Annotated in this window: 98 protein-coding genes and 1 pseudogene (2 of these 99 only partly in view); 37 read left to right on the forward strand and 62 right to left on the reverse strand. The window is 46.2% G+C overall.

Going from position 1 to position 115,343, the window contains the following annotated elements; translation table 11 throughout:
- The 3 genes in view from MKY42_RS31625 to MKY42_RS31635 are tightly spaced (at most 12 nt apart) and all read left to right on the forward strand, a layout consistent with a single transcriptional unit that may run on beyond the window.
- Positions 1-660, forward strand: the 3' end of a protein-coding gene (locus MKY42_RS31625; protein WP_339847490.1) for a PLP-dependent aminotransferase family protein. Its footprint begins 792 nt before the window's first position; the window shows 660 of its 1,452 coding nt (coding positions 793-1,452); its start codon lies beyond the left edge, outside the window; it ends in the stop codon at positions 658-660.
- Positions 661-672: 12 nt separating this feature from the next.
- Complete coding sequence (locus MKY42_RS31630) at positions 673-1,593, forward strand: D-alanine--D-alanine ligase (RefSeq protein ID WP_339847493.1); 921 nt, start codon at positions 673-675, stop codon at positions 1,591-1,593.
- On the forward strand, positions 1,590-2,048 hold the full coding sequence (locus tag MKY42_RS31635; RefSeq protein WP_254790096.1) for a GNAT family N-acetyltransferase: 459 nt from the start codon (positions 1,590-1,592) through the stop codon (positions 2,046-2,048). The genes MKY42_RS31630 and MKY42_RS31635 overlap by 4 nt, the downstream gene beginning before the upstream one ends.
- 85 nt (positions 2,049-2,133) lie before the next feature.
- Here MKY42_RS31635 and MKY42_RS31640 read toward each other — a convergent pair whose 3' ends face one another.
- From MKY42_RS31640 to MKY42_RS31655, 4 genes are all read right to left on the reverse strand, one after another.
- Complete coding sequence (locus MKY42_RS31640) at positions 2,134-3,603, reverse strand: GNAT family N-acetyltransferase (RefSeq protein ID WP_090902963.1); 1,470 nt, start codon at positions 3,601-3,603, stop codon at positions 2,134-2,136.
- Between the two features lie 245 nt (positions 3,604-3,848).
- Positions 3,849-5,354: a copper amine oxidase N-terminal domain-containing protein gene (locus tag MKY42_RS31645; protein ID WP_256222230.1), complete on the reverse strand. Its 1,506-nt coding sequence runs from the start codon at positions 5,352-5,354 to the stop codon at positions 3,849-3,851.
- Positions 5,355-5,564: 210 nt separating this feature from the next.
- On the reverse strand, positions 5,565-5,696 hold the full coding sequence (locus MKY42_RS31650) for a hypothetical protein (RefSeq protein WP_339847508.1): 132 nt from the start codon (positions 5,694-5,696) through the stop codon (positions 5,565-5,567).
- 97 nt (positions 5,697-5,793) lie between these two features.
- Positions 5,794-6,261 (reverse strand): YfbM family protein, encoded by a 468-nt coding sequence (locus tag MKY42_RS31655; RefSeq protein ID WP_090902961.1) that lies wholly within the window; start codon positions 6,259-6,261, stop codon positions 5,794-5,796.
- A gap of 118 nt (positions 6,262-6,379) precedes the next feature.
- Between MKY42_RS31655 and MKY42_RS31660 the strand changes: the two genes are divergently transcribed.
- Together MKY42_RS31660 and MKY42_RS31665 are read left to right on the forward strand one after the other, a co-directional pair.
- Entirely contained in the window at positions 6,380-6,856 is a 477-nt protein-coding gene (locus MKY42_RS31660) for a DUF4385 domain-containing protein (protein ID WP_179262430.1), read from the forward strand.
- 96 nt (positions 6,857-6,952) lie between these two features.
- Positions 6,953-8,716, forward strand: a complete 1,764-nt coding sequence (locus MKY42_RS31665) for a cellulase family glycosylhydrolase (RefSeq protein WP_339847513.1) — start codon at positions 6,953-6,955, stop codon at positions 8,714-8,716.
- Between the two features lie 199 nt (positions 8,717-8,915).
- Here the strand turns inward: MKY42_RS31665 and MKY42_RS31670 are convergent, their stop codons facing one another.
- The gene (locus tag MKY42_RS31670) at positions 8,916-9,731 is read right to left on the reverse strand and encodes an SDR family oxidoreductase (RefSeq protein WP_090902956.1); all 816 of its coding nucleotides are present in this window, start codon (positions 9,729-9,731) and stop codon (positions 8,916-8,918) included.
- Between the two features lie 192 nt (positions 9,732-9,923).
- Here MKY42_RS31670 and MKY42_RS31675 point away from each other — a divergent pair, with 192 nt between their 5' ends.
- Positions 9,924-10,583: a TetR/AcrR family transcriptional regulator gene (locus tag MKY42_RS31675; RefSeq protein ID WP_090902954.1), complete on the forward strand. Its 660-nt coding sequence runs from the start codon at positions 9,924-9,926 to the stop codon at positions 10,581-10,583.
- Positions 10,584-10,687: 104 nt separating this feature from the next.
- Here MKY42_RS31675 and MKY42_RS31680 read toward each other — a convergent pair whose 3' ends face one another.
- The 5 genes from MKY42_RS31680 to MKY42_RS31700 all read right to left on the reverse strand — a co-directional run bounded on the left by MKY42_RS31680 (position 10,688) and on the right by MKY42_RS31700 (position 15,876).
- A complete protein-coding gene (locus MKY42_RS31680) occupies positions 10,688-11,749 on the reverse strand; it encodes an LLM class flavin-dependent oxidoreductase (protein ID WP_090902952.1) in 1,062 nt (353 codons plus the stop codon).
- A 173-nt stretch (positions 11,750-11,922) separates the two neighbouring features.
- Positions 11,923-12,735 carry a class I SAM-dependent methyltransferase gene (locus tag MKY42_RS31685; RefSeq protein WP_090902950.1) on the reverse strand — a complete coding sequence of 271 codons (813 nt, stop codon included), beginning with the start codon at positions 12,733-12,735 and terminating at the stop codon, positions 11,923-11,925.
- A gap of 433 nt (positions 12,736-13,168) precedes the next feature.
- On the reverse strand, positions 13,169-14,827 hold the full coding sequence (locus MKY42_RS31690) for a DUF4179 domain-containing protein (RefSeq protein WP_179262426.1): 1,659 nt from the start codon (positions 14,825-14,827) through the stop codon (positions 13,169-13,171).
- Positions 14,784-15,341, reverse strand: a complete 558-nt coding sequence (locus MKY42_RS31695) for an RNA polymerase sigma factor (RefSeq protein WP_090902946.1) — start codon at positions 15,339-15,341, stop codon at positions 14,784-14,786. The genes MKY42_RS31690 and MKY42_RS31695 overlap by 44 nt, the downstream gene beginning before the upstream one ends.
- A 193-nt stretch (positions 15,342-15,534) precedes the next feature.
- Positions 15,535-15,876 (reverse strand): zinc ribbon domain-containing protein YjdM, encoded by a 342-nt coding sequence (locus tag MKY42_RS31700; protein WP_090903613.1) that lies wholly within the window; start codon positions 15,874-15,876, stop codon positions 15,535-15,537.
- Between the two features lie 244 nt (positions 15,877-16,120).
- Between MKY42_RS31700 and MKY42_RS31705 the strand changes: the two genes are divergently transcribed.
- The gene (locus MKY42_RS31705; protein ID WP_090902944.1) at positions 16,121-17,275 is read left to right on the forward strand and encodes a VanZ family protein; all 1,155 of its coding nucleotides are present in this window, start codon (positions 16,121-16,123) and stop codon (positions 17,273-17,275) included.
- A 171-nt stretch (positions 17,276-17,446) separates the two neighbouring features.
- Here MKY42_RS31705 and MKY42_RS31710 read toward each other — a convergent pair whose 3' ends face one another.
- The 7 genes from MKY42_RS31710 to MKY42_RS31740 all read right to left on the reverse strand — a co-directional run bounded on the left by MKY42_RS31710 (position 17,447) and on the right by MKY42_RS31740 (position 24,670).
- On the reverse strand, positions 17,447-18,907 hold the full coding sequence (locus MKY42_RS31710; protein ID WP_090902942.1) for a carboxylesterase/lipase family protein: 1,461 nt from the start codon (positions 18,905-18,907) through the stop codon (positions 17,447-17,449).
- Between the two features lie 350 nt (positions 18,908-19,257).
- Complete coding sequence (locus MKY42_RS31715; RefSeq protein ID WP_090902940.1) at positions 19,258-20,268, reverse strand: metallophosphoesterase; 1,011 nt, start codon at positions 20,266-20,268, stop codon at positions 19,258-19,260.
- Positions 20,268-20,603, reverse strand: a complete 336-nt coding sequence (locus MKY42_RS31720) for a multidrug efflux SMR transporter (RefSeq protein ID WP_090902938.1) — start codon at positions 20,601-20,603, stop codon at positions 20,268-20,270. The genes MKY42_RS31715 and MKY42_RS31720 overlap by 1 nt, the downstream gene beginning before the upstream one ends.
- Positions 20,600-21,367, reverse strand: coding sequence for an HAD family hydrolase (locus MKY42_RS31725; protein WP_090902936.1), 768 nt, complete (start codon positions 21,365-21,367; stop codon positions 20,600-20,602). Before MKY42_RS31725 ends, MKY42_RS31720 begins: the two co-directional genes overlap by 4 nt.
- A gap of 87 nt (positions 21,368-21,454) precedes the next feature.
- Complete coding sequence (locus MKY42_RS31730) at positions 21,455-22,834, reverse strand: ABC transporter substrate-binding protein (RefSeq protein ID WP_090902934.1); 1,380 nt, start codon at positions 22,832-22,834, stop codon at positions 21,455-21,457.
- 34 nt (positions 22,835-22,868) lie between these two features.
- Positions 22,869-23,795 (reverse strand): carbohydrate ABC transporter permease, encoded by a 927-nt coding sequence (locus MKY42_RS31735; RefSeq protein WP_339847519.1) that lies wholly within the window; start codon positions 23,793-23,795, stop codon positions 22,869-22,871.
- Complete coding sequence (locus tag MKY42_RS31740) at positions 23,795-24,670, reverse strand: sugar ABC transporter permease (protein WP_063565861.1); 876 nt, start codon at positions 24,668-24,670, stop codon at positions 23,795-23,797. The genes MKY42_RS31735 and MKY42_RS31740 overlap by 1 nt, the downstream gene beginning before the upstream one ends.
- Positions 24,671-24,870: 200 nt before the next feature.
- Here MKY42_RS31740 and MKY42_RS31745 point away from each other — a divergent pair, with 200 nt between their 5' ends.
- The 4 genes from MKY42_RS31745 (at position 24,871) to MKY42_RS31760 (ending at position 34,618) form a co-directional block, all read left to right on the forward strand.
- Entirely contained in the window at positions 24,871-25,437 is a 567-nt protein-coding gene (locus MKY42_RS31745) for a transcriptional regulator (RefSeq protein ID WP_090902932.1), read from the forward strand.
- A gap of 397 nt (positions 25,438-25,834) precedes the next feature.
- Complete coding sequence (locus MKY42_RS31750) at positions 25,835-30,229, forward strand: S-layer homology domain-containing protein (protein WP_339847530.1); 4,395 nt, start codon at positions 25,835-25,837, stop codon at positions 30,227-30,229.
- A gap of 241 nt (positions 30,230-30,470) precedes the next feature.
- Entirely contained in the window at positions 30,471-33,512 is a 3,042-nt protein-coding gene (locus MKY42_RS31755; RefSeq protein ID WP_339847532.1) for an ATP-binding protein, read from the forward strand.
- The gene (locus MKY42_RS31760) at positions 33,509-34,618 is read left to right on the forward strand and encodes a response regulator (protein WP_090902927.1); all 1,110 of its coding nucleotides are present in this window, start codon (positions 33,509-33,511) and stop codon (positions 34,616-34,618) included. Before MKY42_RS31755 ends, MKY42_RS31760 begins: the two co-directional genes overlap by 4 nt.
- Before the next feature lie 328 nt (positions 34,619-34,946).
- Here the strand turns inward: MKY42_RS31760 and MKY42_RS31765 are convergent, their stop codons facing one another.
- Both MKY42_RS31765 and MKY42_RS31770 read right to left on the reverse strand, forming a co-directional pair.
- Complete coding sequence (locus tag MKY42_RS31765) at positions 34,947-38,552, reverse strand: DUF4073 domain-containing protein (RefSeq protein ID WP_339847537.1); 3,606 nt, start codon at positions 38,550-38,552, stop codon at positions 34,947-34,949.
- Between the two features lie 269 nt (positions 38,553-38,821).
- Positions 38,822-39,565 carry an SDR family oxidoreductase gene (locus MKY42_RS31770; protein ID WP_090902923.1) on the reverse strand — a complete coding sequence of 248 codons (744 nt, stop codon included), beginning with the start codon at positions 39,563-39,565 and terminating at the stop codon, positions 38,822-38,824.
- A gap of 235 nt (positions 39,566-39,800) precedes the next feature.
- Here MKY42_RS31770 and MKY42_RS31775 point away from each other — a divergent pair, with 235 nt between their 5' ends.
- Positions 39,801-40,193 (forward strand): helix-turn-helix domain-containing protein, encoded by a 393-nt coding sequence (locus MKY42_RS31775; protein ID WP_090902921.1) that lies wholly within the window; start codon positions 39,801-39,803, stop codon positions 40,191-40,193.
- 91 nt (positions 40,194-40,284) lie between these two features.
- On the opposite strand, the gene MKY42_RS31780 is transcribed toward MKY42_RS31775, so the two are convergent.
- Together MKY42_RS31780 and MKY42_RS31785 are read right to left on the reverse strand one after the other, a co-directional pair.
- Entirely contained in the window at positions 40,285-41,433 is a 1,149-nt protein-coding gene (locus MKY42_RS31780) for a glycerate kinase (protein ID WP_090902919.1), read from the reverse strand.
- Positions 41,434-41,615: 182 nt separating this feature from the next.
- Positions 41,616-42,050 (reverse strand): Lrp/AsnC family transcriptional regulator, encoded by a 435-nt coding sequence (locus tag MKY42_RS31785; protein WP_099857887.1) that lies wholly within the window; start codon positions 42,048-42,050, stop codon positions 41,616-41,618.
- 161 nt (positions 42,051-42,211) lie between these two features.
- On the opposite strand from MKY42_RS31785, the gene MKY42_RS31790 reads away from it, so the two are divergent.
- A complete protein-coding gene (locus MKY42_RS31790; RefSeq protein WP_310854222.1) occupies positions 42,212-42,673 on the forward strand; it encodes a VOC family protein in 462 nt (153 codons plus the stop codon).
- Positions 42,674-42,802: 129 nt separating this feature from the next.
- On the opposite strand, the gene MKY42_RS31795 is transcribed toward MKY42_RS31790, so the two are convergent.
- Positions 42,803-43,342 carry a hypothetical protein gene (locus tag MKY42_RS31795; RefSeq protein ID WP_076287277.1) on the reverse strand — a complete coding sequence of 180 codons (540 nt, stop codon included), beginning with the start codon at positions 43,340-43,342 and terminating at the stop codon, positions 42,803-42,805.
- 96 nt (positions 43,343-43,438) lie between these two features.
- Here MKY42_RS31795 and MKY42_RS31800 point away from each other — a divergent pair, with 96 nt between their 5' ends.
- Entirely contained in the window at positions 43,439-44,356 is a 918-nt protein-coding gene (locus MKY42_RS31800; protein WP_090902911.1) for a phosphatidate cytidylyltransferase, read from the forward strand.
- A 200-nt stretch (positions 44,357-44,556) separates the two neighbouring features.
- On the opposite strand, the gene MKY42_RS31805 is transcribed toward MKY42_RS31800, so the two are convergent.
- On the reverse strand, positions 44,557-45,138 hold the full coding sequence (locus MKY42_RS31805; RefSeq protein ID WP_090902909.1) for a hypothetical protein: 582 nt from the start codon (positions 45,136-45,138) through the stop codon (positions 44,557-44,559).
- Between the two features lie 146 nt (positions 45,139-45,284).
- Between MKY42_RS31805 and MKY42_RS31810 the strand changes: the two are divergent.
- Positions 45,285-45,416: pseudogene (locus tag MKY42_RS31810) on the forward strand (IS5/IS1182 family transposase); the annotation flags it as partial.
- 342 nt (positions 45,417-45,758) lie between these two features.
- Entirely contained in the window at positions 45,759-46,358 is a 600-nt protein-coding gene (locus MKY42_RS31815) for a hypothetical protein (RefSeq protein ID WP_090902907.1), read from the forward strand.
- An 83-nt stretch (positions 46,359-46,441) separates the two neighbouring features.
- Here MKY42_RS31815 and MKY42_RS31820 read toward each other — a convergent pair whose 3' ends face one another.
- A complete protein-coding gene (locus tag MKY42_RS31820; protein WP_090902904.1) occupies positions 46,442-47,017 on the reverse strand; it encodes a lysozyme in 576 nt (191 codons plus the stop codon).
- 682 nt (positions 47,018-47,699) lie between these two features.
- On the opposite strand from MKY42_RS31820, the gene MKY42_RS31825 reads away from it, so the two are divergent.
- The 3 genes from MKY42_RS31825 (at position 47,700) to MKY42_RS31835 (ending at position 50,317) form a co-directional block, all read left to right on the forward strand.
- Positions 47,700-48,746, forward strand: a complete 1,047-nt coding sequence (locus MKY42_RS31825) for a trifunctional transcriptional activator/DNA repair protein Ada/methylated-DNA--[protein]-cysteine S-methyltransferase (protein WP_090902902.1) — start codon at positions 47,700-47,702, stop codon at positions 48,744-48,746.
- 76 nt (positions 48,747-48,822) lie between these two features.
- Positions 48,823-49,596, forward strand: coding sequence for an isocitrate lyase/phosphoenolpyruvate mutase family protein (locus MKY42_RS31830; RefSeq protein WP_090902901.1), 774 nt, complete (start codon positions 48,823-48,825; stop codon positions 49,594-49,596).
- A 205-nt stretch (positions 49,597-49,801) separates the two neighbouring features.
- The gene (locus MKY42_RS31835) at positions 49,802-50,317 is read left to right on the forward strand and encodes a hypothetical protein (RefSeq protein WP_090902899.1); all 516 of its coding nucleotides are present in this window, start codon (positions 49,802-49,804) and stop codon (positions 50,315-50,317) included.
- 55 nt (positions 50,318-50,372) lie between these two features.
- Here MKY42_RS31835 and MKY42_RS31840 read toward each other — a convergent pair whose 3' ends face one another.
- The 7 genes from MKY42_RS31840 to MKY42_RS31870 form a co-directional block, all read right to left on the reverse strand.
- On the reverse strand, positions 50,373-51,071 hold the full coding sequence (locus MKY42_RS31840; protein ID WP_090902897.1) for a hypothetical protein: 699 nt from the start codon (positions 51,069-51,071) through the stop codon (positions 50,373-50,375).
- Positions 51,068-51,943 carry an ABC transporter ATP-binding protein gene (locus tag MKY42_RS31845; RefSeq protein WP_179262404.1) on the reverse strand — a complete coding sequence of 292 codons (876 nt, stop codon included), beginning with the start codon at positions 51,941-51,943 and terminating at the stop codon, positions 51,068-51,070. The genes MKY42_RS31840 and MKY42_RS31845 overlap by 4 nt, the downstream gene beginning before the upstream one ends.
- Positions 51,940-52,320 (reverse strand): GntR family transcriptional regulator, encoded by a 381-nt coding sequence (locus MKY42_RS31850; protein ID WP_064642001.1) that lies wholly within the window; start codon positions 52,318-52,320, stop codon positions 51,940-51,942. Before MKY42_RS31850 ends, MKY42_RS31845 begins: the two co-directional genes overlap by 4 nt.
- A 98-nt stretch (positions 52,321-52,418) precedes the next feature.
- Positions 52,419-52,589 (reverse strand): aspartyl-phosphate phosphatase Spo0E family protein, encoded by a 171-nt coding sequence (locus MKY42_RS31855; RefSeq protein ID WP_090902893.1) that lies wholly within the window; start codon positions 52,587-52,589, stop codon positions 52,419-52,421.
- A 242-nt stretch (positions 52,590-52,831) separates the two neighbouring features.
- On the reverse strand, positions 52,832-54,214 hold the full coding sequence (locus MKY42_RS31860; RefSeq protein ID WP_090902891.1) for a transcriptional regulator: 1,383 nt from the start codon (positions 54,212-54,214) through the stop codon (positions 52,832-52,834).
- A 275-nt stretch (positions 54,215-54,489) separates the two neighbouring features.
- Positions 54,490-55,407: an aldo/keto reductase family oxidoreductase gene (locus tag MKY42_RS31865; RefSeq protein WP_090902889.1), complete on the reverse strand. Its 918-nt coding sequence runs from the start codon at positions 55,405-55,407 to the stop codon at positions 54,490-54,492.
- Between the two features lie 176 nt (positions 55,408-55,583).
- Positions 55,584-56,474 carry a YegS/Rv2252/BmrU family lipid kinase gene (locus MKY42_RS31870; RefSeq protein ID WP_339853191.1) on the reverse strand — a complete coding sequence of 297 codons (891 nt, stop codon included), beginning with the start codon at positions 56,472-56,474 and terminating at the stop codon, positions 55,584-55,586.
- 352 nt (positions 56,475-56,826) lie between these two features.
- On the opposite strand from MKY42_RS31870, the gene MKY42_RS31875 reads away from it, so the two are divergent.
- Complete coding sequence (locus tag MKY42_RS31875; protein WP_339847559.1) at positions 56,827-58,338, forward strand: leucine-rich repeat domain-containing protein; 1,512 nt, start codon at positions 56,827-56,829, stop codon at positions 58,336-58,338.
- A gap of 193 nt (positions 58,339-58,531) precedes the next feature.
- Here MKY42_RS31875 and MKY42_RS31880 read toward each other — a convergent pair whose 3' ends face one another.
- Positions 58,532-59,446, reverse strand: a complete 915-nt coding sequence (locus MKY42_RS31880; RefSeq protein ID WP_339847561.1) for an AraC family transcriptional regulator — start codon at positions 59,444-59,446, stop codon at positions 58,532-58,534.
- Positions 59,447-59,566: 120 nt separating this feature from the next.
- Here MKY42_RS31880 and MKY42_RS31885 point away from each other — a divergent pair, with 120 nt between their 5' ends.
- On the forward strand, positions 59,567-60,904 hold the full coding sequence (locus tag MKY42_RS31885; protein ID WP_339847563.1) for a glycoside hydrolase family 30 protein: 1,338 nt from the start codon (positions 59,567-59,569) through the stop codon (positions 60,902-60,904).
- A 108-nt stretch (positions 60,905-61,012) separates the two neighbouring features.
- On the opposite strand, the gene MKY42_RS31890 is transcribed toward MKY42_RS31885, so the two are convergent.
- The gene (locus MKY42_RS31890; RefSeq protein ID WP_110000456.1) at positions 61,013-61,981 is read right to left on the reverse strand and encodes an endo-1,4-beta-xylanase; all 969 of its coding nucleotides are present in this window, start codon (positions 61,979-61,981) and stop codon (positions 61,013-61,015) included.
- 313 nt (positions 61,982-62,294) lie between these two features.
- Between MKY42_RS31890 and MKY42_RS31895 the strand changes: the two genes are divergently transcribed.
- Both MKY42_RS31895 and MKY42_RS31900 read left to right on the forward strand, forming a co-directional pair.
- Entirely contained in the window at positions 62,295-63,485 is a 1,191-nt protein-coding gene (locus MKY42_RS31895) for an MFS transporter (RefSeq protein WP_090902877.1), read from the forward strand.
- A 324-nt stretch (positions 63,486-63,809) separates the two neighbouring features.
- Positions 63,810-66,098: a 5'-nucleotidase C-terminal domain-containing protein gene (locus MKY42_RS31900; RefSeq protein WP_339847568.1), complete on the forward strand. Its 2,289-nt coding sequence runs from the start codon at positions 63,810-63,812 to the stop codon at positions 66,096-66,098.
- A 111-nt stretch (positions 66,099-66,209) separates the two neighbouring features.
- On the opposite strand, the gene MKY42_RS31905 is transcribed toward MKY42_RS31900, so the two are convergent.
- Positions 66,210-66,905, reverse strand: a complete 696-nt coding sequence (locus MKY42_RS31905; protein ID WP_090902873.1) for a hypothetical protein — start codon at positions 66,903-66,905, stop codon at positions 66,210-66,212.
- A gap of 469 nt (positions 66,906-67,374) precedes the next feature.
- On the opposite strand from MKY42_RS31905, the gene MKY42_RS31910 reads away from it, so the two are divergent.
- From MKY42_RS31910 to MKY42_RS31925, 4 genes are all read left to right on the forward strand, one after another.
- Positions 67,375-67,731, forward strand: coding sequence for a hypothetical protein (locus MKY42_RS31910; RefSeq protein WP_090902870.1), 357 nt, complete (start codon positions 67,375-67,377; stop codon positions 67,729-67,731).
- A 291-nt stretch (positions 67,732-68,022) separates the two neighbouring features.
- Entirely contained in the window at positions 68,023-69,468 is a 1,446-nt protein-coding gene (locus MKY42_RS31915; protein ID WP_175381981.1) for a DEAD/DEAH box helicase, read from the forward strand.
- 289 nt (positions 69,469-69,757) lie between these two features.
- Positions 69,758-71,158 carry a family 43 glycosylhydrolase gene (locus tag MKY42_RS31920; protein WP_339853193.1) on the forward strand — a complete coding sequence of 467 codons (1,401 nt, stop codon included), beginning with the start codon at positions 69,758-69,760 and terminating at the stop codon, positions 71,156-71,158.
- Complete coding sequence (locus MKY42_RS31925) at positions 71,145-71,576, forward strand: AbfB domain-containing protein (protein ID WP_339847578.1); 432 nt, start codon at positions 71,145-71,147, stop codon at positions 71,574-71,576. The genes MKY42_RS31920 and MKY42_RS31925 overlap by 14 nt, the downstream gene beginning before the upstream one ends.
- Positions 71,577-71,682: 106 nt before the next feature.
- Here the strand turns inward: MKY42_RS31925 and MKY42_RS31930 are convergent, their stop codons facing one another.
- The 4 genes from MKY42_RS31930 to MKY42_RS31945 all read right to left on the reverse strand — a co-directional run bounded on the left by MKY42_RS31930 (position 71,683) and on the right by MKY42_RS31945 (position 74,639).
- On the reverse strand, positions 71,683-72,240 hold the full coding sequence (locus MKY42_RS31930; protein WP_090902865.1) for an rRNA adenine N-6-methyltransferase family protein: 558 nt from the start codon (positions 72,238-72,240) through the stop codon (positions 71,683-71,685).
- A 248-nt stretch (positions 72,241-72,488) separates the two neighbouring features.
- Complete coding sequence (locus MKY42_RS31935) at positions 72,489-73,034, reverse strand: GNAT family N-acetyltransferase (protein WP_090902863.1); 546 nt, start codon at positions 73,032-73,034, stop codon at positions 72,489-72,491.
- Positions 73,035-73,195: 161 nt separating this feature from the next.
- A complete protein-coding gene (locus tag MKY42_RS31940; RefSeq protein WP_090902861.1) occupies positions 73,196-73,462 on the reverse strand; it encodes a CD3324 family protein in 267 nt (88 codons plus the stop codon).
- Positions 73,463-73,730: 268 nt separating this feature from the next.
- Positions 73,731-74,639 (reverse strand): YafY family protein, encoded by a 909-nt coding sequence (locus MKY42_RS31945; RefSeq protein WP_179262387.1) that lies wholly within the window; start codon positions 74,637-74,639, stop codon positions 73,731-73,733.
- A gap of 68 nt (positions 74,640-74,707) precedes the next feature.
- Between MKY42_RS31945 and MKY42_RS31950 the strand changes: the two genes are divergently transcribed.
- The gene (locus MKY42_RS31950) at positions 74,708-75,247 is read left to right on the forward strand and encodes a dihydrofolate reductase family protein (RefSeq protein ID WP_090903611.1); all 540 of its coding nucleotides are present in this window, start codon (positions 74,708-74,710) and stop codon (positions 75,245-75,247) included.
- A gap of 101 nt (positions 75,248-75,348) precedes the next feature.
- Here MKY42_RS31950 and MKY42_RS31955 read toward each other — a convergent pair whose 3' ends face one another.
- The 6 genes from MKY42_RS31955 to MKY42_RS31980 all read right to left on the reverse strand — a co-directional run bounded on the left by MKY42_RS31955 (position 75,349) and on the right by MKY42_RS31980 (position 83,297).
- Positions 75,349-76,476 carry an SGNH/GDSL hydrolase family protein gene (locus tag MKY42_RS31955; RefSeq protein WP_339847584.1) on the reverse strand — a complete coding sequence of 376 codons (1,128 nt, stop codon included), beginning with the start codon at positions 76,474-76,476 and terminating at the stop codon, positions 75,349-75,351.
- A gap of 50 nt (positions 76,477-76,526) precedes the next feature.
- On the reverse strand, positions 76,527-77,009 hold the full coding sequence (locus tag MKY42_RS31960; RefSeq protein WP_090902855.1) for an SRPBCC family protein: 483 nt from the start codon (positions 77,007-77,009) through the stop codon (positions 76,527-76,529).
- A 54-nt stretch (positions 77,010-77,063) separates the two neighbouring features.
- Complete coding sequence (locus MKY42_RS31965) at positions 77,064-77,432, reverse strand: DUF4180 domain-containing protein (protein ID WP_090902853.1); 369 nt, start codon at positions 77,430-77,432, stop codon at positions 77,064-77,066.
- 84 nt (positions 77,433-77,516) lie between these two features.
- Positions 77,517-78,845, reverse strand: coding sequence for an ATP-binding protein (locus tag MKY42_RS31970; RefSeq protein WP_339847589.1), 1,329 nt, complete (start codon positions 78,843-78,845; stop codon positions 77,517-77,519).
- Positions 78,846-79,001: 156 nt separating this feature from the next.
- Entirely contained in the window at positions 79,002-82,136 is a 3,135-nt protein-coding gene (locus MKY42_RS31975) for an ATP-binding protein (protein WP_339847592.1), read from the reverse strand.
- 3 nt (positions 82,137-82,139) lie between these two features.
- Positions 82,140-83,297, reverse strand: a complete 1,158-nt coding sequence (locus MKY42_RS31980; RefSeq protein WP_090902847.1) for a response regulator — start codon at positions 83,295-83,297, stop codon at positions 82,140-82,142.
- A gap of 172 nt (positions 83,298-83,469) precedes the next feature.
- Between MKY42_RS31980 and MKY42_RS31985 the strand changes: the two genes are divergently transcribed.
- Both MKY42_RS31985 and MKY42_RS31990 read left to right on the forward strand, forming a co-directional pair.
- Entirely contained in the window at positions 83,470-83,967 is a 498-nt protein-coding gene (locus MKY42_RS31985; protein ID WP_339847596.1) for a DinB family protein, read from the forward strand.
- Between the two features lie 248 nt (positions 83,968-84,215).
- Positions 84,216-85,286 carry an SDR family oxidoreductase gene (locus MKY42_RS31990; protein WP_339847599.1) on the forward strand — a complete coding sequence of 357 codons (1,071 nt, stop codon included), beginning with the start codon at positions 84,216-84,218 and terminating at the stop codon, positions 85,284-85,286.
- 60 nt (positions 85,287-85,346) lie between these two features.
- Here the strand turns inward: MKY42_RS31990 and MKY42_RS31995 are convergent, their stop codons facing one another.
- The 6 genes from MKY42_RS31995 to MKY42_RS32020 all read right to left on the reverse strand — a co-directional run bounded on the left by MKY42_RS31995 (position 85,347) and on the right by MKY42_RS32020 (position 90,303).
- Positions 85,347-85,721 carry a helix-turn-helix domain-containing protein gene (locus MKY42_RS31995; protein ID WP_339847602.1) on the reverse strand — a complete coding sequence of 125 codons (375 nt, stop codon included), beginning with the start codon at positions 85,719-85,721 and terminating at the stop codon, positions 85,347-85,349.
- A gap of 31 nt (positions 85,722-85,752) precedes the next feature.
- Entirely contained in the window at positions 85,753-86,172 is a 420-nt protein-coding gene (locus MKY42_RS32000; protein WP_339847605.1) for a MarR family transcriptional regulator, read from the reverse strand.
- Between the two features lie 67 nt (positions 86,173-86,239).
- Entirely contained in the window at positions 86,240-86,974 is a 735-nt protein-coding gene (locus tag MKY42_RS32005) for an SDR family oxidoreductase (protein ID WP_111620262.1), read from the reverse strand.
- 42 nt (positions 86,975-87,016) lie between these two features.
- On the reverse strand, positions 87,017-87,832 hold the full coding sequence (locus MKY42_RS32010) for an SDR family NAD(P)-dependent oxidoreductase (RefSeq protein ID WP_179262377.1): 816 nt from the start codon (positions 87,830-87,832) through the stop codon (positions 87,017-87,019).
- A 257-nt stretch (positions 87,833-88,089) separates the two neighbouring features.
- On the reverse strand, positions 88,090-88,608 hold the full coding sequence (locus MKY42_RS32015) for a hypothetical protein (RefSeq protein WP_339847612.1): 519 nt from the start codon (positions 88,606-88,608) through the stop codon (positions 88,090-88,092).
- Positions 88,609-88,689: 81 nt separating this feature from the next.
- Positions 88,690-90,303: a rhamnogalacturonan lyase B N-terminal domain-containing protein gene (locus tag MKY42_RS32020; protein ID WP_339847614.1), complete on the reverse strand. Its 1,614-nt coding sequence runs from the start codon at positions 90,301-90,303 to the stop codon at positions 88,690-88,692.
- A gap of 314 nt (positions 90,304-90,617) precedes the next feature.
- Between MKY42_RS32020 and MKY42_RS32025 the strand changes: the two genes are divergently transcribed.
- Positions 90,618-90,785, forward strand: a complete 168-nt coding sequence (locus MKY42_RS32025) for a winged helix-turn-helix transcriptional regulator (RefSeq protein ID WP_339853195.1) — start codon at positions 90,618-90,620, stop codon at positions 90,783-90,785.
- 129 nt (positions 90,786-90,914) lie between these two features.
- Here MKY42_RS32025 and MKY42_RS32030 read toward each other — a convergent pair whose 3' ends face one another.
- Complete coding sequence (locus MKY42_RS32030; RefSeq protein ID WP_339847617.1) at positions 90,915-91,880, reverse strand: SMI1/KNR4 family protein; 966 nt, start codon at positions 91,878-91,880, stop codon at positions 90,915-90,917.
- A 131-nt stretch (positions 91,881-92,011) separates the two neighbouring features.
- On the opposite strand from MKY42_RS32030, the gene MKY42_RS32035 reads away from it, so the two are divergent.
- Positions 92,012-92,728 carry a DUF4386 domain-containing protein gene (locus MKY42_RS32035; RefSeq protein ID WP_339847619.1) on the forward strand — a complete coding sequence of 239 codons (717 nt, stop codon included), beginning with the start codon at positions 92,012-92,014 and terminating at the stop codon, positions 92,726-92,728.
- A 27-nt stretch (positions 92,729-92,755) separates the two neighbouring features.
- Here the strand turns inward: MKY42_RS32035 and MKY42_RS32040 are convergent, their stop codons facing one another.
- Positions 92,756-93,343 (reverse strand): Crp/Fnr family transcriptional regulator, encoded by a 588-nt coding sequence (locus MKY42_RS32040; RefSeq protein ID WP_339847622.1) that lies wholly within the window; start codon positions 93,341-93,343, stop codon positions 92,756-92,758.
- A gap of 442 nt (positions 93,344-93,785) precedes the next feature.
- Positions 93,786-94,445 (reverse strand): TetR/AcrR family transcriptional regulator, encoded by a 660-nt coding sequence (locus MKY42_RS32045; protein ID WP_177185813.1) that lies wholly within the window; start codon positions 94,443-94,445, stop codon positions 93,786-93,788.
- A 201-nt stretch (positions 94,446-94,646) separates the two neighbouring features.
- On the opposite strand from MKY42_RS32045, the gene MKY42_RS32050 reads away from it, so the two are divergent.
- Positions 94,647-95,594: an SDR family NAD(P)-dependent oxidoreductase gene (locus MKY42_RS32050; protein ID WP_090902822.1), complete on the forward strand. Its 948-nt coding sequence runs from the start codon at positions 94,647-94,649 to the stop codon at positions 95,592-95,594.
- Positions 95,595-95,784: 190 nt separating this feature from the next.
- On the opposite strand, the gene MKY42_RS32055 is transcribed toward MKY42_RS32050, so the two are convergent.
- Together MKY42_RS32055 and MKY42_RS32060 are read right to left on the reverse strand one after the other, a co-directional pair.
- A complete protein-coding gene (locus MKY42_RS32055) occupies positions 95,785-96,549 on the reverse strand; it encodes an SDR family oxidoreductase (RefSeq protein ID WP_339847626.1) in 765 nt (254 codons plus the stop codon).
- 286 nt (positions 96,550-96,835) lie between these two features.
- The gene (locus MKY42_RS32060; RefSeq protein ID WP_257031765.1) at positions 96,836-99,451 is read right to left on the reverse strand and encodes an S-layer homology domain-containing protein; all 2,616 of its coding nucleotides are present in this window, start codon (positions 99,449-99,451) and stop codon (positions 96,836-96,838) included.
- Between the two features lie 207 nt (positions 99,452-99,658).
- Between MKY42_RS32060 and MKY42_RS32065 the strand changes: the two genes are divergently transcribed.
- Together MKY42_RS32065 and MKY42_RS32070 are read left to right on the forward strand one after the other, a co-directional pair.
- Entirely contained in the window at positions 99,659-102,007 is a 2,349-nt protein-coding gene (locus tag MKY42_RS32065) for an AraC family transcriptional regulator (RefSeq protein WP_339847633.1), read from the forward strand.
- A gap of 20 nt (positions 102,008-102,027) precedes the next feature.
- Positions 102,028-103,668, forward strand: a complete 1,641-nt coding sequence (locus tag MKY42_RS32070) for an extracellular solute-binding protein (protein WP_339847636.1) — start codon at positions 102,028-102,030, stop codon at positions 103,666-103,668.
- A 352-nt stretch (positions 103,669-104,020) separates the two neighbouring features.
- Here MKY42_RS32070 and MKY42_RS32075 read toward each other — a convergent pair whose 3' ends face one another.
- The gene (locus MKY42_RS32075; protein ID WP_339847639.1) at positions 104,021-106,120 is read right to left on the reverse strand and encodes a TerD family protein; all 2,100 of its coding nucleotides are present in this window, start codon (positions 106,118-106,120) and stop codon (positions 104,021-104,023) included.
- A 418-nt stretch (positions 106,121-106,538) separates the two neighbouring features.
- Between MKY42_RS32075 and MKY42_RS32080 the strand changes: the two genes are divergently transcribed.
- Positions 106,539-107,618 carry a hypothetical protein gene (locus tag MKY42_RS32080; RefSeq protein ID WP_339847642.1) on the forward strand — a complete coding sequence of 360 codons (1,080 nt, stop codon included), beginning with the start codon at positions 106,539-106,541 and terminating at the stop codon, positions 107,616-107,618.
- Between the two features lie 86 nt (positions 107,619-107,704).
- Here MKY42_RS32080 and MKY42_RS32085 read toward each other — a convergent pair whose 3' ends face one another.
- From MKY42_RS32085 to nikA, 6 genes are all read right to left on the reverse strand, one after another.
- Positions 107,705-109,210 carry a malate:quinone oxidoreductase gene (locus tag MKY42_RS32085; protein ID WP_179262367.1) on the reverse strand — a complete coding sequence of 502 codons (1,506 nt, stop codon included), beginning with the start codon at positions 109,208-109,210 and terminating at the stop codon, positions 107,705-107,707.
- 381 nt (positions 109,211-109,591) lie between these two features.
- On the reverse strand, positions 109,592-110,413 hold the full coding sequence (locus MKY42_RS32090; protein ID WP_257031758.1) for a dipeptide/oligopeptide/nickel ABC transporter ATP-binding protein: 822 nt from the start codon (positions 110,411-110,413) through the stop codon (positions 109,592-109,594).
- Complete coding sequence (locus tag MKY42_RS32095; protein ID WP_339847649.1) at positions 110,410-111,210, reverse strand: ABC transporter ATP-binding protein; 801 nt, start codon at positions 111,208-111,210, stop codon at positions 110,410-110,412. The genes MKY42_RS32090 and MKY42_RS32095 overlap by 4 nt, the downstream gene beginning before the upstream one ends.
- Entirely contained in the window at positions 111,207-112,061 is an 855-nt protein-coding gene (nikC, locus tag MKY42_RS32100) for a nickel transporter permease (RefSeq protein WP_110000419.1), read from the reverse strand. The genes MKY42_RS32095 and nikC overlap by 4 nt, the downstream gene beginning before the upstream one ends.
- A complete protein-coding gene (gene nikB, locus MKY42_RS32105) occupies positions 112,058-113,005 on the reverse strand; it encodes a nickel ABC transporter permease (RefSeq protein ID WP_090902805.1) in 948 nt (315 codons plus the stop codon). The genes nikC and nikB overlap by 4 nt, the downstream gene beginning before the upstream one ends.
- Positions 113,005-114,555: a nickel ABC transporter substrate-binding protein gene (gene nikA / locus MKY42_RS32110; protein WP_339847653.1), complete on the reverse strand. Its 1,551-nt coding sequence runs from the start codon at positions 114,553-114,555 to the stop codon at positions 113,005-113,007. Before nikA ends, nikB begins: the two co-directional genes overlap by 1 nt.
- Positions 114,556-115,096: 541 nt before the next feature.
- Here nikA and MKY42_RS32115 point away from each other — a divergent pair.
- On the forward strand, positions 115,097-115,343 hold the 5' portion of the coding sequence (locus tag MKY42_RS32115; RefSeq protein WP_339847656.1) for a hypothetical protein. The gene runs 11 nt beyond the window's last position; the window shows 247 of its 258 coding nt (coding positions 1-247); the start codon lies at positions 115,097-115,099; its stop codon lies beyond the right edge, outside the window.

Raw genomic sequence — 115,343 nt, forward strand, 5'->3', positions numbered from 1 at the left:
AATCCAACCGGGATCGTCACATCACCTGCCAAACGGACAGAGATCATTCGGCTGATGAACCATTACCATGTGCCGATAATTGAAGACGGCTTTAACGAGGAACTGCGCTATTCCGGTTCCCATGTCTCCCCTCTGATTGCCAGTGTGGGCAAAGGGAACGGACTCGTGTATCTGGGCAGTTTCTCCAAGGTATTGTTTCCGGGATTGCGCGTAGGCTGGGTCATTGCGGATGCGGCACTGATTGATTATCTGGAAAGCATGAAACGGGCGCGCAGCATTCATACCTCGACGCTGGATCAGTCCCTGCTCTATCAGTATCTGAGCAACGGCAATTTCGAGAAATATTTGAAGCGGGCTCGCACAGAGTACAAGCGAAAATATGAGCTGGTCGTCCGCTGCTTGCGGCAGTATCTGCCGATGTGCCGGGTTTCCGGCGAAGGCGGACTTCACCTGTTCGTACAATTCCCACCAGAATACCACACGAGGGAGCTGCTGGCGGCTTGCAAGGCAAAAGGCGTTACCTTCATGCCCGGGGATACTTTTTATCTTGAACCAGGCCAGGGACAAAACACGATGCGTTTGGGCTTCTCCCGAGTCAGCGATGAGAACATTCGCAAAGGCATTCGCATCATTGGCGAGACGGTTGCTCAAATGAAATGAGGAGGATTACACATGAAAGTTGGCGTGATAATGGGTGGTACATCTTCGGAGCGGAATGTTTCTCTGCTCACCGGACAGGAGATGATCAACCATCTGGATGGACAGAAGTATGAGGTTATTCCGGTGGAGATCAATAGCAAACGTGATCTTATTGAGAAAGCCGCAGGATTGGATGTGGCACTGCTCGCTCTGCACGGCAAATACGGCGAGGATGGCACAATTCAGGGCACGTTAGAGTCGCTGGGTGTTCCTTATACAGGCTGTGGTGTCCTCGCGAGCAGCGTATGCATGGACAAAGATATGTCCAAACGCCTCATCCAGCATGCAGGTGTACCTACTGGCGAGTGGCTTCAGGTAAGCAGTTTGGATGAATTGTCATCAACCGCTGTGCAGCAGTTAACGTATCCCGTCGTGGTAAAGCCCAATTCAGGCGGTTCCAGCATTGGTACGCAAGTGGTGCAGGAATCCTCGGCTCTTCATGCGGCTGTAGAAGCAGCACTCGTCTGGGACGAAGTCGTCATGATCGAGCAATATATTGGGGGCGAGGAGATTACCTGCGCCATTCTGGATGGTCAGATGCTTCCTGTTATCTCGATTCGTTCAAATGCCGATTTTTTCGATTACACCTCCAAATATAATGACGGCGGCGCTGATGAGCAGGTCGTTCATTTGCCTGCGGATTTGCACAAACGTGTAGAAGCCGCGGCACTAACCTGTTACCGGGTGTTAAAATGCAGTGTCTATGCTCGCGTGGACATGATGATTCGGGATGGCATGCCCTATGTGCTTGAGGTGAACACGCTGCCGGGTCTTACCCGAAACAGCCTGCTGCCCAAAAGTGCTGCTGCTGCTGGTATTTCCTTTGCCAGTTTGCTGGATTCCATCATTGATCTCTCGTTAAAAGAACGCCAAAAGGAGGCAACACGATCATGAGTCTGAGTGTAACGATTCGTAACAGTTCCCCTGCAGATCTGCAGGATATGGTCATTCTTATGGATCAACTCGGTTATCCAACTACGTATGCCGAAATGAAGGAGCGTTATTCGCACATCGCTGCGGATTCAAACTTTGCAACGTTGGTTGCCGAAGTCCGTGGCCGTGTCGTTGGACTGATTGGACTCCAAACATCTTACCTATATGAAAAAAACGGAAAACACTGCCGTATTATGGCTCTTATCGTGCATGACCAGTTCAGAAGCTCCGGCATCGGTCGTCAGCTTATTCTGGAAGCAGAGCAATGGGCAGCCACTCATGGCGTGGATTCCTTGTCTCTAAACAGCGGCAATCGCCCGGATCGTGAAGCTGCGCATAAATTCTACCAACAGATGGGCTTTACCGCGGGAAGCACCGGCTTTAGCAAAAAGCCGCAGGCTTTGCAGCACAGCTGACTGTTTACAAAGTAACATCAAAAAAACGCCCATTTCCAACACAAAGGTCGGAAACGGGCGTTCTCTTTTTGCTATATAAGTACATTTATCTATTTGCCTTCATGGACTCATACGCAGCAAATAACTCCTCTATAGCCACTCCATTAATCTTCATTCCTGCCACCTGACACTGTTCCAACTGTACGTCGGACAGATCACAGTCATTGAAATGACTGCCCTTGAGGTCACAATGTTCCCAACGCATGGGTACTCTATCTGGGCCGAGATGTGTATCCTGGAAATGAACACCATCCAAAGCGCAGAATTCAACCTTGCTATCTGTTAAACGCAAATCGGCCAGTAATATGCTGGTCATATTCAGATTGGTGAATTTGCCCCCACTCAGGTTGCAATCGGTCATCCGGATATCCCGAAGATTGCTGGTGCTGAAGCGAACTGAATCCAGATCAGCTTGGTAAAATTCAGTAACTGTCTCACCCTTAACGTTGGATAATTCCTCAGATGGGAGCTGGATTACAGGCTCTATTGTTATGATTTTCTCATATCCATATTCATCTTCAGACGCATGGAGACAGACATAACCCATTTTCTCATAAAAATGATGATTATCCCGATGTCTTCCCGAGGTCTCCAGCTTCCATACCCCAATCTCGGGAAATTCGGCCTCAACAAGCCTGATGACCTGAGATCCTATACCCCGACCATGACAAACGGGATCAATAAAGATTTTATCCAGTCTCGCATGCCTGCTTCCCAATACATTGACACTGACTCCACCAATGGTACACCCATCCCATTCTATAACGTAATAGTCCCATTCACGGATCACGTAACTGTGCATACGAACAGACGAATAGCCTGGTGGACAAAGGTTGCTGTCCGGAACTGTGTCTCCTTTAGCCCAGACTCTAATCGCATGGTCAAAGGCTCTGGTGCATATCTCCGTAAGCACTTCAGCATCCTCTTGGCATGCACGACGAAGCTGAACTTGAGATTGCAGCCCCAGTGAAGATGCTGGTGCCGGCTGTACTTTATGTCGCTCAAAGTAATCGTAATCTGCCTGATCCGAAAGTTTTCTGCGAGAGACATAACGAAATTCGGCATGCTCAAGCACCTTGCGTGAAGGCTGGTTAAACGGCTTCACAATACCCACGATTCGGTCCAACAGAGTATTTTCGAACAAGTATGTCGTTAAGGCATTCACTGCTTCTGTAATATACCCTTTATTCCGATAATCGCGTGAAATGGCGTAAGCCACTTCACGATCATCACTATCCAGCATGTCATTGGGAAACACACCACACCAACCAATGATTTGCTGGTCTTTGTTGTGTACAACTGCCAGCATGACCCGTACATCTTTTGGATCGAACTGCTCGTAACTGCCAACAACAAATTGCAGAAAACCATGCAGCTGTTCCTCTGTCATCCTCCATTCGGGAAGAATATCCGTGATTTCAGGTTGTCGGGTTAATGCATACAGCGCGTCCTGGTCTTCCAGCGTTAGTGGACGTAATGTAATCGAACTGGATTGGATGGTCAATTGACTTTTCATATATAACACCTCTGGGGGATTTATTTGGGATGACACGACAAAGAGGAGCACCTCCAATAGAGGCACTCCCCGATTCGTTTCATCATTTCAGAAACGCCGAAGCTCCTCGTAATGGGTCAAAAAGGACACACGTATCCCGTTAATGGTCTAACGGAATTTTTTCATTGTGTTCTTTCATGATCATTACGAGAAATCTGGCATACTCTGAAATCCCCTCTCAACTAAGGCTTACATACAAATCTTAATTATGGCCGGTCGATGAAAATCCAGCCTGTTTCTTTTTCCTTATCTACAGATGCCCCAAGAGATTCTGCCATAAAGCGCAGCGGGACGTAAGTTTTGCCGTTTTTGCCCACAAAGGCGGGTTCGACCATCGTTACTTCCTTGCCTGCAACGGTTGCCTTCTTGGAACCTACAGTCAAGACAATCTCATCACCGGTGATATCGTCAATCACGACGATTTTATCCGACCCTTTGGTCCATTTCACTTCAGCATCCAATTCTTCGGACAGATAGCGTAGAGGAACAAATGTTGTATTTTTAACAGTGATTGCGCCATAGGATTCGTCGTCCGGATACAACATGACATATTTACGGGTGATTCCCGCTTCATCTTTCAACAGCTGATACACAAGTGAATTGGAATCGAAATTGCGCAACATCTGACCTGGCGTGATATCTCCCTGCATCAGATCTATTGCACCCGCCGTTTTGTCCACGGCATCCACAGTCACTGGTCCACCAATATTCCACAGTTCGCTGTCACCGTATACGGATACCGATTTGATCGGCAGATCTTCAGAAGCAGGCAACGCTACTTTGAAATCATAGTTCTGTTTACGGATATTCAGTGCGCTGTCCAGATAAAAGTCCAATTTGAGATTGGTCTCCGTTCCGAACACCGTCTTCAATTCAGGTGTTTCGGTCAACAAGTTGGCTAGTTCCTTGTCGTAATTGGCAAGAATCTCGTCAAGACCACCCTTAATCATTTCATACAATGAAGCAACTTCGGCATCCCGTGATTCGCTAATCGTAGAAGGAAGGGCACTGCCGTCGCCAGTATCAACCGTGTTGAATGTAACGAGGATAGGGTAGAACACATCATACAGATCTCCAATCAGATCTTTGAGTCCTTGCTCATCCTGAGCAACACTTGTCAGAAACGGTTTAACCATGGCAAGAAGCTCTTCTCCACTGATCTCCACATGCAGCTTGGAGAGACTCAGCGATTCACCATTAACCGATTCCTGTACCGGAGTTACGGAAATATTTTTCGGGTTGGACAAATGTTTGAGCGCAAAAGTCAGCAATTTCGGGGAAAGCTCCTCGATCTGCTTCTCCAACGCCTTCGTATCTAGCATAGGAAGCGTGTCATCCTCCAAAGATATGTATAGAGGCTTTTGCGCTCCGTCTACATCAATGACCATTTCCGATTGATCCATCGACAGATGGAAAGGCAATTTCTTTCCTTGCATACTCAGTGTACCTTTGACAGACGCCGTGCTGGAGTCCTTTACTTTGGCATCTTCAATATCCAATGAAACGGAATTAATGAGTTCAATCATTTGAAGCGCATCCTCATCGACGAGGTTTGCTGTAGGTTCAATTTTTATATGCATCGACTGTTTGGATTCACCGGACTTGACGGTTGTACTGTTGACAACGGCTTTGCCAATATCTACGCCACCTACGGCCTGACATCCCGTTAGCGCAACCATCATCAAAACGAGTGGTACGGCAATCCACTTCACTAGCTTGTGATTTTTGATACGATCTCCTCCTTAGGAAAAATGTGGTTCACTCCTATTATGAGGGTTATAGGTAATTGTTGTAAACCGGGTCCATAAATAAATACCAAAAAAGGCCGAACAATGGTCCGACCTCGGGTATGACGCATATTTAAAATTTGGTGTAATTCGCTTCAACAACAATATGCCTAGTCGAATCATAAACAGTTCAGTTTATTCTTTTTCTGTAGACTCGGACTCAGTGTCCTCATCCGATTCTTTACCATCGGTACGTGCAGGGGTTTCAAATTGATCCGGCTCGTCGTCTTGAATGGCTTTGTTCTCTTCGTTCTGGTCTTGTGTCATATCGTATTCCCTCTCTTCTACCGGATTTTAGGCAATCTGTGCCTTGTTTCTATCAATAACCGGAATAATGACAAATTAAACAGACGGAGGTGGGAACTTAGAAAATATAAAAGACAATTCCGTTCCCGCTTGCAGCCGTCGCCTGATATAAAGCCTGAACATCATTCAGTGTCTGAACGATCTCATCGAATGTCTCCTCTGCATCCCAATCTTCCATGACAGGATACACGCCCTCAGCTACCATTTGTTCCAGGCTAAACCGTTTCTTCAATTCTTCAGGTGTCAGTTGTTCTAACGCAATATACGCCTCAAGCACCTGTTCATTGTTCAGCAGGAACAGATCCATGTCTGAATAGTTGCCCAAATATTGTTCGCCTGACAAAGGGACCACATAACCCAGAGGGGGCTGCCCCTCCACCACTTCACCAGTCAACGTAAACTGAAGCATCTGCCACGTTTTATCAATATCCAGCTCGACCGAACAATCATGAACACTGACTTCACCTGATTTAATGGATTCAACCAATTCCTTGGTGACAACAAGATATCTGCCGGACATGCCCATACCCTTATCCCTCCTATGTATGTACTGCTCTTCTTTCCATTAACCGTGCTTGTTGTACAAGAATCGGGGTAAAGAGGTGGAAAGGAACAACAATAATCTTCAAGAAGGAGCGGAGTCCATGAAAAAGTTTGATTACAGCCTCAATTACGAGGAGCTTGATCTGCGCAAGCAGCCTGAACTGTATACCGTTGGCCGGGGAGAGCAAGGGGTATTAATGGTGGAGCCCTACAAAAGCGAGATTTTACCATACTGGCGGTTCAAAACACCCGAAATTGCGACAGAATCCTCGCAGAAGATCTACGAACTATTTTTGGAGTATAAGAAAAAGGATGACTTTGTCGGTATGGATATGGCACGCAAGTTTCTGCAAATGGGCTATACGCGGGCCCGGCGGTATACGAATCATAAAGGCGGACGCAAATATTCGAAGGAGGACGGCTCCATCCTGCCTTATCAGAATGATAAGGTGAAGGCTGAATCCGCAGCCATTTTCAAAGCACAATGGGAGATCGCCAAAACGGACCCGGATTATGTGAAAATGAAGCAGGAGCACCGGGAGAAGTATGAGTCGAAGAACGCGCAGGAGCAGGGGTGAAAATACATGATTCATGCAGATGTTCATTTTGATATAATGCAATACATCAAGCTTCACACACGAGATTAACGAGTATACCCATCCAAAGGAGCCCTCATGAACCCACGTAGCCACCATTTCTTTTTTACGCTTGTTTGCATCACCCTGTGTCTGTTTATTCTGCTTCCTTTGCCTGCATCTGCAGCCAAGTCTGAACTTGCCAGACAACATGAAACGACGGCTTTGGGTCCACTTCAAACCTATGTTGACGGGATGCAGCCGGGATGGAACCTGGGAAATTCCCTGGATACGGTCGGTCCTGACGAAACGTATTGGGGCAACCCGAGAGTTACCCGCGAACTGATACAGCAGATCGCTGCTCAGGGATACCGAAGTATTCGCATTCCCGTCACATGGGATGGGCATATGGGTGACGCACCAGACTACACTGTTGATCCGGCCTACATGGCGCGTGTTCAGGAGGTTGTCCAATGGGCGCTTGACGCCAATCTCTATGTCGTCGTGAACGTTCACCATGATTCCTATCTCTGGATCAGTCAACTGGAGGCGGACCATGATCAGGTGCTTTCCCGTTATAAAGCAGTATGGACTCAGATTGCCAAGCAGTTCAAAGATGAACCACGTAAGCTGATGTTTGAAAGTGTTAACGAACCGCGCTTTCACCGCGGAGCAACAAATGCAGGCGACATGGGCTCAGGCAGCAATATTGATGAGGCGCGACAGTTGGAGCTTTTGCATGAATTGAACACTGCATTTGTTAAGTTGGTACGAGAAACAGGTGAAAATAACGCTGAGCGCCCGTTGGTCCTGCCTACGCTGGAAGGTTCACCAACACAGGTGAGACTCGACAGTTTGCAGCAGACGATAGCTGGGCTAAAGGACCACAACCTGATTGCTACGGTGCATTATTACGGATACTGGCCGTTCAGCGTCAACATTGCGGGGCATACCACCTTCGATACGGATACGAAAAATGATGCGGCCAGTACGTTTAATAACGTGTACAACACGCTGGTTATTCAAGGTATTCCGGTTATTCTGGGCGAATACGGCCTGCTCGGTTTCGACAAACATACGGATGTCATCGAACAGGGAGAGAAGCTGAAATATTTTGAATTCATCGGTCATCAGCTAAAAGAAAAAAAGATCGCGTCCATGTTATGGGACAACGGTCAGCATCTGAATCGACAAACATTTCAGTGGGCTGACACCGATTTATTTCAGATGATCCAAGCGTCTTGGACAGGACGTTCTGCCGTGGGAGAATGCGATCTGCTCTATTTCAAACAAGGTGCGCCTGTGGGAGACAGACCATTGACGATCAAGTTAAACGGAAACAAGCTGGTTGCCCTGTATGCGGGTGAGGAGATGCTAAAAGCTGGCACGGATTATTCGTTCAACGGCAACACGTTAACCGTCAAATCCGCTGCGTTATCACGGATGATCCGCTCAACTCAGAAAATTGGGAACCATGGGATACTTACAGCAAAGTTCAATCGGGGCGCAGAATGGAAATGGAATGTAATTGTGTCTACGGAGCCCAAGTTGGGCGGGGCAACAGGTACGGTAGACACCTTCTCCATTCCGACCCAGTTTCAAGGTGATCAGCTTGCCACGATGGAGGCTGTGTATGCTTCCGGTGAGAATACAGCGCCACAGGACTGGACACCGTTCAAAGAGTTTTTGACCACATTTGCTCCTTCTTATGAAACGAATGAAATTAAACTACAGCCCGATTGGCTCAAAGAACTGCACGACGCACAGATCGAGCTAACATTTCATTTCTGGAGTGGTGAGGTCATTCGCTACACCCTGATTAAGAACGGAAATCAGGTGACTGGCAAGGTACAAAATAATTGAAATTGTTCGCGGGTTGAGATTGTACGACCTGTTGATTGCAATGGGCGCTGCTGGATGCAGCATGACCTACACAGTATTGAAGATTGTTCAAATAGAGACGCTGCCAGTTGGGTATTTCAGCTGGCAGCGTCTTTGAGTTTGGTAGGTTTGGTAGGTTTGGTAGGTTTGGTATGGTTTGGTATGGTTTGGTATGGTACGCCTAAGCCTGTGCCTTTTGCGGCTTGCCACTCTTCGAACGGGGCCGAAGCATGCCCCCTACGATGCGCAGCATTTGTCTGCGCGGCATAAGGCGAGCGAACTGGGCCGTCCAGTAATTGGAGGCACCTGGCACAGCATACGGCTTGCCTGACGCCAACGCCTTCATCGCCACTTCCACAACATGCTCTGGCGTATCCCGTTTGCCTACCGAGGCCTCTTCGGCTCCTACTACGTCGAAGAATGAGGTATCGGTCGAGCCAGGACATAAAGCCAAAAACTGAACGCCTCGCTTCCGGTTCTCTTCATACAACGCCTCTGTAAAAGAAAGAACGAAAGATTTCGTAGCCCCATATACAGCCATGTATGGATCAGGCTGAAAAGCAGCCGTTGAAGAGACATTGATGACGGTACCGTTCCGTTTTTGCAGCATGCCTGGCAGGAAAAGATGGGTCATGTTCATGACTGCGAGTACATTCAGCATAATCTCTTCCTGCTGCCGTGCACCATCCACCTGCTCAAACATTCCATGCGTGGCAAATCCCGCATTGTTGATTAATACATTGACCTGTATTCCTCGATTCATACATTCCTCATAAACGTGTTGTGGTGCATCCGCCTGGGATAGATCCGCTACAATTACTTCCGTCTTCACTTGATAGGTTCGCTCAATCCGTTCTGCTAGTTGACGCAATTTGGACTCCGATCGGGCCACCAAGACCACATGTTTGCCTTTTGACGCCATCTCCAATGCAAAAGTCTGCCCAATTCCTGAAGAAGCCCCCGTAATGAGGACCCATTGATTTTGAACCTGCTTCATATCTCATCCACCTTTTTTAAACACTCGTTTTTTATTGGAAACACTGTTTCCTAATGAAACCATCGTACTCTCTTGTCTTCTTACTGTCAACTTCTTTTGATCATTTGACGATTTCCAGCGTAAAACAGTAGAATGACGATAAGAAACACAGTTTCCGTTAAACAACAATATGGATGTATGAGGATGAGATAGATGAAAGATCACAATTCGGGTTCCAAAGAATCCGCTCACACGGTCACTACCTTTCAGGAAGCCAGACTCCAGCACTCCGAAAACCTGCGCCAAAATATTGTGCATGCCGCCGCATCTTTGCTGCAAGAGCACGGTCCCGAAGCCGTCACGGTTCGGCGTGTGGCAGAACGAATGGAGTGCTCCACCAAAATCATATATAACCTCTTCGGCAAGAAAGAAGGGTTAGCTAAATATCTATATATGGAGGGGTGCGCCCTCCTATCCCAATCGTTTGAATCCGTGCCTCAGCAAGCATCATTCGAGAATTATTTTCGCGATCTCGCTTATGCCTACTGGGATTTCGGGATTACACAATCCAGCTTCTATCAGCTGATGTTTGGTGGTTCTTTTGCAGAATTCAAACCAGATGCAGAGAGTCTGCAAGGAACAGCAACTGCCCTCAAACAAATTACTTCCTTGGTTGCGGCCTCAATTGAGCAGGGAATGCTTAAGGAGAACGATCTCCTGCTTGCAGTCCGTATGATTTGGGCCCCTCTGCATGGTGTCATCCATCTGTACCTGGGAGGCCATATTGAGAGTGAAGATGCCGCGAAACGGCTATATGATCATACGTTGTCCATGGTTATTCTTTCACTTGTTGGAGTATCCTCCAATGGCTAAGCCATGAATGGATAAGGAAACGAAAGAAGGAGCAAGCACTTCATCGCTCGGATGAAGGAACCTGCTCCTTTTTATAATTATATATAAGGGATTACTATCGCTAATTAACGCGCGGCTTCGTTCTCAGCTTCCCAACGCGAGATTTCAGCACGGACTTTGGGAGCGACTTCTTTGCCGAGCAATTCAATGGCTCTCATCACTTCTTCATGCGGCATCGTACCGAGGGGAGTGTGTAGCATGAAGCGTGTAATACCCACTTCTTTGCGCAGATAGATAATCTTCTGAGCCACGGTATCCACATCACCCACATACAATGCGCCTTCCAGACTGCGTGCCGCGTCAAAGGTTGCACGGCTGTAGTGTCCCCAGCCGCGTTCACGGCCCAGTATGTTCATTACAGCCTGAGCTGGAGGGAAGAATTTCTCCACGGCTTCATCTGTTGTATCCGCAATGAACCCATGAGAGTGGGAAGCCACAGTCAGTTTGGAAGCGTCGTGACCTGCATGTGCGGCTGCTTTTTTGTACAACTCCACCAGTGGCGCGAATTGAACAGGACGACCACCAATAATAGCGAGGACAAGCGGTAATCCAAGCAGACCTGCGCGGACAACCGATTCCTGGTTACCGCCACTACCGATCCATACAGGCAGCTTCTCTTGTACCGGACGTGGGTAGATGCCCAGATTGTTAAAGGAAGGGCGGTGTTTGCCTTCCCAAGTTACTTTTTCCGAGTCACGCAGCTTTAAGAGCAGCTCCAATTTTTCATCAAATAATTCATCATAATCATTCAGATCATAGCCGAACAATGGGAATGATTCGATGAATGATCCCCGCCCTGCCATAATTTCCGCACGCCCATTCGAAATGCCATCCAGCGTTGCAAAATCCTGAAAAACCCGTACCGGATCAGCCGAAGATAGCACCGTTACAGCGCTGGTTAGGCGAATGCGTTTGGTCTGTGAAGCTGCGGCGGCCAGAATGACAGCTGGTGATGAAGCGGCATAGTCGGCACGATGATGTTCTCCCACGCCGTATACATCCAGCCCCACCTGATCTGCCAAAACAATCTCTTCAACGACGTCGCGAATACGCTGCGCATGGCTTATAAGTTCTCCTGTGTTTACATCTGGGTTCGTCTCCACAAATGTACTGATTCCGATTTCCATTGTCTATTCCTCCCTGGTATGAAGCGATCCGTCGTTCATCTAACCTATTGTAAGTAGATCACCTTTTGTTATTTATCTTAATATTGAACTATTTTGATGAAAAATACAAGTGCCCCCTGTTTCCAGAGGGCACTTTCGTGAAATATTCTTCTCAGAATCCAATGATTTCATGATTATTTCTTTTTCCCAATGTACAGCAGATGAGACGAGATTCCCAATATCGATGGGTCTTTGGCCGCCTCAATCATGTAGTGAATCAACTCATCGTATTCCCCGCGTTCTTTCCAATATTGCTGCTGCTCTTCTGTGAGCATAGCTCTCAGACTGGACGATCCAATCAGGTTTACCGTTTCGAATCCGTGCTGCTCCATAAACGGGTTAATATCCTGAATGTTGAAATAGTACGCCCCCGTAAACCGTCCTTGATCCAGATGATCGAATGTCCCCTTTTCCACAAAAGACCGGATAGCTTCCATATGGTCATGTGGTTTCCATTGCTGCGGGAATTGCAAAGAGGTAATGCCCATTCGCATGCGGCTCTGCATCGCTACAAACACAGTTCCCCCACGCTTGGTGACCCGATGCAGCTCCCGTACCGCGGCCACTCGCTCTTCTTCCGTCTGCAGATGATACAACGGCCCCAGCATCAGAGAGGCATCATACGTCTCATCTGCAATGCCGTTCAGATGGGTCGCATCCAATACATGGAATCCATCAAACTGCTGTGTTAAATCCAACTCCATTGCCTTCTGCCGAGCCATATCCACAGATGCAGGGGTCAGGTCTGACAGTGTGACATGGTATCCGAGCCTGGCAAGCTCCATCGCATATTTGCCTGGTCCGGCGCCATTGTCCAGCACAAGTCCGGTTGCCGGAAGGGACTCTCGGATATAATGCATGTTAATGATGAACTCGAGTGGCTCCCGGTCCAGCCTCCCCCACTCATCAAATCTGGAATAATACTCAATCACACGTGATCTTTCCATGATTCTGCACCTGCCTTTTCTCAACATTAAGGCCATATAAAAAAACAAAAAACCTGCCGCCTCAACTAAGAGGCGACAGGTCTGACCTTCGCGGTACCACTCTTTTTTGATCCATGAACAGGATTGGATACATCGTGCTCCAACCTATCCTGCCATAACATCTCAGGACCTGATGACGGAGGTTAACCGTCAGGATCTACATGAAGTCAGCGTATAGCATCATTTTCAACATCCAGCCCTTCCCTGTGCTGAACAATGACGATACTTACGTAACTACGATTCGATCCTGCTGCTCACAGGTGAGTTGGGGATAGGTTGGACTGCCTTGCACCATAACGACAGTTCTCTGGACCAAACCTTGTGCCTTAATACTCCTGATCAATGCATTTGACTGTTAAATTTTACTCAGTATAGTACTTCTAAATATTTCCTGTCAATTCTTATTTTCCAGTTGCACAGCTACTTCACGTTCCGGTTCTTCTGTGCTGTACATCCACGGATATACGATTGCTGAATCCGATGTGTAATTATTATACCGATCAATACCCAGGTTTTTTCCGTCACCCGCAAATTGAGTCTTGGCCGGAGTACCATAACTTCGTTTGCCCTTCTGGATCGTATAGGTCTGATTAATTCCACCAAAATGTAGATCATCACTATATCTCTCCACGTACAAATCACCGTCCTTACGGTAATATGTCCAATGGATTATAGAATCGCCCAGATTCGAATTAATGTATTGTGGTTTCTCCCCAATCTCGGATAAGGTAATTGGCTCAAATTCACCCTGAATATAATTGACTTTATGGCGGGCATACAAGGTCATTGGGGTATCCTGATTAACTTCCAATCCAGAGGTTACTTCGAAGCGCAGTTCCGCTTCATGTGCCGGATCGTCCGACGGCCATACCCCTCCAATTAACTTGCTGCCATTTACATCAAGTGTGTATTTCAAATATGGTAATTGCATGAAATATTCGCTATGAGTAACGATCAGCCTGATTTGGGTGGGTGTAATTATGGCTTCCTTGATGACTGCTCCATCCGACTGATCCTCCAGAGGTATATTTAGCACTCTTGTACTCGTACCACTAAGCATCTCTGTTTTATCCAGACGTATACCGATATCCAGTGGTTGGTCCATTTTGCTTTCTTCTTTACTATAAGCCAGTACATAACTTGCTGCTTGTTGCTTCAACGTCTCCAGGTTATAGAACTGTTCTGATATATATTCACCATGTTCTCCAGGCTTGCCATTTATGCTCGGTGCATTCTCCTCCACCATCTGTCCATTCTGATCATATATCTTTAAATGCGGAAAGGCGTAGTCACGAACCTCCGGTTGATCAAAGGTTAATGATGTAGACAACATCATCTTATTTTCCTTCTCGTTGAATGCGCTAACTACAAGTTCACCCAAACCATCCTTGTTGATATTGAACACCTGTGATTGTGGCTGTAACGGATCTAGGGTAATTTCCTTTTCTTCCGGAACTAACACTTGGATTCCACCTACAGTGAATTCGACATTCGCTTCTTTTCCTGATGGTGTCCACTCCGTCTCAAAGTACCCTTTAAACTTGCCATCAGTCTGATCAGGAACATGGTAGTATCTCCCTTCAATTAGCTTGCCGCTCTCATCTCGCAGGCCAATAGAAGGGAATCTTACGGTATCACCTTTATACTTACCAGGGTCCAGTGTATACAAAATAACTGTGCGATTATCATCGGAAAAGGCTGTATCCAGAGTTAATGTTACCCCTTTTACTGTTACGGACTGATTCAGTTTCTGTCCAAGCTCCTTTTGCATGGCATTCTGGATACCACTGCGGTGATTTAAAAGATCACCCCAATTGTAGTGGACTGCTGCATATACCGGCGTCGCCATGAGAATAACTGCAGCGGTTCCGATCAATGCAGTCTTTTTCCATTTGAAGTGTTGTTGCACATGTGCTTTATTCTCTGATACATGAAGTTCAGGGCAACGCACCCGATCCTGTACTATCTGATCCCACATGGCATCGAAATCGGGATAGCGAATATCCTCATCATTTTTCAGATGACGAGACAACAGATTTTCCGTATGCTTCACTATACATTTCCCCTTTCTGATGTTGCTTTCTCGCTTGGTCCCATTTTTTCCTAAGCAATCGAATTCCCTTATAAACTCTTGACTTCACCGTGCCCAGTGGTACTTCCAGAATCTCTGCAGCTTCGGATAAACTTAATTCATTCATATAACGCAGCAGAATCGCTGAACGTATTTTCTCAGGCAGCTCATGAACCCATTGTGCCCAGACCTCGGACTCCTCCACATGCTCGATCAACGTATCAACCGGATCAGCCGTTCGTTGAGGCGTGAGAATAAACTGCTTTTTCTCCCGCTGCTTTGCTGTGCGCTCCCTCTTCAGAAAGTTAAGACAATGATTCACCGTAATTCTCATCAGCCATGTCTTCATGTATTCAACCTTCTGCCAATCCTGACGAAACACCGTAATAAAAACATCGTGGCATACATCTTCTGCATCCTGAGCGTGATGGAGCATGTAATAACAAGTTCGGTACACATCCTTGTTGTACTTTTCAAACAGTTCCTTTTCGTTCAAAAGGTTCCCTCCTTTCTCTGCATCAGCCTTTTCAAATCTATAGACAAAGCCGATCCTTCAAAGGTTCATTCTTACCCTTTCTCCACACAACAAAAAAGAACCTTCACTTCCACAGCATTGCAGAAATGAACGTTCTTTATGGTTTAAGACAAGACCAGTAACATGGCAATCCAGCGATGCCTAAGAGGAGATGCTAGATTTTTTTCACAAACTCGGACTTCAGCTTCATTGCGCCCAGGCTGTCGATTTTGCAGTCGATGTCATGGTCACCGTCAATCAGACGAATGTTTTTGACTTTGGTGCCCTGCTTAACTACCAACGAGCTGCCTTTCACCTTCAAATCCTTAATGACCGTAACGGTATCGCCATCATTCAGGACATTACCATTTGAATCGCGTACTACTTTACTTTCTTCTGCATTCTCTTGTTCAGACACTAGCCTCCATTCGTGCGCACACTCTGGACACACCAACAGATTACCGTCCTCGTACGTGTATTCGGAATTACATTTGGGGCAATTAGGCAAATTAGACATATGTATTAAACTCTCCATTCATTTTGTGGCTTCCTCGCAAGTATACGGGAATGCAGTCCATTGTTCCACATCGGCACGAGGTTAATTGATTTTAAACTAAATTTAAGATTGCCCCGCCCCCTGATTTAAGGAAGGCTTCTTATACTAAAATTCCAGAAGAACAATTGATAACAAATACTATTCTTAAAGTCGTGTCTCACACGAATTGCTGATATCCATTTCCGATTAGAAGGAGTTTCTGCTTATGTCACCCTATGTTTTTCCTGTCCAAACGGCTTTTTTTATTTTTGTCCTTATCGCCATGTTTTTGCTGGTGCCTTGGTTGATCTACGGATATCGGAAAGATGGATTTTTTAGCTGGCCACGATTTGGCGTCAGCTTTTCATTTATTTTCTACCTGCTGGCTGCGTATTGTCTGGTTATTCTTCCTTTCCCGACCACGCGTAATACATGTGCACAGCAAGCAGCGGATACCGTATATTACAACCTTTTTCCGTTCACCTTTGTAAAAGATATTATGAAAGAAACACCGATCGTCTGGTCTCAACCCGCCAGCTATATGGTAATGATTCAGGGCAGAGCTTTTCTGCAAGTTCTGTTCAACGTAATGCTTCTCATGCCACTTGGCGTGTATATCCGGTATTTTTGGCAAAATAGATCGTACTGGAAACAGGCTTTAATAAGCGGATTCGGCTTATCCCTGTTCTTTGAGATTACCCAGATCACAGGCTTCTACGGTTTTTATGATTGCCCGTATCGGTTGTTTGACGTGGATGATCTCCTGCTGAATACTTCAGGAACGGTGCTTGGATTCTTCGCAGCTCCCATCCTGCTTGCCTTATTCCCATCTCGTGCAAGTATTCAGGCGAAAAGCGAACAAATCCTCGAACAAAACAAGGTCTATCCTGTACCTCAATTACTGGCGCTTATCATTGATAGTGTAGTTGTTGTGTTTGCAACCAATTTAATGTCTATTTTCAATCTAACCCATACAAATGCTATGACCATTATGCTAAATACCATGATCGCGATGCTGTTTGTATTTTTCTTTATCCCATCCCTGAAAGAAGGCAGAACACCAGGTTCAGCCCTGATGCGATTCAGATATGTTGATCAACGGACTGGCGAGCCTTCCAGCAGTTCCCTGTTCAAAAGATTGCTCGCGCTTTACGTCCCTTGGCTGTTTGTGACCATTGCTCAAATCATAAACGAGTATGCTTTGCTAAACAAAAACGCGATGCTTGAGCCCTATAAAATATGGCTCTCTGTCGGCATTGTTGGTTTGCATGTGCTGATTCTCCTGGTATTGTTCGCTCATGTCATACTGGTGCTGTTCTCCCGGGGCAAGCGAGCGTTTTACTGTGATGATGTGTCTAAGACAAGAGCATCCCGAAAGTAAATGCTGGACTCATTCCACCTCACAGCACATAGGTTCGGGTGAAGAATAGTACCGTATCGTTTGCCATTAAAGTCTTCAAGTTTGATCCATCGTAAAAAAAGGTGTGCCTCGTCAGCCAATGACGAGACACACCTTTTAACTATGTTAAGATGAAGTCCAGAGGTGGTCGAACTATAGCCCCAGCAGCTTACGTTTGGAAGCTTCCGGGTCATGGACCAACTCCACTTCATGATTGAAAATTAGCGTAGCGCGATCATCTTCGTAGGCAGGCCAATTTACTCCCGCTGTCTCAGGCTTGCCCTGCTTGGCAAACGAAATCCATGCATCCTGCACTTTACCCGCAAGTTCTGCTGCTGCGGCATCCGGTTCGGCATTCATAAACTTCAATACAGGCAATGTATTAAAAGCAAAGAAGATATCGATACTATGAATTGATTTTTGCAGCAGTGGATGCTCTGGCATCACCCAATCAAAGCGATACATCCATACAGGTGCATGCTTCTTCTGAGCTGCCGCATATTGCACAGCCGAGCGCCAGAAGAACAAATCCGTCATTACCTGGGCCTGGCCATCTGCAGTCTTCGGATAACTGTCCGCAATGGCAGCCCGATTCTCCAGATCAGGTGTCATGAAATCAACAGCCTTCACCATATTGATCTCTTCGGAGTAAGGCACCTGAGGCTGAATGAACAACGAGCCTTCATGCAAAGTGGTTCCAATTAGTACAGGGATATCCTGTGCTGCGCCCTTTTCTACCGCCTGGAGAGGCGAGTTCGGAAGTGTATCTCCATCCAGTACGGGCTGGAACAACAGGGCCATCCCTGCACCGCTTTGTTGTTTGACCGTCTCGCCAGCAGCGATGATTTGCTCCACTGGAATGGTTTTGAGTTTATGCAGGTCATCTGGTGTCACACCCAGAACCTTCAGCATGCCTTCACGAATGGCTGAAGCCTGCTCTGCTGGCATGACTTGCGAGGCTCCACTTTGCATAATGGCACGGTGGAACAACCCTTTGGCTGCTGGCATCGCCATCAAAGCCGCAATACTCATGCTGCCCGCAGATTCTCCGAATACAGTGACGTTACCCGAGTCGCCGCCAAAAGCCTCAATGTTGTCCTGTACCCATTGCAGTGCAGCAACCTGATCCAGTAAACCCACGTTGGATGCAAAACCTTCTCCCAGCGGGGCCATATGCAGGAATCCAAGCGGCCCCAGGCGGTAATTGATCGTCACGACGATAACGTCTCCCCGGAGGACGAGTTGTGTTCCATCGTACATCGGCTGGCTGCCAGCGCCTGAAACGAACGATCCACCATGAATCCATACCATCACGGAAAGTGGATCATGGCTTTCTTTTTCAGGTGCCCAGATATTCAGGTAAAGACTATCCTCCGATTCCACCGGCGGCAGTCCGGATATGGCCTCGGTTTGAGGATTTCTTGGCTGTATATTTTCAGGGCCGAATTGCTTCGCCTCTCTGACTCCATCCCACGACTCGGGTGGAACCGGAGCCTGAAAGCGTAATTCACCCACGGGTGGTTTAGCATAAGGAATGCCTTTCCATACATTCACTCCATGCAGAAGCTCTCCTTGAACCGTGCCATATCTTGTATTCACTTGAAGTTCCCTCATGCGCACATACATCCTCTCTACTGATCGATAGTTCCAGTTTACGACTGGTATTGTTCAGATCTGGGTGTAACTTTGAGCTGATGAAATTCTGTCTCAAGGTTTGTTTAATAACGTACACAAAGAATGACCTTCTATTGCTTCAACGCCCTTTCGTATGTACTGGCTGGCGCGTTTCCAATAATTTGAGTATAAATCCCAGCTGGTCCCATTTACAAGTTTGCCCAAAATCAACCGCCATCGCTACGTTTCACGTGGAACTTTTGCAGTAATAATAAAGACTCCGCTTCAATTAACGAGCGAAGTCTTCTATTGCTGCCCTGGATATTCCATCAACTTACACGATGTATGGATCAATTACCGCCGTTTACTTTTACCGGATAATGAACCGTATATTCTGCACCTTCAATCCAGCTCCCGGTTACATGATTACGACCCTTAACGACAACCCGATCGCGGTACACATCCACATGTAGACTCTCACTTCCCTCCAGATGCTCATCCTCATCCGTCCAGAGATAAGCTACAGAGGAAGCATTAAACATCGTTGGCAGCTGTCCGCCACCTTCGTACATGGTGCGCCGAGCCTCTAATTGCCAATGGGTGTGCCCAGAGAAGAGGATGACCTGAGGATAACGACTTAGCACAGCCTTTAATGCTGCGTCCTGATTCACGCCATACCAACCCTGTTCCTTCATGGAACCCGCAACAGTATCCATCAGTGGTTGATGGAGAAAGACAAAAATCGGCTGCTCCGGCAATGCTTGCTCCGATAGTTTCGTTTCCAGCCATTGCAGTTGATCGGCAGACATATCACAATCTTTCGGATGAGGCTGCTCCGTACCCAGGAAGATATAATGATAACCGTCGATCCAGTGGTCGTGATACGATCCGTTCATACCTGTGATTGCTGTAAAATCGCTCAACCGCTTCTGCCATAACTCTTCAATTGAGATGGAATTCTGTGGTTTTTCAATATCATGAGCCTCGACTTGGCCCATATCCCCTGAATGCCCTAATACCTCGCCCACCTCATGCTGGGTCATGGTGGTCAAATTCAGCGGCGGATCTCCCCATAGAATGGCTCCGATATCATGATTGCCTACAGTGTAACGTATTTCAGGCAGTGATTCGCTGTGAGTCTCCAATATACGCTGCAACTCCTGGTATTCTTGCGGCAGTCCACGATCAGTCACATCACCCACATGCATAATTCCACTGCTGCCATGACTATATGTTGCGATGTCTTCCAGTGCTTTCTCCAGATGACGGTTATGGATATGATCGGCCTGCTCTCTTACATGAGTATCGGTGATGACCTGGAAGCTGACGATCGGTTGTTCGTGTTTATTTTCATTTCCCATCAGGAATCACTCCATTTCAGTCCAATAATGCCAATCAGAATAAAGCCCATCCAGACGATCGACATCGCCTTCAGACGTTCTCCCAGAAAGTAATGTCCCACGATCCCAATCAATGTAATGCCTACGCCTGACCAGATGGCATAAGCAACACCCAGCGGCATATACTTCACAGCAAAATTCAACAGGGTAAAGCTCGCTCCATAACAGGCAAACATAAGAATGGAAGGCCATAAGCGGGTAAACCCATCCGATACCCTCATCAGAATCGTACCGCTCAGCTCCAATCCAATCGCCAGGGCAAGCAGTATCCAGCCGGTATACGAATGACTCGTCATCGGTTTACCTCGACTTCCAGCAATTCATCAAACGAACGAACCGTAAGATCCGCGAGCTTGATATGAGCAGGGTCACCGACAGCAATCTTCCAGGCAGCCCCCGCAGCACGAGCCATCTCCATATCACCATCCGTATCGCCGATCACGACAGCTCTTGCAGCAGGTACACCCAGCCGCTCACACGCCAGCAACAACATGTCAGGAAACGGTTTTCCCCGTCCAACCTGATCCGTTCCTACAACTACAGTGAAAAAAGAGTCAATCCCCATCCACTTCAAATGACTTAGGGCATTTTCGGTCTCATCCGCTGTGACGACGCCCATTTTCAGTCCTTTGCTGCGACACTGCTCAAGAAAGGCAAGGACACCTGGGAGAGGCTGAGCAGGGCGCTCCTTATTCATTGCATATTCTGCCTGTAGCAAACATTCCCTCACGATAATTTTCGCTTCCGCCCAGCTCAATCCTGCACGATAGCCATGCCAAGTTAATACGGCGTAGACCTCCTCCATCGTTCCCATGGCAAGGGGGCCTCGCACATCATAACCGTTCATTCGACCCTGCTCATCATGGAATGTCCCCCATATATGAGGAATCTCTGCTGCGTTGAACTGAAGGGCACGAGCAGCAAGCTCTTCCCGGAAGTTCTCCATCACACAATCGGTCCAGAAGCCCCACATGGCTGTAAAATCAAGCAATGTCCCATCCTTGTCAAATAAAATAGCCTCAATTGGGGTCGAAAGGTTCCCCAGCGTTAATTCGGGCATCGGTTACGCTCCTTGTCTGCTAAATTAAGAAGTCAGAAAAGCGGTACATGACTGCACCGCTCCTCCAAGTTAAGCTTGTTTCCCTTGTTATTTCACGCGATCCAATTCTTTTTGAGCCTTTTCTTTGGCTTCTTTCAGCGCTTGTGCGGCTGGAATGTTATTAATCTGAACCTGATCTGCTGCATCCTTCAGCGCAGCATTGATTTTGCCTCCGGTCGGGTCCTGAAACGGAGCCGAAGCATGGGAAGCCTGCTGCAATGGAACCTTAATTTGCGGATTCTCTTCACTGAACGTTTTGAAAGCAGGATCTTCTTGAGCAGATTGACGAACTGCAATATAACCTGTGTTCATGGACCACGCGGCTGTATTCGCTGTTTCCGAGAAATACGTCAACCATTTATAAGCTGCTTGCTGCTGTTCCGGACTTGCTTCTGCCGGTATACCTGCCATGATTGCACTCGCTACAGGTTTGCCTTGGCCTACACCTTCCCAGCCCGGTTGTTCCATGGCTGCAACGATGCTGAAATCCAGATCTCCTTGGTCACCGCTGGAACCTGTGTATCCGGCTGCTTTATTTTTCATCACGTCATCAATGGTTTTGTACCAGTACTCCCAGCCTTGTCCGCCAAAGTGAATCCCCATGGTCTTGTCCTCATTAATCCACTTGCGGAACAGTTCCCACGTCTCTACCCATTCCGGTGAATCGATCGTTACGGTCTTGCCGTCATCACTCAGAATCTTCCCGCCTTTACCCAGCACGGCGTCAATCATGTTATCGCTACCCCACATCGGCTCCCAGCCATAGAAGGTTGTCTTGCCATTCTCCTGCTTGCTCATCTTCGCTGCCGCTTCAGCAAGTGCCTCCCACGTCGTCAGAGTGGCAGGATCGATATTATTCTTTTTGAGCGCATCCATACGGTAATACATGATCTGAGTTGTTCCGTACATTGGTAAGAAATACTGCTTGCCGTCTACTTTTCCCTGCTCCAGGAAGGTCTGAACGTAATCTTCCTTGTTAAAGCTCTGATCGGCAGCGATCAGCTCGTCCAGTGGTGCATAGTACCCTTTGCGCGCCCAGTCGATATTGGAGCTTAGTACAGCGGCGGGTACTTTTTTCGAGGCAATAGCTGCCTGCAGTTTTTGTTCCGTCTCCGTGTAATCGGCTTGTACAATCCCTTTGACAACAACGTCGCTCTGGGATGCATTGAAGGCGTCAATCGTCTTCTTCATGTTATCTCCCAGGTTACCACCCAGACCATACCAGAACTCAATCTCGACCGGACTACTTGATGCAGAATCCGCTCCATTCGCAGCAGCTGCATCTGAACCCTTCCCTGTGCCGCTATCGGCTGAGGAACCACATGCGGTGATCAGGGCGAAACTTGCAGCCAGTACCAGCGACATGCCCCCTCTCCACCTGAGCTTTAATTTGTTCCGCCATTTCATACTCGCTTGACCCAGTTTCATTTTGATTCCTCCTATATAAAGTATGTTGTGAAAATCAGTTCTTGTTCACGCCGGCAGTAATATTCACACTTTGCATGATCGTTTTCTGGGTAAACAGGAAAAGGATAAGCAGCGGTGCGATGGTAAAGGCACTGGCAGCCATGATCTGGGGCCATGCCAGACCGTAGGCTCCACCCTCCACGAAAAAGCTGCGCAGACCTGCGGATACCAGCTGCAGATTCGGGTCTTTGGTAATGAGCATCGGCCAGAAATAGTTGTTGTACTGGTCAATGAATGTAATCAACACCATCACGGCAAACGATGAACGAACCAGCGGTGTCATAATGGTCCACAGAATGCGGAAGTGCGACGCTCCATCCAATTGTCCGGCTTCTACCAGTTCGTGCGACACCTGCATGAACGCCTGACGGATCAGGAAGATGGAGAACACACTGACACAGTTGGACACAATCAGTCCGGTATAGGAATCCAGTAATTTGAGTTCGCTGAGCACTAAATAACTGGGCAAATAAACCGCGGTGCTCGGAATCATGTAACCCACCAGAATCAATCCGGTGAGCACCCCTTTTATACGAAAACGCATATGGGTGAGTGCGTAGGCCATCATGCTGGAGTTAATGACCTGGATCAGACAGATCGCCGCCGCTACCCCTGTACTGTTCAGAATGTAGCGGGCAAACGGAGCAGCTTGCCACGCATCCACATAATTGTTCCAACGGAACGTTTCGGGCCAGAAGGTTGGCGGGAACTGCCAGATCTCGTCATTCGTCTTGAAACCGCTAATGACCATCCAGTAGAACGGAAATGCCATCGTCAGACTCACCAGCGCAAGCAGCAGATAGCGAAGTGCGGTAGCAAATCCAAATCCTTTTCCTGCACGAGGAATCTTCCGTTTCCGTTTCTGCACTTCCTCACGACTATTATCTTTTCTTGTATGTTTGCTTAGAGTGGTCATGTTCATCAGTAGTGCACCAGGCGTCGGCCGAGCAGGAAAGATACTCCTGACAGCAGAACGCAGATCAGAATAATAACGACGGCGATGGAAGAAGCCTCGCCCACATTGAAGGACTCAAATGCAGATTGATAATACATATAAAGCAAGGTCCTTGTTGATCCCGCCGGTCCCCCTTGCGTCATCACGTTGATCTGGTCATAAGCCTGAAGCGACTGGATCGTCAGGATGATGGACAGGAAAAACGTGGTGGGTGAAATCAACGGCAGTGTAATGCTTCGGAACTTGTCCCAGCTGCCTGCCCCATCAATCGATGCCGCTTCAAGCAGATCGGATGGCAGATTACGCAGTGCGACCAGGTAGAATACCATGGACCAGCCAATCGATTTCCACAGCGTGACGATGAGCACAGCTACCAGTGCCCAGTTCTGATCTTTCAGCCAGCCGATCGGGGATATGCCGACCCAGCCAAGCAGCAGGTTGGCCAGCCCCACTTCAGGTTCGAAAATCCATGACCACGCAATGGAGACTGCGACAGTCGGGGTCACCCAAGGGGAGAATAGCAGCGTCCGGAACAGGCCGGAGGACTTAATCTTGCTGTTCATGAGCATGGCCAGCGCCAATCCGCCCACTATCGTAGGCACTACACTTCCAAGACCGAACAACAGCGTAACTTTTAATGAACGATAGAATTCAGAATTGGTTAGCAGATAGCTGTAGTTATCCAAACCGACGAATAATTTGTCAGGACTCATAAAGTCCCAATCCGTAAAACTCAGATATACAATGTATCCCAAAGGCCCCAGCCAGAAAATGAGTAATGGGATAAGGGCAGGAAGGGTGAAGAGAACCGCTTCTGTCTCCCTCCATAGTTTCACACGCAATTTGCACACTCCTAATCGTCCAAATTTTATTTAATTTTTCTAAAAATCATGCTTTCAAACTCCCTTTAATCTCTTCTGTACAAAAATGATTGTATAATACATTTGAAAAAACTAATTCCGGGTTATGTTAAAATAACGCGAGGTCATGTAAAATATGAAAAGGAAACAGGGAGTCCCATCCATATACTAGAGGTGAGATTGTGGGAAAAGAAGCTGCCGAGGACCAGAACCATTCGTCGTTGTCCTATCGGCCCGAGCTGAGGGAAAAAGTCATTGACGCCATTGCCAATACCATGGATCTGTACGGAGTCAATCATTCATTTGGCCAACTGTATGGCATTATGTATTTTGAGGATCGCCCCATGACACTGGAAGAGATGAAAACGTCCATGAACATGAGCAAAAGTAATATGAGTTATGCTGTACGTTCGCTTACCGAATCTCAGATGATCTATAAATTGGAGGAAAAGCGGGAACGGCAGGATCAGTATCTGGCCGAAACAAACTTTTTCCGTACGTTTCAGAACTTCTTCGGGGCCAAGCTTCAGCGGGAAATCGACGTGATGCAGGAAAGCCTTCGGGAGGTCATTCCGCAGTTATCGGAAATTATTCTCGCCAGAACAACTCCACCGGAGGAACGGGAAGATGCTTTGCGCGATTTGCATAAACTTCAGCATGCCGAGCAGTATTATGAGTGGTTGCAGGGATTTGTAGATCAACTGCGGGAAGGTGTTTTTTACAAAGACGCTCCGCATGAAAGTGATTGATGCAGCGTTGCGAAGAATCTCCAGTATAACGATCTTAATGAAACAAGCTTCTTACGAAAAAACCAGCAAAAGGCCAACCCCAGGGATGGCCTCTTCTTTGTTACCACTCGTGGATTCTCGGGTGTTTCGTTAGATCAAAATGTATACGTGCCATCTCGATCGCCACCGTTGTGCCGTCGCCAAAATGCCATACAGTCCAGTAACGGACTAACCAAGGGTACCTCTCACTTCTTTATGAACGCCCCCCTCCCCGGAAGCATCCACAAGCGATGCACCGATCCTCTGCCTCCATCCGCCATCGCGTCTTAATTTTGTTCAGATTTTGTTCAGATGCACTTCGTTAAATTAAGGACATATCTATCAAACTGAAATTAAATCACGAGGAGGAAGTAGTAGGATGAATAAAAACACCGTATTATATGACAAATTTTTTAAAGTAGCACTTGCTACAACGATTGCAACAAGCGCACTTACCGTTGTGGCACCGGACTATATAAAAGCGAGTGAGAATGGGGAAACGTTTACAGATATCAAAGCTGCTTCGGATTATTATGAATATGTGAATGAATTATTTGAGCGTGGTTTTGTTAGTGGTTATAAAGATGGTTCATTCAAACCAGGAGGATTGTTAACACGAGCAGAAGCCTCAAAAATTCTGGCACTCAATCTAGGCTTAAATGTTACCAAATCTTTTAATCCTACGTTTAAGGATGTTTCAACGAGTGACTGGGCATACCCGTACATAGAAGCATTAAAAGAAGCAGGTGTTATCGATGGCTTTCAGGATGGGACATTTAAACCGAACTCACCTATTACACGAAATCAAATGGCAAAAATTATTGTCAATGGCTATGGTCTAGAACCCGCCAAAGAAATTAATTTACCATTTACGGATACACAATTAAAAAATAATTGGGCCGCTCCATATATTCAAATCTTATATGATCTAGGTATTACAACCGGACAATCCGCCCTAAAATATGGTGGAATTTCGACACTAACTCGCGGAGATATGGCAGCATTTACAATAAGATCCGAGAAAACAACAGATTATCGTGATAACCGCCAACCAGATGAGAAAATTATTTTTGAAATTAGCGGCAATAAAATGACTATGGGTGGTCAGGTATTTTACATCAAAAAAGAGCTCCAGCCATTACTTCATTCAAAAAATTTAGCAGCGTTGAATGAGGCAAATTTAGATTTTATCAAAATTGGCACAAAAATTATCGGTATTCGTAACCTGGAATTGACCAATGGAGGAACTATTGATAACCCGCTAACATTGGATTTGGCTGGAGGTACTGTCGAAGCCAATATAACCATTGCAGGCGATTATATTAAGCTGGCAAATGCTAATATTACTGGTGATATTACGGTTAAAAAAGGTGACCAAAAGCAAATTGAATTAAATGGGCTTGCATTAAACGGAAACTTGATCATTGAAGGGGAAGCAAAGCGTGAGCAGAAATCAGTTATTAAGCTTACGAACACAACAGTAGATGAAATTGTTGTGAATCGTGACAACACTGAAATTGTCACGAACAAGGCTACACCATCTATTAAGGTTGGTAATAATGTATCAGGTATCGAAGTTGCCGGTAAAATTAATTCAATCCATTTTAATGGGAATCAGAACGTAGTCGTCAAAGGACAGCTTGAAACAAACCATTTAACAATTGAAACGCCAATAAAAGTAACGCTTGAAAACAAAGCCCAACTGTCGACAGTAGAAACGAAACAATACGGAAGTCAACTGATTGTCCCAAAAGACACTACAATTGATACTTTAATTAAGCCAGTAAATATAAAGCCTGAGGAAGCTGTAAAATACCCGGGAGGTATATCTTCAGCAATAAAAAATGTGACGAATACCGCGCAGGTAGAACGCTCTACCCCCCCGATAACTCCAACAACACCGACTGCGCCTTCGAGTGGAGGCGGATCTAATGGTGGCGGATCAACAGACGGTGGAAACAATGGGGGCACACCGAATCCATTTGTTTCACAAACTTTAAAAGCCAATAATATTGAAGATACAGACAACGAAGATCCACTTGCTGTAGGCATGATTGGTACAACAGTTACATCAAGTAATGGAACGGTCGCAACCGCTACCTTAAAGGATGGAGAGATCGTCATCACATCCAAAGGTCCGGGTACAGCTACTATTTCGATTAAAGAAGATGCACCTTCCTTAAAGGAAGCACAAATTATCGTAACAGTGGATGCTAGTGGTAAAATGACACATACGATTAAACGCCCTGTAGAGGTAATGCAAGATAAAATCAATGCAACACCAGCACCCGGTGCAGATGATTTAGTAAAACTATTTGAAGGTATTGATATTAAAGGTGTTACTCCAGAAAATATCACAGATGTAACAACCGCAGTGAAAAAAGCGATTGCTGAAAAAGGGAAGCCTTTAACAGAGAATGAATTAAAGTTAGTAGTCGATACGGCATTGCTCCCTTCACTTATTAAAAAAGAAAACCCAAGCTTAGAGCAGGTGTCCACTCCGCTTGATTTAGTTACAGTGGGACCGAATGGTACAAGCTTTAAATGGGATTCAGCTACAAAAGTGGGCGACCATAACGCAAGCATTGATCTTTCAACAGGAAACGTAATGCAAGATGATGCGGATAATGAGAATGATCAACTTTTGTTAAAGGTTACAGCAACGAATGGAAATGCAATCAAGGAGACTTCCATCGAAACTACAGTGTTAGAATCGAAAAAGCCTTACCTAGTGAGTGCCATTTTAAATGATATCGATAAAGACGGAGATTCTTCACCAGGAGATACAATTACATTTAAATTTAGTGAACCCGTTCGATATAGCGGGAACACAGAGGATCACAGTATTGATGAGCATCTTTTTGGGAAAGATTTCGTTTTTGGGATGGGTACTGATCAATATCCAATCAAAGCGGTTTGGTCTCAGGATGGGACAAGCCTCACCATGACCATCGGTGGAGACATTACCAGCGCTAATGTTTTTAAAGTTGGCTCTGATATTTCCCTAGTGGAAGGCTCAGTAAAAGATGCAAATGGTGGTCAAAGTATAACCAATTCGGTCAAATTACAGCATGTTCCATTTGCTCATGAAATTGTTCAAAATGATTTAACAGGCGACTTTATTTGGGAGAATGGCGCAGTTGTCAGTGAAGCAGCTGGGAAAATACAAAATTCAATGACTTTCTCACAGAATGGGGAACCAGTTGAAGGCTTGGAAATCTCATACACAGATGAAGATATCGCTCAAGGTTCCATCGCATCAGGTTCATTTTCACTCAAGTCTGTAACTGTTACAAAAAGCGGTAATTCGCAAAAAGTCGCTTTTGCAGACGGGGAAACTCTTAAGGTTACCACTTCGACTGTTTTACGTGTAAAAGACAGTACGGAAGTCGTAAATAGTGTTAATCATAACTATGTGAGAGATGGTTTGGTAAAAACAATAACAGTGGATGATACCGTAACAAATCCTATTTCAGTTCCTAAAGTAGCTTTAGCAAACCCTGTTATTATTGATGGTCAGAATAAATTGGAATTTACGGCTGGAGTGGCGGTCACAGCTTCTCCAAGTGAAGTTTTACTGAAAAATCTAACAGTTAAAGGTAGCTATTTAGGAACAGCACAAGATGGTGAACGTGGACCAGTTTATATAAGTGGATCTGCGGACGTTATACTTGATCATGTAACGGTGGATTTTCCAGCAGGTGGTGGTTATGGAGCTTCAGGGATTCTATTAAAAAATGCTAATGCAAAACTAGAAATAAAAGATACAACTATTTCAGTTCATTTTACGAATTCTGACAATAGTTCTTATTATGCAATTGGAGTACGAGCTGATGTAGAAGGTGCTTCAATAGACATTATTAATTCTACAATCTCATCAAATGGTGCAAACGGAGGTGCCAATGGTATTCAGACTTCCAAAGGTGCTACTGTAAATATCACTGATAGTACAATAAATGTGAAAACAAGTACTTTCCCTGGTACCGTATATGGGATTTACCTGGGAGAGGGCTCTAGTTTAACAACGAGTGGTGCTAGTGAAATTGTTATCACGGCTCCAGCCGCCAATGGATTTGGGATTGGAAATAACGTCAACTATGGAAATTTAAATATTTCAGATACTACTATATTTGATTTAGATGCTGCTGGTGCTGGAAAAACTAAAGATGCGTATGAGCATAATCCTGATGACTTGGCAGTACTTGATGAGGCACGGGCAAAAATGGATGAAAACTTAATTAAAGCCAGTAATCCAACCTTACAGGGAGTAACAGAGGCTTTAAATTTACCAACAGATGTAGATGGTGTTCTAGTCGAATGGACTGCAGATACAGTTGATGGTGCAACAGTCCATGCTGATGGAACGGTTACTAGAAGCAGCAATGACGATGCAGATGATCTGGTGACATTAACAGCTACATTTACACACAATGGGATGAAGAAAACGAAAGTTTTCCCTGTCACTATTAAGGAAAGTAAAGTTCCAACCCTTACATCAGCAGCATTAGTAGATCATAATGTTGATGGAAAAGCTAGTATGGGTGAAAGTGTTGAGCTGACATTTAGTGAACCCGTAACTTTCAGTCTACTATCTATCGGTGACCAAGAGATCGATCCGGGATCGGGAGTTTGGTCGGAAGATAAGAAAACGTTGACAGTAACATTACAAGCTGATATTACAGCGGCTGGTACAGTAACTGTAAAGGTTAATAACCTAGAAGATGCTGCCCATAATACTAAGGATGAAGACGTGGTGGAATTAACCATCCGATAGGTGTAAGTGCTGCAAAAGTAATATCTGTAGCTAAGAAATGTAGCTAAAGGAAGCACCCAGTCTAGGATCTTAACCTTGACTGGGTGTTTTTGATATGAATACATGTTTTAGGACCCTGATCCGTTGTTCAGATTTTGTTCAAGCGCAGTATGATAACATTCCAAAAGGAGTTGATTGAAAAAAACATTAACCCTATGATGTAAACATACATAAGAATTCACTCATATATGGAGGCATGATAGTGAAAAGGAATATCCTAATCATTTTGAGTATTATCATGCTGTTTGTTAGTGTCTTTTCACTTGGCAATTGGCATTATATTACCAGTAACCATTCCAAAATTGTACAAGATGGAACGGTAACGATATCCACTGAGCAATTACAAAGACCGGTTAAGCTGGAAGGTAATTGGTATTTTTATCCAAATGTTTTAATTCCTTCTTTGGAACAGATCAATAACGATCAGAATAAACGAATCACACTTGATGTGCCATTTAACTGGAGAGAGTATGTAGAGCCCAACAAAGAGGGAATTTCAGTTGGGACCTATTATGTCAAGGTACATGTACCAACGGAGGGGTTCTACGGTTTGTTTATACGGACTATTCGTCAAGCGAATCGTGTGTTTATAAATGATGTAGAGGTAGGAGCAAAGGGGAAGACAAGCACAGTTTTAAGTGAATATGGGTCCGAGAATGATGATAAATATACAGTTTTTGCTCGTAGCGAAAATAAAGAACTGAATATTGTTATCCATGTAACCAACTATAATTCCCCACAGGCTGGTATTGTCTATCCTATTGAATTTGGTACGATGGAAGTCATCCAGCACCAATATCGTTGGAAAGTATTTCTAGACGCATTAGTATCTATTGGGCATGTGTTGTTCGGAATCATTTATATCTTTACATTTTTACAGAATCGTAAACGCAAAGAAGAATTATTTTTTGGTCTTTTTACCATTTCATTGGGACTGTATATGTCATTTATTAATCAAAAAGTGTTTTTCCTGTTATTTCCCGATATCTCCCCCTTCAATCAATTGCGTCTACAGCTCAGTATTATTCCGATAGCGCTACTAACTTTAACGCTGTTTATTCATTCCATGTACCCGCAAGTACAAAGAAGAAAAACAATATATATGTTTATGATTTTACTTGGGGTTGTAATTATTTTTTATGGTATTTATAACCCAATTACCCAAAATCACAGAGCTTCTTCAGATTTGGAGTTGTTCCTTAGAAAAATGGCATATATCTGTGTTACGGCTCCAGTCATATTCTATAATCTATGGACTCTTATTAAAGTAATGTTACATCACCTTGAAGGCGTTCGTTATGTTCTAATCGTGATTTCGGCTATTAGTTGTTATACCATTTTACTGACTTTTAACTTTATAATGGGCGTTCCCATAGATTACACAGAATTCGCATTATTTTTACTAATATTATTCGGATTTGCTTCGTTATTAAATTCCCGTGCAAACCAGACTATTTTAAAAATCCAGGCCTTATCAGAGGAATTGCTCACACATAATCAAATGAAGGATATATTTTTACTGAAAACTTCTCATGAATTACGGACACCCCTTAACGGTATTTTAAATTTATCAAAGTCCTTAATGGAAGGAGCTCAAGGCCCTCTAAAACGGACTCAACAGGAGCAAGTCATTTTAATTCATAGTGTGACTCAGCGTTTAGGACATTTAGTAGAGGATTTGTTGTTCTCTTCGAATCAAATGACAGGAGAAGTAAGGGTTGCCCCTTCTAGTGTTTCACCCTCTGTTATTACGGAAGTTGTGTTAGAAATTCGTAGTGTGATGCCAATGAATCACCTAGTAAGTATTGATGCAGAGGTTGGTTCGAATTTACCGAATATGTACACAGACGAATTACGTTTTAAGCAGGTTCTATACAACTTGCTGCACAATGCCATTAAATATACAGAAGTTGGAGAAATCATTGTGAAAGCCTATGTCCATCAACATCAGATGGTCATCCAAGTAAGAGATACAGGCTGTGGTATTCCGGCACCAGATATAGACCGTATCTTTGATGCCTTTTATCAAGGAAATAATCATAAAAAAGAAGGGCTCGGTTTGGGATTAAGTATCACTAAAAACATTGTCGAAAAGTTAACAGGCGAGATTTATGTTACAAGTACGGTAAGAGAAGGTACTACATTTACATTTACAATGCCACTTGCTAATGGAGAGCATATGAGCATTGAGCAATCATCTACCGGGCATAGAACCAAAGAATTACAGCTTCAATTGCCACTCATGTATAAAGGAAATAATAAAAAGATACTTGTGGTGGACGATAACCATGTCAATATACAAGTTTTAGCCGAGGCGTTACGACTTAAGGGATATACTGTAATTGCAGTAGATAATGGTTTCGATGCAGTAGACTATATTAAGACGAATCAGGTAGATTGTATGTTAATCGATTTAATGATGAATGGAATGTCAGGTTATGAGCTGTGTAAGCAAGTACGAAAACAATATGATATGTTGGAACTACCGATTATTATCTTAACAGCAATCATGAAGCATTCTGATTTAGTGTTATCTTTACAAGTTGGTGCAAATGATTACTTACAAAAACCTATTTTAATGGATAAACTATTTATTCGTATTGAATCTCTGTTAGCCATCCGTCAATCTTCAATTGATGCAATTGAAGTAGAACTGAATTATTTGTATTCACAGGTCACACCGCATTTTGTCTACAACACGCTGAATACAATTATTGGTTTAAGCTATACGGATATGAACAACACACGAGAAGCACTCTACTGTCTTGCAACCTACTTCCGTGCCAAACTCAATGTCCATTACCGAAATAGCTTTGTCTCTGTCGAAGAAGAGGTAGAGCTTGTCAAGGCATACTTATATATTGAAAAGATGCGTTTTGGTGATCGTTTAAATATTAAATATGATATTGACGAGTCCATTCAATTTATGATTCCAGCACTCTCCATTCAGCCATTAGTTGAAAATGCTGTTTTCCATGGGATCTCTAAGAAACAAGAAGGCGGTACAATTGAGGTAAGTATTCAACGGGAAGGCCAATTTGTCCGAATTAAAATCTATGATAATGGTGTAGGTATTCCTGAGGAAAAACTTCAGAAGCTGATTAATGAAGAAAGCACACGTATTGGTTTTATGAATCCATTAAAGAAATTCAAATTAATGAAAAATGCAAGTTTACGTCTATACAGCGAGGAAGGAAAGGGAACAACTATTGTCGTTTTATTACCAGAGGGTGGTGGAGCATGAACATAATTATTGTTGATGATGAAAAAATGGCAATCGATGTATTAAGTATTATGATTAAACGGCTAACGCAATTCCAGGTTTCAATCCAAGGGACATTTACAAATGCAGTAGATGCCCTTGGTTTTCTGGAGAAAGAGGCCATTGAACTTGTATTCCTGGATATCGAAATGATCGATGTGCACGGTATGCAAATAGCTAGACAAATGTTACAAAAACACCCCTCCTTACAAATCATTTTTGTGACAGCACATTCGCAATTTGCAGTGGATGCTTTTGAAGTAGAGGCTACCGATTATTTATTAAAGCCCGTACATGAAAAGCGCTTGATTAAAGCGCTAACAAAAGCACAGAAAAAATCGCAATTACAAGTTAAGGTGCCCCCTATGAATAAAAAAAGCCTGTTCTACGCTCATACTTTAGGCAGTTTTTATCTGCTTGATCCTCAGCAAGAGGTAGTAAAATGGCGTACAAGGAAAGTACGCGAACTTTTTTTATTCTTATTATTTAATCAAAAAAGACCAATGTCAAATGCCATCATCTCAGAAGAGCTATGGATAAATTTGGACTTTGAAAAGGCCTCAAGTAATTTACATACCTCCATTTATCAATTGAGAAAGCTTTTAAAAGAAAAGGGAATACAAGACCCGATTCAATTAGTGAATAATCACTACCAACTAAATGCTGAAATTGAAAGTGATTATGAGGAGCTCATTCAATTGCTCGAACGGGAAAAACATGATGAAAAATCTATTCAACAGTTAATGAATTGCTATGAGGGAGATTATTTAGTGGAGGAAGATTATTTATGGGCTGTTCAAATAAGACTCCGGTTAAAGCAAGGTGTACTGCATGCACTTGAACAATATGTCACTAGCACAAACTCAGTTAATTCCTTATTAAAATTCAATTCTTTACAAATGATGCTACAATTGGATGAATTCAATGAGCAATATATGTTTTTATTGTTGGAATTCTTAATTGAACAAAACAAAAAACAAGATTGTTTAAAATTCTTTGAAACTATACAAGCAAAACTAGCTGAAATTGGTCTCTCTGTTCCCGAAAGGATTCATAGAAGATATAATGAATATTTGGTCAATGTATAAATTAAAGTAAAGACCAAGATAACGATGATGTGAAAAGCTTCAATACAGGCATTGTCATAACAGATTCCCAGCCTGCTCATACCCGCTTTCATACCATACACTCTGAGTTTGCTACGGCACTCTTTGGAAGCATGCTGAGCTCCACGATCCAAATGATGAGTGAGTCCAGATTCACATCTTCTCCACTCGAAAGTTCGTTAAACTAAAAAAAGCAGCTCAGTGAGCAATGCTGCATCCACAAAACTTGTTCTGGCTATAGACGAGTAAAAGGGGAGCCCCGCTATGTCTTCATGGTTGGGGCTCCCCTTTTGTTATAGATATGGTTATCTTATTTCTGTGCCGCAGCCTCAATGTCTGCATAAGCCCAGTGTGTTGCAGGTACGTCTGTAAAAGTTGGCGTAGTTACGCCTGCTGCCGGCGTCCGTTTGAACAGTACATTTAGCACTTTCACGGCTTCAGCACGAGTCAGTTGGCTGTCCGGTTTAAATGTACCATCGTTATATCCGGTCATCAGGCCAGCCGATTGTACGTAGGCAATTGCATCAGAAGCCCAAAGGTCAGCGGACACATCTGTAAATCCAGCACCACCTGTTGCTTGTGTTGTGCTGTTTGTTGCGTCTGCGCTTTGTTTCTGTATCCAGCGGTATGCAATGGTCGCCATTTGTGCACGGGTAATTGAACCCTCTGGCGCAAATTGAGTGGCCTTCATACCGTTCATAATGCCTGCGGATTGCGCTTTTTCAATATCGCTTGCTGCCCAATGAGTTGCAGATACATCGTCATAGTTTACAACGTTCGCAGATGCGGTTCCCACTTCATCAGACAGATTACGAGCCAGCATTGCTGCCATTTGCGCACGGGTTACGAATGCATCCGGACGGAAATCCGCACCAAATCCGTTGATATACGGGCTGTGCGAGCCTTGAGAAGCTTTCAGTCCATCCACCACAACGAGCGTGAACGTGCTGAATTTGTTAACTGTAAACTTGATGCCTTCACTGGAATCGCTGAGATTCACCCGTTTGCCTTGAATCAACTCTTTCGTACCGTCACTGTGTTCAATGTACACAGCCAGGTTGTCCAAAGCTTGCTGGCGGGCAGCAGGGTCAGTTGGCAGACTGTCGCGCAGCGGCAATGTCAGTGTTACTTCATGGCTTTGCATATTTGTTTCGATTTCAACGGGACGAGCCAGTACTTTCACGTTTGAATTTGGAGTAATCTGTTGAATCAACTGCTCTTTCTTCGCACGTTCTTCCACTTCTTTGCGCTCGGATTCCTTCTTCAACGGAACAACGCGGAAGTACAGATCCTGGTCGAATCCGGCAATTGACTTCGTTGGAACCGAGATAATAGCGTTCTCTGTGGAAATCTCAAGGTTAAGCCCACCATCATTCAGCTGTTTCACCGCTGCTTTTGGCAGTTCAATGCGTGTCTCGGACACAGCATCTTTGGCGTCAGGGATGATAATGCGTGCCGTGTTCATGTTTAATTGCTTCGCTTTTTCCACCGATTCCTTGGCACTCGCCTCAGACATTTTCACGAGGTCCTTGATCGTGCCGTCGGCCTCGGTTGTACGTGTAATTGGCGTTTTGGTCAGGTTTGTTCCATTAACCCCGTTCACATCAACGACGATCTGTTCCTGCTTGGTTGTTGGCGTAGGCATGGAGGTTACCGGTGCAGTTATGGACGTTCCACCACCTGTGCTTCCACCCGAGTTAGGTGTTGAACCATTACCACTACCATTTCCGTTATTGCTATCGCCATTTGCCGTGAAGACAATCTTCACCGCGCGTCCTGGCAATAAGTCACTGATGGCTTTGTGACGAACCCATACCGTTTTGTCACCGCTAAAATCAAATTTCTGCATAGAGGCAACATCAATCCAGGTCAGTTTGCCGTTAAGAGAAATCTCCATCGTGTCATCCAAGCCAATTATGGTGTTGTTGATGTCATTTCCCGTTACATTCGGGGCCGTAAAGAATCGGTTGATCACATATTGTAGATTCCCAACATCCTCGTAGCGGTCTTGTTCATTAAGCACCCATTCTGCCAGTTCTTTTTTGCCTTCCGGGCTAAGTTCAGCTCTTTTGGACAAATCAAGTTCACCTGTAAGATTGAATTTGTATTGGTCAAAGAAGTTGTGTCCATTAAACTGTTCATTCATGGTTGTCTCAAGCCATTGATTCATCTGATCTATAGTCGTGGCATTCTCGATAGGTTCGAAAGGCATTGATAGCAGTGCCAGCAGAAAGCGCGGATCTGCAATCTCTACTTGAGCCTGTTTTGCAATGCGTTCCAATCCCAATAAATGCAGGTACTTAAAAGCGAAAATTGGTTTGTTTACTTCGCTTAATTGTAGATGATGATTTCCAACAAGACGAAGCATATCTGTCTCAGGGTCTTTAAAATGATCGGGTCCTTCAGACAGTTTCTGCGCAAATAGGTCCAGCTTGTCCTGAAGTACGCCCAACCCTCTCTGCTCCCAGATCAACTGAGCTTGTACAGCAAGTTCAATCATATATTGAACCTGTTCCTTACTTTCATAGTTCTTCTTGATATTATCAATCAGGAACCCAGCCACATAATCTTTGACCTGCTTAGATAAAGAACCATATTCATTGGGGAAATCAATACCTAACTCCTGGTTCTCCATAGCCAGACGCATAGCGTCTATATTTTTGTCGACCCTTGCAGTATTTACAGCAGCCAATGCATCAGCTTCATTTCCAGGGAAAAATTGATTAAACGCGTTCTGAATGGCTTCAAAGCTGGTATATCCACCAATCGGTCTCTCAGTAAGCATTTGATCAGCCAACTGCTCCTTCTGTTCTTGCGTCAGGTTATCCATTTTTCTTGTATCCAAAGCGAAGCTCGTTATCGAATTTCCTGGATTCGCTTCGTTATAAGTCAGAATATTCTTATGAATTGTATTTAATTTATCCAGTGACGTTACCATTTCCTCAGTGGTGTTTGCACGATTAATGAAAGGTGTTTCTTCCACAACTGTGTCTATATACCTCAAAACACTTGAAATGGAAGATGTTGTTTTGAGTTTAAGTTCGTATAGATAAGCCGTTGTGCGTTTATCTACCTCGGAAGCAGAGCGATATGCAGCAATAAGTTGATAGAAATTAGCTTCAGCACTCGGAAAATCAAAATGATTTATTCTTTCTGCTTGCTTACTATACAGGTCATTAAGTGCAACTACTGCATTCGGTCCATCGATTTGGCGAGTCACTTCAAGAGCTGTCAGAGCTAATTGCACAAAGAACTCAACTTGCTCCTTGTTCTCATATCCTTTGCTTGTTGGCGCCTCGATATCTAATAAGTATTCTGCAATAGCCTCCTGATCTTCTGCAGGCAAAGATTCAAAATCAGGCGTTTCAATGAATTGCTTGTTACTAAGCAGCAAGATAGCTTCTTGGATAAAATCATTGCTGTTACCCCGGTCTGCTTTCTTTTTGAGCTCATTATACTGATCCAGTGCACTCAACTGCACAGTGAATTCAATGGATTGCATTTGATATGCAGCTTCCAAATATCGATCTTTAACAACGACATTGAAATAGTACGTATCGCCTTCGATTAGATTTGTAATTATTTTTGAATATGTACCAGTTGTAGATTCTGAACCATTAATAGGATCACCGTAGGAATGTCCTGATGTTCCGCTAATTTGTTGCATGTCTGTAAGATCAGGAGCATTAGATATGTAAACCTGGTAATTTACATCAGGTGGGGTAGAAGATTCGGATCGTGCATACTCCCACTGAAGTTCTATTGAGTTCTCGTCCACATACTTTATCGTTAATAGACCATTATTCCCTGGTACCGGATACGATGCCCCTGCATTTACCTTTCCTGCTGGTGCTGCCAACCATGGAGCTACTAACACCAAAATGAGCAACACACTTATTAACTTCCTGTATTGCATATATTCTTTCCTCCCTCATCTCACTTCTCAAAATATAGGCCTATTGTAGTACACAGTTCTGAACGGATTCTGAACATCCACTCCAATAAACGGAAAAAAATCCGGCCTGCAGGTGAAAAACAGACCGGATTTCAAATATTTTTCGTCATTATTCATCATTTTTACTGCTGCAAGTAATTATAGAGACCTACATTGCACAAAATTTAAGATAAGTTTCACGCTCTCTGCAACCCTTCACCGCTCCTTGCCACAACAAACAGGTAGACGCATCAAATCATCGTATATCCTCCATCCACAAACAATGTGCTTCCTGTCGTAAATGTATTCGTCATTAGGTACGTAACCGTATGTGCAATCTCCTCATTATAGCCCACACGCTTGAGTACAGACAGTTTCTCATAGTCTTTGAAATGTTCGCCGCGAGGTGTACCCTCCTGTCCCTCACGCCAGATGGTTCCGGGGGATACGACATTCACGCGAACAGGCGCAAGCTCCACTGCAAGTGCTTTGCCCAGACTTTCAATTGCTCCGTTACACGCAGCGTAAGAGGCACCGCCCTCCAGTGGGCGTTGGCTAAATCCGCCCGACATTAATGTGATCGAACCCGAAGCTGATAGATATGGAGCTGCGTATTTGGCAGCAAAATATTGAGGCCAGAACTTGCCCTTGAAGCAGCTTTCGGCCGTCTCCCGATCTGAAATTAACGGGCCACGGGTGTATGCAGCTCCAGGGGTGAACAAATGATCGAACTCGCCAACCTGATTGAAAAATTGTTCGATTTGCTGTTCATCCTGATTGTCCAACATATAAACTTCGATGGACACCGCACCAGTCTTGGCTTTGCCTGCGATCTGAGCAATCTGTTCCCTCGCTTCTTCCAGCCTGATCTCCGATCGACCTGCGATAACTACATGTGCACCAGCTTCAGCAGCCTGAATTGCCGTTGCCAACCCAATCCCAGAGCTTCCTCCTATAATCACGACACGTTTATTTTCCAATGTAAATGGACTCATTCTGCATCTTCCCCTCGTATAGCTGGATCTTTCGTTTTTCTAGCATTTGTTCATTATTATTGAAAAGATTAGCCCTGAACAGTACGCAATTGGATCGTACCAGGTACGAAAATTCGTACTATGGGAACCAGATGACACAGTTATTCCTGCCCAATTCACATAGACAAACAAGCGGAACGCGAAAAAATCAGGTATGATGGAGTTACATATCGTTATTTAAATCGAGGTGAATACTATGGATTTACAGGAACCACGGTTACAAGGTGTACTCATTACGTTGGAAGCCATTAATGGAAAATGGAAACCGCTTATTCTGTTTATTTTATTGAAGGAAGGCACGAAGCGATTTGGTGAACTAAGACGCATGATTCCCGATGTAGCGCAGGGCACGTTAACGAAACAACTTCGCGAGCTGGAACACGATCAGATTATTGTACGCACTCTCTATGGCGATGTTCCACCGAAGGTCGAGTACAGCCTGTCCGAACACGGGCAGACGATTGGTACACTGTTGGATGGCATGTGCGGCTGGGGCAAGGCACATCTGGAATACTTGAACGGAACCAAGCAAATATTTACTGCGGAGAAATTAGTCGGGGAATCACATAACGAAGCGAAAACTGAATAAAAACTCATGCCTTCCTCTCTGTTATCAGACAGGACGCCAGTATTGCCATCTGTTATGAACAGGCTACCCCGCATAACCGAACCACAGAATGTTAAGAAATCAGACCCAATTTCAGCACTCTCGCAATATTCTCGGTTGTACGCTCCACATTCTCCGGGCCCTCACGCAGAAGTCGCTCCAGATCAGCCGCACCCGGCACAATACCGAACACCGCGTCAATGCCTTCAGTGTACAACGTATCTATCCCCTCACCAACGTAACCTGCAATGGCGATAACCGGCTTGCCTGCTTCCTTGGCAGCCCGCGCTACACCGTAAGGGGTCTTGCCAAATTTCGTTTGAAAATCAATGCCGCCTTCGCCCGTAAACACCACATCCGCATGTACCAGCTTGTCACGCAATCCAGTGTATTCAATGACAATTTCAATTCCTTTACGCAACACAGCCTGTGTAAAAATCAAAAGCCCTGCGCCCAAACCACCTGCCGCACCTGCACCCGGCACATCACGTATATCCTTGTGCAGCTGCTGCTTCACCACATCCGCATAATGGGAAAGATTCGCATCCAGCACCTGCACCATCTCCAGTGTAGCCCCCTTCTGCGGCCCAAACACCCGTGAAGCGCCATGATCTCCGCATAACGGATTAGTTACGTCACAGGCGACAATGAGCTCCACATCCTGCAATCGCTCATCCAAGCCGGACACATCGATATGCGCCAATTGGTCAAGTGCGCCGCCTCCCCTTGCAAGTGGCTGTCCGTGCGCATCCAGAAACGTCGCGCCAAGCGCTTCGGCCATGCCTGTACCCCCATCGTTGGTCGCACTACCACCGATTCCGATAATGATTTTGCGAATACCCTGATCCAGACACACCCGAATCAGCTCTCCCGTGCCATAGGTTGACGTGCGAAGTGGGTTCCGGGTTTCCTTGGTCACCAGATGAATGCCGCTCGCTGATGCCATCTCAATCGCCGCGGTTAACCCATCGCCCAGAATGCCATATTGCGCTAGTACAGGCTGTCCCAGTGGCCCGCTTACCTCTCTCTGGTGAATTACACCGCCAGAAGCATCCACCAGCGACTGCACGGTCCCTTCGCCTCCGTCAGCCATCGGTACATGAACATAGTTGGCGGCTGGGTAGATTTTACGCAATCCTTTTTCCATCGCCACACATACTTCTTTCGCTGTCATGCTCTCTTTAAATGAATCCGGTGCCAGTACAAATGTTGTCTCTCTCATCTTCTCCCACCCCATCCGTGTTATTAAAGGATAGATCCTTTTTGTTGAACACGCTTTCATTATAGTTGCTGGTGAGCCAAATAAATATTGATGATCAGACGAAATTCATTGTGCATATGCACAATGAATAGTGGCAAGACCGAATATCCTGCCACCATTACACTAACGTGCGTCGCTGCTTCCTAGAGCAGCACACGGTGTTCCATTATATTTTTCATACTGATATGGGATTTGGATGGACCAAGCTTCACAAGCGAGTCTTGGAACTCAGCAAGCTCTTCAATGGTTGCCGTCTGTACCTTGATCAGATAATTGTACTCACCGCTAATCCGATATAGATCCGTGACCTCAATAGCCTGTTCACAGAAGTGAACGAATTCCTCACAATGCTCTGTTTTGAGTAAAATAAAAGTCGTTGTCCCACGATTTAGTTTGGCCAGATCATAGATGGTTGAATATCCCGATATGACCCCATTTTCCTCCAGTTTGAGAATTCTCTCCTTGACTGAAGGTTGGGACATGTTCACCTCTTTGCTAATCTGTACAATTGGCATGCGTGCATGGTGCTGCAGCAGTCGCATAATTTGATGGTCGATCTCATCTATAACATAACCCATTTGTAGTCCCTCCTGAGCATCAGGCTAATTTAATAAGTTTTTTTGGATAAAAGAGCTTATAAATTACAACTCTCACCCCATTATATCCTTTGATATCGCATGGTTCCAATGCAGCGTTCCCTTTATACTTTAGAAAACAATCTGAAGAAGGAGTGTTGATCATGAGTGTAAACGGACTTGCTCACGTAGCCATTCAAGCACGTAATTATGAGGATACCCTCTCATTCTATACCGATGTATTAGGATTTAAAGTTGGTCACTCCTGGAGTCTGCCCGCCTTTCAAATTACCGAGGCGTGCATGCTGATCTCACCGGATCAACGCACCTGCATTGAACTGTTTGACCCCGGAGCCGTAATCGCGGCAGAAGGCGAACCAGCAGACTCTCCGGAAGCAGTGAGGCATGGGGCATTGCTGCATTTCGCCTTTTACGTAGACCATGTGGAAGAGATATACGAGCGAGCGCTTGCTCATGGTGCTAAACCTTATATTCAACCCGATTGGATCTCACTTGGTGAACCCCCGCTTCAAGTTCGAAATGCGGTTGTGCATAGCCCGAATGGTGAAGTGATCGAATTCCTCGAAGAGGTTGATTTTGACCGTTCCTCTATATCATCTATCTAGCGTTACACAAACCGAACAGCCTGTTGCACGGAAATCCGTGGCGGCAGGCTGTTTTATACTATGTTATTTGAGCAATAGGACAGCGAGCGTATGGGCATAAGACATACTCCTTGCCCTCATTTCCTCTCTTCAATCCGGCGTATAATCGCTTAACTTCCCTTCATACACCAGCTGCAGTTGTTCACTTTGGCGAAAATCATCCGGGGTCACCAGCGCAGGCAGCTTGTTCCACAGCTTGATGCCTGAACGTTGCAGAATCTCGGCAACAAATTGCGAGCAAAAGTAGGAGTTGCTGAACTCTACTGGCTCCTTCAACGTAATGCCAATCACACCAAGCAGATTGTACATATATTTCTGGCGGCTGCGAATGAAGATGTGCAGCACTCGTTTCATTTTTTCCACTTCACGCTCCGTCACCTGAAGCTCATAAATCACACATGTGGTATTTGGATACTTACTGTATGTACCTGTCTGAATATCTTCCTTCACGAACCCGCCGTTCAGCGGATTGCTGGGATGCTTGCGCCCAAAGCTGTACAGCTCGGATAATTCCCGGTCAAATGAGATGGAGGCATGATTGTATGGTGCTCTGGTGTAACTCTGAATGACTTTGGTAAACAACGTTCCCGTATTCGTAAGCAGGATATAGATGGAGCGTGGTTCTGTCATAACGAAATTTCCCCTTATCAAGTTGGTACTATTCCTTCATAATAACATAGGTACCCTATATTGGAATCTTACTTCTGGATAAGCAGGTGATTGTACTTGAGCAGTTCACTCTTTACCTTAACACTGATTTTTATTGCTTTACTGGTCATACATATCGTGTACAAAATCATTACGAAGCTTCAGCCGGACAAGGATTATTCGGGCATTGGCAACAAAATCAAAACCTGGTGGGGCATGTTGGTCATTTTCTGCCTCGCCACTCTCTTCAATCCGATTGTCTCCCTGATCTCCCTCATGGTACTTACCTTTTTCGCGCTGAAAGAGTACTTCTCCATGATCCGCAGTACCCGCAAAGCGGATCGCAGGTTGTTTCTATGGGCGTATCTGGCGATTCCGGTACAGTTCTACTGGATCTATATTGGATGGTATGGGATGTTTATTGTGTTTATTCCACTATATGTCTTCCTGGTGCTGCCCCTGCCACGTCTGATTAATAAGGGAACGGTTGGTTTCCTGCGCAGTGTGAGCTCGACGCAATGGGGATTGATGCTGATGGTATTTGGACTTAGTCATCTGGCCTACTTCCCGTTCGCAACACCGGAATATGGCTCAAAGCTGGTCCTGTTCCTGGTTGTGTTAACCCAGCTGAATGATGTGGTGCATTATCTGGCCTCGCTCTATCTGGGCAAACGCAAAGTGGTGCCCACGGCCAATCCTTTTTTGACATGGGAAGGGTTCGCCTGTGCATTCGTTGTAACCACCGCTGCCTCTTATTTCATTCACCCTTACCTGACTCCGTTTGATGCACGTTTCGCGCTTTTCATCGGTGTGTTAATCGCTCTGGCTGGGTTCTTCGGAAGTCTGACGGTTTCTGTTCTGAAGCGTGATTTGTTAATCGGGGATGACAATAAGTTCGATGCGCTGAAAAAAAGCTACCTGAGCCGGGTCGACAGCCTGACGTACACCTCTCCGGTCATGTTCCACGTGGTGCGTTATTTCTTCGACTTCATGTAGGAGCAGCAGTATCTGTTACAGATACGAGAGCTGGACGCACCAGTCTAGTTGAATAAAGTGTGAGCTCGCGCCATAAATAGAAAAGCAGCCATGACGGCTGCTTTTACTCATTTATGGGAGAGTTGAAGAGGACGTATAATCTGTCTGTTTCATTTTCCATTGAATTAACAGAGACACGGCACACACTATGACTTGCCTGATTATTTTAATTTAATTTCCTTCTCCGAGGTCACTTCTTTCCCCTCTTCATTGGTAAACACAAACGTCGCCTTGCCGCGTTCACCCTTCATCTCATCCGAATAGATAAATCCGGAGAATTGCCCGTCACCACTGATATAAAACCCTTCTTTTCCATTTGCGCCATGCTCGATCGCTTCTTTGTAGGAATTCACAATCGTTACCGTGTTGGACGTCCAGCGCATCTCGGATAAAGCATAGCCCTCAGGAATTTGTTTTATCGCAAAATCAAAGCTATTGCCCTCGGACGGCTTATCCGTCTGGTCAATGACGATCATGACCTGTCCTTCCGCATCAGCGGAGGATTTTGATTGGGCCGTAGGCTTGCCTTCATTCCCACTTTCGCTCGCCTGATTATTGTTATTCTTGGCTTCAATATTGGGAATGGAACTATTTCCCGCTTCCTCTATGGGCTGCTTTGATTGTGGATAGGCGTGTTCCTGTACGGATTCGTTGTTGTTTTTCGCCCCACATGCACTGGTCAACAGCAGAATACATAGAGCAGACACCCAGAGTATAGATTTATTTTTATTATTTTTCATCATTGGAACTCCCTCCATTGATCTAAAGTAACAAGCACGATGCATTCATCCAAAGAGAACTTTCCATTCAGCACCTTCTATAGTAATTACTACACCATATCGTCTCACATTAAGCTCCATATTATGTAAATGAGTTATAAGTTAGCTCGATTATTTCATCGATTGTGCGTGTTCACCAGCATGGATCAGGCGCAAAAGGGGCAAAGCAAGCGATCGGACGTTCCCGGGGAGGACTAAGCACCAAAATTCATGCCGTAGTTGATGCGCTCGGAAACCCACTTCATTTCGAATTAATATTGTGATCTAGATAACATAAAGTTAACCTTATTCATAAATAATGTTAATTTTATGTCATTCATCACTTAAATTGCTCTGATATAATTTCTGCTAGGTAGATAAAAGGGGAATAAATTGTTGAAAAATGAGCGACATCGAAAAATAAAGAAAATGCATCCCCCATTTGTTATACAGCAGTGAAGGATTACTCGCTGTATGGAAGTAGCTTTTAGCACATGGTGATATAAAAAACAATGGAACAGGAGATTTTAATCCATACGGGGATTAACTCAGTTATCAAGCGAGTAAACATGCGAAAACATAACTTTATAGTAGGAGTGTGAGATATGAAAAAAACATTATTGGCTTGTATGATGATAATGCTGATGTTAGCATCAGCTTGTGGAAAGGTTGAAACGACTTCAAGTTCAAATGCATCTAGTGAGCCAAAACCTGAAGCAAAGGAGTCTACCAGTCCAGCTAGCACCTCCGAGTATTGTTCGCAAGGACGTGTAAAATTGGATAGTGAAACTGAAAAATTTATTTACGGAACTTGGAAAGTTAAGAAGCACCTTGGGTTTGCAAATTCTTATAATGATGCTTCTGAATATCCAACAGGGCAAAAATTTATCGGGGATGAAATTGTAATCGAAAAAGACTTTTTTTCATCAAAAGGACTAAAAAACTATAGTGATTATCAATATGAGCTGAAGAATCCATTATATCAGAATATAGCGACATGCTATAACTCTACCTCTTTTTATAGATTGTATAAAATTCAAATTCCAGACTTAAATATAAATGATGAGGTAAAGGCAATAGATATAAGTGACCCTTCTACAAAAATGAGCATACCTGTAGGTTTAAGCTTTTTAGCTGTTAATAACGATAGGCTTATCTTGTTATCAGAGGCAACTATTTTTGAGCTCAAAAAAATTAATGATTAAATGAATTAAGGTTATATTTTCAAAACAAGAAAGGTCAGCCTCTTTAGGCTGACCTTTCTTGTTTATGCCGTAAACCGATTGAACTATAGTGTATATACTGGATATTTATGAGTATAACCCGAGCCTTTACAAAATAGTTCTGCTTCTTCATTTCTTCGTCTTTGCAAATTTATATCATATGAAAATGCTTTGCTTACTAATTTTGAACAATTATCAAGTTCTGTTTGAGAACGTGGACCTTGAAAAGATGAATAGATTAGCTTGTACGCAAGCAGACTTTTTACGTCATTGGTATTGAGCACCCCAGCACCTGCATTAAAAGTGAGCGAAACAAGTGCATCAAACTGATTTTGTGAAAGAGACATACCTGCAGGAAGGGTTACATTATTTACTGCTGCTACAGCACTTGCAGTATCATTGGTAAAGAATGTATTTGCCTGAGATTGAGTAATTGGAGAAGTATAACTGAGTCCCAAAGATTTAGATAGAGCATCAGCTTGTGCCTGGGTTAAAGTTGTATTTTTTGTGTATGTTTTAGACTTTGTTATCAGATGTCCATATCCAACTGTTGGAAAACCTTTTGGATCGGCATAGAATTTTAAGTTAAGTCCCTCATGCCCTTTCATAAAAGTTGCTCCATTAGCGCTTAGATTTGCCATAATAAATCACTCCTAAAGTTATTTTTATTAGTTATGAGAGCAATAAGGAGGAATCATAGCCAGAACAACCATTCCCAAGTTTTCTGCAATGCCGTATTGCCTTCACATATATATAAAGAGAAATGAGTCTCTTTTTTTACAACCACGCTCCAAATTTTATTTCAATTCACAAGTATCGAAAGTCTGTATCACCTCAATCATTTTGACATAGAGTTCCTGTCTTAAATCATCTCGATAATCAGCGGGGACTTGTCGCAAGGAGGCTTTAATCTTTGGTATAAAAGATTCTAGGACATGTAATGTTGCCTCCTGATCGTGGTGTTGCTGTGCTTGTACTAAAAGTTCGGACAAGGCATTAATGGCATCGCTTAGATCAGATATTTTTTTCGCCCTGTCAAATAGTGAACATTATCCTTTAAAAAGTTGTTGTGCCGCAGGTGGGGCAATCGGTGTCTTATCCGGCTGGCTGCTTTTTGGCGAAGTTATTCGGAATTACGTCTATATGGGTGGGCTATGCGCATATTCCTGGGGATCTTTCTGGTAAACTGGACTGGACGAGCGAATAATAAGGAAGTATTGAAGAAATAAAAATATTCATGCCTGATTTTCGGCGATGCCCTGTGCATCGTTTTTTTATAATATTAACAAGGATAAACTCTACTGATATAAGGACGTGCGCCCAATGATTTCTGCTGAACTGAAAGAACAATACTATCAGGCTCTGGTTGCCAAGGATTCGGAATACGAAGGTCTATTCTATGTCGGGGTCAAGACCACGGGTGTATTCTGCCGGCCTACATGCCCCGCCCGAAAGCCAAAATTCGAAAATTGCGAATTCTATGAGACGGCGCAGCAGGCACTGCTTGCTTCGTATCGCCCTTGCCAGCGCTGCCGCCCGTTATCTCATCCCAATCAGGTATCTGATGTGGTCCGCGTATTGGTGGAAGCCGTGGAGAACCATCCGGAGAAACGCTGGAAAGGCCAGGATTTCAAGGCATTATCCATCGACGAATCCACGGCCAGACGTCAGTTTAAGAAGCGATTTGGCATGACCTTTGTGGAGTATGCCCGTGCCCGCCGTATGGGACTGGCTCTGAAAAATATTCGCTCCGGTCGCACGGTCATTGATGCCCAGCTGTCCACCGGTTACGAGTCCGGCAGCGGGTTCCGGGATGCCTTCTCGCGAATCATGGGCGCAGCACCTACACAAGTAGATGAAGAACATGTCTTGAAGGCCTCCTGGATCGACACACGCCTTGGACCCATGATGGCTGTAGCCGATGAGAAAGCATTATATCTGCTCGAATTCGTAGATCGCAGAGGACTGGAGCGTGAGGTGGAACGATTGCGCAAACGGACGAAGTCAGCCATTGTACCTGGAGTAAACGAACCGATTCGTTCAATCGAACGGGAACTTGCGCAGTATTTTGAAGGCACGCTAACTGTATTCCACACCCCGTTGTTCTGGTTAGGAACACCATTCCAGAAGAGTGTATGGGAGCAATTGATTGCGATCCCACCGGGGGAGACAAGATCATATCAGGATATCGCGAATGCATTGGGTAAACCCACAGCTTGTCGAGCGGTAGCACAGGCCAACGGAGCCAATCAACTGGCCATTGTTATTCCATGTCACCGTGTGATCAATGCCAGCGGTGAACTGGGTGGATACGGAGGAGGCCTGACACGCAAAAACTGGCTTTTGACTCACGAGAAGCAGGATACCTGAATAACTCAAGAGATAAGAGAAGAACGGCAAGTGGTATGAAGAGGATTACAGCTATGTAACGGAGGAGATAAATCTTATGAGTACCCTACAAGAAAAGGCGGCGTTATTCCACCAATCCCATGTGAAAGGTAATCCATTGGTGCTGGTCAATGTATGGGATGCCGGGAGTGCACTCGCCATCCAATCTGCTGGAGCAACAGCAATCGCTACTGGCAGTTGGTCTGTAGCTGCTGCCCACGGTGAACAAGATGGCGAAGCGATGCCATTCCAGCTGGTACTGGACAACCTGGCCAGGATTACAGCGAGTGTGGATTTGCCCGTAACGATCGATATTGAGGGAGGGTATGGCAGGTTTGCGTCAGAAGTGAGGGGAAATGTGAGCCAAGTAATCCATCACGGTGCGGTAGGAATCAATATCGAGGATCAGCTTCCCACTGGCGCGGGACTGTACGCTGTGGATGAGCAAAGTCTGAGACTGTCGGCTGCCAGGGAAGCTGCGGAGCAGGCAGGCATTCCGCTGTTCATTAACGCCCGCACAGATATCTTTTTGCAAAATGCTCCTGAACGACACAATCATGTTCTCCTGGAAGAAGCACTTATTCGTTCCAAGGCTTATGCAGAAGCAGGCGCCAGTGGTCTGTTCGTTCCAGGCTTACAGGATCGACAACTGATTCAGCAATTGTGTGAGCATTCGTCGCTTCCGGTCAACGTGATGGTTACATCCCCTGAGCCTTCACCGAAACAACTTGCCGTGCTGGGTGTAGCACGCGTAAGTTATGGGCCTTATCCTTATCTGCAAGCAATAAAACACCTGAAAGCACTGGGGCAAAGTATTCTATGTGGAAATTAAGAAATTAACACGAGGCGCGCTTCTCATTTTTCACCAGAGGGAGGCGTACTTTCTCACGATTTCAATAAAAGCACTATTATAAGCATCATCTATGATGTGGATGTGAATCCTCAAACAGGTGCTAGACTGCGCCTGTTTTTTGATGCTTATCTTTTCACCTATGTATGTTATAATCACCACTACCCAACACTAACAGGAGGAAAATATGCTTAACGTTGAACAAAAGCTTGAATTGCTCCAATCGTATCCCCAACTGCAACGCAAAGATGTTTCTCTCGGCCGTGTTAATTTCCACTACGAAGAAAGTGCGTACGAGAAAAAGATTGTTGCTCTCCATATTCATCCTAACGGTAACGGTTATATCTATGCAGGGCTGCTGCCCAACTATGAGACCGATGATAGAGGATTCGTCAATATTCGTGATTACTCCGAAGCAGATCTACGTACGCTGTTAGATGAGACAATCAAAGCGATGTCAACCAATCCCAACGCAGTAGAATCAAAAGAACCAGAACCAGCAAAAACTGCTCCTACATTAGCTACAACCTCTACTGGCGGCGGAACATGGATCGATGAGGATGGACATACACTTACTTTGAAATATGAAGATGACATGTGGTATGTGTATTCTGGTCTTAATCTGGATATGGCTTTCGAATCTCGTAGCGAAGCGGGCGAATATCTCAAAGAAGAAGGATTCAAACCCCAAGCTCAAGCTTAACTCATACAAAAAAACACGAGGCGTGTATGTACGCACTCGTGTTTTTCTGATCTGATCAGTCTTTTCTGCCTTTCATTGTAAGCGGCGCATTCTTCATCATCGGGTACGTGCTCAGAAGCAAAGCACCTCCAATGACTCCCAGTGCGGTGAACAATGCGATAAAATTGACATTCGTAAACCACTGGACCCACGTGCTCAGATCTGATAGAACAATTACCAGCGTGACGATTAAGCTAACCCCAAAGAACAGGACGAAAAAATTGCGCATCCCCAATCTAATCCAACAAACAGTTGAGAAGATGGATAACCCCAGCACCAGAAAGCCAATCATCAGATCGATCCACAGATAAGAGAAAAATTGATATTGACTTGAGTACAGCATGCCTGGTTGATAAAAGGTTACCCCAAGCGTCCCATATTCATGGAGAAGATGCATAATGAAATAGATGACATTCAGTATCGTAATGGTTCCTACGACCATCCATATCGAAATGATATAAAAGGATTTCATAAACTGTATTCGTGTACTACCCATACCTATGGCAACTGGAAACAAGGTGATGATGCCCGCGACCGCAAAAGCACAGATTCCTCCGTACATTGGACCAAATAGTTGAGTAGTATACGTCACATCAAAGATGAATCCAATGGCCAGATAGACAACTGTAAGCATGAGTGTAATTGACGAGAAAATCATTAAATACCAGCGCATATCATCCAGAATCAGCCGATTCGTACCATTCACCGAGTTCATCGCTTAATCCCCTCCTGATTACGCGTCCTGTTGACCAAATAATCCTGTAATGTTGCCTTCTCAATGGAAAGCCCCTGCGTATGTGCGATGTCCTTCCACGTTTTCGAGTATGGCTCATCAATCATCACTTTCAAGGTAGATCCCATCTGGGAAGATTCTATGACCTTCACGTCTGCGGTGACTCGATTGACATCTTCAATTCTCCCTGTTAGAAGAACTCCTTTTTCGCGCATCTCTTCCATCGGCTGATTAAACAACACTTCGCCGGCTTGCAGAACGATGAGGGACTCACATAAAGGCTGAATCTCCTCAATATGATGGCTTGATATTAGAATTAGACGCGGGTTCTCTTCATAAGTCTCCAGTAAAGTATTGTAGAAATATTTACGTTTCTCAGCATCAAGTCCATTGGTGGGCTCATCCAGAATCGTTACTCTTGCGTTACTGGCAAGACCCAATATCATCTGAGCTGCGGTCTTCATGCCTTTTGAGAATTTGGTGATCTTCTTCTTCACTGGTAATTCGAACATGTCGATTAGTTGCTCAGCAAGATCCTGATTCCACTGAGGATGGAAGTATTGACCGAATCGAACCATGTCATTGATCGTCCAATTTCTGCCCAGGGGATGGTTCTCCTGGATATAACACAGATTCTCCTGCGCAGCCAAATTGTTGTACGGGTCCTGCCCCATCACTTGGATGGTTCCAGCATCAGGCCGGTTATGGCCTGCGAGCAGACTCATCAGGGTTGTTTTGCCTGCACCATTTCTGCCCCACAATGCACTAATAATCGGCTCACTCTCATGTAACGTCACGTTTTTTAGCACCGGTGTCTGTTGATAGCTGTAGGTCACCTGCTCGATCTGAATCATAACTCACTCTCCTTATCCTTCTTGCCGCGGATCAAATCAATAATCATGTCCTCATTCATGTGAATCCGTCTGGCCTCTTCAAGTAAAGGCTTAATATATTCCTCGTAGAAATGCTGTTTTCGCTCAACAAGCAACGCTTCCCTGGCTCCCTTCGCAACAAACATTCCAACACCTCGCTGTTTGTAAATGATACCTTTGTCCACGAGCGTTTGAAGCCCTTTGCGTGCCGTGGCTGGATTAATATTGTAAAAGCGAGAGAGTTCATTGGTTGAAGGGACCTGTTCCTCCACCTTCAATCTGCCGTCTACAATGTCATCCATGATCATCATGGATATCTGATGAAAAATGGGCTGAGATTCATCCAAATTCGATTTCATGCGATTCCAACTTTCGTCCATCGTTAATTAGTTAGTCGGTTAGTTACTTATGTAACTAACTATAGTACACGGAAACCCATATGTAAATAGGCGAGCCACTAATTAATCAACTTTTTCATTTTGACTCGATTGTATTGATTAATAAGACCGTCCAGAACTACAGATTGCTGGATGACTTCAGGATGAAGCAGACTGCCGTATTCCGACTGCAAGCGGTGAAGCTGTTGTCTGGCTTCTTCGATCTGTGACATTAACTCCAGGCAATCCATAGTACCCCTCCTTTTTGTCATATTTTAGTTTATTATGCCAATCGATAGGCCGCAAGGGGTACGACATACTTATTTTTCCACCAGACGAAAAAAAAAGACGCCTCTGAATGAATATTCAGAAGCGTCCCTTACCAATTTTTTAAGTTCCGAATCCGTGGTCAGCAGTTCTCATAATTCCGGGGTCTGGAACTTCCTTGCCTGAGACAGGTTCCGTAGCAGGAGCTACAATGTAAATAATAATACTACATGTAGCTATCAGCAAAGCCAACTTTCTCTTCATTGAGTTTCTGCACCTCACTAATGATCAATTTGTATTGCTGTTTCGCCGTCTCAGTTGCAAACTCCCTATATTGCTCAAACAGTCCGACACCTCTAAGCATACCTCGTCCACTGCTAATTTCAATAGAGAATCGCAAACTATCCAGAACAAATTGTATTCCTGTGAAATACTCGTCTTTCTTTAGATAATACGCAGCGAGATCTGCTAAAAGACGTAGATATCGATCATCTGTAACCTGTCTGCTGACCTTTCCAATTCGGTTGCTCTGTTCCTGGTACGTAAAGTATGATTCATACTGTTCGAGCACATCATCAATATTTTTATCATAGCGATTGGCAGCAGTCACAATATCACAAAGCGCCGGGAAAATTTCATTTTCTTTTGTTGAGATGTAATTCAAATATTCAGGCAACACATCAAACTGTCCGCTCATTAATTGATATATATAACGGTTGCCCTCAGCCCATTCCTGAAACTGATTCATAACTACCATTTCGTCTTGATTAGGGTTCTTCACCCAACTGTTGTCCGTGTATAAAGAAACATATTTAAGCGCGCCTGGATAGTCTTTAAGTTGATAGCACGCACTACCTGAAGCCAAATAAGAATACAGAATGTAAAACACAATCGGTCTTTTGGTTTCTTCCTGTTTCCTTCTCCCATTGAGCTCATAATGGATGGTTGCTTTCACCCTTAGCTTCTCGGACAGCTCCTGAACTTTATTCCATCTGTGCAAGGCACCAAAGGCATTGATCAGTTCATTAAGCGCATCCAGTTGATAGCGTTCATCCAGCCGATCCACATAGTATTCGAATTGGGCCGCAATGATTAGATTTCGTTGCTGATCATTGCTCAGCCCCAACCGGAACAGTCGATACTGACATAGTGCAAGCCGTTCAGAGTGTTGCATTTTCTCACTTTCGGCTATCGTTTCATATAGTAGAACGGCTGGTTCGAATTTACCTGCATGGTAGAATTCTTCAGCCAGATCAAATAACAAAGGAATATAAGACAGATTATCCATCATTAACCGAATAACCTCTTCAATACAGTTCAATTTATTCAACTCAGCACAACGATGAAGGAATGGACCCAGTCTTCGCCAGTCAGGAGCAGCATGGACAAAACACTCATCTATGTACAATTCATAGAAGTAACCTTCTTCAAGTCTCATAGCTGAAGTGATTCGATCCAGCTGCTGCATCGCAATCGGACGATTCTTGTTCAAAATATTGCTCAGTGTACCCGAGTTAATTCCTGACGTTTCCGAAAAAAGACTAATGGACATCTGCTCACGCTTCAGATAACTCTCTAAATGATCGCGTATCGTGGTTGTCGGCTCCAAACTAACACCACCCTCCAAAATAAAAAAACCATAAACAGGATTAACGGTATGCAAAAGTAATTATATGTAATAATTAAGCAAGGGTCAATAAGATAAATTCAACTAATTTGTATTAATTACAAAAAAATCCTTTTGTTAAAATAAAGGCCCTATCCTTATTTTATACCGGGAACGAATAAGCATCAAATAAAGGATAAAATAAAAACACGAGCGGCATATACGCTCGTGTTTTACATGCAATACAGCAGATCATCCTGCTATGTAATGATATTAGTTTAAGGCAACACATTGCCAGCTGCACGATAAATTTCGTACCACTCTTGGCGTGTAAGGTGAACATCACCAGCTTTGATGCAATCCTGCAAACGCTGGATATTCATCGTACCTGTCACGGGCTGCATTTGCGCCGGGTGACGCAGCAACCAAGCAATTGCGATGGTCGTGTTGCTCACTTCATATTTTGCAGCAATTTCATCGATCTTCGCATTCAGTTCCGGGAACTTGTCGCTACCCAGGAATACGCCTTCGAAGAACCCGTATTGGAACGGGGACCATGGTTGAATCGTGATATCGTGCAGGCGACAATAATCAAGAATTCCGCCATCACGGTTGACCGCGGCATCGTTCTCCATATTTACGTTGATTCCACTGTCAATCATCGTGGTATTGGTAATACTCAACTGCAGCTGGTTGGCTACCAGTGGCTGTTTAACGTATTTTTTCAACAGTTCGATCTGGTTCGGATTCTGGTTGGATACCCCGAAGTGACGCACTTTGCCTTCACGTTCCAGTTGGTCAAAGGCTTCAGCCACTTCTTCTGGCTCAACCAATGTATCCGGGCGATGCAGCAACAGAACGTCCAGGTAATCGGTTTTCAAGCGTTGCAGAATGCCATCCACCGAATTCAAGATGTGCTCTTTCGAGAAATCAAACATGCCTTTGCGGATACCGCATTTGGACTGAAGAATCATATTTTCACGAACCTGGGGATTCATCTGCACAGCCTCTGCAAAGATCTCCTCACACGCTCCGTTTCCATAAATATCAGCATGATCGAAGAAGTTCGCGCCTGCTTCCATGGCGGAATGAACAAAATGTTCAGCTTCTTTGCTGCTTAATGAATTAATTCGCATGCAGCCAACGGCTACAACCGGTATTTCGAGTGCGCTGCTGCCAAGTTTAATTGTTCTCAAGATGATTTCCCTCCATATTCGAATAGTATCGTGCATTCATTCTTATGATCACTGCCAACTAGTATATACTTGTCTTCCGTCTATGATTGTGACACAGAACTGCAATCGGTTTCAATGGAATTTTAGAATTCTTATATGGAATAATGGAGGTTTTTTTCTGCATCGTTCACTTCCACCTATACTTCTTCCGGAACTATCACATCAATATGCCGAGGCAATACACTGATTTGAATGGGCAGAGAAGGCCCTTCTTCTCCATCCACATTTGTGTGAATGGCTTCTGTAGAACGGACGTGAACTTCTTTTGCCGTAAAATAATCAACATCCTTATGGTTCATCAGATTGCCAAACAACAGGGACGTTCCGAGTGTTACCGTATTAAAGACATTCATGCTGCGGATCACAAAACAATGAATTAACCCATCATCCACCGCTGCTTCCGGGGACAATTTCTCAAAACCTCCAACCGAATTGGTCAGTGCCGCGAGAAAAAGTGGAGACTCCCCTTCCCAGAACTGCCCGTCATACTCAATCGTGAGTGGCTTGGCCGGTGTATTCATTAGATCTTTCAATCCTTCTTTCAAATAAGCGAATGAACCCAGCTTCGACTTCTCTTCCGAGGATACCGAGAACAACGCCTCAGCCAATGAACCGGCTGCCACCACGTTGGCAAACAGACGATCATTGATTTTACCAAGATCCACCTTATGGATCTGCTCCGAACCCAACTGCCGAATGGCTTCCTCCGGATCAAGCGAGATATTCAGCGCACGCGCAAAATCATTCACCGTACCCAGCGGTACCACACCCAGTCTGGGACGATGTTCCTGATCCATCATGCCGTTGATCGTCTCATGCAGCGTCCCATCCCCTCCGATGGAAATGACGAGATCACAGCCATCTTTACAGGCACTTAGACAGTAGTTGGTCGCATCTCCCTCACCGGCCGTCTCATTAACCATCACTTCATACTGCTGTGATTCAAGAATTTCTTGTACCTGGGACACATATTGCTGAGCCTCTTCTTTACCCGACGATGGATTACTAATGATCATGGCTTGGCGCATACCTGCATCTTCTCCTCCAAATGGCATTCTTACTTCATCTATACCCTTTCTGCCATGGAGTTGAATAGCATCTGGGGGAGTTGTACAAATTTTTTTGAAAAAGATGGCTGGAAGAGTGCAGTATGGGGTTTGTATCATATAGAATAGAAGTAGATGTTCTGCCTGTCATGAATTTCTTGTTCCTTTTGCCTGATGATGGGTTAATAACTATAGATGTGTTTTTCTATTCTATCTATCCATATCGAAACTATAATATTTTATCGACATAAATTGGTACTCACAAAGTACATAAGAACGGTACACTTACCTATCCTCAAAATCGGAATCGGAGGGAATTCATGCAATGAGAAGAATGACTCTACTATTTCTAGTCTTCATCCTGAGTCTCGGGGCGGCTGGGCAAGCGATGGCCTATACTACGGCAGACTTGGGCGAAGGAATCATCAAAGATCCTGCACTGGAGAATGGACTGAAGCTGATCCTGAACAAACCGGTAGATTCCCCTCTGACCTCCTCCGATCTGGAGCAGTTGAAGGTGGTGGATCTGAGCAATGCAGGCATTCAAAGCCTGTCCGGTCTGGAATACGCCACGAATCTGACTCACCTCCGGTTATATGGCAATGAGATTGATGACCTAACACCGCTGGCGCATCTGACTCAGCTTCGCGAGGTTGACGTTCGCAATAATTACATTACATCGATTGATGCACTGGCTGATTTGAAAGACCTGGGACGGCTGTATATCAGCAATAATTCCATTTCTTCCATAGAAGTTTTACGTGGATTTAACCGACTACATACGTTTCACGCCAGCGGTAACCAGATTACCAGTCTCTCCGCACTGTCGGATGCAGATCATCTTCAATGGCTCGAAATCTCGAACAATGCGATAACCGACCTGACACCACTCGCGGATAAAAGAAATCTGAAACAGCTCAATGTGGCCAACAACCACATTCATACACTGGATGTACTGGCTGATCTGCCGAATACACTTCAGAAGCTGAATGTGGCAGGTAACGAGATCTCGGATCTGATGCCCTTGGAGCATATGACACGCCTGCGGACACTGGACTTCTCGGGGAATCAGGTTGAGCATCTGGCACCCTTGGAAGACCTGGTTGGGTTGAAAGAACTGAATGCGGAGTCCAATCAGATCTATGATCTGGAGCCGTTACATCAGCTGTCCAAGCTGGAAGTACTGAAACTGTCCAATAACCGGGTATGGGATCTGACACCGATTGCCGGTTTTACTTTTACAAGAAACAGCTCTGCGAATACGAATACCATAACGGATATCTCGGCTTCCACTTCCTCATCCTCCGGTACGCTGACCTCGGTCTCTGAACCGGAACCTGCTGGACTCACCGTGCAAAATAATTATCTGGATGTTGCGAGCGGCAGTGACACGATGCGCCTGCTAAACCAGATGAATGTACGGGAGCAGAAACGTACTCCACAGGGCAACTTTCAGCGGCTTGTTGAAGGCTCTACCACGGCCTATGTCGGGGATCGTGCTTACGCACTGGAGGCTGCACCTTTTATCGATGAAGGACGGACCTATGTACCGCTCCGGTTTGTCTCCGAGCAATTGAATGCCAGCGTGAACTGGAATCCGGATACACAGGAGGTTCAGATTGAGCAGAATGGTACTGTGGTTCGGTGGACTGTGGGCAACAAACAGGTGCTTGTAGACGATACGCTTGCGATAAACGATGCCCCCCTGTTGATGAAGGATGGAAAGGCGTTTGTCCCGGTACGTTTTATTTCGGAGCAATTCAATACGACGGTTGCGTATATCGGAAGCAGCAAAACAATTCTGATCTTCGAAATCAAAGCGCAGGCCGAGAATGTACAATCTTAATTAAGCCATTCATAATCGAGCATCAGGCACTTATCTCAACTTTTCTTAATGCACAATTCCAATTCAATTCATATGCCATTATGAAGACTGTTTCATGCACAGCGAAGTCCCCGTCTGAACATCAGCGGGGATTTTTGATGAGCATAAACTGGATACGAGCTGGCAGGAATGGGATTGGCGTAATAGCGATTGTTTAATCGAAAAAACGGATGCTGCCCAGGGTCTGTCTGTATTCACTGGGACTCATGCCAGTCCATCGCCTGAACTGCCGACTGAAATGCGCAAGACTGGAATATCCAAGCATGGTGGCTACCCGAGTGAGGTTAAGATCAGGCTGGTGTATCAGCTGCTTGGCCTCGTGGAGCTTCAGTTCAGACAAATATCTGCGCGGAGAGATGCCGTATACTTTCTGAAATGTCTCCAGTGCATATCCAGGGCTGATTTGAAGCGAGGCCGCAATCTCTTCAATCCGAATCTCCTTATCCCCCAGCCCTTCCCGCTGGATATTCCCGGCATTGAAACGGCTTTTGATTGCCTCGGCAATCAGTGTTGCATAGTGCGCCACAGTAGGCGATACGGCTTCTTGGGAACGGGAGGAACTTTGCTCTGCCAATATCGCCAAAATCTCCAGCAAACCAGCCTGCATACGGAACAGATCTGATGTTGTATACTCTTCTTTGTGCTGAAGCAGATCCACCCATTTCATCATGACTTCCGTTAATCGCTGATTCTCCTCGCCGCCACATGGAAACAACATCTGCACATGTCTACTCATCTCCTGGCGAAACAGAACCTCATCTACATTGAAATGGGCAATAAAGTAGGTCAGCCCCTGCTCCTGATTGCATTCATTGGTATGTTTGCATCCAGGCGGGATAAGCAATATATCTCCTGCTTGGAGCTCATAACGGATGTTCTCCAATATCGTCGTCTGCGATCCTTCCAGAATCAGTATCAATTCAAAGGCCAAATGCGATTCCAGCGGTACTTGCCAGCCCTGCTTCACCTTCTGCATATGAGCACCAAACAGCTTGACGTTCCAGTCCGTTGCGGGCAGCCATCGGCTCTCCGGAGATAGATAAGAACGGTATGGTTCAGGAATAATCATGGATTCTCACCACCTTGGATTAGGGCAAATTTTACGCGGTTCAGCGTATCTTCTTTTGCAATGAGACTTGATATACTGACTGTACATCATACCTGAGATTCAAGCGAGGAGGAAATCCCAATGTCCCTGACAATACACGGTTATTCCACTACACCAGATCATGCGTGGAAAGCGATCTCTTATACCTCTACCAATGAAAACGCTAACTTAAAGCTCACAGGTGAACAGCATCAGCTTGTCGAAGGATTTGGCGGTTGCTTTAACGAGCTTGGTTATATTGCCCTGTCCCACTTGAATGAGGAGCAGCGTCATGACGTATTTCATTCCCTCTTCCACCCGGAAGGTGAACATAAATTCAACATCTGTCGCCTGCCTATTGGCGCGAGTGATTATGCAGAGCAATGGTACAGTCACAATGAGGTGGACGGCGATGTGGCCATGGAACATTTTTCGATCGAACGTGATTTTAAATATCTGATTCCATACATCAAAGAGGCCCTGACCTATAATCCGAATCTGCAATTCTTCGCCTCCCCGTGGAGCCCGCCTACCTGGATGAAGTCACCAAAAGCCTATAACTATGGAACGCTGCGCTGGGAGAAGGAGATCCTGGAAGCTTATGCGCTGTATTTCGTCAAATTCGTACAAGCTTACCAGGACGCTGGCATTACCATCCATCAGGTCCATGTACAGAACGAAGTCATCGCGGATCAGAAATTCCCTTCCTGCATGTGGACCGGGGAGCAGCTGCGCGAGTTTATCGCCGACTACCTGGGCCCTGCTTTTGACCAGCATGGTCTGGATACGGAAATCTGGCTGGGAACGATCAACGCACCTGATCCATGGGAAGAATTGATCAAGAAGAAAACAAATGATTTTGACGAATATGCCGGACTGGTGCTTAGTGATCCCAAAGCGTACGCCTATATCAAGGGAGTTGGTTATCAGTGGGCAGGCAAAAATGCCATCCAACGTACAGCCGCGAGCTACCCGGAGCTTCGTTACATGCAGACCGAGAATGAGTGCGGTGACGGCAACAACTCGTGGAACTACGCCAAGTATGTATTTAACCTGTACCAGCACTATTTCAGCAATGGAGTGAATGCGTACATTTACTGGAATATGGTTCTGGAGCCGAAAGGCCGCAGCACATGGGGGTGGGAGCAAAACTCCATGATTACGGTAGACCCGGATGCCAAAGGAATCATTCGGAATCCCGAGTATTATGTGATGAAGCATTTTGCTCATGATGTCGTGCCTGGTGCGCGAAGAGTAGGACTGTCTGGAGCCTGGAGCGGCAAAGCCGTGGCTTTCCGCAACCCGGACAATAGCCTCGTCATTGTCATCAACAATCCGTTCAAGGACAGCCGTGACCTGCATTTGGCATATGAAGGGCAGACACTCCGGTTCGAGCTGGAGGCTGATTCCTTCAACAGTATGGTCATTTCTCAATCGTAGACAGGACATGATGAGTAAGAAATAGCGCTCTGCTCCGCTGCTTGATCTGCGGAACAGAGCGCTATTTTTTGGATACAAGTGATAACAGATGAGCGTGATTATAACAGCTTACGGATTGTTCGCAAGGTAGTTTCTCAACCATTGGAGCGCTGGACGCTCTGTACCGTTGCTGTTCACCAAGTGAGAACCGGATACCCAGGTTTGATTCTGGTTATAGCCCCACAGTGTTACACCTTTAACAGCGGAATGCTGCCATAGTACAGGAAATTTCTGTTGATAACGTTGTAATTGGGTATTGTCATCGCCCGTCATGTCCAGTTCGGATACATAAATCGGCAGACCGGTCGCAGCCAGCTTGTTCAATACCGTGTTCATTGTGCTTACGGAAACGTTATCCATGTTAAAGTAATGGGCCTGAATACCAATGCCATCGACAAGACCTCTGCTTTTCAGGATATTGATAATCTGTATATATTGATCCGCTTTAGCCGGATCACCGATGATGCCGTATTCGTTGATCAGCAATTTGGCGTTTGGAAAGGCTTGTCTCGCTTGTTGGAAAGACCAGATGACCCAGTCCCAGCCGGTTGCTCCATCTCCACCGATCGCATTGCGGTATGAAGGCTTGGCATGCAGCGGTTCATTGACCACATCAACGAATGCTGCTTTGGGGTAACGTTGGCCTGCCGCCTGAATCCACTGTGTGACTTCAGCTTTCTGATCAGCAGCCGAAAGACTATTTATCCATCCAGGCTGCTGATTTCCCCACACCAAAGTATGGAACTTGAAAGGAAATCCATTATTGACGGCATGATTGTATGCCATGTCTGCCTGAGACCAGTTCATGACGTTGCGTGTACCCTCAACCGCATCCCATTTGGTTGAATTCTCGGGAGTCACCTGATTCCAGTAGGGATTGAAATTGGAAGGTACACTGCTTGCGATGATATTCCCTAGAAATTTGCTGCCTTTTGCAAGACCGGCACTCACACTACCAACGGCTACTGATGCAGCAAGTACACCCACTAAAGCGAGCGAACTCACCGTTTTGAACCATTTGGACTTGGACTTAAACATGATCTTCCTCCTTTAAATGTATAGTACGCAATGCGAAGTAAGCGCTTGCAATTTCATTCTACTGGATAAATTTGTAATTATCCATGTAGAAAGTATAGCTTGTCCCTCAAAAAGTATAGATGTTGGGCACTAACATGATGGCTTAACCACTAAGTTAAACCTATTATATTTACAAATCTATAAATATAGATATAATATAATCCTGAGAACTTATTATATCGGCCATATATTTTTATACAGGTAAGGAGGTTTCTTTAGTTCGTTATATCTACTTTTCTATATATGTAAATAAATTTGGAGGTCAACACTTTATATGAAATCAACATCACAACAGGTTAATCCATTACTCACTCTCATTCTGGCACTAGGTGTATTCGCCATCATCACTACAGAAATCGGTATTATTGGCGTGCTTCCTCTGATCACCCAGAAATTCAATATCACCGCTGCACAAGCTGGATGGCTGGTAAGTATTTTCGCTTTAGTCGTTGCCGTGTCTGGCCCTTTCCTGACTTTGCTTGTATCTGGTATCAATCGTAAAACCATTTTGTTAACTGCTGTGCTATTGTTCGCCATTTCGAATGTAGTCTACGCCTACACAACCCGATTCGACATGATGTTGATCTTTCGGATTATCCCGGCCATTTTCCATCCGGTCTTCTTCTCTGTTGCTCTCGTCACGGGTGCCAAACTGGTCCCGCCGGAAAAGAGCAGTCAGGCGGTTGCTAAAGTGTTTACCGGGGTCACTGCCGGCTTTGCATTTGGCGTACCCCTAACTTCCTACCTTGCGGAAAACTTCTCGCTGGAGGCTGCGTTTTGGTTCGGAGCGGTTGTCAGTATCATTGCTTTCGTCGGGATATGGGTTTGGCTGCCCTCGATGCCTGTGCAAGAGAAGATGTCTTATGGGAAACAGATTGGCATTCTGCGTAAACCTGCGCTGTGGCTAAATATTGCTACTGTCATTTTTATTTTTGCAGCAATGTTCTCCGTATACAGTTATTTCGCCGAATATCTTGGGCAAGTCACACGTATGGGCGGTTCATGGATTAGTGTGATGCTCTTGGCCTTTGGTGTTATTATGATCGCCGGAAATTTGGTATTCGGACAGCTTCTGCATCGGAATATTCCGAGGACCGTTCTCCTCTTTCCGATACTATACATGGCGGCTTATATACTCGTTTTCTATGCAGGCTCCTATTTCATTCCGATGATTATCATGGTGTTCGTCTGGGGTGCAATTCACTCTGGCGGTCTGATTGTCAGCCAAACTTGGCTTACGACGGAGTCTCAGGAAGCACCTGAATTCGGAAATAGTCTCTTTGTCTCTTTCTCTAATCTGGGGATTACTCTCGGCACCTCCATTGGCGGGTGGTTCATTGCCCAACTTGGAATTCATCAGGTCATCTGGAGCGGAATAATCTTTGGTCTGCTTGCTTGGGTAACCATCGTTGTCAAAATAAAATTCTTCACCTCTCGTAGTCGTAGTTCAATAGAGACGGTTTAAGAGTAAGGGCCCCGTTATTCTGGAGCAAAGTGCTCTCTCTTCCATAACGAGAAAATCCCTCCTTCATCAGTAACATTCTCATACTGAATTGCCAAGCTTCATATACAATTAATTATGATTTGGATGTTGTTGAGGAAGAAGCTTAACATATAAAAATACGTACAGAGACCACTCTGATCATTTTCCAGTCAATTCCTATGGAATGATCCAAAGCGGTCTCTTTTATTTGTCATTTTGTGGTTTACATTTACCAAATGTTTATCTAGTATTAACTCCAATGACACATATCTTTACATAACACTAGATAACAAGGGAGATTACAACATGCGCAAATTTTCGCCGAAACGTTATGCCGGATGGCCCTTATCCTTCCTCTTATGTGCCTCCATCCTCTTCGCACCTTTTGCCTCCACTCCGGCTCAGGCTGCTGAAGCAGACAAGGAAACCAAGATTACGTTGCTGGGGACATCGGACATTCATGGCCGATTTATGCCGTGGGACTACGCTCTGGACGGTCCGAATCCGACAGGCAGCATGACACAGCTCTACACCATCGTGAAAAAAGTACGTGCAGAGAATCCGAATACGATTCTGCTGGATGCAGGCGACATGATTCAGGACAACTCGGCTGAACTGTTCAACGATCAACCTCAATCTCCCATGATGGTCGCAATGAACGAAATGAAATATGACGCTTGGGTTATGGGAAATCATGAATTTAACTTTGGATTGGACGTATTAGAGAAGATTTCCTCACAGTTCAAGGGACAACCCTTGGTAGGTAATATTTTCAAAGAAAACGGCGACCGCTACATGCCTGCTTATACGATTATTGAGAAAGACGGTATCAAGGTTGGTGTCATCGGAATGAACACACCTATGATTACCGAGTTCGAGAAAGGTACAGACCACCTGGACGGCATCATTGTCAAAGACCCGGTGGAAGAGACCAAGAAGGCCATCGCTGAGCTGAAAGGCAAAGTGGACGTCATGGTTGGACTTATGCATATGGGACTGGATAACGAGAACGGGAACCCGGGCACCGGGGTTACGGATATCGCCAATGCCAACCCGGAGCTGGCTGCTATTTTTGCCGGACACATGCATACGCTGATTGAATCTCAAACGGTTAACGGCGTATTGATCTCCGAGCCGAACAAATATGGTTCACACATTTCACGGATTGACCTCACGTTTGCCAAAGAAGGCGACAAGGTTGTACTGAAAAGCAAGGAAGCTCAAGCACTCGCTGTAAAAGCAGCTGATGGCTCTTATGAAGTGTCCGATCCCGGACTGGAAGATACACTGCATCCATTTCACGAGTTCGCTCGTGCAGATGCCAACATTGAAGTAGCCGAACTAAAAGGAACCAACCTGGTACCAGCAGATGAGATCAAAGGCATTCCTGCTGTGCAGATCCAGGAGACACCACTCTCTGACTTCTTCACTGAAGTCATGCTGCATTATAGCGATGCCGACGTAGTCGCGCACCAGATCGATAACGATAAGGCCAAGCTGGATGTCGGACCGATCAAGAAAAAGGATATTGCGTTCAACTACCAATATACCTTTGGTGAAGTAACGGTATATGAAGTGACCGGACGTGATCTGAAGGATTACATGGAATGGTCTGCGGGTTATTTTAACTCCACACGCCCTGGCGATGTGACGATCAGTTTTGATCCGAAACGACGTGCCTCCAAATACAGCACCGACGATTTCTTCGGCGGAGTGACGTATGAGATTGACCTGACCAAGCCTTACGGCAGTCGGATTACGAACCTCAAATACAGCAATGGCAAAGTGGTTAAAGAAGACGATACACTCAAGCTCGGCATGAATGCCTACCGGATGGAAGCCCTGATTGCCAAAGGTGGAGCGCTGGAAGGACGTAAGTTCAAGCAGTTGTGGTCCTCCAAGGATGCTTCGGCATTTGGCGAGATTCAAGGTACGATCCGTAATCTGTCCATTGCTTATCTCAAAGACGTGATGAAAGGCGTTTATGAACCGAAAATCCAGTACAACTGGAAAATCACCGGTGTCGATCTGACAGCACCTGCACGTGCAGATATCGTAGAGCTGATTAATGATGGTATCCTGTCTGTTCCGACAACGGAAGATGGCAAGTATACCAATATTGCTTCCATTAACATTTTGGATACGGTGACTGAAGAAGAAATGACTGCACTTGCCGCCAAAGCGAACGTAAGTGTCGCGAAATTCTCTGGCGTGAAAACCAAAGGTGAGTTCTATCAAGAGCTGAATAAAGCTCGCAAGGCGTCCACTGGCAGTGGTGAGGAAGAGACTTCACCTGAGAAGCCGACGACACCAACGGTACCGAAACCAATACCTGACACATCGAAACCCGGCAAACCATCGACATCACCAAGTACAGATAAACCAGCTACAGTCGTTAAAGGTAAACAAGCCAAGGTTACTGCGGCCTACCTAAATGTTCGCTCCAGCGCTTCATCCAAAGCCAAAGTAGTTACTGCCGTACCGAAAGGCACCGTCCTTGAAGTAATCAGTACAGATAAGTATGGCTGGGTCAAAGTGAAACTAGATGGACGCGCAGCTTATGTCTACGGAAAATATGTAAGTATGCTGAAATAGATTGCCAGTTGACGACTCTAAGTAATTAATCTATTCATAAGAAAGACCTCCTCCACAGTGCATGTGGAAGAGGTCTTTTTTTTATTTTAGAGCCAAACGTTACGTGTTCACCTACTCCTGCGCCAAGCTTCGAACCTTTTTCACAAACTGATCCAGCTTGATTCCATTTGTTTGTTTGGTGAATTCAAGCGCCTCGTTGGAGAACCCCTCGTAGGCAGAAAGGACATAATCCCCATCTACGACATAGTACGTGCCATAACGAGAGAAGGAATAACCTCCACGTTGCTCGGACTCTACCCCCTTTTTGACCGCTGTAACTAGTCTCTGACCAGGCATAAGTTTAGGCTCAAGCGCCGCAAACGCTGCGTTATAGAACAGAAATGTTTCCTTGGCTACATCTGCTCCTGTAATCACTTCGTGCACCTTTACTTTGTAAGAGACGAACTCAGCTTCGTAGGGAGTCATTCCCGTAGTCTCCTGCTTTTCTGTCATTGTTCGTTCAGGTGTATCCGGTTCAGTGGTTATCAACATACTGAAATTCGGCAGCACGCTCACAACCTCTGCCACAACAACTGCATCTGCGAAGTCCATAATCTCTCTATAGGTCACTTTTTTCATCCATGGAGTAACGAGAGACTGTGGCGAGAATGGGTACTCCTCCCTCAGTTCCTGTAACCGATCTTGGGAGAGAACATCTAAAACATCTGATTGATCATCATCTGAGTTAGAAAAAGGGGCCGAGCAGCCCAATAGACCGACTGTAAACGTGATTGCAAACAACCAACACACTACACGAAATTGTGTCATGCACCCTTCTCCTTTGCTCATTCACGTTCAATTTTGTCATTTCAGGATCTCCCCTTTTCCTCAATAAATTAAAAAACACAGACATCCATGCCTGTGCAGTTCATTGCGGATATGGGGTGTACCTGAATGCTCGCCAAAAAATAGTAGTACACTAAAGAACCACTCTAAAAGAGCGTTTCTTTAATGACTAGCGGCATACGTGTAAATAGGCAAACCTATCCCGATGAGCTGCACACAGGCAGAAATACAGCAAGCGCAAACAAACGTTTCGCCATACTATCTCCATCGGATAAAATTTGCCACACGTATCCCTCCGTTCCGTAAGTTACCCATATGTTAACATATTCCATTTTCCAGTTCCAGCTTCAATGTAGATTTATACTTTTTTCCAGCGATGTGCAGGAACTTTAGTGGCTCAGCAACCGTCTTACGTATAGATACATCACAAAAAGAATGAGGTGAGCAACGAATGTCCATTGTACGAAGCTTATCCCTATTACCGCTCGTTTTGCTTCTGTTAACGCTAGGATGCGCTTCAGAATCAGCAGAAAAGGAGGAAGGGACAGCTCCTGTTAGCGGGGTGATCACGGATTTTGTTGAAGAAAAGGGACAGGTCCTCATCGATAATGAAGAAGATAACGGTAATAAATCAGGATCCGTCTTGATTTCTCTTCATACAAATGCCGAACTTATCATTAATGGTGAAACCGTCACTGCCCCTTTGGATGCAACATTGGTTGGACGCAGGGCTGAAGTGTGGACAGGTCCGTCTATCGCCAAATCTTCTCCCCCGCAGACCACAGCCTTGAAGATGGTTATTCATTAAAAAAGGTATTGAGTCCGATACATTTCGTTTCACGTGAAACGACTTGATACACCTTCACCCTTAGGAATTTATGCAATTCCCATAAGTACAGCCGCATAATTTTTCTCAGAAAATGAAGTTTGGCAGCATTAAACTAGATGCTCATAGCAATTACTCCGTTAGCGCACCTATATATAGAGTATAATGAAGAGGTATACGATAAATGTACGGTGCAATGCTTATATGTAAGCATAGCGCAAAATGCGATTCCAAACGCCCCTGTATTCAAAACTAACGTAAAAGAGGTTAACGATGAGTAAGCAACAATTTAAAGATTATGGACTTGGCGAAGAAATCGTAAAAGCGCTGGATAGCCTGGGCTATGAAACCCCAACGGAGGTTCAAACCAAAGTTATTCCAGTCGCCCTTGAAAATAAAGATCTTGTGGTCAAATCCCAAACAGGCAGCGGGAAAACAGCCGCTTACGGCATTCCAGTCTGTGAGCTGGTAGATTGGAACGAAAATAAACCCCAGGCTTTGATTCTCACGCCAACCCGCGAGCTGGCTTTGCAAGTGAACGAAGACATTACCAATATCGGACGCTTTAAGCGTATTAAAGCAACCGCACTATACGGTCAGTCTCCTTTTCATGTTCAAAAAGCCGAGTTAAAACAAAGAACACATGTCGCTGTAGGCACACCTGGACGGGTACTGGACCATATCGAACGTGGCACCCTGCCGCTGGATCGGATCTCATACCTTGTCATTGACGAGGCCGATGAGATGCTGAACATGGGCTTCATCGAGACGGTGCAATCCATTATTCAAGCACTGCCTAGTGAGCGAGTGACGATGTTATTTTCCGCGACGTTCCCTGAAGATGTAGCCAAGCTGTCACGCAAATACATGAACAATCCGGTCGAGATTGAGATCAAGGCAAGTGGTCTTACCACAGCCACGATTGAACATGCCGTGATTCACGTGCCAGAGGTGAACAAAACGGCGCTGCTTCAGGACTTGTTTATTGTTGAAAATCCAGATAGCTGTATCGTGTTCTGTCGTACGCAGGAGAACGTGGATAAACTGTTCCGGGTCATGGCTGATCTCGATTATCCAGCGGATCGCATCCACGGAGGCATGGAACAAGATGAGCGCATCGAAGTCATGAATGCATTCAGAAGAGGACAATTCCGTTATCTGATTGCAACGGATGTAGCCGCGCGCGGGATTGATATCACGAATATTACCCATGTCATTAACTACGATATTCCTTTGGAAAAAGAGGGATACGTACACCGTACAGGCCGTACGGGTCGCGCAGGTAAAACAGGTAAAGCCTTTACTTTGGTTACCCCGAAGGATGGCAGACGTCTGGCCGAGATCGAATCGTATATCGGATTTGAGATCCCTGTCGTTAAAGCTCCTTCCGAGGAAGCTGTTGACCGTCGTCGGGAAGAGTTCGAGAAGCGATTGAAGATCGTGCCTGAACGCAAAAAGGACAAGCGTGAACAGTTGAACCAACAGATCATGAAGCTGAACTTCAACGGAGGCAAGAAAAAGAAACTTCGTGCGGTAGACTTCGTGGGCACCATCGCCAAGATTGAAGGCGTCACTGCAGACGACATCGGGATTATTACCATTCTGGATAATGTAACCGATGTGGAAATTCTGAACGGCAAAGGACCACTCGTGCTTGAGGTAATGCAGAATACAACGATCAAGAAAATGCAGCTCAAGGTTCGCAAAGGTCATAAATAGATTTTGAACCCGTTAAAATAGAGTGTTATTCAATAAGGGATAGTGGCTTATTTATAAGTCGACTATCCTCTTTTTTATATATTGAAATGAGATAAAATTACTCGCTATCCCCGCTATATTCGGGATAAAGTTCCATTTGTTCATCAGGGTACACATTGTTCACTTGTACAAGATTCCATTTTAATTACACTAAATATGTAAACGCTTCACAAAGGACCGATATTAGGAGGTGTGTGTAATGGGCAACAGGAAAGCAGTCTGGTTTCTGGTCTTCGCGCTCACGCTAACCATGTTTGGCCTTCATCCCGAGCGGACCAGCGCGGCAAGCGTGACGATCACCAACGGTTCCGATTGGCTGGATACCGCAGGCAATCCCATTCAGGCCAATAGCGGAAACATTCTGAAAGTCGGCAGCACGTATTACTGGTATGGCGAGCATGCGGTCAGCGGCAAGTTTGACAGCGTTAATGTCTATACTTCAACCGATCTGAAGAACTGGACGTTCAGCAATGCCATCCTGACCAAGGATTCAGCCACCGAGCTGGCCTCCAGCAAAATCGAACGTCCCAAAGTCATCTACAACGCCGCCACAAAGCAGTATGTGCTATGGGCACATTACGAGAACGGTACAGATTACAATCTGGGACGGGTCGCGGTAGCAACGAGTAGCACACCAAACGGTAAATTCACGTATGAGGGAAGTTTTCGGCCTTTGGATTACGAGTCACGAGACATGACTGTTTTTATAGATACAGACGGTACAGGTTATCTGATCACAGCATCCCGCAAGAATGGCGGGGCTAATGATACCATGGCTATTTTCAAAATGAACGCCAGCTATACCGGTGTGGAATCCTTTGTGGGTTGGCAATTCGAGAACGCCTATCGTGAAGCTCCTGCCGTTGTGAAAAAGGGCAATCGTTACTACCTCTTCACCTCCCAGGCTGCTGGCTGGTATCCAAACCAGGGCGCGTATGCAACCACATCGTCTATGACAGGCCCATGGTCCGCTCTTACACCTTATGGCAATCCATCGGCCTTCGGCTCCCAGATCCATGATATTGCCACCATTACAGGCAGCAGCACCACATCTTATATTTATATGGGCGACCGCTGGAATCCACTCAATCTTGGTGAACATAAACATATCTGGCTTCCTTTAACCTTAGATGATTCAAACGGAACCGCCTCACTGGAATGGTACAAAGAGTGGAATATCGATGCTGTAACAGGCACGGTAACGCCACCTTCTCTTGTTAATCACGCCCAAGGCAAAACAGCTACCGCCATCTCCATAGCCTCCGGCTCATCTGCATCCAATGTTAATGACAGCAACTATCAGACTTCTTGGGCAGCATCGTCCAATACTTGGCCAGCCTGGTGGCAGGTCGATTTCGGCGCACCGAAGACCATCACGGAGATCGATATCTCCTGGTTTATGTATAAAGGCTCAGAGGGCTATTATAAATACAAAATTGAGATCAGCAATGATGGCGTTAATTACTCCACGCTAGATCGAACCAGCAACACCACCTATGGGTTTACGACTGACGCTGTTCATTTTACCGCCCGTTATGTACGGATCAATATGGTCAACGCTGTCCTGTGGAACAATCCAGGCAACTGGTATACCCCAACCCTGCATGAGGTCAAAATGTTAGGCCCTGCAACTTCTGATGCGACAAACTAACAGCCGTTTCAGCTCCTTCAATTATCCGGATCGGTACATCCGTCATTCCAACTTCACTGCACGGATCGACGCCAACGTCTCACCTGTACTGGATTCCCATTTCCGCGTTGTGCCCGGCTTGGGCAGCTCTACAGGCACCTCCCTGGAGTCCATCAACTTCCCTGGCTACTTCCTGAAGCACAATGCCAGCAACAAAATCGTACTTGAAGCGTACACGGATACCGCCACCTACAAAGGAGATGCCACCTTCCTGAGCAGCCCCGGCTGGGCTGACAGCTCCAAAGTATCCCTCCAGTCGTACAGCCAACCCGGATACTACATCCGGCATTACGACTATGTATTGCAGCTGGATGCCATTAATGCCTCCAGCAGCGCAACAGTGAAGGGTGACGCCACGTTTGGGCGAAGCGATTTTTAGTTTAGCACTCGGAGATGAGAATAAGCATCTACTTCTCGAAAAAGAGGCTGCTTCTTCAGAACTCACAACTGAAGATGTAGCCTCTTTTGTCTACTATTCGTCATTGTTATCGGCTGCAGCTGAATACATAAGCAGGCGGCAGGTTACGGTAGACCCTTGTCATGCTTACGTTTTCGAAAAATTGCTTGAGTAATCCTCGTTTAAGTAACGTGTACTGAAAAGTAATGAACTTGCCATCTTGTTTCAAATATTGCCTTGATTTAGCTAAAATGTCCAGTGAAACCTCCGTAGGCAGACTCGCAAAAGGCAGTCCGGATACAATGTAATCAACCTTGTTCAGTCCGTATTGTCGTATGTGCTGATCGACATGCACGGCAGAATTATGAATGATGTGTACATTCGGAAGATGACCGTACTTTTTGCGCAGCAACTGGCAGAAACGGGCGTTGTTTTCAATCAGGATCAGGAGCGTCCCTGACTGTATGTTCGCAAGCATCATTTCCGTAAACACCCCCGTGCCCGGCCCATATTCCACAATGCAGGATGCACGGTCAAATGCGATGTCTTTCACCATTTTCGCTGCTAAATATTTTGAGCTGGGGGCAATCGCCCCAATCCATCGTGGACCCTGGATGTACTGATTAAAAAAAGATAACCATTCCATGCTGTCCTACCCCCAATTTTGATTTCTGAGCTCAGTATAGAATCCACATTTGAAGAAGCAGTCGATGAAACGATGATGAAGAATAATGAAGATTGGCGACCTTGGCATGCTATATCATATTCCGATAGGACAAACCTTGCGAATGCTGCGGGTTAAATGCGTAGAAATATCCATAAACAAAAAAAGAGCCCACCGGATTACTCCTTTGGCCCTTAAACATAATAAAACTAAAGTATCTAAAATAACGATTAACGATTTGAAAATCTAAAGATCACCTTTTTACCATCATGGGTTTGGTCCAGCAGCTCCTTATAATTTCCCTGGGTATAGTTCGATACGGTTTTACGCCAAAAGTGTTGACCCACTTTATTTTTCTCTGAAGGATTCGTGAACAACTCCCATCGGCCCCGAAATCTCCGGAATACCTCTTTTGCAGCGTTCTCTGCAATCCCCATACCTCTGAATGGCTGCATCAGAAAGAATTCATGTACAAAGAAATCGGTGTCTGCCGAACAATGAGGCGCAGTAGCCACAAATACAAAACCTGCTGGTACGCCATCTACTCTAATCAAAAATGTATAGAGAACGTTCGGTTTTTCCCACCATATGTTCTGGACATCATATTGATCTTGCAACGTTTTGTAATCATCACCCATTTCAAAAATCCCGTGTTGATTCGGGGTGTGTTCTGCATCCAGCCCATAATGTCCGGATAAATCATGAAGGTATAAAGGATACATATTTTTGATGATATATGACTCGTTGTTATGCGCTATCTGCACGTCAATTTTCAAATGTAACTCCCCCCATGGCTAGTGTACTGTTTTGTTAGTAAACGTTCTGTAATCTCATTGTATTGGTCTTCTCCTGCACAATATAGGCAACAAATCATTTAATCCAAATCCTGCACAAAAAAGCCACATTCGATTTCTCGAATGCAGCTCTAAGCCTTAAATCACTTTTTGGAATATACAATTTTCTTGATACTGTCGATGGACAAACAAAATTGCTCTATGAGTTGGTCAATGGACATGCCCGCAGCGAATAGCTGGCGGATTTCATCGTTCCTTTGCTTCAAAACCATCCGGCTGCCTGAATTCTCGCCCCACTTTTGATGGGCTTCCTTCGGTTTGGGGATATATACCAATCCGCCAGGGATGTGGCGCTGGATCTCCTTTAGCAATGATTCCGGAAAGATGGTGTCTGCGTTAATATATTTCATATTTGCTCCGCTCCTTAAAAGTTAAAATCTTTAAGGCAGCAGAGTCAACCGATGAACACTTGTTATACGCATTATACGGGTGTGGCGGAAATGAATTTCAAGCTCTATACAAACAACCGCCGTTGTTCATCGCATGGACTCTGCATAGAGCGGATCGTGAAACTTCTTATGAATTGAATCATGGTAGCCCCCCATTCAGTAAATCCTATTATAAGCTGTTTTCATGGTACTCTTATATATATGTTCCATATGAGAACGCGATATCCTTTTACAACGTATTGTACTGATTCAAACTCCGTTCCAGCATCTCTCTCACTTGTTGTTGCAGCTCCAGCGGCTCAATCACCTTCACTTCAGGCCCATAGGAGAGCAGCTTCCGCGCTGTAAAAGGAAACTCCTCATGCGGAACCAGTCCTCGCCATTCATTACCTTCAACCGACTTGAACAGTACATCTGACCCTGCCAGTCTCGCCCCAAAATCCGTGAATTGCAGCACGACTTCTATGCTTTCTCTCTCTTCCTTGAAATTCAACCATTCTTGCAAACTAGGAACCGACTCGTCGATGGAATCCAGCATAACCAGCTCCTGCATGCGATCCACCCGATACAACAGCACCCGATCCTTCCTCCGGGCCGGCATATACCAATACCCATGATCGTAATAGATGCCGATGGGGAAGACCTGTACTGTTTTATGTCCCTGCCGGGAATGATATATAAATTCAATCTCTCTTTTATCTACTGCTGCGCCTAATATCTCTGTTGTTAATGCCTCGGCCTGTACAGCATGATGTTGAAGGAACGTAATGTGCTGCCTCATCCGTGTAATCAGATCCTGTACATCCTGAGGCAAAGTTGAATAATATTCCTCGGCGAGATGCTCACGAATCGATCCATACGGAAAATCCGGGACGTTCTCCAAATATTCAATCATCATAAACAACCCCAAAGCCTCATGCTGTGTGAGTTGAAGAGGTGGCAAAATTCGATTAGGAAGTACTCGGTAACCCCCGTTCACTCCAACCTCCGTATACAAAGGAAAGCCCAGCTCCTGCAGATCATTCAGATCTCGCTGGATCGTACGGATCGACACCTGAAAACGCTCCGCCAATTCACGAGCCGTAAATTTCTTTCTCGAATCCATGAGTCGCATCAATGCGAGTTTTCGATTATTCATATTCACCCCACCTAACTACGTCAACATTTGTCATAGTTGGAGTGTATCATACATTTCAGAAGGGAGCGATTGATATGTCTAACAATAAAGTCGTGTTATATATTGCGATGAGTCTGGATGGGTACATTGCAAGACCGGATGGTTCGGTGGATTGGCTGTTCGATGTGGAAGGCGATGGTGGCGATAACGGGTATGGCGAGTTCTATTCAACGATTGGATCGGTGGTCATGGGACGTCTTACGTATGAAGAGGTGCTCAAGCTGTCAGAGGATTTCCCCTATGCGGATCGCCCGACGTATGTACTTTCCCGTTCCAAACAAGCCCCTGCACCACATGTACAATTTACGGACGAGGCTGTGGAGAACCTGATTCCCCGATTGAAGCAGGACTCCAGCGGTGACATTTGGATTGTTGGCGGAGGCCAGCTGGTGCAAGCCGTTCTGGAACAGCAACTGCTCGATGAGGTTGAGATTGCCATTATTCCTAAGGTTCTTGGCAAAGGAATCCCCCTGTTTCCAACAGGGACTGTACCAACTCATTTCAAAATGATTCATACGCAGACGCTGGGACAGATCATTTCGATTCGCTATCAGGTACAAGGGGAGTAACCGTAGCATAAACATCTCCTCCGATGTACAAGGCGCACTAAATTAAGAGCCAGGCCCCTCTAATTCAAGAGAGGTCTGGCTCTTCCGATTTCAAATGTAAATTAAAATTTTAAAATTCCCTTTAGATACTCCGCTAACGCATCAGCAGTCTTTCGATGAGATAACTCACCCGGATGACTTCTGGCGCCTACCGTCTCCTCGGTCGTATTGGGAAGCTGTATCACCGAGACTTTCGTATCTCCGGACTGTCTCGTATAAGCGTCAACAGCACGATAAATCGCTGGCATCATCGGGAATCCAAGCATGCCGTATGCCCATACGAGATGCGCTTCTGGATTGTATTTTCGAAGTTGGGTCAAGAATCGGGTCACGGCATTCTCAAAAGCAGCCAGATCCTCTTCATGGTAAGTGCCGTCTTCGTTCAGGCGTTGCTTGTACACCTTTCCGGTAGCGGGGTCCTGCCACGCCGAGGTTTGAAAGGCCCCTCCATCATTGCTTCCCATATTAACGACCACTACATCCGGCTGCCAGGAGTTAAAATCATGCTTGTCCCCTGCGCCAAGTGCTGCGTTCTTATCTCCGGTCACCAATCCACAGACTTGCTCGTAATAATCAGGGATATTTGCATTCGGATTGTTATCCCAACTCGTCAGCACACCCCAGCCGCTCTGCGAGATGACGCGGTATTCTGCATTCAGCGCTTCTGCTGTCATAGTCGTATAATTATGTATGGCACTGAACCACATCGGAATCCAATCCTCTTCTGCTTTAGCCCCGATCGCGCCTTCTCCAGATGTAATACTGTCCCCGATAAATTCAATCTTGTACGGTTTCTCCTCTACAGGCACGAAGACACCATCCGATTTTAACGCATGAATCTGCAAGGAACAGCCCGGATCTCCATTCATGGCCTGTACATCTTTGACGATGCGTACATTTTTCACCACATTCTCGTTCATTCCTCGGAATACACAGATCCAATACCTACCCGCCGTTAACATCTGTCTGCTCACCGGGACACCGTTAATCAGAATGCTGATCCAAGGTTCATACAGGTCATAATCGGACTCGATCTCCACCCACAACTCAGAAGCTTTTGCATTAAGTTCAACCGCACTTCCGGTCCAAAACAAAGTTAAGGGCGGCCGTTGTCCTGTCGTTCTGCCATGTACTTTGAGATTGCTAACATCAGACAACGCGTACGATTGTAATCTCTCATTAACTCCCACGATGTGTTCCTCCCGCATGATTATTGCCCCAAAGGGGCAGTCTCATCTAACTAGATTTTGAGAAAACGATCCACATGCTGCTGGTATTTCTCGTACCAGATTTTCCATTCTGCTTCACGAGATTCCAATGTACGACCATCCAGTAATGCCTCAATGACGTTCAGGCAGACATGCCACCCCGCTAAATCTTTAGGTGTATGGCTTGTGATGTGATGGATGGTTTCGAGCAGCAGCAGACGACACCCATTCGGCTCTGGATATAACTCAAACCGAACACGGTCTTCTGCCCAGGTATATTCGAGAATAGTGCCAGGGATAAGCTCGATAATGTTGAGTTCCTTAAAGGTACCATCCGGCATATTAAACTTGATGCTTCCACCTTCTCGCAGGTCCGTTACTTCGAGTTCGGAGAACCACTTTGCAAGCTTTTCGTTATCCGTCAAAAAGGACCATACATCCTCCGCAGCGTGCTTCCAATGACGTTCAAAACAAGCTATGGTGCCATTCGGTACTGACTTCAAATCTGCAATCATAATGGTACCTCCTCCATAAGGATTAATCGATGGCTTACCGCTCTGAATGTGGAATTAATCGATATTATGTAAAGCCTGGAGTGCTTCCTCTTTGTTTTTCAAAAAGAAAACATGCTTGCCATGGTTGCACTCATAGATGAAGTCTCTGAGACTTTTGCTGTTGTATCCGTCAAAATCTCCGACTATGGCAATTTTCACCTGGTAGTTCACGTATTTCTGCAAGATATCACCTGCAAGTTTGGTCTTCAGTTCGAAGAAATCTTCGGTGAGATTGGATTTATCAATCAAGATTTTATGTGCGTCATCCGTGTATTTCACAGAGGCCATCAGATCCAGAGCGTCTTGAGTATTGTTAATAACGATGTCATCACTTTCGATGATGGCAACCTTGGAGTTGCCCTGTTGATCAATAGTTATATTCAATTTATTTCTCCTTTCTCGAGCCTTTCTCTTTATAATATCTCGCAGTTTCCTAATGAATAGCAACGACTTTTTGAGTGTATTTATTTACTTATCCATTTGAACCATTTGGTCCGCACCGTCCCCATTGACCAGATTTGCTTTCGGAATGGATACGACAAATGCGGAGCCCTTATCCCCTTGTGGAGCCGATTCCACACTGATTCGTCCTTCCAGGGACTGAACGATATCACGTACATGGGACAGGCCAATTCCGGTTGCTGCAATGCCCACTTCATTGAATTTGGTTGTATAACCGGGTTCAAAGATTACATCTCGCTTCGCCTCGGGTACACCTTTTCCCGAATCAATGACTGCAAATTGCACATCGGCTCCCTCTTCCAATACTCGAATCCGAATCGTTCCGTCGTTTTCAATAGCTTCCACGGCATTGGCGATCAGATTATTCATGACAGTCAAGAGAGGAATATAGTAAGGCGAGTCACAGTCATACTGCTGCTCGATGCGAATCTCAATCTTTCTGTTCAGCATTTCGCTATACTTCCGGTTTCCTTTGATCGCAAAGTTTAATACCTCGGAAAGACTCATATTCACTGCTTTTTCGCTATCATACAATTTCAACAGACCTGCAAGGATACGTTGGGAGTCCTTTTTGACCTCATGAATCTGTTGAGCAATGCCGAGCGTCCGCTGGCTATATTGGTTCAATTCCTGCTCTCTCAGATCCCGATAAAGATCGTAGCTGTCTACAGCAATGCCTTCAATCGTATTCATGGCTTTTTGCAGATAAAAGGCTTCGCCATACAGACCCGAATTCACGCTCAGCATCTGCTCCATTCGCTTCTCCTGCTCTGCATGCAAGAGCCGCATCTGCCTCACCGCAAAACTGTTGTAGAGCCCAATCACAAAGTAACTTCGCAGACCGCCCACCACAAGCAGATACAACCATTCCTTCATATAAAAGATATTGGTCCCACTTAACATTCCGCGAAGAAGCAGCTCAACAAAATTAGATGAGAAATCGATACATGTGATCAGCCCGCCGAGCAGAAGAGGCTGCATCTCATGAAATCGATGCCTGAACTTGCTCAGCCCATAGGCAAAGACCACGTAATACACGCCTGCCCCCAGATTGTCCCGCATACTTTCCAGAATGGACACGGTCTGTACATGATTAATGAGATCTGCCGACTGAAACAGCAAATTCGCGATGCCTGTCAAGATTCCTGTCTTCACATAAGACAGGTGCGGCATAATCATCAGCAGAAATAAAAGGATGCTGACCCCCAACCCGATTCGGAAATAATCTTCCCGGAATGGATTAATCTTGAATTGCGCACCTACCGCTGTGGCAAAGGCAATGGCCGTCATCTGCACATTCTCATTTTTGACCCAATTGCGCATCGATCTCTTCACCCACTATAGCAACGTTTAGCGCCAATACCGAAACCTGCGCTTCTAATGTTAAATATACTAACATATGTAAGAAGCATTAGAAAATAATAAAAATTAGGGAATCGACGTGCAAGCAAAACAAAAAGGCCGGAAGTCTTCACTTCTGCGGCCATTTCCTTATATCTCATCCGGAATATCAAATGACACCATTGTTCCCTCACCGGGCTCACTTACAATAGATAACCCCTGACCATACCGTTGCAGCAATCTGCGGTTCGTATTCACAATGCCTATTCCGCCTTTTCCACCTGGCGTAGCATGTAGCAGCTCTGCAACCTTCTCCGGTTCGATGCCTTTGCCATTATCTTTCACCTCAATACGGGTATAACCCTCATGGCGAGAGATCGACAGGCATACCGTCCCGCCCACATTTCGGCTTAATAGCCCATGTCTTACGGCATTTTCAATCAAAGGCTGAATCGATAGCGGCGGGAGAAGCAACGAAAGATCCGGCTCTACGTTCAATACCACCGACAAGCGATCTTCAAATCGCGTTTTCTCAATAAAAAGATAGGCTTCCACGAGTTCCAGCTCGTGTGATAATTTCACCAGTTCCCCTGTATTGAGATAGTTGAAGCTGATCCGTAAATAGGATGAAAAGGCTTCACCGAGCTTCCGCATATGCTCTGTATCAATATCACTTAAGACCATAAGCGAATTCAGCGTATTGAACAGGAAGTGGGGCTGAATCTGAGCCTGCAAATAGGCGGCCTCCATGCGCAGGCGCTCTTGGATGGACTGATTTAACATGGTCAATGCACGTATCCGATATTTCAGCTCCAACGCATCTACAGGCTTCGTGACATAATCATTTGCCCCCGATGCAAAACCGGTATATATATCCGGTGGCTGGCTTCGTGCAGTCAACAATAACACCGGAAGCTCTGACATGGAGAATTGTTCCCGCACCTTCTGGGTTAATTCATAGCCGGACATATTGGGCATCATCACATCCGTAATGAGCAGATCCCACTGGCGTGTGCCCAGCAGTTCCATCGCTTCCTGGCCTGAACGGGCCGTAGTTATGGTGTAGGGTTCATTTGAAAGAATGCTGACCAGCACATCCAGATTCACCGGATCATCATCTACAGCCAGAATGTTTGCTTTCCCCTCTTTTAACAACGGAGCCATCTCCGCTGTCGCCGAAGATTCTACGTCGCCCATACCGGGGCGACGTAGCAGAAATCCACCAGGAGCATCTTCCATTATCTCCATCGCCTGTTCCCAGATCAGGGGGAGCTGCGACTGAGCCTGACGGGTTTCATGCGCCAGCGGCAGATCGAAGCTGAATACCGAGCCCTTTCCGATTTCCGAGTGAACCGTTAGTGCCCCGCCGTGCAGTTCTACGAGCTGTTTGCAGATATTCAGTCCAAGCCCGATGCCTTGTCCATCACTTATTCCATACGACCCTTGTTCATATGGAAGGAATATCCTCATCCTAGTATCCTCATCCATGCCAATGCCCGTATCCGTCACATGGATCAGGGCATGTCCTTCACGAATTTCGGCGCTTACGGAGATCGTCCCTTCCTCCGTATGTTTGAGCGCGTTATGCAGCAGATTATACAAAATCTGCACAAGTCTTTCTTCATCAGCCAGGACCAGAGGGAATGATTCTGGAATTTCCATATGAAGGCGGACCGGTTTCCGTTCTGCCATGAATTGCAGCATAGCGATAATACCAGGTACCACTGACTGTATTGAAAGGGGGACCTGACGCAGCACAATTCGATGCTCCTTCAGCCGGACTACATCCAGCAGGTCCCCAAGCAGATGGGACATTCGTCGACCGATCGTGATGAGCAGTTCCATATCCTCCTGGCTCCGTTCATCCAACCTGCTCTTCTCTCGGGTGACCACGTTGTGAGCGATGTTAATGATTCCGTGCAGCGGAGTCCGCAGTTCATGGGATGTATTAGCCAGGAATTGATCTTTAATTTTGTCACTCTTCTGCAATTCTGTATTCAGTCTCATATTCTCTCGGACATTCCTGAAGTACTTCTTGAACCAGTAGGCTGAGAAGCCGGTAATCGCAAAAATGATATCGATTGGATAGTACACTGTCGTCACATCTCTGACAGTCTCGGCCACACTCCATAACAGGTTGGATGTAATGCCTCCTGCGGTAAGCAGCAGAAACACAATGTCCCGATCCCCCTGTTTCCTGAAGATCATTGTTCCGACGATGTATAGATACCAGATTAATGATAGAAGAAAGAATACGTTAATGACGTTGTAATGGATCATGGCAAAGGTAATATGAATGGGCACCACCACAATCACGGCCGTATAGATCAAGGTCATGACAACATGCCACTGTAGCCATGCCCTTCGTACATGAACCATCGTTAATCTCTGGAATAACAGAAGGATACATATATTTTGCAACAACAATGAGATTAATCGAATTTTAATGCCCCAGGTATAATTAATCGGAAGCCATAACATCAAAATATTATCATGACCCATCATAACTGCGGCGCCCACAGATAAAGTTAATATGGCCGCAACCAGCAAGCCGCGTTCCTGCGGATTAAATGCATAGAGAATACAGGCATATATACCGTGAAGGAGCAAAATCAGAAAGGTAACCATCTGAAACCCAATGGAGTACCACCGCGAAAAATCAATGGCTGCCTGTGAGCCGAAGCGAACAGGCTTACTAATTCCGCCCATATACGGGCTGTCGTAATTGGCTACGCGGATCAATAATTCAATAGATGTTGTTCCTTCGTGATCGTAAGTCGCTGTATATGAAGTACTTCTGGGTATATACGTACTGCTATCCGCGGATACCTCACCCATACCGCCGTCGGCGACTCCATTCATCTCAATCTCGGATGAACTTCGAATTCCTTTGAACCAGAAGGTAACAGGCGTCTGAAGCGGATCTGTCAAAATACGCAATCGATATGTTCCGTAACCGTACGAACTCTCTTGTTCCTGATTCTGTGCAGTCCCCCAGTCTCCTGGGACCTGGACACTCTTCGCACCGCCATTCCTCTTCGCAATATCTTGTTGGGTCAGCAACTCATCCGGGTAAAGTTCCCATTCCCCATTCAAGTACATGACCGGGGACTGATCCAGATCCACGCCCCTTAAGTCAAGCACTCCATTAACGACGCGATGCTCATCAATCGTATGGAAAAACGCCGACCATGCCGAGCGCATGCCAATCAATACGCCAACAATGATTAGCATGATGATCATATATCTGTAACGGTCCATACGTTTCGTTTGAAGTAATTTCATCAATTATATTTTCATGACTTTGGTTAAACCGAGCTTCCAGTCCTGATACCATTCGGTAATGTTCTCACTGATCGGTATCTCCAAATCTTGTTCCATTCTGGTGGTTAAGAGACGATACTGCTCCTCCACACCGAGATCGTTGTGCATTTCATCGTATAACTTCATTAGAATAAAATAACTTTCTTCTTCATCCGGAAGCATATGCTGGATACGTTGTGTACTCTCGATCACTTTTTCCGCCAGCCCATGCTGCTGGTAATACAGACTTAGTTGTCTCATATGGTACAACCACAGATAGCGTAATCTTTCCCGCTCAGGTTCAGCCCACATGTATTCATAATTGCCAAGATAGGTACCCTTATATAGATAAAGCGCTTGCTCATACGCATGAACGGTACTTGCGTCTACCACTTTCCATTGCCTGATTTCCCGTTCCCACTGCTCACTATCCAACTGAGCTTCACCCAATTCGAGTCGATATCCCGCTTCCAAGTGTCCACTCTGAATGGTGACCATATCCATATTGCATGCTTTCAGGGTTTGACGGACATGATACATTGCGGTATAGAGTTGATGCACCGTCTTGTCCTCTTCTAATTCAGGCCACAGCATCTCAAGCAACACACTGCGATGAATTGTGTGATTCCGGTGATGAAGTAAATATGCAAACAGCTCCTGCGCCTTGCTTGTGCGCCATTTGGCAACCTGGATATCCTTGCCTGGAAGCTTAAACTGAATCTGATTAAAACAGCAAATTAAAGGTACGTCCGTATCCTTTGACCGCAGCTTGCGTTTTACGCTCAGTTTCTCCCGGACTCGGCTCACCGTCTGCATCAATCGATCTTTTTGGATGGGCTTCATCACATAGTCCAAAGCCTGTAACTCGAAGGCATGCACCGCATATTGGTCGTAACTGGTCACAAATATAATTTCGGTGCCCGGTGTTGCTGCCTGAATCTGTCTTCCCAGATCCATACCATCCATCTCTGGCATATGAATATCCAGAAATACAACATCAGGGCGGTTCTCCACAATACCTGCCATGGCCTCTGTAGAGTTCATATATGTAGCGATAATTTCGATGCCACTTACTTCTTTTTCTAGTAATTTTTGAAGGCCTATCAACGCTAGACGTTCGTCGTCAACCAATATCACTTTCACAGGAGCTTCCTCCTCGACCCTAGAGTCTTGAGATTTATTTCCACTATTATACCATGTAAGTTTAAGTGTTTTGGGTTGCGATTACCTTATTTTAATTTCCCACAATTTAATTGTATAATACTTATATAGAGACGGGTCAACCGACCTGATCCAGAAGAAAGGAAGATTCCACATGGCAGATGCTAATCAAAGCTTTGGACAAGCCCTTGTCAAATCATTGGTGGGAGAACGCGGTCATATCCGCATCGCTCTTGCACTACCCGATATCGATGTCACACTTGCTGCTCGTACGCACGAGGCCATGCCTTATACGATCTATCAGTTGGTGAAGCATATGCATTATTGGCAGCACTTCATGCTCGAACACTTGGAAGGGCGCAAGCCCCAGCCCCCTTCTAACGTGAGTGAGAGCTGGCCTGAAGAGAAAGGTCCTCAGGATGAAGCCACGTGGAAGGCAGATATTCAGGCATTCTTGGATGGGGTTGATCAAGCCGTAGCCATTGCAGAAACAGCACAATTAGATGATCCACTGCTCTATTTCCCTGGGGAAACCAAAGCAGGGCTGCTGCGCAATATCGCCTCCCATAACTCGTACCATCTGGGCGAAATTGTTCTGCTTCGTCGTTTCTACGGCGCATGGCCACCACCAGGTGGCGGATATCCGGCGTAAACCATATTTACAACAGATCTATTAAACGAATATACAGACACATCTAAGCTGTGAAAGGACGATTGTTCCTTTTACAGCTTCTTGTGGTTATAGGCAAGTAACATCCATTGAAATGCAGATTATAACGCTCATATCCTGCACCAGGCTCATATATTACTTCAAGGTACGTATATGACTTTGAGGTGCGTACTTCTCATCCTTCTTTTTCTGACCCACAATATGAACAGAAGAAGAGAGGAGCATGTCCATTGAAAACCGAACAATTGGTTAACCGTTACACCGCGCTTGTCATCGGTGCTGGAGGTGTCATTGGAAGAAACCTCATCGATTATCTGATGACACTTCCGCAATGGGATATCATTGGTGTATCTCGCCGCGGAGGAGAAGATGTCCCCAGGTTGCGTTATATATCAGCTGATTTACTGAACGAAGCAGACACACAAGACAAACTGAGTCATTTAACGACCGTTACGCATATTTTCTACGCCGCGTATCAGGATCGACCAACCTGGGCCGAATTGGTACAGCCCAACTTGGCTATGCTCGTCAATGTGGTGAATACCATCGAACCGATCGCTCCAAATCTCCAACATATTAGCCTAATGCAAGGTTATAAAGTGTACGGTGCACATCTGGGTCCATTCAAAACACCTGCCAAAGAAACAGATGCACACCATATGCCCCCTGAATTCAATGTCGATCAGCAAATGTTTCTAGAGAATCGGCAACCTGGAAGTAGCTGGACCTGGTCAGCCCTGCGCCCGTCCGTTGTATGTGGATTTGCCCTGGGTAATCCAATGAACCTTGCCATGGTTATTGGCGTCTATGCGTCTATCTCCAAGGAGCTTGGCTTGCCACTTCGATTCCCTGGGAAACCAGGAGCGTATCATTCGCTTCTTGAAATGACTGATGCCACATTGCTGGCTCATGCAACTGTATGGGCAGCAACCGAACCTCGCTGTGCCAATCAGGCGTTTAATATCACCAATGGCGATCTGTTCCGCTGGAATGAACTTTGGCCCAAAATTGCTGCATTTTTCGAACTGGAAACGGCACCACCCCTGCCTCTCTCGCTTGCAACCGTTATGGGAGATAAAGAAGATCTTTGGAAATCCATGATTGAAAAGTATGATTTGGTAAACACCCCTTATGATGATGTCTCTTCCTGGGTATTTGGTGACTTTGTCTTCTCGTGGGATTATGACTTCTTCGCAGATGGTTCCAAAGCTCGCCGCTTCGGATTTCATGAATTCATTGACACTGAGGCTATGTTTATGGATATTTTCAGAAATCTTCGTGAGCGCAAGATCCTTCCGTAAAGTAAATAAAATGCATAATAAGCCGATTCGTGAATTCCAGAATCGGCTTATATCAGTTCCTCAACGGTCCGTAGTAGTTGGCGGCTTAAACAGAATTTTTCCTCGATCACCATAAACATTCTCCACGTGTATGTCGCCCCACCTACACATCAGATGAAGAATCTCTTTAAGGCTCCACCCATACTCTGTTAATTCATACTCCACTTTAGGCGGGACCTGATGATGGGAAATACGGACAATGACCCCCGCCTCCGTTAGTTCACCAAGTTGCTGAGTCAACACCTTCTGGGTGATTGCAGGGATCAGCTTCATCAGCTCACCATTACGTTTCTTGCCAAAGGTAAGATGGAATAGAATAACGGACTTCCATTTTCCCCCGATCACTTCAAGAAAAGCTTCAACTGCGGTGTTATATACTTTGAGCGGCTCCTCCATATCACCTTCTGTCTCCCTTCCAGGCTATTGCTCAATCTTCCCGATTCATCTTCTCAAAAATATTTACTAATTGGGCCCGATCCTCTTCGGTCAGCTTCTGGAATAAATTCTTGCGCAGCCTCTGCCCCTCCAAGATTGCTCTTTCGAGGACCTCAATCCCTTTGTCGGTAATGTTCAAATATATAATGCGGCGGTCAGCTTCATCTACAATCCTGACAGCTAATTCCTTGGCTACCAGCTTGTCAGCTAAATAGCTGAGTGTAGGCGGAGTCAGACCCAATAGTTTGGCAATATCCGAAGGTCGGCTTTTTCCATTTTGATTCAGATGACTGAGTACCAGCACATGCGAGACGCCAAGGTCCTCATTAAACGATTTGTTCCACTGTATAATCAATTTATTGGTGAAATTGTCCATGTTGTGTATAAGCTCAAAAATGTTCTGTTCTTCCATGTGATCCTCCTTGTAAAAATAAAACAACAGCCCTCATTCAACTTAAGGGCTGTCATCATTTTACACGCTATTGGGCTGAGTATCCACCATCGATAACCAGCTCAGATCCTGTAATGTACGAAGAATCATCCGAAGCCAGGAACAATGCAGCGTTGGCAATATCGACAGCCTGCCCCAGACGTTGAAGAGGCGTTGCCTGAACGAGTCGGTCTAGCAATTCCTTCGACGTGTTCAAGGCTTGCGTCATTGGTGTTTCAATGATCCCCGGGAAGAGAGCATTCACCCGAACACCTTGACGGCCAAAGGTTGTTGCCGCCGCTTTGGATAATGCGCGTACCGCGCCTTTGGATGCTGAGTAGTGGTTGAAGCCTTGTCCAATCAATGCGGTGTATGAAGAGATATTGACGATGGAACCTTTCTTTTGTGCTGCCATATACGGAGCTACATGTTTCATGCCAGCAAATGGACCAAAGCCATTAATGGAGAGCATTTTTTGCCAATCCTGTGCATCAATCTCCTCAAATGGCTTCTCTGAAGAAATGCCTGCATTGTTGACCAGAATGTCAATTTTACCAAAACGTTCGTTAACGACTTTCGCTAATATCTCCCAATCTTCATCGGAGGAAACATTCAACTTCATTCCGTACACATTCTCTTTTTGGCTTGCTTTCTCCAGTGCTTTCTCATTAATGTCTGCAGCAATAACGATGGCGCCTTCCTTTGCAAAGAGATCGACCATGCCTTCACCAATTCCTGAAGCTCCACCAGTAATAATAGCTACTTTATTATCTAATCTTCCCATAATGAAAACGCTCCTAACGTATTTTATTTGTACAACGCTGCTTTAATGGCTAGGCGTATGGTGTGATTTCATAAACTGTTCAAAATCGGGAACGGTTGGGTTGGCAATATAATGGCCGCCCTCAACCTGGATGGTCTGTCCCGTAATGAATTTGGACTCATCTGAGGCCAGAAATACGACGGTGTATCCAATATCATCGGGTTCCCCGTGATAAGGCAGTGCGTTATATTTTGCGAACATATCCAATACATCCGGAGGCATATTATTCTGTGCTGCCGGGGTCAAGATCAATCCGGGTGCGACAGCATTGCAACGAATGTTATGCTTGCCATATTGGGTGGCAATATACTTTGTCAGATTCACGACTCCTGCTTTTGAGGCACCGTAAGCAACCCGCACCAAATCTCCTGTAAAACCAGCCATGGAGGCTGTATTAATGATGGAACCTTCACCCGCTTCAATCATATGAGGGATGGCGAATCTACAGCCGAGCAGCACGCTTTTCAGATTCACGTTCATCAGCCGATCCCACTCGTCCAGATCTACGTTAACCACGTCCAAATCCTTCTTCAGGTTGGTCAGGCCAACGTTGTTGAACAGACTCGTGAGCTTACCATATTGCTGCACCGTAAACTCCACAGCTTCCTTAATCGAAAATTCGTCTCCGGCATCAACAAAAACGGCCACTGCCTCTCCGCCTTGAGCCTGAATATCCGCTGCCGCTTCTTTAGCACCATTGACATTGAAATCAGCAATAACGACTTTTGCTCCTTCTCTCGCCATCAATTGGGCTGCGGACAATCCTATTCCAGAAGCGCCTCCAGTTACAAGGGCTACTTTGTCTTTCATTCTCAACATGGTTCTCAAGCTCCTTTCATAAAGAAACCGAAAATAAATAACAGCCCTATTATTTAGATGACTAAATATTAGATGTCTAAATAATAGCAGAGGAATGTTCGTTCTGCAATGCATACGGCCCTTTATCCTTATTTTGGATATCTTCAGCGAAGCAAGTGAAATGTATATAAATACAGCCCTCAAGGATTTGAGGGCTGTATTGCATCATGTTTTTTAATCAATATATTGATCCATGTTTTCTGAAAATTTTGATAGTGTCACTTTTCATTCTCCATCCCAGATTCAGGATAAGGCTTGCCTACCGTATCATCTGGTGTCTGAACGTACCACTGAGCATATGTCGCGTTACCAGAATCGGATTCGGATTTCTCTGGCTTGCAAGTAAACTGGTACGCAGATATATCTTCTCCGCGTAAGGTTACAGTCACGGCAAGCTCCGGGTCACCCCAGCTTGGATATTTCCTGCGGTACTGTTCATCAATAATTTCACTTTGAAAAGAAGGGCTGATCATAAATGCTGTGGTTTGAGTGAAAAGTCGATGAATCTCTTCTTCATCCGGTTCTGCTTTGACCGTATATGCGACTTCGACCCGAGGTGTGGAATAACGAATCTCCGTCTTTTGAATAACAGGAAAATCTTGCTCGATATCCTGCCGAAAAGATTTGACTCCTTCTGAAGAGACGTTGGTGTAAGAAGTACATGCCGTCAAGAAAAGAATCAGAGCCAGAATATTCACTACGTGCAATATTCCTGAACAATGTTTGATGCCAGACATACATTCACCGGCTTTGTTTAAAATATATAAATCGTATGCAGATAAACGCCCCTCAGCACTCCTACTAAATTAATTCAACAATTAAACACAGTCATACACCCACCCGGCACTTAACCAATTGCCTAAATCGCTGGAGCCGCTGATTGGCGTAATGGTTATCGTGTTGGACCCATTAACGAAATAGGATGCCGGGATATTCCAGGAAAAGGTTGTATTGTTGCCCCGATAGGTACCAATCGTAAAGCTCCGCGAATTCGGTTGGGATGAGGCTGCCGGATTCGTTAACGTTTGACCGTTAATCGTTACGCTCGGTCTTCCATTGTTGTATGCTGCCGTAATACCGATGTTAAGAACATGCGAAGATGCCGCTTGGGAAGAGTTCAGGCTAAAGGTAACGGTTGTCGGTGAGTTTTGCCCACGGAATTGAATCGCTGGAAACTTGTTGGTTGCACTGCCAGTGGCATAACTGACGGGGCCCCAACTTGGATTACGGCTATCGGAAGGATGACGGATCGGAATCGTCTGGCCATTCAGGAACTCCGATGGCGTACCATCCCAATTCCCAATGCGCCAGATGCTGGATGCTTTACTTGGGTCATTGTTGATCGTACGCGTATTCAGCGTTGTCGTTGATCCTCCAGTGACGTTCACACTTTCCGTATAGACCGCCAGTTCCCCCTTATACACCGTCATGGTGTATGTACCCGGAATCATGCTGTATTTGGCAGCTGCCCCGCTTGAAGAGGCATTCACCCAATATTGGGCGTTGCTGTTGGCAAAACCAACGGTATACGCATAACCCGTATCCATGCCAGAAAGTCCATTAAGCACGACATTACCTCGGCTGGACACCCAACCTGTCAGGTTCAGACCCGACATCCAGCTAAAATCAGGTACGCTTGGCGTTGCACCGGTGGTGAAAATCAAGGCATACGGCCCATGCAGGCCCATACGCCAATTTTCGGTCTGGGCATGTCCTGAATTCATGTAATTGTAGACCTCCGTATCTCCACCACTCTGGAACTGAATATCACGGAAGAACGGACCTCCCGAACTTTTCTCTCGATTGCCATAGTCCATAAACACGCCCACGCCACTGCCCGTAACGCCTCGAATGGTCAGATCCTTAGCCTGATCATTGCCATAATACTTCGAGGTGCTCTGTCCGTTGGCGTAACCAAAAACATCTTGGCTCTCAATCGCGCCGGTGTTATTCCGATTATTCGAGTTGGCCGGAACCCCTGTCAATACGCTGCCGTTGCCCCGGAAAATATAGCGCAATTCACCCACAGATGGTTCCGCTGTGACGTAAGTTGCCATATAGATAATGTTCTCACCGCCACGTGATGAATAATAGTGGGTAAGCGTGCTGGTTGAGACGGTGATCAATACGGTTGATCCCGAAGGAGATGTGTTCCAGGTTACATTGGCTGAGCCCAAACCAGAGCCGATATGGGACCCCTTGCTGGAGCCGTTCAGCTCCGTTCCGTTCATTTTGGCAGATATGATATCGCCATTGGTTTTATTCACCGTGTATACCAGTCCTGCTCCCGTGTTCACTTCAATCCTCGACCCGTTATCCGTAACATAGATGGTGGCTGCGTGTCCGGTGGATGTTGGATATAATACCGCTGCTGTCATCATCACCAGGAATAGAAACGAACTGATTCCCTTTTTCATTAGACGTTTGCTCACGAGCGAATTCCTCCCTGGAATCGTTTTTTAACGTTTTCGTCATGGGCCAAAAACAGATTTAAATATCGTATAATAGATATCTGAATCATAAGTAAAGCGCTTACATTATAATGTATGACAAACGAGCCTGTGTCTCATCTCGGTAATTCTGCTGCATGCGCATATCCACGGGGTCACTTTCTTCCATATCATTCGCTTATACTACCGCCTCCTATATAGGAATAATCTGCATCTAACTTACTGGTAATATCATTAAAATAATACCATTATATTACATAATGTTGCAATGAAAATAGCTATCTACCTATCAGCAGATTCCTCCCAAAGTCGAGTACTCCATCACGGAGTACGGGCAACGGATGACCCCTTCATTACAGGCCATGAATGACTGGGGCGAGGGTCACATCGATCATTTGAACGAGCTTTATGGGGAGGATTCGACGACAGAGCCGCCCGAACGCAGCCAACAAAACAGACGATGATCTGGCCCCCAACATTCCGCGCTTCTTTTACCACACGGAATGAGAGGTTTCCCAACTGAAGAAGCTGCACCCTTTGTTACGGGATGCAGCTTCTTCAATATTTTATATAACAGGGAGCTATAACCTTCTTTACACTGAACCCTCAAGGTTTGCAGGTTGATTTTCCTCATTCACCAGGCCTTGAATAAAGGTCTCAATATTGGGCGCGAGCCAAGTAATCTTGTGGCCTTCTGCTTTATTCACATGAACCACCTCGGGCTCACCGGCATTGCCGGATTCACGATAATCCAGCATCACGACCTCAGACTCGGAAGGGCACTCACACAAAATGACACCAATTTCGGGGTAACCCCCCTGCTCAATAATCACTCGACTGCCCGCTGCTCCACACAATGAACGGGCCTTGTCCCGTCCAACACCCAGAATATTCCTAATTTCAATAAGAATCTTCTCATCACTCTCCGCCTGACTAACCGGAAAATAGCGATAGTGGGGCACACCACCATTATGTAGTTTCATCATGTTTATATAGAATGTCGGCAGCTTGAACACCAGCTGCTCTTCCACTGCTTCAATTTGCTCATCGGTAGGCGGGGATAATACATATTGATCGACGTTTGCTCGACTGTCATTCCAAAAGCTCGTCGATTCTGGATGGATACCAGGTGCAGCTTCGATGGTGATTCCAGTAACAGAGTGGACTGTATCCACGGGCTCCTCTACCACTTCCTCTGTGAGCTCGCCTGCTGTTTTATTCCGAATCCATTCCAGGAACTCCTGTGTATCCTCATCTCCCGGCTCTAATCGGTCCGCTGCTTCGAAAGCTTCACGCGCGTTCTCATATTGCTCCAAATAATAATATGCCAGACCAATGCGGTAATGCCAAAGCGGGTCATTCTGTCCCTCTGCTTCAACCGACAGGAATTGCTCCACAGCCTCCTGGTAACGCTCCAAATTATTCAACGCTCTACCCAGATGGTTGACCAGAATATAATCCCGCTCCTCTTCCGGAACCTCTGTAATCGCATCCACAATCTCTTCATATTCATCCTGTTCATGCCAATCCTCTAGCCGTTCCAAGAGTTCATCATTCATTGATCTTGCCTCCCTCTCTTATTCGTTGTAGAAATTATATCATTTTGTGTGTCTTGATTTAAGTCAATGCCCCTCAGGCCGCTCCTGATTAAAATAAACATCAACCCTATTGCACAGGAGGCAATCTACTTATGTCTACATCCATACAAGAACATTGTTACGAGCGAAAAGCTGCTGTATCTACAGGAATTACGCTCATTATTATGGCCCTGGCTGCATTTTTTTCCTATAGTTATATCCATGGAAAACTGGTTGTACCCGGCGATGCCAGCACTACATTCAACCAAATAACAGCATCATATGGCCTGTTCAAGGCCGAGATTTTGGGATGGGTCATCATCCTGATGAGCGATGTTGTCGTTTCGTGGGGGCTGTATATTTTCCTGAAGCCTATTCATAAATACCTGTCCCTGCTCGGAGCTTGCCTTCGTCTCACCTATTCATCGCTATTGGGCATCGCCATTCTGAACCTGCTCAACGTCATGCTGCTCACGGGAAATTCTGATCAAGCCTTGCTTCCAATAGAGCAGACACAAGCACTGATGTTGCTCTGTCTGGAAGCATTTGAACGGATCTGGTCGGTGGGCCTTATCGTTTTTGGTACACATCTGTTAATCGTGGGCTATGTTGCTTTAAAATCAAACCGTATTCCCAAAACAATCAGTATTTTGGTACTGCTCGCTGCTGTAGGCTATATTGTCATTCACCTATGCAAAACGTTTCTTTCCCCATATGATGCCCTGATTACAGTGCTTCAATTGGTATTTGCTATACCCATGGTTGCAGGAGAACTGGTGTTGGGCATCTGGATGCTGATTAAAGGCGGAACGCAATCCCAAAGAGCATGATGACCTGTTTATCCACGAAACACATTTTCATCTAGCATCACGGCTATGAACTCGCTTCTTAATTCTGCTTAATGACTCTGGGGTGATTCCCAGATAACTGGCTAATTGATGTTGGGGTACACGATCGACAAGATGGGGTCGTTTTCGCAATAACGCTTGATATCGCTCTTCTGGTGAAGACGCAATAAATGATGTCCATTCATCCTGAACCTGGCCCAGGTTTTCCTCTACCATCTTGCGTATCATCGTTTCCAGTGGGGGATATTGCAGAATAATGTCGTTCTCAGCTTGAAAATCACCAACAACCAATACACAGTCCTCCAGGCAGGTTATGGTATAGGCCGATGGTTGATTGTGCTGATGACGATTGAAAATGGAGACTGCTTGTTCCTCAGTATAGAAATTGGAGGTCACTTCTTTGCCCGCTTGATCTATCGCGTACTGCCGCACACATCCCTTAAGCACAAAATAACATTTGGCGGGAACCTCCCCTTGTCTAAGGAGCACGGTTCCCTTTTTATAATTCTTCACGAGGATATCTTCAACAATAGCCTGCTGTTCCTGCTCGTTAAGAGATGTGAATTGACTCATATATTTGAACAGTATGCTTTTCATTTATACTCCTTTCATCTGGCACGGTTCAACGTGTTTTGACACAGTCTCTTTTTATCCAGGCTAACCCTTGCAACGACGAACTTCATTTACTCTCAAAATATCTCTTTTTGCACACCTTGGCAAGATTGGTCCACTCAGCTAAAAAAGAAATAAGAGCGCCACCGGAAAGGTAAGCGCCCCAATATTCTTCCATCAATGTTCATCTTGTAAGCATGCTTATTTAATCCTGCCTGAGATATGTAACCCCCCCAAGAAATAAGCATATTAGAGTCCTCTCTTTGTTTCAAGGCGGGGGCTATCTTTACGCTCACGTTTGACTATGGTGCCGCAATCGGAGTTTTAAGAGGTTCTGACACCTAAAATTGGCCTAAAACAACGGGACAGAACTAACCTTTGTCGATTACTATAGGGTTTTGGCAGCTCGCTTGAGAGCGTACCGTTTTTATGGGTTAGCTTGGCTCCGTCCCTTTTTTGCCATTTCCACGTCCTGCGGGTTGGTCGCAAATGACAATACATAAGCGTAGGCCATTTGAAGGGCAATTTTGATAGGACGGGTCGATTTGCGGGTCTTGGTTAAGAGCTGCCCTCCCTGTAGACTGGTCATAATTGCACAAGCCAGTTCAGCTGGGTCAGTCTCGGCCCGAAGATCACCCCGCTCTTTCATCTTGCTAAATCCATCAATAAAGTACTGCTCCCATTCGTCAAAAGAATGCACCAGGGCCACCCTGGCTGCCTCGTCCTGGTCGGCTAGTTCGCTAGCCAGTGAACCGAGCGGGCATCCTCCCCCGCACTCGCGGCTTTCCTGTGATTCTATAATCATATTAATCCATTTTTCCAAGTTTTCCCATCTGTCCAGATGTTCCAGGAGAGGCCGTTGCACACCCAGCACATTGACGGTTTGCCGCTCAATAACCGCAAGGATCAAATCTTCCTTATTAGCAAAATAGTGATATATCTGGCTTTTACTGGCGGAAGCTGCGACCCGCATATCGTCCAGACTGGTACCCCGGACGCCCTTTTCGTAAACAAGTTGGGCTGCCTGAGTCAGAATACGCTCTCTACTGTTCTGCCCGCGTGAAGTTAAAGACCCGTTGTTTGGCATAAGCTTTCTCCTCTCTTTCTTTTTCATTCTTTTTGCAGTAATCTCCTATCCTGAAAGTATAGGACCGCGAATTTTCACCAATATTATACCATGTACTGGACTATTCGTTCCACAAATGTTACTATGGACTAACTAGTCCAGTTTTTATCACACACAGTTTATAATCTGCAAATCAACCCTAACCTCAGGAGGAGAATACGCATGAAACATTCGATCGCACTCGTCACCGGCACCACCTCTGGGCTAGGTTATGCGGCAGCCCGCAAGCTCGCCATCGAGGGCTACCGCCAGGTCATCATCACCGGGCGCAGCCTGGCCCGGGTTCAAGAAACGGCCGCTCAACTCGCGGCTGAGACCAAGACACAGGTTTTCATTCCGCTGGAACTGGATCTGGACGCTCCGACCAGCGTTCAATCCGCCCTCGCCGAGCTGGTCAAACGAGGTCAGCCGGTTGATTTCTTGCTGCTCAATGCGGGGCTGGTTCCCTTCAAGCAGCGCGATATTACTGCGACGGGCGTCGAGGCATCTCAGGCCCCGCTCATTGGTCATCATGAACTGACTGTCGGGTTGCTCAATGCCAACCTACTGAGTCCCGACGCGCGGATTGTTATCGCCGGCGCGGAGCCTGCCCGAGGGGGCGTGCCCATGTTCAAATACACCGATCTGCCCGCCTTCGCGGCCAAATACCATCAAGGTGACCGAACCGCCGCTGTTGAAGCCCTGATTCGCAACGGGCCGAACGTAAAGTACGTGCCCAACAATGCGTATGCCGACGCGAAGCTGATCATCGCTTGGTGGGTCGCGGCGCTGGCGCGCCGGCTGCCGTCCGGCATGGCTGTGTACGCTGTATCGCCCGGTGGGGCGACCGCCACCAACGTGAAGCGAAGCGCTAACCCGCTGTTGAAGTATGTGTTTATACCAATCGTGAACCTCATTCCCGGAATGAACCAGACGCCGGAGACCGCGGCCAATCGCTATATCCAGGCGTCGGAGTTCGGAACCGACGTCTCAGGGCAATTCTTCGCCTCGGCCAAAGGGAAGTTCTCAGGCCCAATCGTGGTGCAGCTCGAGCCCCACCTCCACGATCGCGCCAACCAGGAAGCCGCGTGGCAGGCCGTCGTCAGTGTCTCCGGCGTCGACTTGTCTTAGCGTACCAAAAAGTTCACAATCAGCTAGGCGCCGCTGGCGTCGCAAGGAGAGTACGCATGGAACGGTACAAAGCGAAGCGGGCGGTGATCATTCGCGGCACGAGCGGCATATGGCTCGCGACGTCGAAGATGCTGAAACGCATAGCGGCGCACGGTATCCTCAATTACTACGTAAGCGGCTTATCCACCAGTTATAGATGCGACCCGCCGCTTGCATCAAGCAGTTGTCCCGTGACCCAGCGACTGTCCGGCGAGGCCAGAAATGCAGCAATATCTGCAATATCCTCTGGCTCACCCCATCGGCCAAAGGCGGAAAGGCCAGCCGCATATTTTTGTCCCTCGGTATTCTGTAACGTCCCAGCATTCATCTCGGTATTAATAATTCCCGGCTGGATGGCGTTCACCGTAATATTGCGGCTCCCTAACTGCTTGGCAAGAAGCAGCGTAAACGTATCAATTGCTCCTTTTGACATGCTGTAAGTAAATACTCCCGGGGAAGCAACCCTGGTCACAAAAGACGAAATGTTAATGATACGACCCCCATCATTGATTCGGGACAGAGCCTGCTGCGTCACAAAAAGTGGTGCTTTTACATTCAGATTCATGACCTCCTCGTAGGATGCTTCTGTCGTCTCCTCGATCCCAACGATCTGCCCAATCCCCGCATTGTTAACCAGAATATCGAATCCGCTGGCCCCTGTCTGACTCCGGATAGTCTCATCCAGCTCAGCAAATAAGTGATCAATACCGTCCATCGTTCTTAGGTCAGCACCAATCATGCAGGCGTTGCCTCCCTCTTGCTCAATCTGGCGAACAACGGCTGCCGCATCATCCTGTCTGTTTCCATAATGGACTGCCACATATGCGCCCTCCTGTGCCAATCGGAGCGCGATGCTTCTGCCGATCCCTCGGCTCGCCCCAGTAACTAAAGCCATCTTACCTTTCAAGCTGTTCATGTGCTCATCTCCTCTATCCTAATTTCAAGAATAGTTATATCACGGAGCCATTTTTGAAATGTTGCTCTTTAATTTCCCCCCGAAGAGAGCAGCATCTAAAACCATATATTTTCATCGTTTGTACCGCTCAGACATGATGAATATATCTCCAAAACATATCAAAAAGGGCAGGATGGTTCGCATTACACGAACCATCCTGCCCTTTCCATTTTTGAGGAAACACTTTTCTCTTCAGTTAAGTCTTCCACTCTCGCTCAGAGCATACACAATCTTTCAACCACGAAGTTTACAATCCTTCGATAAGTGCCTTGATTGAGCTGTCGCTCTCCAGTGCGCGGATAATAATCGTCACGGCTTCAGCCCGTGTAGCTTTGCCGCTCGGTGAGAACACGGAAGAGGATAACCCTTGCACCAGATTGGCCGATGAAGCCTGCGTAATTGCCTCCGCTGCCCAGTTACTGCTGTCCACATCACTGAAGCTTGTCGGAGCATTAGTAGCAAGTACGTTCAGATCAAGCACACGAGCAATAATCGTCACCATCTCGGCGCGGGAAATCGTCGCATTTGGTTTGAAGCTGCCGTCCGCATAGCCAGTAATGACTCCCTTGTCAGCCAGTGCGCTGATATATCCGGCAGCCCAGCTTGACTTCGTATCTTTGAAGCTAGCCGAAGCCGAATTCTCGCCAAGACCAAATGCCCGGGCAATCATTGCGGTAAATTCAGCTCGGGTAACGGACGCATTGGGCCGGAACGAACCATTCTCGTAACCCTCCAACATACGTAATTTCACGGCAGCCCCAATGCTTCGGTTGGCCCAGTGACCAGAAATATCGCTGAATGTCTTTTGTTCATTTTTCGTTGCGGCAATGGCTTCATTAACCGTCTTCAGTACTGTTTCCTGGCTCACAACACTTGATTTGAACGGATTCACCTGTGTTGCTGGCGGTACCGTTGGTTCTGTTGTAGGAGGCGTGGTCACCGTACCCGAATCCGTTCCAGGACCCGTTGATGGTGTGGACGGTGTTGGTGTAGTGACCGAGCCACCACCTGTACCCGGTGTAGTTGGGGTTGTCGGCGTTGTGCCCGGACTTGTTGTATCCGTAATCGCCAGGGCGATGCGGTTGCTCTCATACTTCACCTGGGCATTATATTTGCTTGGCAGGCCATCCACCTGAACAGAGGTGAATTTTCCGCTTTGCTGATTAGCGCCATGGCTTACAAGCGTAATCTCACCCGCACCAGGTACATAGCTGCTGGCAAAATTCACATGCAGTGTTCCGGCGGTGTTCACTGTACCTTTAATGTCGAGCACGTCATTTGCGGAAGCTACGTTCAGCTCCAGCGTACCGTCAGCAGCCTGCGCGAAGTTGCCCTCGATGTTCCATTTGCCAGTTACGCTCTCGGTAACCGTACCCCCGTTGTTGACCACATCGCCACTACCAAACGCAGTAGCTGTATCGCCTTCCAATGTACCCGCGCTAACCTGAGTACCACCAGAGTACGTATTCGCCCCCCGCAGTTTCAATGTACCGCTGCCTTCCTTGGTCAGCTTGCCGGTACCGGAGATGTTATTCCGCCAAACGTCCACCGCGTTAAAACCACCCTTGCTCGCATCCATCACTACCGTTACATCGCTGTTAAATGCACCATATCCATCTGCCGCAGCGAACAGATTGAGGCGTCCCCAGCCCTCGGGATCATCCAGTACAGGATAGCCTGAGGCAATTCCGGTTGTCGCCAGTACCGCACGACGCTGATCCGCACTCAGGTAAGGCTGTCTGGTCTCAAGCAGCACTTCTGCGCCTTTAGGGACTGGCATAGGCTCCGTTGTGGAACCGATCTGCGGGAAGCCATAGGTCAGACGCTCGGTATACTCAGCCTTATTTTTCTCATAGTCGGTAAATCGGTCTTCTGCTGTTCCGGTCTCCTTCAATAACACGTCATGCGCCTGTTGGTAAGCCTCTTGTTTCAATTGCTGATTTTCCGGATCATTCAGGGCTGCCGCAGCAAGTGCAGTTGCCAGAACGCGGCCGCCGATTACATCAAGCGGGGAGTGCATTCCAGCTACGATCCGGTCATCGCCCATTTCTGAAGCACGGGTCACAAGTTCTTGGAATCGCTCAGGAACGGAATACGCCAGTGCAAGTGCAGCAAGATAGGAGGCATTGGTATGTCCACTAGGGAAGCCTCCATCTGATGCAGCCTCTGTGTCTGGTTTAATTAATGGTCTCAGCGTAGGCACAACAACCTCGTCAGTCTTCAACCAGCGAAATGGACGCATGTACTGGAAGAAATTTTTTGAAGGGTTGGAAGAAGCTGAGTTGCCACGCACAGCTCCGATCAAGTCAACCATTTTGCCAAGCCTGGAATCTGAATCTCCGGCCTTGTTCGTTCCGTTTTCATCCGTATACTTGGTTGTTGTGGCATCTTCCGGAATACTTTTAATGGAAGTAAATGTACCTGATATCTCACGATAGACGTTGGCAAGTGAACCCAGACCATCTACAGCACCATACGATTGGTTAGTACGATCTGTATAATAAGCGGCCTCTTCGTCTGCCTTGGTTCGGGTTGCAGCACGATCGGCTACATACTGAATGTTATAATCCAGGATATCCGCTCTAATCTTGGTCCCGTTATCCCAGGAATTACCCGGTGTCCATAGATCCAAAAACTTGGACAATGTACCAACAGCCGCATTCGTTTCAACGGTTGTATTTGAATTACTGTTGCTCTTATACGTATCTACAAAATAACCCCAAGCCGGCTCCTGCGGTAATGGAACTTGCGAATCACTTGGCGCCGCAAGCGCAGCACTTGATGCAATTGAATTGGATATGAGCACGACACCCATAGCAGCGGTCAACATTTTCTTTTTGTTTTTGTTGGCTTTCGTTTTCAAATCTTTTCGACTCCCATCGTTTTGTAGTTGGTCTCGAATCGGTCTCAATGTAGCATCCGGCACGCTTAACCAGCAATAAAACAATTTCGCCATTGTATCAATTTCGGAGAAATATCGCCTATTTTCGACATTTAACATTCACTTAATATAAATCGTGAATTTTGATGGAATCAGGTAGTGTATAATCGTCGCCGGGAGGAATGCCTCATGAAAAAATGGAGCTCCGCATGGGCGGGTTTGGCGATTTCGTACGGTTCCATCGTGGTCGTCATTGTGCTGCTCATCTGCTCTTTCTTCTATATCTATTTCTCGCGCAGTTACAATGAGGAATTGCAGAACAAGAATCAGCTGATTCTGGAAAATACAACACGAACCATTGAAGGAACGATCCTGCAAAGGGTGCAGCAAATGTATGTAGATCTGTCACTCGACAAGTCTGTGGATATTCGACTGTTCGCGGAACCATCTACCCGGAGCGGGCTGGACAGTGTCATTGACCTACAGGAGTTACTTAAGTCCAAGGTTGCCGGCAACGCGGACATGATTCAGGCCATACATCTTTATTATCCTGGACAAAATATTATGCTTTCTTCGCTTTACGGCCTGCGCTACAACGCCGATCAAGGGGAAGGCTCGGCTTATTATTCAGATTGGCTTCAGGACATGCGCACCAGCAAGCAAAATAGCCTGTGGACGGCTTCACGCCAGGTTCCGCAGGACATTTTCTCCAGTGTGCCAGGTGGCACAAGTGGCGGCAGCAACGCCCTGTTGACGTACACGCACAGCTATCCTTTTCAGTCCACTGGCGAGACCGGAGATGTCTATATTGCAATAGATGTTAAAGAAAGCGCGATTAGCAGCATCATCGAGAATATGATGCCCTCACAATACAAAAGCACATTTATCGTTAACCCGATGGGTAACACCATTAGCAATGCCAATGCAGATACTCTTGGGCAGCCGCGGGAATACGATGCCAGTATCAGGAAAACACTGCAGTCCGGAAACGCCAAGGGCAGCTTTGACGATAAGATTGGCAATACATCGGTTGTTGTGTCCTACCAGACCCTGCCTTTGACAGGATGGACTATCTATAGCGCAATGCCGTCCAGCTTCTATTATGAGCAGTCGATCATGGTACAGAAGCTCATCCTCGGCATCTGCATGATCGCCATCGTGATCGGTCTGGCGCTGTCAGCCGTTTTGCTCAGAGCCAACTACAGCCCGATCAAACGCCTCGTCAGCCGGATTAAGGACCTATCCGGTCCGGCAGCAACGCAGATTACGAATGAATACCGGCTGATCGACAATGCCTTCATGCAATTAAACGATAAGGTGAGCAGCCTTGAGGAAACGCTGCTGGCGAACAGTCCGGCAATCAAGCACAACGCTGTACTGAATCTGCTGCATGGCGGCTATAGCCGAGAACAGTGGGCAGAAGAACGGACTGCACTGGGCATCTTACACCCATATCATGCATACAGCTGTTTGCTTCTAAATACCGGAGTATCCCACATCGGACTTAGCTCGGAGAACCTGCCATCCGTCATATCGAGATTTATCCATGGGCTGGAGTCCCTGTCCTTACCGGACAGCCGCCTGATTGCCGAGGAACTGCCGGACAAGAAGCTGGCGGTTATTCTGTGTACGGATATAGCGTCTGAACCGCTGCTGGACAAGCTGTCCCAGCTTCTATTGTCAGAGGCACGACAGCAGTTCCAGCTTGATCTCCAGCTGTCGTCAGGCTCCTGGGTGCAGGAGCTGGCCGATGTGCACAGAAGCTTCAGCGAGGCCCAGGCGTTGATGAAATATGCGTATTTCATGCCCGAGCTCCATATTCTGAAGGACCGCAGCATTCTCCAGCGGGAGCACAATATGGATGAAATTCCTCAGGCGATGCTAGCCAAGTTCAGGGACAAACTCCAGAGCAGGCAGATGGATGAAGTGATAGTGACTGTTGAACAGGTGGTTGAACATATGCAGGAAGGGCAATATCCCGCTGACTATTGCCATTTTATCCTGTCGAACATGGTATTTATCTATTCGGATGTGGTGAAAAACGTACGCTACAAGCACCCCCTTCAGTTCGGCCACCCTGATCTGTATCATGAATACACGAATCTCCATGATGTTCTCGCGTACCGCAGCTGGCTGGTGGAGTCGGTCACAACATTTGTTAAAGAAACCGAGAAGCGCAACAGTGAGCGGGCCGTATCGACCATTGAACTGGCGAAGCAGTATATTGAAGCCAATCTGTCCGAAGACCTCTCGTTGGAAGCTGTTGGAACGAAGGTATTTCTTAGTCCAAAATATCTGAGCAAGCTCTTTAAGGAAGAGATGGGTGTTACCTATACCGACTATGTGACATCCCGCCGAATGGAACAGGCAAAGGTATTGATGGAGAACAACAATATGACCATTGATCGGATCGCAAGCTCCGTCGGGTATGGCACCACAGCCTACTTTATAAAACGCTTCAAGGAAATGTACGGCTGCACACCGGGTCATTATGTACGCAACCTCTCTTCGGCAGTGATGCCAGAGGCCGGATCATGAGTATGAGGAGGATGGGCGGGATGAATATGAAGGAACCGAAGGCGAAGACGCCTTATGGCTATCAGCTGTTCCTGACTACTGCACTGCTGACAATGATGGGCGTTGTTCTTGGCGGCTGCAATCTGCTGACCGCGCCCAGTGCCATTGTAGAATCGAAGCAAGGCAGCGCGTTATCCCCCCTCACGCCGAAAGCCAAATACCATATCTCGTGGACGATGCATCAGAATTTGCCTGTACCGCAAGATGCCGAGATGTTGAAGGTGGTGGAGGATCAATTCGGTGTGGATCTGGACATTTGGAATATGGAAAACAATAAATACGAGTCACTTCTCGACATGAAGCTAGCTCAAGGTAACATTCCCGACCTGTTTCGCATTCGTCAGCCACAGGACCTGCTAAAGTACCAGCAGCAAGGGGTGCTTGCCGATATTCCTGTAGAGACGCTGAACACATATGCCCCGAATCTGATGCGCATCATCCATGAACAGGCGCCTGCTTATGAGCAAACGGGTGTAATTGACGGCAGATATTACGGAATTCCTGTCATTAATCCGACCAACATCTACCGTACACCTGTGGTGTATCGGCAGGATTGGCTGCACAAGCTGGGGTTGTCTGTTCCGCAGACACTGGCGGAATTCGAGAAAGTCATCTATGCATTTACCTTTGATGATCCCGACGGCAACGGCATCCAGGATACGTACGGCTTGTCCAGTGAAGGCATGAACGTTGTATTTGGTGCCTTCGGTCAGATTGTTTTTGCAGATCAGCTGTACTTTGGCTCAAAGGATGGGAAGAAGGTCATCGGTGCTCTCGAGCCCGAGATGAAAGAGGCGCTGACTTACCTGCGTAAATGGTACAAGGATGGCGTGATCGATCCTGAGTTTGTCACAGGCGAGAATAAAGGCGGCTACAAACACCTGTCTCATGCATTCATTAACGGTAAAATCGGGATGACCTCGATGGGCAACTACTACCACTGGATTCAGGATGGCGATTATGAGGATTGGCGTGTTGAGCGTGACGGTCAAGTGGTACAAAGTCCCGCACAAGCTGTGTTTAATGTGAAAGAATTAACGGCCAAGTTCCCTGAAGCACGGGTTGTTTTCGGTAAACCGTTCACCGGACCCCACGGACAACGCGGCTCCAAAGGAAATGACATGTTAATGAGCTTCACCTCCATTGGAGCCGATGCGGTCAAAGAACCCGGCAAGCTGGAGATGATACTGCGCATTCTGGACGAAGTCAGTGCAAGCCCAGATCCAGATAAAGCAGCACGTATGACCTACGGGGTAGAAAATAAACACTGGGTCTGGACACCAGCGGAACCCCGAAACATCGTCATCATGCCGCCATATGACACCATGTTCGGGTATCAGAATACGATTGGCGCCAATATCGGCATGACTGTGCCGCTGAAACAGACGGGAGAACGGGAACAATGGGCGGCCACACTGCACCTCGATCAGGACGGTATTTATAATGCGCTGGAGGTCGCTACCCCCGCTTTGGCCAAATACAGTGATTTGTTGATCCGATTGAAAAATAAAGCCTATATCGCTTTTATCTCAGGGGAGCGGCCGATCAGTGAGTTCGATGAGTTTGTACAGGAGTTCATGTCCGCAGGAGGTGCGGAAGTGGTGAAGGAAGCGAATGAGTAAATAAATGAGTGAAGGAACCGAAAAGGGGATATCCCATAAGTCATAAATATGACAGGGGACATCCCTTGTTCGTGTTATTTTGTTTGAATGAACCTGAGACACGCTATTTGCTCCCATTTGCCCAGATCTGAGAGCTAACGAATCACAGAGTCGTTATTTCGTCGATTCGGTCGATTTTTTAGGTTTTAACCACGTTTTATGACGAAATAGCTCCACTGAGGTTCGTTAAATCTTGCAAGCGTTGATGATCCGCCTTTTAAGGGGCGGTAGGTTCGTTAGCGCTTCGATAGAGGCGGAATTCCTTTGGAGAAAGCCCCTTCTGTCTCGGCCTCCATATTCACATGTGATGGACTCAAGCCAAATACTCCGCCATAATCTGCTCGATATCATACGGGGTCACGCCTTCATCGACCGCATAGATGGTATCGGCCTGCTCCTTCGTATCCACCAGTTCACCCCGAGCCTTGGCGTGCAACATGAACAAGTCGTATAGATCCGGTTTGCGTAGCGTGGTCAGGGCTTTGCCCATCAGGACCATCCCTTTTTGATTTCCTTCGACATTATTGTAATAATCCGGGTGCCTAGTCAGCGCCAAATCGGTCCAGATGACTGTACGATCTACTAGATCCATAATGACGGGAATCGCGATCTGTGTATCTGCCGTGATATCAATCTTGTTCGCCACCGTGGACGGCTCGAAGATCTCGCCAGAACCCGGCTTCTTCCGCATCATCCAGCCTACAAAGCATTCCGGCAAATCGCAATATGGATGACTCGTGAAGGAAAGCAGACTCGCCGCCACATAACGTCCGCCATAATCAACAATCGACGGAATATGCAGGTCAATGAACTCGCTCGCACCATGAGGGGCTGTCACAATATCTCCGCTGTGAGCGGCCCGGTATTTGGACGAACGCAGATTCGTATAGGAGATATGCTCCACATAGTTCCAGTTCTCATCGTACATCACCGCAGACAGATCAATATCTACACGCCCCGTTGCTTGACCGTTCACAGTCCCTTCCTTCCACCAGTTGAAGAAACGAATCGTATCTCCCTCGGCCATCGGTACACGGCTTCCCCGAACAATCGTATGAAGGGCCTTGCTCGCCGATCTTTGGGAAAAGGGAACCAAATAATCATGGAGCTCTGGATCGACATACGTTTTCCCAAGCGAAGGAAGGGCGGCGAAACGCTGCACCAGCGCCTGTTCACACATCTGCACGACGGCACGACAAGTGTCATCGTCCATCTCGGGAAGCTGATTCGGAATGGCGAAAGCTTTCGCTACATTGCCTTTCGGGAAAAATACACGCAGATCCTGCGGCTCATTACGCCGGGCAAAATGCTGCTTCACCTGCAACAGAACCGGGGTCGATACGTGCTCCACAATTTCTTCGAACGCCAGCAATACATACTCCTTATCCGTGGTAGAGCGCAACAATTGATCCAATCTTCTCGCAAATTCACCAGGGCGCTGCTTCAACAGCTCAATCAAACTCCACACATTCTGGTATTGGAAGGCAAGCTCCACACTTCCGTTAAAGGTCGTAAACGGCTTGTTATTACGCAAAATATCAAAAGCTTCCTCGCATCGCGGGTACCGCAGCTTATATTCAGATGGATGCAGAATTTCGCCCAGACGAAGCCAGCGCTCCTTGTAACGGAGCATGTCTTCCGTAATCGAACCGCATTGCTCCAGAAGACCAAGCAACAGGCGTCTTTCACGGCGCTTGAATTTACGGAAAGGCGAAGCCAGAGCCAGGCTGACATCGCCATCCGACCAGGCCACAGCAAGACGAAGGACATCCGTTGCCGTTCTGAAATACGGGCCGATTCGGTCGATATTGGCTTTTTCATACGTTAATAACGAAGCTACCACGAACCCCACATTTTCCTTGAAAGGAATCTCGGCTGGCAGCAGCGCATCTACTTCATCCGGTTCCGCATGTTCAAGCACCGTATCGATATCTGCTTTGTCTGTCTCCGAGATGGAGCCCTTGGCTTCAATCAGTTGGCGCATGAGCGTCTGAAAGTCTGCTTTGTTGCCAAGGCCAATGACTTTTAGATTTATTTTATCCAGCAAAGGTACTCTTTCCACGGATTCATGATTCGGATATACCCAGGTCAGATAATGAAGGATGGCATTCAGGTAAAGCTCCACCTCATCTTCCTCCATCACCTGCGCCGGGAATCCAGGGTACATCGGTTTGTAGTCCACATGCGCGCCGACCATGGTTCTCAGATCAGCCACAACCTGGGCCACCCATGCTTCAAATGGTTCCTTGGATAACATTCGCACGGCTTGCATCAACTCATCCGAGAAGGTGTATCCAAGTGTTTCTATATTTTTAAGGGCAGTCGCCAAATAAACCTTCGGCAGCTGATTCTCCCCTTGTTCTTGCTCGATCATGAGTTTGTTCGCTCTGCGCAAATAGATGGTATTGTTCATGATAAAAGAGTCCAGGAAAGCCATATCCCTAAATGCTTGGTCTGATGTAGAAGGAAGGAATATGATAGCCTGGACGCCTCCTCTCTGAATTGAGATCTTCAGGAGAGCGGCGACCCTAATTTCGCCAATGAGTTAGAAGGAAGGATCGCCATAGCCTGAAGGCCAAAGGTCCGAAGCTTGTGACCCGAACCTTTGATGAACCCATCATCTCAGATTCCACGATCTCCCAACAGGGCGAAAGTATTACGACTGGTTAAATCACGAAATAAATTATGTGTTTACAAGTTCCTGTTAGCTCGTTGCTGAACACCACCGTTAAGGGGGATTGCTCAGCTATGCGTCGAATAGATGGAAGAGAGAGATCTGTAACTAACGGACGTTCAGGAATCTAAAACACGATTAAAGGATGGATAAGAAGATGAAGGCAAAACTTCAAACCCTATATAACGATTATCTCAATATAAAGTGGAAAAGAGGGCTAACGCCTGTCCATTCGGAGCCTTTTGAATATGGCTTATATGAAGACGATAGCGCAGGCTTATTCCTTTCCGGTCATTCTGAAGAAACCTTTACGAACTGGATGAGTGAGCTCCGTCCAGAAGATCCATACTATGGCAGCAAACCAATGGGGAAGCCCGTTCTCGCTGAAGTTTTCAACCAATTGGATGTATACGACGAACTCGTTTTGTATTATCTGCTCTTTACCTTGAATACCACCATGTCCATTCATACGCATAACTCCTACAGCGCGATGAATGATTTTATGAAAAACTATAGCTTCTTTCAGCTTGCCCAACTGAATGGACTGTCCAGCTTAAAGGATGAACAGAAGCGTGAACTGAGAGACTTTTTCTTCTTTTTTTATCTTTATACGCATCCGGTTAACGAGGAAACCCTTTACGCCTGTTCGTTTAGCGGGCAGGACGTTATACATACCAAAACCAATATCAAGCTGGAGCACTACTTCTCGGCGTTCCACGAATACTACATTGAAAATCAAGATAAATATGGAGAGCAAATCCTCATCTCCCCACATGAAATACAGGCTTGCAAACATCTTACATTGGAGCTGATACGAACCATCGAGGGTAAATCTCCCAAGCTAATCATGCCCATGGAAGAAGGATTAGAGGCTGTAGTCGAATTAATTAATAACGTGGATCAGATGCTGCATATGTACGCGAAAAATAAGACTTTGCTGTTTGATGTCATGAGGAACTTTCTCGCTACACCCCACACTAGCCCCTATCGGGATCATTGCTTCACGACGCTGCTTCAGAATTATGTTTCATATATCCTGTATTTTAACTTTGATGAGATTCATGCATTGGTGGATGATTTCAGAGACACGCCAGAATGGTGCGGGATCGTCATCAATAAAATCTTTACGGATGCTATCTTTACTCATAAGATTATGAGGACGAGCGCTATTGAGATTACAGATTATCCGGATGTCATGGAGTTCTTTAACGAGGAATCGAGAAAGTTTTATCTGTAATTCGGAATAAAAAAAGAGCTAAGCGCGGGTTTTAGCCGGCTTAGCTCTTTATCACACCTGCTATAGAGCAGGCTGCATATATCTCGTTACATCCGAACGACTGATTTCTCAGCCGTCAGCCCAAGCACCCGAGCGGTTGAAGCATGTACCTGGTTCAGTAGACTAAGATTGTCAACCAGTGATTCGCCATAGGAAGGAACCATTTCCTTGATCTTCGGTTCCCAGGCATCCATATGCTGCGGGAAACACTTCTGGAGAATCTCCAGCATCACGTGAACCGCAGTTGAAGCCCCCGGTGAAGCTCCGAGCAGTGCCGCAATCGAGCCATCCGCCGCCGTGACTACCTCCGTGCCGAATTGAAGCGTTCCTTTGCCGCCTTGAGCCGTATCCTTAATCACCTGCACACGCTGGCCTGCCAGCACCATATCCCAATCCTCGCTCTTCGCATCCGGAACAAAGTCACGCAATTCGGCCATGCGTTGTTCTTTGGATAACATGAGTTGTTGGATCAGGTATTTGGTTAGTGAGATTTCTTTGACACCTGCCGCGAGCATCGTGAGCAAGTTGTGCAGCTTCACGGACGTAATCAGATCGGCATTGGAGCCCGTTTTCAAGAATTTTGGCGAGAACCCGGCAAACGGTCCGAATAGCAGCGACTTCTGATTTTCAATAAATCGGGTGTCCAAATGCGGAACAGACATTGGCGGAGCACCGACCGAAGCTTTTCCATATACTTTGGCATGATGCTGTTCCACGACTTTCGGATTTTTGCACACCATAAAGATGCCGCTAACCGGGAAGCCGCCGATATGTTTGCCTTCAGGAATGCCGGATTTTTGCAGCAAATGCAAGCTGCCGCCCCCTGCACCGATAAAGACGAATTTCGCCGTATGGCGTTTGACTGCACCACTGCCCAGATCTTTCACTGTTAATTCCCAAGATCCATTGCTGGTGCGTTTCATATTTTTCACGCTATGTTGGTAGTGGATATCCACGTTTTGGCTCTTTAAGTGTTCCATTAGCATACGCGTTAAAGCACCAAAGTTAACGTCCGTACCGGAGTCAATTTTGGTGGCTGCAATCGGTTCATTGCCCGTGCGGTTTTTCATCATCAGCGGAATCCATTCCGCCAGTTTTTTCTTATCATCCGAGAATTCCATGCCAACAAATAACGGATGTTTCGATAACGCTTCAAAGCGTCTTTTTAGAAACTGGACATTCTGCTCTCCATGCACATAACTTAAATGAGGGAGCGGCATAATGAAGTCCCGCGGATTACGAATCAGATTGCTTTTGACGAGATAGGACCAAAATTGCCTTGAGATTTGAAAATGCTCATTCACCTTAATCGCTTTGCTAATATCTACGGATCCGTCTGGTCGTTCAACGGTATAGTTAAGTTCGCACAATGCTGAATGCCCGGTTCCGGCATTATTCCATTCGTTGGAGCTTTCCTCCCCCGCACTGGCGAGCTTCTCAAAAACCTTAATATTCCAGTCTGGTGCCAATTGTTTAAGCAAAGTTCCCAAAGTTGCACTCATAATTCCGGCACCAATCAAGATAACATCTGTACTCGTTTGTCCCTGGCTCATGTCTACCGTCCTTATACCCTATATTTGCCAAAAGGATGTAAGCGTTATCGATTTGGCATTGCAGCAAGCCCCATTCTTGAATAGGCCCGCCCCTTCTCTGAATGATATAACCTTGATCTAGTGTATCAATAATATGGGTTAATTTAAATATGCAATTTGAAGATATTTGCTATTCCATCAGTATACGCTAGTTTATGTCAGATAGATAACCCGGTTATAGGGCTGAAAGATTAATTTGTTCATTAAAAAGAAAGGAGCCCGGTTCTAGTTGAACTTGAGTGATCAAATGGATGCACCAAAAGCCGCTTTGGAATCGCTTCGCAAGGCGGCTTTATATTTAAGAGTGACCCTTACCACCCACGGCGGCGTTTCCGGGAGTACTCAGAAGATCGAAATCAGTTCCTTCGTATACGGATGGCGTTCTTCAGCGAACAACGCATCTGCGCCAAAGCGGTCAACGATCCGACCTTCCCGCATAACGATGATGCGCTGGCTCATACGATGTACCGCAGCCAGATCATGCGAGATGAACACGTATGACAGACCAAGCGATGTCCGCAGATCGGTGAGCAACTGCAAAACTGCACCTTGCGAGATAACGTCCAGGCTGGCTGTCGGTTCATCCAGCACGACAACGTCTGGTTCAATCCCAATGGCACGCGCGATCGTGACGCGCTGACGCTGTCCACCACTTAACTCGTGCGGATATCTTCCAGCCAAATCGCTTGGCAGCTCGACAGCTTCAAGCAGCTTTTGGACGTAAGCATCCTTCGACGTGTAGGTAAAGTGGGACAGCTCGGCGTTCCGTCCAAGTTGTTCGTACGGATCGATTAGCGAGTCGGCAATCTTGAGCTTCGGATTCAGAGCAGCCATCGGGTTCTGGAATACAATCTGAACCTTCCGCCGATGAGGTCGCAACCTTCCGCCGCTCAGCCGCGCGATATCCTGTCCGCCCAGTGTAATCGAGCCTGTATCTGCATCTTCGATCCTCAGCAGGCAGCGGGCGAGCGTACTCTTGCCACAGCCGCTCTCGCCAACCAGACCAAGACATTCGCCGCGGTTCAGGGTGAAGGAAATATCATTCACAGCCGGTCGGTCTGCACCTGCATACGTTCGGCTGAGATGTTCCACATGGAGCACGGGCACACCGGATTCTTCGGACTGCACGAGTCCACGGCGTTCATCATTAGCGGTTGTCTTCATTCCGTTCCTGCCTCCTTCAATCCCGAATTCAGCGAGCGGCTCAGGACGGGAGCCGCCTCGATCAGCTGACGCGTATATTCATGCTGGGGATGGTCGAGAATACGATGCTTCCCGCCAGATTCGACGATTTGTCCTTCTTTCATGACTGCCAAGCGGCTGGCATAGCGCCGTACATGCCGCCAGTCATGCGTGATAAACAGAATGGCACAGCCCGTCTCCGCTTGCTTGCGTGCCAGCAACTCCAACACGCGATGCCCGGATACACTGTCGAGCGCCGTCGTTGCCTCGTCTGCAATTAGCAGACGAGGAGACAGCATCAGCGATGTGGCAATCGAAGCCCGCTGAAGCTGCCCACCACTCAGTTGGAACGGATAGCGGCGCAGCAATTCAGCGCCAAGGCCAACCGATTCCAGTGCTTCCTCCGCCCGTTTCTTGCGGATGGCAGAAGACTTCTCCCCATGAACCTTCTGATATTCATCAAAGTGTCCACCAATGCTGCGAAATGGCGTAAACGCTCCCTGATAGTCTTGAAAAATATATGAGATGCGGCTTCCCCGCAGGGCTCGCATCTCCTTTGGCTTCCGTTCGAGCAGATTGCTGCCCTCGAACATGACTCGCCCCGACGCATGCAGGTTGGGCGGTAGCAGACGACCAATGGCTTGCGAGAGCAAGCTTTTGCCGCTACCGCTCTGTCCAACGAGTGCCATGAATTCACCTTCGCGAACAGCCAGAGAGACTCGATCTACAATAGTGCGATCCCGGCTGGAGATGCTCAGTTCCTCAATGGAGAGAATCACGGCTGCACCTCCTTCTTCACATCGAACCGGTCTCGCAGATAGTCGCCCAGCATGTTGGCAAGTAGGACTACCGAGACAATAGCGAGACCCGGGTAGATCATCAGCTCCGGCCGAGACTGGAAGTAAGGCCGTGAGTCGTTCAGCATCGCACCCCATTCAGGTGTTGGCGGCTGTGCGCCAAGGCCAATGTAGGACAATGATGAGATGAGTAGGATAATTTTGCCCAGATCTAGACTGGCCAGCACGAGTACATGGCCTGCGATATGCGGAAGCAGATGTTTTCTCATGATACGACCGTCCGATAGTCCGTTGGTGCGGGCGATGCGAATATAATCCTTTTGGGACTCCGATAAAACCGTACTCCGAACGAGACGCGCATAACTAACCCACTTCACGATCACGATCGCCAACACCAGATTGCCGATTCCCGCGCCGAGAAGACCACTGAGCACAATGGCGACGATGGTATCAGGGAAAGCAAGAAAGGCATCGGCAATCCGCATGAACAGCTTATCGACCCAGCCACGCTTGTAACCCGCGATCAAGCCAAATGGAATGCCGATTAACAGTGCAGCGCCAAGTGCCAGCAGGCTATAACCCAGCGTTTGGCCGCCGCCGAGCAGCAGACGTGTCAGTACATCGCGACCCAGGTGGTCCGTACCGAACGGATGGAGAGCACTAGCGCCCTGTAATCGTCCGCGCAGATCGGTTAAGGTGTGATCATGTTTCAGAACTACAAAGGCATATACGGAGGCCCCGATGACCAGCAGGGCAAATAGCAAACCAATAATCGCCTGCCAGCTATGTTTTTTAGATTTTGTAGTTGGAATGGGCAGGGGCATGGATTTCATCGGTGGGCCTCCTTTTCCTTCAGTTTCATTTCGGGATTCAAATAACGGTACGACAGATCTACCGCCGTATTCACGAGGAATACCACGATAGCCATGATGAGAATGTAACCCTGAATCAGTGGATAATCACGCTGGCGGATGGCGTCCACGACGAGCTTGCCGATGCCCGGATAAGCGAACAACACTTCAATCACGACAACTCCGCCAATCAGGCTGCCAAGACTGACACCGAATACCGTAATGACAGGCGGCAGACTGTGGCGAAACGCGTGTAGCATGAAGATCCGACCTTCGGATAACCCTCTTGCGCGGGCGGACCGAACAAACTCCTGACTTAGAGAATCTAGCAGGCTGGAGCGCAAAAGACGCACATAGACGCTGGAGATGGCAAGTCCCAGCGTCAGAGATGGCAGAATAAGCGAGATGAATCCATCGCGGCCCATGGTCGGCAGATTACCGAAGCGTACGCCGAACATGTCGATCAGGATCAACCCCAGCCAGAAGCTCGGCACCGCCGCACCCACAATGGAGAGCATCCGGCTGCCCCGGTCAATCCAACTTCCGCGATGGAGCGCTGATAGCGAGCCGAGCGGGATCGCTATCACGAGCATGACCAGCAGCGCGCCAATCGTCAGTTCAGCCGTAGCTGGCAGCGCACGCATCAGGGTCTGCATGACGGGCTGACCTGTCGAATACGATACGCCAAAGTCGAGCCGAACAAAATCGAGCAACCAGCTGCCGAACTGGACAGGAAGCGAATCGTTGAAGCCCATCTCCTCGCGTACAGCTTCGACCTGCTCCTGACTAACGGACAGTTCGTCTACGTTCAGAATCGTCAACACCGGGTCACCGGGAGCCAGACGAATGAATAGGAAACTTACAAACATAATGAACAGCAGAAAAATAAATACCTCAAGGAACTTCCGAAGCAAAATGCGAAACATTACATCACATCCAGCTTATTGGTAATCATGTAATACTCACTGCGGGTGGTAACCCAGTTCTTGATCTTCTTGCCGTTGTAGGCCACGATCGTACCTGGATGCAGCACGAATGAATTCAGTACGTTGTCATGCACGTAGTTGGCTGCCTTCTCGGCAAGCTCTGCGCGCTTCTCCGGTGCAACTGTGAGATTCAGTTCGTCGATGATCTTGGTCAGCTCCGGATCTTCCGATCCACTGAAGTTAAGAGCACCCTTCGGATGGTACGTCGCATTCAGGTAATATCCAGCATCGCCACGCGGGGCCGTCAAGTTACTGTACGTTGCAATATCCCAGTCGCGATTAGACGCCATATAATCTTCCGGTGTGTCAATCTGGCGAATCTGGACGTCGATACCGATCTTCTTTGCATCAGACTGGAAGACTTGGGCGATCAGTGGCAGATCGGCACGAGCTGAATAGGTCAGCAGCGTCAGCTGCAATGGTTTGCCGTCCTTGGTCATTACGCCGTTTTGCTGCGTGTACCCTGCTTCGTTGAGATATTTTGCAGCGACATCAGCTCCGGATTCCGTTGCTGTATCCGTATAGGTTGGTGCGAAAGGCAGTGACGGCAGGAACGGTCCGATGGCCGGTTCGCCATAACCGAGCAGGATCGTGTCCACGATACCCTGACGATCAATCAGTGCGTCCAGCGCACGACGGACATTGAGGTCCTTCATACTCTCCCGCTGCATGTTCATCGTCAGCTGATGCACGCGGAACGTCGACGTGGACTCAACCGTCATGCCGTCCATCGCTTTGAGCGACTCAAGGCTCTCGACTTCTGGGCGGTATACGATATCAACCTGTCCAGATTTGAGCGCTAGTGTACGGGCATTGGCATCTTCATTGAATGAGAACGTGATGGAATCCAGTGGCGATGCGCCGTCCCAGTATTCGTCATAACGATCCAGTTCCAGCTTGCTGCCTGGGGTAAATGAAATCAGCTTGAAAGAGCCCGTACCAATAGGCTTGTTCACAATGTCCGGCTCACTCACGTCAATAATCGCCGTGTTGGGGTTCACCAGTTCGGAAGCAAACTCCGGGAACGGCTGAGTTGTGGTGATCTCCAGCTTGTCTCCCTCGGCTTCAATTGTATCGATCTTCAGCGCGTTCTGGATCGCTACATTCTCTTCCAGTGCCCGCTCAAGGGATGCCTTAACGGATTCGCCCGTCATCGGCTTGCCGTTCTGGAAGGTCACATCATCTCGCAGGTCGATCGTCCAGTGCTGCCCATCCTCACTCTCCCAGCTCTCAGCCAGCCATGGTGCAACCGTCAGATTCTCTTCATCGAGACGAACCAACGTCTCCGTAATGCCCGCGCGCAGCGGCACATAGCTGGAATCCACATGCGGATCTAGAGAACTGGTGGAGAAGTTATATAGGAAGTGTACATTTTTATTACCGGTGGATGGCTGCGCAGCGGGACTGGACTCAGATGATCCGCAGGCGCTCAACAGTCCAGCACTTAAGGCCAAGGAGACCAGCGCTAGCAGTGGCGTCTTTTTATTCAAGGTAATGCCCCTCTCTCTTAATCGTAATCATTATGATCTAAACAATGAGTATTATCATATCGTAATGATTACGTTTTGACAAGAGTCATGTTGGTGTTGGAACGAGAAAAAATCCGACTCTCGGATGAGAGCGGATTCTTCATGTTTTTTGTTACATATGAGGGCTTGATTATGGTTTATTTCCTTTGCGATCCGGGATTGTTTAGATGTAGAACCATGCAGGGTTTCTCGAAAAGTTACAATCCAGTTTCGTAGTCTTCCAGCAGATGTGATCAGTAACCTTCGATTTTTCTTTTAGAAGTTACAACAGATGAAGTTTATGCGGAACATTTCAAACACCAAGTGCGTTTGAGGACTAAAGGGGGAGTATGATGAGAAGATATTCACTTATCGTCTTATTGCTTGCTACAGTTATGGTCCTGATTCTTAGCGGCTGCCAAAGTTCTAATAAGCCCGATCAAGTCGGAGTAAGTAAAGTATCGAAGGAATTACACACACCTTCTATCCAGGCGATATTACACAGGTTGATTCTATTGTAGTGATGAGTGGCAGTGATGGTACTAAAAGAACAACTAGAGATCAAGTGCTGATTCAGGAATGGATTGATAAGGTACGTGATTTAGAAATCGTACTTGACCCGGATCAAGAAGATTCAACAGGGGTTTTGTACCATGTCACAATGTTTGAGCAGGGAAAAGAAGTATTGTATATGACACCTACCGATATGAATCATCAGCGAATGCAGCCGCAGTTGGAATTGGCTGACCGAATGTCGGAACTTTATGATG

It is taken from the genome of Paenibacillus sp. FSL W7-1088, assembly GCF_037969855.1.
In the GTDB taxonomy this organism is placed as follows: Bacteria; Bacillota; Bacilli; order Paenibacillales; family Paenibacillaceae; genus Paenibacillus.

Excerpts from the sequence above, each read along its gene's own strand:
- MKY42_RS31630 (WP_339847493.1), top strand. The coding sequence starts at position 673 with ATGAAAGTTGGCGTGATAATGGGTGGTACATCTTCGGAGCGGAATGTT.
- MKY42_RS31635 (WP_254790096.1), top strand. The coding sequence starts at position 1,590 with ATGAGTCTGAGTGTAACGATTCGTAACAGTTCCCCTGCAGATCTGCAG.
- MKY42_RS31640 (WP_090902963.1), bottom strand. The coding sequence starts at position 3,603 with ATGAAAAGTCAATTGACCATCCAATCCAGTTCGATTACATTACGTCCA.
- MKY42_RS31650 (WP_339847508.1), bottom strand. The coding sequence starts at position 5,696 with ATGACACAAGACCAGAACGAAGAGAACAAAGCCATTCAAGACGACGAG.
- MKY42_RS31655 (WP_090902961.1), bottom strand. The coding sequence starts at position 6,261 with ATGGGCATGTCCGGCAGATATCTTGTTGTCACCAAGGAATTGGTTGAA.
- MKY42_RS31660 (WP_179262430.1), top strand. The coding sequence starts at position 6,380 with ATGAAAAAGTTTGATTACAGCCTCAATTACGAGGAGCTTGATCTGCGC.
- MKY42_RS31665 (WP_339847513.1), top strand. The coding sequence starts at position 6,953 with ATGAACCCACGTAGCCACCATTTCTTTTTTACGCTTGTTTGCATCACC.
- MKY42_RS31670 (WP_090902956.1), bottom strand. The coding sequence starts at position 9,731 with ATGAAGCAGGTTCAAAATCAATGGGTCCTCATTACGGGGGCTTCTTCA.
- MKY42_RS31675 (WP_090902954.1), top strand. The coding sequence starts at position 9,924 with ATGAAAGATCACAATTCGGGTTCCAAAGAATCCGCTCACACGGTCACT.
- MKY42_RS31680 (WP_090902952.1), bottom strand. The coding sequence starts at position 11,749 with ATGGAAATCGGAATCAGTACATTTGTGGAGACGAACCCAGATGTAAAC.
- MKY42_RS31685 (WP_090902950.1), bottom strand. The coding sequence starts at position 12,735 with ATGGAAAGATCACGTGTGATTGAGTATTATTCCAGATTTGATGAGTGG.
- MKY42_RS31700 (WP_090903613.1), bottom strand. The coding sequence starts at position 15,876 with ATGTCTAATTTGCCTAATTGCCCCAAATGTAATTCCGAATACACGTAC.
- MKY42_RS31705 (WP_090902944.1), top strand. The coding sequence starts at position 16,121 with ATGTCACCCTATGTTTTTCCTGTCCAAACGGCTTTTTTTATTTTTGTC.
- MKY42_RS31710 (WP_090902942.1), bottom strand. The coding sequence starts at position 18,907 with ATGAGGGAACTTCAAGTGAATACAAGATATGGCACGGTTCAAGGAGAG.
- MKY42_RS31715 (WP_090902940.1), bottom strand. The coding sequence starts at position 20,268 with ATGGGAAATGAAAATAAACACGAACAACCGATCGTCAGCTTCCAGGTC.
- MKY42_RS31720 (WP_090902938.1), bottom strand. The coding sequence starts at position 20,603 with ATGACGAGTCATTCGTATACCGGCTGGATACTGCTTGCCCTGGCGATT.
- MKY42_RS31725 (WP_090902936.1), bottom strand. The coding sequence starts at position 21,367 with ATGCCCGAATTAACGCTGGGGAACCTTTCGACCCCAATTGAGGCTATT.
- MKY42_RS31730 (WP_090902934.1), bottom strand. The coding sequence starts at position 22,834 with ATGAAACTGGGTCAAGCGAGTATGAAATGGCGGAACAAATTAAAGCTC.
- MKY42_RS31735 (WP_339847519.1), bottom strand. The coding sequence starts at position 23,795 with ATGAACATGACCACTCTAAGCAAACATACAAGAAAAGATAATAGTCGT.
- MKY42_RS31750 (WP_339847530.1), top strand. The coding sequence starts at position 25,835 with ATGAATAAAAACACCGTATTATATGACAAATTTTTTAAAGTAGCACTT.
- MKY42_RS31760 (WP_090902927.1), top strand. The coding sequence starts at position 33,509 with ATGAACATAATTATTGTTGATGATGAAAAAATGGCAATCGATGTATTA.
- MKY42_RS31765 (WP_339847537.1), bottom strand. The coding sequence starts at position 38,552 with ATGCAATACAGGAAGTTAATAAGTGTGTTGCTCATTTTGGTGTTAGTA.
- MKY42_RS31770 (WP_090902923.1), bottom strand. The coding sequence starts at position 39,565 with ATGAGTCCATTTACATTGGAAAATAAACGTGTCGTGATTATAGGAGGA.
- MKY42_RS31775 (WP_090902921.1), top strand. The coding sequence starts at position 39,801 with ATGGATTTACAGGAACCACGGTTACAAGGTGTACTCATTACGTTGGAA.
- MKY42_RS31780 (WP_090902919.1), bottom strand. The coding sequence starts at position 41,433 with ATGAGAGAGACAACATTTGTACTGGCACCGGATTCATTTAAAGAGAGC.
- MKY42_RS31785 (WP_099857887.1), bottom strand. The coding sequence starts at position 42,050 with ATGGGTTATGTTATAGATGAGATCGACCATCAAATTATGCGACTGCTG.
- MKY42_RS31790 (WP_310854222.1), top strand. The coding sequence starts at position 42,212 with ATGAGTGTAAACGGACTTGCTCACGTAGCCATTCAAGCACGTAATTAT.
- MKY42_RS31795 (WP_076287277.1), bottom strand. The coding sequence starts at position 43,342 with ATGACAGAACCACGCTCCATCTATATCCTGCTTACGAATACGGGAACG.
- MKY42_RS31805 (WP_090902909.1), bottom strand. The coding sequence starts at position 45,138 with ATGATGAAAAATAATAAAAATAAATCTATACTCTGGGTGTCTGCTCTA.
- MKY42_RS31815 (WP_090902907.1), top strand. The coding sequence starts at position 45,759 with ATGAAAAAAACATTATTGGCTTGTATGATGATAATGCTGATGTTAGCA.
- MKY42_RS31820 (WP_090902904.1), bottom strand. The coding sequence starts at position 47,017 with ATGGCAAATCTAAGCGCTAATGGAGCAACTTTTATGAAAGGGCATGAG.
- MKY42_RS31825 (WP_090902902.1), top strand. The coding sequence starts at position 47,700 with ATGATTTCTGCTGAACTGAAAGAACAATACTATCAGGCTCTGGTTGCC.
- MKY42_RS31830 (WP_090902901.1), top strand. The coding sequence starts at position 48,823 with ATGAGTACCCTACAAGAAAAGGCGGCGTTATTCCACCAATCCCATGTG.
- MKY42_RS31835 (WP_090902899.1), top strand. The coding sequence starts at position 49,802 with ATGCTTAACGTTGAACAAAAGCTTGAATTGCTCCAATCGTATCCCCAA.
- MKY42_RS31840 (WP_090902897.1), bottom strand. The coding sequence starts at position 51,071 with ATGAACTCGGTGAATGGTACGAATCGGCTGATTCTGGATGATATGCGC.
- MKY42_RS31845 (WP_179262404.1), bottom strand. The coding sequence starts at position 51,943 with ATGATTCAGATCGAGCAGGTGACCTACAGCTATCAACAGACACCGGTG.
- MKY42_RS31850 (WP_064642001.1), bottom strand. The coding sequence starts at position 52,320 with ATGAAATCGAATTTGGATGAATCTCAGCCCATTTTTCATCAGATATCC.
- MKY42_RS31855 (WP_090902893.1), bottom strand. The coding sequence starts at position 52,589 with ATGGATTGCCTGGAGTTAATGTCACAGATCGAAGAAGCCAGACAACAG.
- MKY42_RS31870 (WP_339853191.1), bottom strand. The coding sequence starts at position 56,474 with ATGCGCCAAGCCATGATCATTAGTAATCCATCGTCGGGTAAAGAAGAG.
- MKY42_RS31875 (WP_339847559.1), top strand. The coding sequence starts at position 56,827 with ATGACTCTACTATTTCTAGTCTTCATCCTGAGTCTCGGGGCGGCTGGG.
- MKY42_RS31880 (WP_339847561.1), bottom strand. The coding sequence starts at position 59,446 with ATGATTATTCCTGAACCATACCGTTCTTATCTATCTCCGGAGAGCCGA.
- MKY42_RS31885 (WP_339847563.1), top strand. The coding sequence starts at position 59,567 with ATGTCCCTGACAATACACGGTTATTCCACTACACCAGATCATGCGTGG.
- MKY42_RS31890 (WP_110000456.1), bottom strand. The coding sequence starts at position 61,981 with ATGTTTAAGTCCAAGTCCAAATGGTTCAAAACGGTGAGTTCGCTCGCT.
- MKY42_RS31895 (WP_090902877.1), top strand. The coding sequence starts at position 62,295 with ATGAAATCAACATCACAACAGGTTAATCCATTACTCACTCTCATTCTG.
- MKY42_RS31900 (WP_339847568.1), top strand. The coding sequence starts at position 63,810 with ATGCGCAAATTTTCGCCGAAACGTTATGCCGGATGGCCCTTATCCTTC.
- MKY42_RS31905 (WP_090902873.1), bottom strand. The coding sequence starts at position 66,905 with ATGACACAATTTCGTGTAGTGTGTTGGTTGTTTGCAATCACGTTTACA.
- MKY42_RS31910 (WP_090902870.1), top strand. The coding sequence starts at position 67,375 with ATGTCCATTGTACGAAGCTTATCCCTATTACCGCTCGTTTTGCTTCTG.
- MKY42_RS31915 (WP_175381981.1), top strand. The coding sequence starts at position 68,023 with ATGAGTAAGCAACAATTTAAAGATTATGGACTTGGCGAAGAAATCGTA.
- MKY42_RS31920 (WP_339853193.1), top strand. The coding sequence starts at position 69,758 with ATGTTTGGCCTTCATCCCGAGCGGACCAGCGCGGCAAGCGTGACGATC.
- MKY42_RS31925 (WP_339847578.1), top strand. The coding sequence starts at position 71,145 with ATGCGACAAACTAACAGCCGTTTCAGCTCCTTCAATTATCCGGATCGG.
- MKY42_RS31930 (WP_090902865.1), bottom strand. The coding sequence starts at position 72,240 with ATGGAATGGTTATCTTTTTTTAATCAGTACATCCAGGGTCCACGATGG.
- MKY42_RS31940 (WP_090902861.1), bottom strand. The coding sequence starts at position 73,462 with ATGAAATATATTAACGCAGACACCATCTTTCCGGAATCATTGCTAAAG.
- MKY42_RS31945 (WP_179262387.1), bottom strand. The coding sequence starts at position 74,639 with ATGAATAATCGAAAACTCGCATTGATGCGACTCATGGATTCGAGAAAG.
- MKY42_RS31960 (WP_090902855.1), bottom strand. The coding sequence starts at position 77,009 with ATGATTGCAGATTTGAAGTCAGTACCGAATGGCACCATAGCTTGTTTT.
- MKY42_RS31975 (WP_339847592.1), bottom strand. The coding sequence starts at position 82,136 with ATGAAATTACTTCAAACGAAACGTATGGACCGTTACAGATATATGATC.
- MKY42_RS31985 (WP_339847596.1), top strand. The coding sequence starts at position 83,470 with ATGGCAGATGCTAATCAAAGCTTTGGACAAGCCCTTGTCAAATCATTG.
- MKY42_RS31995 (WP_339847602.1), bottom strand. The coding sequence starts at position 85,721 with ATGGAGGAGCCGCTCAAAGTATATAACACCGCAGTTGAAGCTTTTCTT.
- MKY42_RS32000 (WP_339847605.1), bottom strand. The coding sequence starts at position 86,172 with ATGGAAGAACAGAACATTTTTGAGCTTATACACAACATGGACAATTTC.
- MKY42_RS32005 (WP_111620262.1), bottom strand. The coding sequence starts at position 86,974 with ATGGGAAGATTAGATAATAAAGTAGCTATTATTACTGGTGGAGCTTCA.
- MKY42_RS32010 (WP_179262377.1), bottom strand. The coding sequence starts at position 87,832 with ATGTTGAGAATGAAAGACAAAGTAGCCCTTGTAACTGGAGGCGCTTCT.
- MKY42_RS32015 (WP_339847612.1), bottom strand. The coding sequence starts at position 88,608 with ATGTCTGGCATCAAACATTGTTCAGGAATATTGCACGTAGTGAATATT.
- MKY42_RS32030 (WP_339847617.1), bottom strand. The coding sequence starts at position 91,880 with ATGAATGATGAACTCTTGGAACGGCTAGAGGATTGGCATGAACAGGAT.
- MKY42_RS32035 (WP_339847619.1), top strand. The coding sequence starts at position 92,012 with ATGTCTACATCCATACAAGAACATTGTTACGAGCGAAAAGCTGCTGTA.
- MKY42_RS32040 (WP_339847622.1), bottom strand. The coding sequence starts at position 93,343 with ATGAAAAGCATACTGTTCAAATATATGAGTCAATTCACATCTCTTAAC.
- MKY42_RS32045 (WP_177185813.1), bottom strand. The coding sequence starts at position 94,445 with ATGCCAAACAACGGGTCTTTAACTTCACGCGGGCAGAACAGTAGAGAG.
- MKY42_RS32050 (WP_090902822.1), top strand. The coding sequence starts at position 94,647 with ATGAAACATTCGATCGCACTCGTCACCGGCACCACCTCTGGGCTAGGT.
- MKY42_RS32055 (WP_339847626.1), bottom strand. The coding sequence starts at position 96,549 with ATGAACAGCTTGAAAGGTAAGATGGCTTTAGTTACTGGGGCGAGCCGA.
- MKY42_RS32065 (WP_339847633.1), top strand. The coding sequence starts at position 99,659 with ATGAAAAAATGGAGCTCCGCATGGGCGGGTTTGGCGATTTCGTACGGT.
- MKY42_RS32070 (WP_339847636.1), top strand. The coding sequence starts at position 102,028 with ATGAATATGAAGGAACCGAAGGCGAAGACGCCTTATGGCTATCAGCTG.
- MKY42_RS32075 (WP_339847639.1), bottom strand. The coding sequence starts at position 106,120 with ATGAACAATACCATCTATTTGCGCAGAGCGAACAAACTCATGATCGAG.
- MKY42_RS32080 (WP_339847642.1), top strand. The coding sequence starts at position 106,539 with ATGAAGGCAAAACTTCAAACCCTATATAACGATTATCTCAATATAAAG.
- MKY42_RS32085 (WP_179262367.1), bottom strand. The coding sequence starts at position 109,210 with ATGAGCCAGGGACAAACGAGTACAGATGTTATCTTGATTGGTGCCGGA.
- MKY42_RS32090 (WP_257031758.1), bottom strand. The coding sequence starts at position 110,413 with ATGAAGACAACCGCTAATGATGAACGCCGTGGACTCGTGCAGTCCGAA.
- nikC (WP_110000419.1), bottom strand. The coding sequence starts at position 112,061 with ATGAAATCCATGCCCCTGCCCATTCCAACTACAAAATCTAAAAAACAT.
- nikB (WP_090902805.1), bottom strand. The coding sequence starts at position 113,005 with ATGTTTCGCATTTTGCTTCGGAAGTTCCTTGAGGTATTTATTTTTCTG.